At 73.3% G+C, this 91,905-nt stretch carries 75 protein-coding genes and 1 pseudogene (1 of these 76 cut by a window edge); 43 read left to right on the top strand and 33 right to left on the bottom strand.

What is annotated here, in order from left to right; all coding sequences use genetic code 11:
• Positions 1-723 precede the first annotated feature (723 nt).
• Positions 724-2,121 carry an NADP-dependent succinic semialdehyde dehydrogenase gene (locus AB0E02_RS13455; protein ID WP_362138443.1) on the top strand — a complete coding sequence of 466 codons (1,398 nt, stop codon included), beginning with the start codon at positions 724-726 and terminating at the stop codon, positions 2,119-2,121.
• A 106-nt stretch (positions 2,122-2,227) separates the two neighbouring features.
• Here AB0E02_RS13455 and AB0E02_RS13450 read toward each other — a convergent pair whose 3' ends face one another.
• Positions 2,228-4,366, bottom strand: a complete 2,139-nt coding sequence (locus AB0E02_RS13450) for a SpoIIE family protein phosphatase (protein WP_362138441.1) — start codon at positions 4,364-4,366, stop codon at positions 2,228-2,230.
• Between the two features lie 297 nt (positions 4,367-4,663).
• On the opposite strand from AB0E02_RS13450, the gene AB0E02_RS13445 reads away from it, so the two are divergent.
• Positions 4,664-6,151 (top strand): glycoside hydrolase family 30 beta sandwich domain-containing protein, encoded by a 1,488-nt coding sequence (locus tag AB0E02_RS13445; protein ID WP_362138439.1) that lies wholly within the window; start codon positions 4,664-4,666, stop codon positions 6,149-6,151.
• A gap of 92 nt (positions 6,152-6,243) precedes the next feature.
• On the opposite strand, the gene AB0E02_RS13440 is transcribed toward AB0E02_RS13445, so the two are convergent.
• The 5 genes from AB0E02_RS13440 to AB0E02_RS13420 form a co-directional block, all read right to left on the bottom strand.
• Positions 6,244-7,470 (bottom strand): metallophosphoesterase, encoded by a 1,227-nt coding sequence (locus AB0E02_RS13440; protein ID WP_362138437.1) that lies wholly within the window; start codon positions 7,468-7,470, stop codon positions 6,244-6,246.
• 154 nt (positions 7,471-7,624) lie between these two features.
• Positions 7,625-8,131, bottom strand: a complete 507-nt coding sequence (locus AB0E02_RS13435; protein WP_362138468.1) for a DUF1990 domain-containing protein — start codon at positions 8,129-8,131, stop codon at positions 7,625-7,627.
• 20 nt (positions 8,132-8,151) lie between these two features.
• Positions 8,152-9,033 (bottom strand): alpha/beta hydrolase, encoded by an 882-nt coding sequence (locus AB0E02_RS13430; protein ID WP_362138434.1) that lies wholly within the window; start codon positions 9,031-9,033, stop codon positions 8,152-8,154.
• Between the two features lie 40 nt (positions 9,034-9,073).
• Positions 9,074-9,883 (bottom strand): crotonase/enoyl-CoA hydratase family protein, encoded by an 810-nt coding sequence (locus AB0E02_RS13425; RefSeq protein WP_362138432.1) that lies wholly within the window; start codon positions 9,881-9,883, stop codon positions 9,074-9,076.
• Positions 9,883-11,619, bottom strand: coding sequence for an acyl-CoA dehydrogenase family protein (locus AB0E02_RS13420; RefSeq protein ID WP_362138430.1), 1,737 nt, complete (start codon positions 11,617-11,619; stop codon positions 9,883-9,885). Before AB0E02_RS13420 ends, AB0E02_RS13425 begins: the two co-directional genes overlap by 1 nt.
• A gap of 110 nt (positions 11,620-11,729) precedes the next feature.
• Between AB0E02_RS13420 and AB0E02_RS13415 the strand changes: the two genes are divergently transcribed.
• Entirely contained in the window at positions 11,730-12,482 is a 753-nt protein-coding gene (locus tag AB0E02_RS13415; protein ID WP_362138428.1) for a PaaX family transcriptional regulator C-terminal domain-containing protein, read from the top strand.
• A gap of 13 nt (positions 12,483-12,495) precedes the next feature.
• Here AB0E02_RS13415 and AB0E02_RS13410 read toward each other — a convergent pair whose 3' ends face one another.
• Positions 12,496-13,563, bottom strand: a complete 1,068-nt coding sequence (locus tag AB0E02_RS13410; protein ID WP_362138426.1) for a HAMP domain-containing sensor histidine kinase — start codon at positions 13,561-13,563, stop codon at positions 12,496-12,498.
• 409 nt (positions 13,564-13,972) lie between these two features.
• Positions 13,973-15,190, bottom strand: a complete 1,218-nt coding sequence (locus tag AB0E02_RS13405; protein ID WP_362138424.1) for a lactonase family protein — start codon at positions 15,188-15,190, stop codon at positions 13,973-13,975.
• Between the two features lie 259 nt (positions 15,191-15,449).
• On the opposite strand from AB0E02_RS13405, the gene AB0E02_RS13400 reads away from it, so the two are divergent.
• Complete coding sequence (locus tag AB0E02_RS13400; RefSeq protein ID WP_362138421.1) at positions 15,450-16,538, top strand: tetratricopeptide repeat protein; 1,089 nt, start codon at positions 15,450-15,452, stop codon at positions 16,536-16,538.
• Here the strand turns inward: AB0E02_RS13400 and AB0E02_RS13395 are convergent.
• Positions 16,432-17,856, bottom strand: a complete 1,425-nt coding sequence (locus AB0E02_RS13395) for a lipase maturation factor family protein (protein ID WP_362138418.1) — start codon at positions 17,854-17,856, stop codon at positions 16,432-16,434. The genes AB0E02_RS13400 and AB0E02_RS13395 overlap by 107 nt on opposite strands.
• A gap of 383 nt (positions 17,857-18,239) precedes the next feature.
• On the opposite strand from AB0E02_RS13395, the gene AB0E02_RS13390 reads away from it, so the two are divergent.
• The 11 genes and pseudogenes from AB0E02_RS13390 to AB0E02_RS13340 all read left to right on the top strand — a co-directional run bounded on the left by AB0E02_RS13390 (position 18,240) and on the right by AB0E02_RS13340 (position 32,615).
• Positions 18,240-18,413 (top strand): hypothetical protein, encoded by a 174-nt coding sequence (locus tag AB0E02_RS13390; RefSeq protein ID WP_158744962.1) that lies wholly within the window; start codon positions 18,240-18,242, stop codon positions 18,411-18,413.
• 457 nt (positions 18,414-18,870) lie between these two features.
• Entirely contained in the window at positions 18,871-20,433 is a 1,563-nt protein-coding gene (locus AB0E02_RS13385) for an AMP-binding protein (RefSeq protein WP_362138416.1), read from the top strand.
• A 187-nt stretch (positions 20,434-20,620) separates the two neighbouring features.
• Positions 20,621-20,962: a DUF1330 domain-containing protein gene (locus tag AB0E02_RS13380; protein ID WP_362138414.1), complete on the top strand. Its 342-nt coding sequence runs from the start codon at positions 20,621-20,623 to the stop codon at positions 20,960-20,962.
• A 322-nt stretch (positions 20,963-21,284) separates the two neighbouring features.
• Complete coding sequence (locus tag AB0E02_RS13375; protein ID WP_362138412.1) at positions 21,285-23,381, top strand: restriction endonuclease; 2,097 nt, start codon at positions 21,285-21,287, stop codon at positions 23,379-23,381.
• A gap of 1,656 nt (positions 23,382-25,037) precedes the next feature.
• A pseudogene (locus AB0E02_RS13370) lies at positions 25,038-26,054 on the top strand (CapA family protein); the annotation flags it as partial.
• A 74-nt stretch (positions 26,055-26,128) separates the two neighbouring features.
• Positions 26,129-26,749 carry a TetR/AcrR family transcriptional regulator gene (locus AB0E02_RS13365; RefSeq protein WP_362138410.1) on the top strand — a complete coding sequence of 207 codons (621 nt, stop codon included), beginning with the start codon at positions 26,129-26,131 and terminating at the stop codon, positions 26,747-26,749.
• A gap of 262 nt (positions 26,750-27,011) precedes the next feature.
• Complete coding sequence (locus tag AB0E02_RS13360; RefSeq protein ID WP_362138466.1) at positions 27,012-28,232, top strand: cytochrome P450; 1,221 nt, start codon at positions 27,012-27,014, stop codon at positions 28,230-28,232.
• 52 nt (positions 28,233-28,284) lie between these two features.
• Entirely contained in the window at positions 28,285-28,479 is a 195-nt protein-coding gene (locus tag AB0E02_RS13355; RefSeq protein ID WP_030412147.1) for a ferredoxin, read from the top strand.
• Complete coding sequence (locus AB0E02_RS13350) at positions 28,476-29,801, top strand: FAD-dependent oxidoreductase (protein ID WP_362138407.1); 1,326 nt, start codon at positions 28,476-28,478, stop codon at positions 29,799-29,801. The genes AB0E02_RS13355 and AB0E02_RS13350 overlap by 4 nt, the downstream gene beginning before the upstream one ends.
• Positions 29,802-29,842: 41 nt before the next feature.
• Positions 29,843-32,320, top strand: coding sequence for an excinuclease ABC subunit UvrA (uvrA, locus tag AB0E02_RS13345; protein ID WP_362138405.1), 2,478 nt, complete (start codon positions 29,843-29,845; stop codon positions 32,318-32,320).
• 82 nt (positions 32,321-32,402) lie between these two features.
• Positions 32,403-32,615: an EF-hand domain-containing protein gene (locus tag AB0E02_RS13340; RefSeq protein ID WP_030412144.1), complete on the top strand. Its 213-nt coding sequence runs from the start codon at positions 32,403-32,405 to the stop codon at positions 32,613-32,615.
• A 94-nt stretch (positions 32,616-32,709) separates the two neighbouring features.
• On the opposite strand, the gene AB0E02_RS13335 is transcribed toward AB0E02_RS13340, so the two are convergent.
• On the bottom strand, positions 32,710-35,097 hold the full coding sequence (locus AB0E02_RS13335) for a GH92 family glycosyl hydrolase (RefSeq protein WP_362138402.1): 2,388 nt from the start codon (positions 35,095-35,097) through the stop codon (positions 32,710-32,712).
• A gap of 257 nt (positions 35,098-35,354) precedes the next feature.
• Between AB0E02_RS13335 and AB0E02_RS13330 the strand changes: the two genes are divergently transcribed.
• Positions 35,355-36,131, top strand: coding sequence for a hypothetical protein (locus AB0E02_RS13330; protein WP_362138400.1), 777 nt, complete (start codon positions 35,355-35,357; stop codon positions 36,129-36,131).
• A 324-nt stretch (positions 36,132-36,455) separates the two neighbouring features.
• Complete coding sequence (locus AB0E02_RS13325; protein WP_362138464.1) at positions 36,456-36,854, top strand: hypothetical protein; 399 nt, start codon at positions 36,456-36,458, stop codon at positions 36,852-36,854.
• A 95-nt stretch (positions 36,855-36,949) separates the two neighbouring features.
• On the opposite strand, the gene AB0E02_RS13320 is transcribed toward AB0E02_RS13325, so the two are convergent.
• The 4 genes from AB0E02_RS13320 to AB0E02_RS13305 all read right to left on the bottom strand — a co-directional run bounded on the left by AB0E02_RS13320 (position 36,950) and on the right by AB0E02_RS13305 (position 40,042).
• A complete protein-coding gene (locus tag AB0E02_RS13320; RefSeq protein WP_362138398.1) occupies positions 36,950-38,389 on the bottom strand; it encodes an amino acid permease in 1,440 nt (479 codons plus the stop codon).
• Between the two features lie 140 nt (positions 38,390-38,529).
• Positions 38,530-38,745 carry a dodecin gene (locus tag AB0E02_RS13315; RefSeq protein ID WP_030412139.1) on the bottom strand — a complete coding sequence of 72 codons (216 nt, stop codon included), beginning with the start codon at positions 38,743-38,745 and terminating at the stop codon, positions 38,530-38,532.
• Positions 38,746-38,838: 93 nt separating this feature from the next.
• Positions 38,839-39,300, bottom strand: a complete 462-nt coding sequence (locus AB0E02_RS13310) for a universal stress protein (protein WP_362138395.1) — start codon at positions 39,298-39,300, stop codon at positions 38,839-38,841.
• 34 nt (positions 39,301-39,334) lie between these two features.
• On the bottom strand, positions 39,335-40,042 hold the full coding sequence (locus tag AB0E02_RS13305; protein WP_362138393.1) for a PAS domain-containing protein: 708 nt from the start codon (positions 40,040-40,042) through the stop codon (positions 39,335-39,337).
• Between the two features lie 105 nt (positions 40,043-40,147).
• Between AB0E02_RS13305 and AB0E02_RS13300 the strand changes: the two genes are divergently transcribed.
• Entirely contained in the window at positions 40,148-43,342 is a 3,195-nt protein-coding gene (locus AB0E02_RS13300; RefSeq protein WP_362138391.1) for a cytochrome P450, read from the top strand.
• A 150-nt stretch (positions 43,343-43,492) separates the two neighbouring features.
• Entirely contained in the window at positions 43,493-44,662 is a 1,170-nt protein-coding gene (locus AB0E02_RS13295; RefSeq protein WP_362138389.1) for an FAD-dependent monooxygenase, read from the top strand.
• Positions 44,663-44,696: 34 nt separating this feature from the next.
• Here AB0E02_RS13295 and AB0E02_RS13290 read toward each other — a convergent pair whose 3' ends face one another.
• Positions 44,697-45,215: a DUF2165 domain-containing protein gene (locus AB0E02_RS13290; RefSeq protein WP_030412134.1), complete on the bottom strand. Its 519-nt coding sequence runs from the start codon at positions 45,213-45,215 to the stop codon at positions 44,697-44,699.
• Between the two features lie 175 nt (positions 45,216-45,390).
• Between AB0E02_RS13290 and AB0E02_RS13285 the strand changes: the two genes are divergently transcribed.
• Positions 45,391-46,425 (top strand): phosphatidylinositol-specific phospholipase C domain-containing protein, encoded by a 1,035-nt coding sequence (locus tag AB0E02_RS13285; protein WP_362138387.1) that lies wholly within the window; start codon positions 45,391-45,393, stop codon positions 46,423-46,425.
• Here the strand turns inward: AB0E02_RS13285 and AB0E02_RS13280 are convergent.
• The 7 genes from AB0E02_RS13280 to AB0E02_RS13250 all read right to left on the bottom strand — a co-directional run bounded on the left by AB0E02_RS13280 (position 46,397) and on the right by AB0E02_RS13250 (position 54,380).
• On the bottom strand, positions 46,397-47,395 hold the full coding sequence (locus tag AB0E02_RS13280) for a serine protease (protein WP_362138385.1): 999 nt from the start codon (positions 47,393-47,395) through the stop codon (positions 46,397-46,399). The two genes, AB0E02_RS13285 and AB0E02_RS13280, sit on opposite strands and share 29 nt — an antisense overlap.
• A 36-nt stretch (positions 47,396-47,431) precedes the next feature.
• Entirely contained in the window at positions 47,432-48,373 is a 942-nt protein-coding gene (locus tag AB0E02_RS13275; RefSeq protein WP_362138382.1) for a phosphatidylinositol-specific phospholipase C, read from the bottom strand.
• Between the two features lie 141 nt (positions 48,374-48,514).
• Positions 48,515-49,477: an L-histidine N(alpha)-methyltransferase gene (gene egtD, locus AB0E02_RS13270; RefSeq protein ID WP_362138380.1), complete on the bottom strand. Its 963-nt coding sequence runs from the start codon at positions 49,475-49,477 to the stop codon at positions 48,515-48,517.
• Positions 49,474-50,229, bottom strand: coding sequence for an ergothioneine biosynthesis protein EgtC (egtC, locus tag AB0E02_RS13265; RefSeq protein ID WP_362138378.1), 756 nt, complete (start codon positions 50,227-50,229; stop codon positions 49,474-49,476). Before egtC ends, egtD begins: the two co-directional genes overlap by 4 nt.
• A 37-nt stretch (positions 50,230-50,266) precedes the next feature.
• Positions 50,267-51,586 carry an ergothioneine biosynthesis protein EgtB gene (gene egtB, locus AB0E02_RS13260; protein WP_362138376.1) on the bottom strand — a complete coding sequence of 440 codons (1,320 nt, stop codon included), beginning with the start codon at positions 51,584-51,586 and terminating at the stop codon, positions 50,267-50,269.
• Positions 51,583-52,863: an ergothioneine biosynthesis glutamate--cysteine ligase EgtA gene (egtA, locus tag AB0E02_RS13255; protein WP_362138374.1), complete on the bottom strand. Its 1,281-nt coding sequence runs from the start codon at positions 52,861-52,863 to the stop codon at positions 51,583-51,585. The genes egtB and egtA overlap by 4 nt, the downstream gene beginning before the upstream one ends.
• A 305-nt stretch (positions 52,864-53,168) precedes the next feature.
• A complete protein-coding gene (locus tag AB0E02_RS13250) occupies positions 53,169-54,380 on the bottom strand; it encodes a pyridoxal phosphate-dependent aminotransferase (RefSeq protein ID WP_201808602.1) in 1,212 nt (403 codons plus the stop codon).
• Positions 54,381-54,498: 118 nt separating this feature from the next.
• Between AB0E02_RS13250 and AB0E02_RS13245 the strand changes: the two genes are divergently transcribed.
• The 3 genes from AB0E02_RS13245 to AB0E02_RS13235 all read left to right on the top strand — a co-directional run bounded on the left by AB0E02_RS13245 (position 54,499) and on the right by AB0E02_RS13235 (position 56,455).
• A complete protein-coding gene (locus AB0E02_RS13245) occupies positions 54,499-55,179 on the top strand; it encodes a helix-turn-helix domain-containing protein (RefSeq protein ID WP_362138371.1) in 681 nt (226 codons plus the stop codon).
• Positions 55,176-55,658: a hypothetical protein gene (locus AB0E02_RS13240; RefSeq protein WP_362138369.1), complete on the top strand. Its 483-nt coding sequence runs from the start codon at positions 55,176-55,178 to the stop codon at positions 55,656-55,658. Before AB0E02_RS13245 ends, AB0E02_RS13240 begins: the two co-directional genes overlap by 4 nt.
• A gap of 185 nt (positions 55,659-55,843) precedes the next feature.
• Positions 55,844-56,455, top strand: a complete 612-nt coding sequence (locus tag AB0E02_RS13235) for a glycosyl hydrolase family 18 protein (RefSeq protein ID WP_362138367.1) — start codon at positions 55,844-55,846, stop codon at positions 56,453-56,455.
• Here the strand turns inward: AB0E02_RS13235 and AB0E02_RS13230 are convergent.
• Positions 56,399-57,280 (bottom strand): helix-turn-helix transcriptional regulator, encoded by an 882-nt coding sequence (locus tag AB0E02_RS13230; protein WP_362138462.1) that lies wholly within the window; start codon positions 57,278-57,280, stop codon positions 56,399-56,401. The genes AB0E02_RS13235 and AB0E02_RS13230 overlap by 57 nt on opposite strands.
• Before the next feature lie 212 nt (positions 57,281-57,492).
• On the opposite strand from AB0E02_RS13230, the gene AB0E02_RS13225 reads away from it, so the two are divergent.
• The 3 genes from AB0E02_RS13225 to AB0E02_RS13215 are packed head-to-tail and all read left to right on the top strand — an operon-like array spanning position 57,493 to position 60,862.
• Entirely contained in the window at positions 57,493-58,491 is a 999-nt protein-coding gene (locus AB0E02_RS13225; RefSeq protein WP_362138365.1) for an NADPH:quinone oxidoreductase family protein, read from the top strand.
• Positions 58,488-59,705, top strand: a complete 1,218-nt coding sequence (locus AB0E02_RS13220) for an acyl-CoA dehydrogenase family protein (RefSeq protein ID WP_362138363.1) — start codon at positions 58,488-58,490, stop codon at positions 59,703-59,705. The genes AB0E02_RS13225 and AB0E02_RS13220 overlap by 4 nt, the downstream gene beginning before the upstream one ends.
• A complete protein-coding gene (locus tag AB0E02_RS13215; RefSeq protein WP_362138361.1) occupies positions 59,702-60,862 on the top strand; it encodes an acyl-CoA dehydrogenase family protein in 1,161 nt (386 codons plus the stop codon). The genes AB0E02_RS13220 and AB0E02_RS13215 overlap by 4 nt, the downstream gene beginning before the upstream one ends.
• Positions 60,863-61,036: 174 nt before the next feature.
• On the opposite strand, the gene AB0E02_RS13210 is transcribed toward AB0E02_RS13215, so the two are convergent.
• Positions 61,037-61,648 (bottom strand): hypothetical protein, encoded by a 612-nt coding sequence (locus AB0E02_RS13210; protein WP_362138359.1) that lies wholly within the window; start codon positions 61,646-61,648, stop codon positions 61,037-61,039.
• Positions 61,649-61,916: 268 nt separating this feature from the next.
• On the opposite strand from AB0E02_RS13210, the gene AB0E02_RS13205 reads away from it, so the two are divergent.
• Positions 61,917-63,269 carry a hypothetical protein gene (locus AB0E02_RS13205; protein ID WP_362138357.1) on the top strand — a complete coding sequence of 451 codons (1,353 nt, stop codon included), beginning with the start codon at positions 61,917-61,919 and terminating at the stop codon, positions 63,267-63,269.
• Between the two features lie 20 nt (positions 63,270-63,289).
• Here the strand turns inward: AB0E02_RS13205 and AB0E02_RS13200 are convergent, their stop codons facing one another.
• Positions 63,290-63,916 (bottom strand): cell wall hydrolase, encoded by a 627-nt coding sequence (locus tag AB0E02_RS13200; RefSeq protein ID WP_362138355.1) that lies wholly within the window; start codon positions 63,914-63,916, stop codon positions 63,290-63,292.
• A 113-nt stretch (positions 63,917-64,029) separates the two neighbouring features.
• On the opposite strand from AB0E02_RS13200, the gene AB0E02_RS13195 reads away from it, so the two are divergent.
• The 8 genes from AB0E02_RS13195 to AB0E02_RS13160 all read left to right on the top strand — a co-directional run bounded on the left by AB0E02_RS13195 (position 64,030) and on the right by AB0E02_RS13160 (position 72,169).
• The gene (locus tag AB0E02_RS13195) at positions 64,030-65,259 is read left to right on the top strand and encodes a S1 family peptidase (RefSeq protein ID WP_362138354.1); all 1,230 of its coding nucleotides are present in this window, start codon (positions 64,030-64,032) and stop codon (positions 65,257-65,259) included.
• Between the two features lie 173 nt (positions 65,260-65,432).
• Positions 65,433-65,912, top strand: a complete 480-nt coding sequence (locus AB0E02_RS13190; protein WP_362138460.1) for an acyl-CoA thioesterase — start codon at positions 65,433-65,435, stop codon at positions 65,910-65,912.
• 80 nt (positions 65,913-65,992) lie between these two features.
• A complete protein-coding gene (locus AB0E02_RS13185) occupies positions 65,993-66,898 on the top strand; it encodes a LysR family transcriptional regulator (RefSeq protein ID WP_362138458.1) in 906 nt (301 codons plus the stop codon).
• A gap of 169 nt (positions 66,899-67,067) precedes the next feature.
• Positions 67,068-68,237, top strand: a complete 1,170-nt coding sequence (locus tag AB0E02_RS13180) for a CoA transferase (RefSeq protein WP_362138352.1) — start codon at positions 67,068-67,070, stop codon at positions 68,235-68,237.
• Between the two features lie 127 nt (positions 68,238-68,364).
• On the top strand, positions 68,365-69,150 hold the full coding sequence (locus tag AB0E02_RS13175; RefSeq protein WP_362138350.1) for a crotonase/enoyl-CoA hydratase family protein: 786 nt from the start codon (positions 68,365-68,367) through the stop codon (positions 69,148-69,150).
• Between the two features lie 35 nt (positions 69,151-69,185).
• On the top strand, positions 69,186-69,923 hold the full coding sequence (locus AB0E02_RS13170; protein WP_362138348.1) for an acetoacetate decarboxylase: 738 nt from the start codon (positions 69,186-69,188) through the stop codon (positions 69,921-69,923).
• Between the two features lie 99 nt (positions 69,924-70,022).
• The gene (locus tag AB0E02_RS13165; RefSeq protein ID WP_362138346.1) at positions 70,023-70,991 is read left to right on the top strand and encodes a 3-hydroxyacyl-CoA dehydrogenase NAD-binding domain-containing protein; all 969 of its coding nucleotides are present in this window, start codon (positions 70,023-70,025) and stop codon (positions 70,989-70,991) included.
• Positions 70,988-72,169, top strand: coding sequence for an acyl-CoA dehydrogenase family protein (locus AB0E02_RS13160; RefSeq protein WP_362138344.1), 1,182 nt, complete (start codon positions 70,988-70,990; stop codon positions 72,167-72,169). Before AB0E02_RS13165 ends, AB0E02_RS13160 begins: the two co-directional genes overlap by 4 nt.
• Before the next feature lie 137 nt (positions 72,170-72,306).
• On the opposite strand, the gene AB0E02_RS13155 is transcribed toward AB0E02_RS13160, so the two are convergent.
• On the bottom strand, positions 72,307-73,089 hold the full coding sequence (locus tag AB0E02_RS13155) for a DeoR/GlpR family DNA-binding transcription regulator (protein ID WP_362138341.1): 783 nt from the start codon (positions 73,087-73,089) through the stop codon (positions 72,307-72,309).
• A 267-nt stretch (positions 73,090-73,356) separates the two neighbouring features.
• Here AB0E02_RS13155 and AB0E02_RS13150 point away from each other — a divergent pair, with 267 nt between their 5' ends.
• From AB0E02_RS13150 to AB0E02_RS13130, 5 genes are all read left to right on the top strand, one after another.
• The gene (locus tag AB0E02_RS13150; RefSeq protein ID WP_362138339.1) at positions 73,357-74,661 is read left to right on the top strand and encodes an MFS transporter; all 1,305 of its coding nucleotides are present in this window, start codon (positions 73,357-73,359) and stop codon (positions 74,659-74,661) included.
• A gap of 13 nt (positions 74,662-74,674) precedes the next feature.
• Entirely contained in the window at positions 74,675-76,258 is a 1,584-nt protein-coding gene (locus AB0E02_RS13145; RefSeq protein WP_362138337.1) for an FGGY-family carbohydrate kinase, read from the top strand.
• A complete protein-coding gene (locus AB0E02_RS13140; protein WP_362138335.1) occupies positions 76,251-77,774 on the top strand; it encodes an FGGY family carbohydrate kinase in 1,524 nt (507 codons plus the stop codon). The genes AB0E02_RS13145 and AB0E02_RS13140 overlap by 8 nt, the downstream gene beginning before the upstream one ends.
• The gene (locus AB0E02_RS13135; RefSeq protein WP_362138333.1) at positions 77,771-78,397 is read left to right on the top strand and encodes a histidine phosphatase family protein; all 627 of its coding nucleotides are present in this window, start codon (positions 77,771-77,773) and stop codon (positions 78,395-78,397) included. Before AB0E02_RS13140 ends, AB0E02_RS13135 begins: the two co-directional genes overlap by 4 nt.
• Positions 78,398-78,467: 70 nt before the next feature.
• Positions 78,468-79,511 (top strand): 2-hydroxyacid dehydrogenase, encoded by a 1,044-nt coding sequence (locus AB0E02_RS13130; RefSeq protein ID WP_362138331.1) that lies wholly within the window; start codon positions 78,468-78,470, stop codon positions 79,509-79,511.
• 77 nt (positions 79,512-79,588) lie between these two features.
• On the opposite strand, the gene lysX is transcribed toward AB0E02_RS13130, so the two are convergent.
• Entirely contained in the window at positions 79,589-82,906 is a 3,318-nt protein-coding gene (lysX, locus tag AB0E02_RS13125; protein ID WP_362138328.1) for a bifunctional lysylphosphatidylglycerol synthetase/lysine--tRNA ligase LysX, read from the bottom strand.
• A gap of 4 nt (positions 82,907-82,910) precedes the next feature.
• Entirely contained in the window at positions 82,911-83,600 is a 690-nt protein-coding gene (locus AB0E02_RS13120) for an Ig-like domain-containing protein (RefSeq protein ID WP_362138326.1), read from the bottom strand.
• A 239-nt stretch (positions 83,601-83,839) separates the two neighbouring features.
• Between AB0E02_RS13120 and AB0E02_RS13115 the strand changes: the two genes are divergently transcribed.
• From AB0E02_RS13115 to AB0E02_RS13105, 3 genes are all read left to right on the top strand, one after another.
• Entirely contained in the window at positions 83,840-84,034 is a 195-nt protein-coding gene (locus tag AB0E02_RS13115; RefSeq protein WP_261954615.1) for a hypothetical protein, read from the top strand.
• Positions 84,031-85,212: an MFS transporter gene (locus AB0E02_RS13110; RefSeq protein WP_362138322.1), complete on the top strand. Its 1,182-nt coding sequence runs from the start codon at positions 84,031-84,033 to the stop codon at positions 85,210-85,212. The genes AB0E02_RS13115 and AB0E02_RS13110 overlap by 4 nt, the downstream gene beginning before the upstream one ends.
• 69 nt (positions 85,213-85,281) lie before the next feature.
• On the top strand, positions 85,282-85,671 hold the full coding sequence (locus AB0E02_RS13105) for a hypothetical protein (RefSeq protein WP_362138320.1): 390 nt from the start codon (positions 85,282-85,284) through the stop codon (positions 85,669-85,671).
• A gap of 111 nt (positions 85,672-85,782) precedes the next feature.
• On the opposite strand, the gene AB0E02_RS13100 is transcribed toward AB0E02_RS13105, so the two are convergent.
• The 5 genes from AB0E02_RS13100 to AB0E02_RS13080 form a co-directional block, all read right to left on the bottom strand.
• The gene (locus AB0E02_RS13100; RefSeq protein WP_362138318.1) at positions 85,783-87,024 is read right to left on the bottom strand and encodes a phosphodiester glycosidase family protein; all 1,242 of its coding nucleotides are present in this window, start codon (positions 87,022-87,024) and stop codon (positions 85,783-85,785) included.
• A gap of 149 nt (positions 87,025-87,173) precedes the next feature.
• Entirely contained in the window at positions 87,174-87,815 is a 642-nt protein-coding gene (locus tag AB0E02_RS13095; RefSeq protein WP_362138316.1) for an N-acetylmuramoyl-L-alanine amidase, read from the bottom strand.
• A 240-nt stretch (positions 87,816-88,055) separates the two neighbouring features.
• Positions 88,056-89,471, bottom strand: a complete 1,416-nt coding sequence (locus AB0E02_RS13090; protein WP_362138313.1) for a family 2B encapsulin nanocompartment shell protein — start codon at positions 89,469-89,471, stop codon at positions 88,056-88,058.
• Positions 89,472-89,577: 106 nt separating this feature from the next.
• On the bottom strand, positions 89,578-90,990 hold the full coding sequence (locus tag AB0E02_RS13085) for a family 2B encapsulin nanocompartment shell protein (protein ID WP_362138456.1): 1,413 nt from the start codon (positions 90,988-90,990) through the stop codon (positions 89,578-89,580).
• 154 nt (positions 90,991-91,144) lie between these two features.
• Positions 91,145-91,905, bottom strand: partial view of an ROK family protein gene (locus AB0E02_RS13080; protein WP_362138311.1) — the 3' portion only. 526 nt of this gene lie beyond the right edge of the window; 761 of the gene's 1,287 nt are visible here — the last part of the coding sequence; its start codon lies beyond the right edge, outside the window — the gene reads right to left on this strand; it ends in the stop codon at positions 91,145-91,147.

Here is a 91,905-nt window from a genome sequence, read left to right as displayed (position 1 = left end):
TCGTGGACGTAAAGCGTCAGCAGTCCACGAACAAGGCCCCGGAGGTCCGTCACCGCACCCGAAACACCACCCGCCCGCCGCAGGCGCAACGGCGACCAACAACCGCGGCGCCGCAGACGGCTACGTGCGGGGCGCCGCAAGGCGCAACGGCGGCCAACCCCGCGGCGGGACAGACGGCTATGTGCGGGGCGCCGCCAAGCGCAACGGCGGCCAAGCCCCGCGGCGGGACAGCCGGGTACGTGCGGGGCGCCGCAAAGCGCAACGGCGAGCGAGCCCCGCGGCGCAGCAGACGGCTACGTGCGGGGCGCCGCAAAGCGCAACGGCGAGAAACCCCGACGGCGGGACAGCCGGGTACGTGGGAGGCACCCCAGACGCGCAGCGGAATGCGGTGGGGCCGTAGAAACGCCAGACTCGGGTACAGGGGCACATGTGGCGCATGCCGCATACGTGGAAGAAAACCTTCATTGGAGGCCCGCCGTGCAGCGGCAACCGCATCCGCGCCGTGAGCGCACGCTCGACCGTGATCCGGAGCCCACGCGGCCGCCGGACCCGGGAGGCCCGCCGCCGAATCCCACCCCCGACCCGCTTCCCGGACCGCCGACCCCGCCCGGGCCCCCGGATCCCATCCCTCCGGAACCGTCGCCGATACCCCGTCCGCCCGGGCCCGACCCGGTCCCGGACCCGTCCCCCGCTCCCTCACCGCTTTCCTAGGAGGTGCTGACCATGGCCATCGCCACGGTCAACCCGGCCACCGGCGAGACCCTGAAGACCTTCGACGCGCTCAACGCGGGCGAGATCGAGGACCGCCTGGTCAGGGCGGAGCAGGCGTTCCAGCTCCACCGCACCACCAGCTTCGCCCGTCGCACGGAACTGCTGCTCAAGGCCGCCGACCTGCTGGAGGCCGATCAGGACGGCATTGCCCGCACGATGACCACCGAGATGGGAAAACCGCTGGCCCAGGCCCGTGCGGAGGCCGCGAAGTGCGTCAAGACCATGCGCTGGTACGCCCGCCACGCCGAGGGGCTGCTGGCCGACGAGCACCCCGACCCGGCGGACGTCGGCGATTCCGGGGCGATGCGTGCCGTGGTCCGCTACCGGCCGCTCGGCCCGGTCCTGGCGGTGATGCCGTGGAACTTCCCGCTCTGGCAGGTCGTACGGTTCGCCGCCCCGGCGCTGATGGCCGGCAACACCGGACTGCTCAAACACGCCTCGAACGTCCCGCAGACCGCCCTGTACATCGAGGAGCTGTTCCGCCGCGCCGGCTACCCCGAGGGCTGTTTCGAGACCCTGCTGATCGGCTCCGGCGCCGTCGAGGAGATCCTGCGGGACCCGCGGGTGGCCGCCGCGACGCTGACCGGCAGCGAGCCGGCCGGGCGCTCGGTGGCGTCCATCGCCGGTGACGAGGTCAAGAAGACCGTGCTGGAGCTCGGCGGCAGCGACCCGTTCGTGGTGCTGCCCTCCGCCGACCTCGACAAGGCGGCCAAGGTGGCGGTGACCGCGCGGGTGCAGAACAACGGGCAGTCCTGCATCGCGGCCAAGCGGTTCATCGTGCACCACGACGTCTACGACGCCTTCGCCGAGCGGTTCACCGAGCGGATGGCGGCGCTGACCGTCGGCGACCCGATGGACGAGAACACCGACGTCGGCCCGCTCTCCAGCGAGCAGGGCCGTTCCGACCTGGAGGAACTCGTCGACGACGCGGTCCACCAGGGCGCGACCGCGCTGTGCGGCGGCCGGCGGCCGCCCGAGCACCGGGCCGGCTGGTTCTACGAGCCCACGGTCCTGGCGGGCATCACCCCGACCATGCGCATCCACCACGAGGAGGCGTTCGGGCCGGTCGCCACGCTCTACCGGGTCGCCGACCTCGACGAGGCGATCGAGCTCGCCAACGACACCCCGTTCGGGCTGAGTTCCAACGCCTGGACCCGCGACCCCGACGAACAGGCCCGGCTGGCCCGGGACATCCAGGCCGGCGGTCTCTACTTCAACGGCATGACCGCCTCGCACCCCGGCCTGCCCTTCGGCGGCGCCAAGCGGTCCGGCTACGGGCGGGAACTGTCCGGCCACGGCATCAAGGAGTTCTGCAACATGACGACGCTCTGGTACGGCCCCGAGGAGTGAGCGGCCGGCGGTGCCCACCCCCGGCGGTGCCCACCCCCGGCGGGCCCGCCCCCGCCGGGGCATCCCCCGGCCGGTGCATCCCCCGGCCGGGGGAGCACCGTTCACGTCACCGCCCCCGATCCGCCGGCACCAGGAATTCGCACCACAGCGCCTTGCCGTTGCCCCGCGGCTCCGCGCCCCAGCGCTCCGCCAGCGCCTCGACGAGCAGCAGGCCCCGGCCCGAGGTGGCGGTCTCGCCGGGGCTGCGGCGGCGCGGCCACTGGCTGGAGCGGTCCTCGACCTCCAGCCGGATCCGGCGCGCGGCGCCGGGCAGGAGTTCCACGGTGACCAGCGCGCCGCTCTCGGTGTGGGTCAGGGCGTTGGCGATCAGCTCCGAGGCCGCCACCTCGACGTCGTGCAGGACGGCGCCCGCCCGCCACTGGTCCAGCGTGCGGCGCAGCGCCGAGCGGACCTCGGCGGCGCCCGCGGGATCGGCCTGGTGGACGTGCAGCCGCAACCGCGGCGTGGTCACGGCCCCCGGACCCGGCTCCCGGTGCAGCAGCAGGAGGGCCATGTCGTCCTCCGAGCCGGGATCGGCCCACAGCTGGGCCGAGAGGTGATCGGCCAGCTCCTCCAGGTCCGCGGGCCCGGTACGGACCGCCTCGGACAGCGCCTCGATCCCGGCCGAGATGCCGCGGCCGGGCCGTTCGACCAGGCCGTCGGTGCACAGCAGCAGTGTCGACCCGGGCTCCAGGAAGAGCTGGGTCTCGGGGAAGTGGTCCGGCCCGAAGTGGGTGGCCAGCCCCAGCGGCAGCCCGCCGCGGACCTCCGGCCAGTCGATGTGCCGGGACGTGTTGCTCATCAGCGGGCCGAGATGGCCGGCCCGCGCCACGTGCAGCGCCCCCGACTCCAGGTCGGCCTGCACGTACGTGCAGGTGGCGAACCGCTCGGTGTCCAGCTCGGCCAGGAAGCGGGAGGCCCGCACCAGCACGGTTTCCGGGGTGTGCCCCTCGCTGGCGTACGCGCGCAGCGCGATCCGCAGCTGGCCCATCACGGCGGCGGCGTGCGTGTCGTGGCCCTGGACGTCACCGACGACGAGCCCGGTGCGGCCCCGCGGCAGCGCGATGACGTCGTACCAGTCGCCGCCGACGTCCCGGCCGACGCTCGCCGGGTGGTAGCGGACGGTGACCGCGCCGCCGGCGAGGGGCGGGAGCCGGCGCGGCAGCATCGTTGCCTGCAGCCCGGTCGCGAGCTCCCGCTCCTGGTCGAACAGGGTCGCCCGCTGCACCGACTGCGCCACCACACCGGCCAGCGCCAGCGCCAGGTTCCGGGCCTCCGGCGACCGCACCGCCGGCTCGGCGTGGAACAGCCCCAGCGCCCCGAGCACGGTGTTCTGGGCGACCAGCGGCAGGAAGGCCGCGCCGCCGGCCGGCAGCAGGTCCGCGTACGGGCGCAGCCGCGGGTAGCGGGCGATCAGTTCGCCGCGGGTGCCGAGGAAGACGGGCCGCCGCAGGCGTGCCGCGTCGGACAGCGGCAGGGTGTCGTCCAGCCGGGTGTTCATCATGTCGTCGGGGACCTCGCCCAGCATCCCGGCGGCCGCGATGACCTCGAACCGCTCGTTCGCGACCAGGCCGAGCACCAGGCCGTCCGCCCCGAACCGGCGCGCCCCGCCGGTACCGGTCAGCACCCGCGTCACGTCCCGTACGGACAGCGCCCGGGACAGCGCGGCGGTGGTCTGCTGCACCATCACGGTCTGCCGCTGCCGCTCCTGCTGCAGCGAGCGCAGCAGCGCGGAGTCCGCCAGCTCGCCGGTCGCCTCCCGGACGATGCCGATGACCCGGTACGGCGTGCCCTCCGGGTCGTGCAGGATCCGCCCCTGCGAGTGGGTCCAGCGCCGCGTCCCGTCCCGGCACCGGACCCGGAAGTACGCGCCGTACGACGAGTGGCCGTCCTGGAGCGCCTGCGCGAGCGCTTCGTCCAGCCGCAGCCCCTCCTTGGCCGGCACCCGCCTGGCCAGGGACAACGGTGCGCCGTCGTATTCGCCCGGGCGCAGGTCGAAGACGTCCAGGGCGCCGGGGTCCAGTTCCATGAACCCGCGGTCCAGGTCCCAGTCGAAGGTGCCCATCCGGTTGAGCGAGAGCCGCTCGCGCAGCCCGACCGGTTCGTGCCGCGAGACCCCGGGAGCCTCCTCCTCGACCCGGCTCCAGTCCCGGTCCGTCCGGGGGTCGTAGCCCTCGTCGGACGGTCCGGCCGGCGGGGCCGTCATCGGGTGCCCCACCTCGTGGCCCGGGGGCGCGCGCCGTGTGGGCTCACCATGCGATCACCTTAGGCGGGGCCCGCGCACCCCGCATGTCCGGTGCGCCGGGCGGCGACGGGGGTACGGGGAACGGGTGAGGGAGGGGAGGGGGAGCGGGCGTGCCGGGGTGGCGAGCAGGCCATCCGTGGCCCCTCCCAACTTCCCTGCCTGTACGGTCGCTTGACGCAACCGTTCACCTCCCGAACCGTGGATCCGGGCAGCCGTCGGGCGTGTGCCTGACTGCCCGCGGCACAGGAAGGCCCCGCCATGAGAGCGCGCGCCGTAGGAGCCCGACGTCTCCGGCGTGCCCTGGCCACGTCCGCGGCCGGGGCGGCCGGTCTCGCGGTGCTGTGGGTGGCCGCCGGGGCACCGACACCCCCGGACCGGGTGGGCCCGGCGCCGCACCGGATGCAGGTCTACCTCACCACCACCTCCGACCCCGGTGGCCGGCAGGTCGTCCAGGGCCTGCGGCGGCAGTCACCGCTCACCTTCCGGCCGGGCCGCGGCGGCACCCTCACCGTCGACCCGTCCCGGACCTACCAGCGGTTCGAGGGCGGCGGCGCCTCGTTCACCGACACCGCCGCCTGGCTGGTGAACAGCAGCGGCGCGCTCGGTGCCGCGGCCCGTGCGACGGTCCTGCGCAAGCTGTTCGACCCGGACGACGGCATCGGCCTCGGTTTCCTCCGCAACCCGATGGGCGCCTCCGACCTCGCCCGCTCCGGCTACACCTACGACGACCTGTCCGCCGGCCGGACCGACCCGGGCCTCCGGCACTTCTCCGTCGCCCACGACCTCGCCGACGTCCTGCCGCTGACCGCCCGGGCCCGCCGGCTCAACCCGGCGCTGAAGGTGATGGCCACGCCCTGGACCGCGCCCGCCTGGATGAAGGACAACGGCCGGCTCGACCAGGGCCGGCTGCGGCCGGAGTACTACAGCGCCTACGCCCGCTACTTCGTGCAGTACCTCCGCGCCTACCGCGACCACGGGGTGCCGGTCGCCTACGTCTCCGTGCAGAACGAGCCCACCTGCTGCGCCGGTTACCCGTCCATGCGGTGGACCGGCGCCTCCCTCGCCGACTTCACGAAGCACGACCTGCTGCCCGCGCTGCGCCGGGCGGGACTGTCCACCAAGGTCCTCGCCCTGGACTGGAACTGGGACCGCTACGACGCCTTCGCCCGGCCCACCGTCGACGATCCGGCCGTCCGCCGCCACCCCAACTTCGGCGGGCTGGCCTGGCACGGCTACGGCGGCACGGTCACCCGGCAGACCCGGGTGCACGACCGGTACCCGGGCCTCGCCGTCCACGACACCGAGCACTCCGGCGGCCGGTGGATCGCCAACCAGCAGAAACAGGACATGCACGACCTCATCGACTACACCCGCAACTGGGGCAGCAGCTGGACGAAGTGGTCGCTCGCCGTGGACCAGAACCACGGTCCGCACCAGGGCGGTTGCTCCGACTGCACCGGGCTGATCACCGTCCACCACGGCGACGACCGCAGCGGCCGGGTCGACTACACCGTCGAGTACTACACGATGGGCCACCTCACCAAGTTCGTGAAACCCGGCGCCCGCCGCATCGCCTCCACCGGCCCGTCCGCCCTCCCCAACGTCGCCTGGCGCAACCCCGACGGCTCCACCGTCCTGATCGCCTACAACGACACCGCCACCCCCCGGCCCGCCGGCATCAACTGGGCCCACCGGCACACCGGTTACGTCCTCCCGCCCGGTGCCTCGGCCACCTTCACCTGGTAAGAGGCCCGCAAGCAGGCGGCACCGCGTGTTCGGCGGGTACTGCCCTGCCGTCCCCTCGGCGTCGGCAGGGCTCGTACCCGGCGGACCGACCGTCAGGCGTGCGCCCCGGCCGGCGCGGCGACCGGGCGGGTGTGGCGGGTGCGGTGGGCCAGGGTGGCCTGGCGGGTCGCCACGTCGACGGTGTAGGCATCGATCGTCAGCCGGGCGCCGGCCACCTTCAGCAGCATGAAGCCGTGGTCGGAGAAGTTCTGCCAGGCCGCCGGGTGGGCGAAGTGGGCCTTGCCGTCCTCCGTCTTGGCGGACGCCCCGCACACCACCTGGCGGGTGCCGCCGGTGCGCGCGGTCGGCTCCAGGATCTGCAGGGTGTGGTCGTGCCCGGACAGGATCAGATCGGCCCGGCCGCACACCACCTTCTCGTACATGTCCTTGAGGTGGACGCCGCTGGTGTAGTTCCCGATCTCGAAACCGTCGTACGAACCGGCGCTGCCGTGCTTGCCGTTGTTGAGGTAGGGGTGGTGGCCGATCACCACCTTCCAGCGCGCCCGCGAGGTCCGCAGCGCCTCGTCCAGCCAGCTGCGCTGGGCGCGCATGTACGGGCCGTCCCAGCGGTAGTACGGGTCGAGCTGGGCGACGTACGAGGACCAGGGAATGGTGTCGAGGGCGAAGAACTCCACCAGCGGGTCGGCGGCGGGCAGCGGCACGCGGTAGTAACGGGCCGGCATGTACCAGCGCTTCGAGGTCCTGGCGTAGGAGACCTCGCGGTCCCCGCGCGAGGGGTCGCCGCCGCTGCCGGGTATCAGCCCCGAGCAGTCGTGGTTGCCCAGCACCATCAGCCAGGGCACGTCGATGCCGTTGTTCGGCTTCTCGAACTTGTCCTGGAACTCGGAGTCGTGGTCGGACTCGGGCCCGTTCTCGTAGATGTTGTCGCCGAGCCCGACCGCCAGGCCGACCCCCTCGCTGCGGCAGACGTCGCGCGCGGCGGCCGCCACCGCGTACTGCGCCTCGTCCCCGGTCCCGGCGTCACCGGTGACCAGAATGGCGAACTCGCCCTTCCCGTTGGGTCGTTCGGGGAACGGAAAGGCTCCCGGCGCACCGAGGCGGGGGGCGGCCGACGCGGGGGACTGGCCCGGTGAGGGCAGCACCGCCAGCGCGGCACCGGCCATCGCGCCGCCCAGCAGCGTCCGCCGGTTCACCCACTGCGGCACCCGTCCCGTCGTCGGCATCGGCGCGGCCCCGGCGCCCGCCGCCTCCGCGCCGGCCCGCAGCCACTCCCGCTCGGTCATGTCCGCCTGCGGCGGGATCAGTTCGTCTTCACACATGCCTGGTTTTTCTCATGGCCGGCAGGGCCGATGGTGACGAAAAGATGAACCGGAGGTGGACGTATGGCGATCGGCGCCACCTTTGCTACGCGTCGGTAACTACCCGTCCCCGTACGGCGTCAGGCGGTGAGAAAAGCGGAGGCGATGACCCCCGTCAGCCGTTGGCGAGCCGGCGCAGGGTGCGGCCGAGGCGGCGGACGTAGAGCCGCTGGAACACCGGGACTAGCGGGCCGCCGAGCCGGGTGACGGCCCGTACGGGACGGCTGAACGCGGTCACCGTGAACCACACCGTGCCGTCGTCGCGCAGCTCGGCCTGGAACGCCTCCTCGCCGCACTCGGGATGCCCCTCCCTGGTCCCGTACGCGAAGCCGATCCGGTCCGCCTCGTCCGCCGTCCACACCACCCGGCAGGGCGCCCGCAGCCGCAGCGGGCCGACCCCCAGGGAGACCTCGACGGCCACGCCCGGGGCGGCCCGCGGGGCGTCGGACCGGATGCCGGTGCCCGCCGCCCGGTGCATCCGGAAGGTGGTGATGGCCTCACCCGCCGCAGCGAGCACCGCGCGGCCCCGGCCGATCGGCAGCTCCTCGTGGAGGTGGTCGTACCCGGGCGGCAGCGGCGAGCGCCCGGTGGCGCCCACCTCGGGATAGGTCAGGTCGGTCAGGTCCGTCATGAACGGCGACGCTACGCGGGCCGCCGCAAGTGATCAACGACGTTCGCCCGGGCGAGGAACGCCTCCACGGTCCGGACGAAGAAGGCCGGGTCGTCGAGCCACGGGTAGTGCCCGGCGCCCGGCTGGACGGTCAGCTCGGCGGTGGGGAGCAACCCGGCGATGGTGGCGGCGATCCGGGGCAGCGGACCGCCGTCCAGCTCACCGGCCAGGAAGAGCACCGGAGCGCGCAGCGCGGCGAGCGCGGCACGGGTGGCGGCGGGCTCGAAGGCGCCGGCCGACGCGTAGTGCTCCCCGGCCTCGTCGTTGGTCTGCGCCACCTCGGCCGCCGCGTGCGCCTGCGCGGCCGCGTCCCACCGCCCGTAGAAGAACGGCATGGCGGCATCGAAGTCCTCGTCGGTCGCCGTGCCCGCCCAGATTGCTTCGAAGGCGCCGTGCGCGGAGCCGAACCACGGTTCGGCCTTCCGCAGCGCCGCGGCCTCCAGGCGGTGCTCGGTGGTGAAGTCGACGCCGAGCGCCCGGCCCCGCGCATTGCTCAGCACCAGCGCACGGATCCGCTCGGGATACCGCGCCGCGTACCGCAGCGCCAGGTCACCGGCCGCCGAGTGTGCCAGCAGATCGGCCCGCTCCAGGCCGAGGTGCCGGCGCAGCGCCTCGACGTCGTCGGCCTGCCGGTCGCAGCGGTAGCCGGCCGGGTCGGTCGGGACGGCGGAGTCGCCGGTGCCGCGCAGGTCGAGCAGCACCAGCTGCCGGTGCGCCGACAGCCCACCGAGGTCACCGAGGTAGGCGGAGGCCCGCATCGGGCCGCCCGGCAGGCAGAGCAGCGGTTCTCCCTCGCCCAGCACGTGATAGCTGAGCTCGGTCCCGTCGGGCGCGGTGAAGGTGGCAGCAGGCATGGCGCCATCCTCCGCACGCCCGGTGATCATGGCAAGGGGGTTACCGAAGCTGCGGACCGGAGTCGCCGGGCCCCGCGAGGTCGCCCGGCCCCCCGGCCGCTGCGCCGTGCCGTCCCGCGCCCGCGGCGAAGCGCGCCGCACCCTGCAAGCCCTCGGCCAACACCGCCTGCCCGTACCGGAGTTCGTCGGCCATCGCGGCCGCCTCGTCCCGGCCCTCCTGGTCCAGCAGGGAAGCCCGGTCGCTGCGCAGGCACGCCTGCGGGAAGCGGGCGAGCTCCGCGGCCAGCGCCTCCGCCTCCGCGCGGGCCGTGCCGGTCGGCACCACGCGGTTCGCCAGCCCGATCGCCAGCGCCTCCGCGGCCGGCACCGGCCGGCCGGTCAGGACCAGGTCCATGGCCCGGCTCGCGCCGATCAGCCGGGGCAGCCGCACCGTACCGCCGTCGATCAGCGGCACGCCCCACCGCCGGCAGAACACCCCGAAGACCGCGTCCTCCTCGGCCACCCGCAGATCGCACCAGAGCGCCAGCTCCAGCCCGCCGGCCACCGCATGCCCCGCCACCGCCGCGATCACCGGCTTGCTCAGCCGCAGCCGGGTCGGCCCCATCGGCCCGTCGCCGTCCGCCGCCACGCGATTGCCCCGCTCGGTGCCCACCTCCTTCAGATCGGCGCCCGAGCAGAACGTCCCGCCCGCGCCCCACAGCACCGCCGCCCGCGCCCCGTCGTCCTCCTCGAACTCCCGGAAGGCCGCGGCGAGTTGGCGTGCGGTGGCGCCGTCCACGGCATTGCGGCGGTCCGGCCGTGACAGCACCACCGTCGTCACCGGCCCGGCGCGCTCCACCCGTACGGACATCAGGCCGCGCCCCCGACGGCCGCGCCCCCGACGGCCGTGCCCCCGACGGCCGCGACCCCGACGGCCGCGACCGTGGTGCCCCCGGCCGCCGCGTCCGGCGTCCACGGCCGGACCCGTTCGAGGATCGCCGTCAGACCGGCGCCGGCCGGCAGCGTGCCGTACGCATGGCCCCACTCCCCGCCGAGCCGGGTCGCGCAGAACGCATCGGCCAGCGCCGGATCGCTGTGCCGGACCAGCAGCGAACCCTGCAGCACCAGCGCCATCCGTTCCGCCAGCGAACGCGCCATCAGCTGCGCCCGCTCCGGACCGGAGAGTTCGCCGAGCTGCTCGCGCAGCCCGGCCACCGCCGCGTCCAGCCGCCGGTCGGCGCCCGCCGCCTGCTCCACCTCGGCGAAGAACGCGTCCAGCGCGGCCGGCTCCCGGCCCAGCGCCCGCAGCACGTCGAGCGCGGCCACATTGCCCGAGCCCTCCCAGATCGACAGCAGCGGCGCCTCCCGGTAGAGGCGCGGCAGGCCGGAGTCCTCGACGTAGCCGTTGCCGCCCAGGCACTCCAGCGCCTCCGCGGCGTGCGCACTGCCGCGCTTGCACACCCAGTACTTGCCGGCCGCCAGCGCCAGCCGGCGCAGCGCCGCCTCCTGCGCGTCCCCGGCCTGCGCCCCGTCCACCGCCGCCGCCAGCCGGAGGCCCAGCAGCGTCGCCGCCTCCGACTCGATCGCCAGGTCCGCGAGCACCGAGCGCATCAGCGGCTGCCGGTCCAGCTCCCGCCCGAACGCCCGCCGGTGCGCGGTGTGGTGCAGCGCCTGCCGCAGCCCCGCCCGCATCCCGGCCGCCGAGCCGAGCACACAGTCCAGCCGGGTCATGTTCACCATCTCGACGATGGTCCGCACCCCGCGGCCCGGCTCGCCGACCGGCCAGGCCACCGCCTGCTCGTACTCGATCTCGGACGACGCGTTGGAGCGGTTGCCCAGCTTGTCCTTCAGGCGCATCAGCCGCATCCCGTTGAGCGTGCCGTCCGGCAGCACCCGCGGGACGAGGAAGCAGCCGAGCCCCTCCTCGGTCTGCGCCAGCGCCAGGAAGAGGTCGCTCATCGGCGCCGAGGTGAACCACTTGTGACCGGTCAGGCGGTACGTACCGTCGCCGGCCGGCACCGCGCGCGTGGTGTTGGCCCGCACGTCGGAGCCGCCCTGCTTCTCCGTCATCGACATGCCCGCGATCAGGCCCGACTTGGTGAGCGGGGCGCGCAGCCCGAAGTCGTAGCGCCGGGCGGCCAGCAGCGGTTCGTACTGCGCGGCGAGCTCCGGCGCGGCGCGCAGCGCGGGCACGGCGGCGTACGTCATCGAGATGGGGCAGCCGTGCCCCGCCTCGGCCTGCGACCACACGTAGAACTTCGCGGCCCGCACCAGATGCGCCCCCGGGCGGTCATCGGTCCACGGCGCGGCGTGCAGGCCCTGCTCCACCGCCACGGTCATCAGCTGGTGCCAGGCCGGGTGGAACTCGACCTCGTCGACGCGGTGCCCGAACCGGTCGTGGGTGTGCAGCCGGGGCGGCTGCTGCTCGGCCCAGCGGGCCTGGTCCTGCACCGCCGCCGAACCGGCCAGCTCCCCGAGCGCGGTCACCTCCGGCTCGCCCCACTCTGCGCCGTACCGCCGGAGCGCCTCCAGCAGGGCCGGCTCGTCCGCCGTGCTGAACCCGGTCAGCGGCGGGGCCTGATTCACGACTTCATGGGTGACGGTCATACCCTCGACATTACAGAATCCGAACACCCGAGAGAAGTGTGTAATGCCCCCGCTGCGTCGGCCACCGGCCACCGGGCCGCCCGCCGCCGCCCCGTAAACTCCAGCCACCCATGAACGACGACGGCCCCACCCCCCTCGACCGACCGCGGCCGCTCACCGCCCGCTCGATCGTGCTGAGCACCCTCCTCGGCCACCATCCGCCGCGCCTGCCCGCACGCGCCCTGGTACGGGTCGGCGAGCTCTTCGGCGTCGCCGAGGGCACCGTCCGGGTCGCCCTGTCCCGCATGGTCGCCGCCGGTGACCTGCGGCAGACCGGCGGCACCTACGCCCTCACCAGCCGCCTCCTGGCCCGCCAGGCCCGCCAGGACGAGAGCCGCACCCCGCGCACCCGCCGCTGGCACGGGGACTGGGAGATCGCCGTCGTCACCACGGCCGAACGCCGCCCCGCCGCGGAGCGCACCGCGCTGCGGCAGGCCATGGGGGGCCTCCGGCTGGCCGAACTCCGCGAGGGCAGCTGGCTGCGCCCCGCCAACCTCGACCGGCCCCGCCCCGCGGTCGTCACCGAACAGTGCACCTGGTTCACCGGCACCCCGGACGACGACCCGGCCGCACTCGCCGCCCGGCTCTGGGACCTCGACGCCTGGGCGGCCCACGCCCGCGCCCTGATGACCGCGCTGGACCGCGCCGATACCCTCGCCGACCGCTTCACCATCGCCGCGGCCGCCCTCCGCCACCTGCTCGCCGACCCCCTCCTCCCCGCCGCCCTCCTTCCTCCCGACTGGCCCGGCACCCCGCTCCGCACCCACTACGCCCGCTTCGAAGCAGACCTCCGGGAAGCGCTTCGCCCGTACGTGTCCGACTAGGGGCAGGCACCTCCTAGGAGGCCGGGAGTTCGACCCGTACGGTCAGCCCGCCACCCTCGCGGGGCTCGGTGGTGAGGGTGCCGTCGTGTGCGCGGACCACCGAGCGGACGATGGACAGGCCCAGCCCGACGCCCTTGTCGCTGCCGGTGCGCTCGGTGCGCAGCCGGCGGAACGGCTCGAAGAGGTTCTCCACCTCATAGGCGGGGACCACCGGCCCGGTATTGGTGACCACCAGCACCGCACACCCCGGCTGCGGCTCGGCACTGACCTCGACCCACCCGTCGGGCATGTTGTGACGCACCGCGTTCTGCACCAGGTTCAGCGCGATGCGCTCCAGGAGCACACCGTTGCCCTGCACGAACGCCTGCTGACGGACCCCGCGCAGCGCGATGCCCTTGGCCTGCGCCTCCTCGCGGATCTGGTCCACGGCCTGAGCGGCGACCTCCGAGAGATCGACCGGCTTCTTGTCCACCACCTTGTTCTCGCTGCGCGCCAGCAGCAGCAGGCCCTCCACGAGCTGCTCACTGCGCTCGTTGGTGGCCAACAGCGTCTTGCCCAGCTGCGCCAGCTCCGGCGAGGCGTCCGGATCGGCCAGCTGCACCTCCAGCAACGTCCGGTTGATCGCCAACGGCGTCCGCAGCTCGTGCGAAGCATTGGCCACGAACCGCCGCTGCGACTCGAACGCCCGGTCCAGCCGGTCCAGCATCTCGTCGAAGGTGTCCGCCAGCTCCTTGAGCTCGTCGTCCGGACCCCCCAGCTCGATCCGCCGGTGCAGATCCGACCCGGCCACCCGCTGCGCGGTCCGCGTGATCCGCCCCAACGGCGACAACACCCGCCCCGCCATCGCATAACCGAACGCGAACGCCACCACCGTCAGCCCCAGCAACGCCAGCAACGAACGGTTCACGAAGTCGCCCAGCGCCGGCGCCCCGTGCACCCGGAGGCAGTCACCGATCAGCGCAGCGATCACGACCCCGGCCACCAGGAACATGCCGCCGTACAGCAGCGTCAGCCGTACCCGGATCGTCGGCCGCAACCACGGCGCCGGCCGACGGGGGTGATCGGCGGCGGGTGCGCGCACGACTGGTCCTCCCTCAGGTGCCCCACGGTGCAGGGCAGTTGCCACGTCGCACCCATCCTGCGCAAATGAGTGGTAAACCGGCGGTAAGGAAGGAATGCGTGATGCCCAGGCGTCAGGCAGTCAGGCGCCCGGCGGAGCAGGGCGCGCATCACGACGGTCAGGGCCGGGCGTCGTCCCGCGTCCCCGGCGGCGGACTTCGTAGGCGGTGAGGACCACGGCGACCGTCAGCAGGCTGAGCGTCGCATGCGGAGTTGGGCCACGGCGATCGCGAGATGGACGAACAGGGCGATCGCGCCGTAGGAGTTGATGAGGAACGCGAGGACGCTGATCGGCCAACCCTGCCGGACTGTTGCCGCGGTGTTTCGGGGCGGGCGGGCAGCAGAACGAGGTGGGCAGCGGGGCCCGGCGTTCAGAGGGGGAGGGTGCAGACGGGGAGCGGTGCGGCGAAGGGTTCCCCGGCGGGGGTCAGGGTTCCGGTGCGGGCCGTGACGGAGAAGACCGTGACCGTGCCCGACTTCTGGTTGGCCGCGAACAGCCACCGCTCGTCCGGGGAGAAGGCGATGTGCCGGGGGAAGTCGCCGCCCACCGGCACGGTGTCCAGCAGGACGAGCCGCGCCCCGCCTGCCGTGACGGCGTAACGGGTGAGGCTGTTGTGGCCACGATTGGCGAGGAAGGCGTAGCGGCCGTTGGCGGTGACCAGGATCTGGGCCGGATAGCTGGTGCCGGGGCCGGTCCCGGTGGACTGCGGTGCGCCGGGTGTCAGGCGTCCGGTCCGGCGGTCGTAGCCGCACACGACCACCGTGTTGTCCACCTCGTTGGCCAGGTAGGCGAAGTCTCCGGTGGGGTGGAAGGTGAGGTGCCGGGGACCGGCGCCGGGACGCAGTGACGCGATCGACACCTGGGTGAGTTTCCCGGCCGTGGGATCGAGCCGGTAGCTGTAGACGGTGTCGTTGCCGAGGTCGACGGCCAGGACGTGGCGGCCGTCGGGGCTGGTGATGATCTGGTGGGCGTGCGGTCCGTCCTGGCCGGGGCCGGGCGGGGGAGCGCTGTGGGTGACCAGGTCCGTGCGCGGGCCGAGGGCACCGGTGGCCCGGTCGAGGGGGTGGACGGCCACGCTGCCCGAGAGGTAGTTGGCGCTCAGCAGCCAGCGGCCGCCGGGGTGCACCGACAGGTGGCAGGGGCCGGCCCCGCCGGTGGACCGGGCGCCCAGCACGGTGGGCGGGCCGTCCGGGGCCATCGCGAGGGCGGTCACCTGGCCTTCCTGCTGCTCGTCGACCGCGTAGAGGGTGCGGCCGGACGGGGCGAGGGCGAGGTAGGACGGGTCGGGCACGCCGGTGACCACGCCGGTGGCGGTGATCCGGCCGGTCGTGGTGTCGTACCCGGCGAGGCCGAGACCGGTGCCGCCGCCCTCCTTCGAGGTGTAGGTGCCCAGGAAGAGCGGGCGGGTACCGTGCGGGCGGCGGCCGGCGGCGCGTCCGGCCCGGGCGGGCGCCGCGTCGCCGACGGCCAGCACTCCCGCACCGGCGGCCGTGGCCACCCCCGCCGCCACGCTCCCGAGGAACCGGCGGCGGCCCATCCCGGGTCCGGCCGCCGCCCCCGTACGCGAATCCGTGCGCGCTTCCGTCATGGGAGCAGGGTGGCCCGCCCCGCCCGCGTCGGCAAGAGGTGCAACGCGAATTGCAGAGCGTGCAACGGCGGGGAACGCGTCCGCGCCTTGCCCTCTCGGGGTTCGACCCTGAGAGACCCCTACATCCCCAAGATGACCAGGCACCCCGGCGTAGCACTCCAGTTGTACGGAAGGACCCATACGTGGGTTGATTCGCCGGACCCCCGATCGCTCGTACTTTCGTGATCAAGCACGGAAATGATCGAGAGGTCCGGGATTGATGTACGGCAAGGCGTTCGCACCGGAATATCAGGGCGAGCTGGGCGCGGCACTGGGCGTGAATTCGTCCTACGAGGAGGTGCTGGCCACGGCGAGCCGGGCGCGCGCCGAGGCGGGCACGGCGCTGGAGCGGGCCCGGGCCGGGCTCGCGGTCGCCGAGGCCAACCGGCGGCTCGGCCGGGTCGCGGAGGCCGGCGACGCCTGGCGGGAGAGCTACCGCAGTGGCCGGAGCGCGGGTGACGCCGGCGCCATGGCCTGGGCGCTGTGGAGCGGCGGCACACTGGCCCGCCAGTGCGGCACGCTGCCGCTGGCCCGCCGGCTGCTCACGCACGCCGTCGCGCTGGCCGACCACGGCGGCGACCGCCTCGCGCACGGCTACGCACTCGCCGGGCTCGCCGAGACCGGCCGCATACAGGGCGATTACGCCGCGGTCGCCGAGCTCCACGAGCAGCTGCTCGCCCAGGCGCGGGAGCACGGCGAGGCCCGGCACACGGTCTGGGCGATGTCCGGCATCGCCCAGATGCACCGCAACACCGGCGAGTACGACAAGGCCCTGGAGCTGTTCGAGGAGTCCGCCCGGATAGCCGAGGAGGGCGATGACGCGCGGGGCCGCGCCTGGTCGCTGCGGGGGATCGCCGATGTGCTGTCCGTGCGGGGCGAGACCGAGCGGGCGCTGGCGCTGCTGTCCGAGGCGGAGGCGGTCTGCCGCCGGATGGACCTGGCGAGCGCGCTCGCCTACAACCACAAGATGCGCGGCAATGTGCTGTACCGGGCGGGCCGTTACGCCGCGGCCCGGGACACCTACACCCTCTCGCTGGGGGAGTTCCGGGCGATGGAGGAGCCGCGCGGGGAGGCGCTGTCCCGGCTGGGGCTGGCCAAGTCCCGCGCCCGGCTCGGCCACGACCTGGACGAGACCCTGGCCGAACTCACGGCGCTGGAAAAGGAGTTCGCCCGAATAGGGCTGCGCCATGCGCGGGCCATGGTCAGCGCCTTCCGGACAGAGCTGACCGCCCGATCGGCGCCAGGAACTCCCGCTCCTCGGTGCGATGCCACCACGCTCCGGTCTCCCGCAGTTCCCGCCAGGTCGTGAAGCGGTAGCGGAAGACCCGGGCCCGGATCCGGGCCGGCGGCAGGTCGGGGAACGGATTGGTGCGCAGCAGCCGCAGGGTGTCCCGGTCGTTCTCCAGCAGCCGCGCCACGAGCGGTACGAACCAGGACCGCGCATAGGCCGGGGACAGCGCGGCGAACCACATCAGCCAGTCCAGCCGCAGGTGATACGGCGCGAACTGGCGCGGCACCCGGCGCACGTCGCCCGGCTTGCCGTGGAATTCGTACGCCTGCCAGGTCGTCCCGGGCCCGGTCACCGCGTCCGTCGTGCCCTCGATGACGATCTCCCGGCGCACCCGGGTGATGCTGCCGAAGGCGCCGTAGGAGTTGACCAGGTGCAGCGCCTCGTAGGAGGTGTTCATCATCTGCTGCCGGGTGAGCAGGTTGCGGGCCGGGCGGTAGCTGAGCCAGGCGACGCCGGCGGTGGCGATCAGGACCAGGACCTCGAACCAGAGGGGCGGGGCGGGCAGCGGCCTATCGGGCTGCGCCCACAGGGGTGCGGCGACGGACGCGGCGAGCGCGATGGTCACCCAGTTCAGCCAGGCGAAGTTGCCGGACAGCACCAGCCACAGCTGGGTGACCACCATCGCCGCGGCGGCCCAGCCGGCGATCGGCTGCGGGGTGAACAGCAGTACGGGCAGGGCGAGTTGGGCGACGTGATTGGCGGCCACCTCGACCTTGTGCAGGGGTTGGGGCAGATGGTGGAAGAACCAGCTCAGCGGGCCGGGCATCGGCTGGGTCTCGTGGTGGTAGTACAGGCAGGTCAGATCCCGCCAGCAGCGATCACCGCGCATCTTGATCAGGCCGGCACCGAATTCCACCCGGAACAGCACCCAGCGCAGCAGCCACATGATCAGCACCGGCGGCGCGGTGTCGGCGTTGCCGAGGAACACCGCCAGGCAGCCCGACTCCAGCAGCAGCGATTCCCAGCCGAAGCTGTACCAGGTCTGCCCGACGTTCACGATGGACAGGTACAGCGCCCAGAGCACGGCCCACAGCACCATCGACGCCCAGAGCGGTACGGCGTCCGCGACACCCGCCGCCACCGCCGCCGACAGCACCATCCCGGACCGGCACCAGCCCGCGAAGAAGCGGTCCGAATAGCGCCAGTGGAACACCGACGGTGCCAAGCGGAACGGCACCCGCGCCACGAACTCGGGCACCGGCAGCATCCCGCGCGCCCCCATGAGCGCCCGGAACTGCCGTAGTGCCGCGAGGAACGCGAGCAGATAGAGGACGGCCAGCAGCCGCTGGAAAACCAGCCGGCCGAGCCAGTAACCGGAATCCGAGAACCATGCCACCCGCCCATGGGTAGCACTGCCGCCGCGCACCCGGGAACACTCCGTCCGCGCGGTCACTCGCCAGTCACCCTCCAGCGTACGGATCGGGGCAATTGCAGCAACCTGTGAGCCGTTGGAGTGTGTGATGTGCGTCACATTGCGGCTTTGTCGACCCGGTCTCCCAAGGGCGCGCTATTCCCGCCTTCCGGTGACATGACCATCTCGCCGGAAAACGTCGAGCGCGGCGCGGGCGCCGTAGTTACCCTGAGGGTCGACGGACGACCTATCTGGGAGACGCCAACACCATTGGCCCGTCGCGGGAACGCCACAAACCTTGGCCGACTTCCCGCTCTGTGAACAAGGCGCCACCGCGTCGGACCAATACCTCGATGAAGGAGTGCGTGGTGGCTGTGCACAAGGTTCAACCCAAGCAACCCCGGCTGAAGCAGGGGGGCGAGCGACCAGGTCGGATCAAGGAAGTCCGTAACCTCGAAGTCTGGGACCGCTGCGGGCCGGTGCGGCTGGCCGGCTGTGACGACGATCCCGGCGAGCCGCACATCTTCCGCGGCATCGACTGACCGCTCGGACGTCGGCCCTGACCCTTGGGGCAGCACCCTCCAGGGTCGGGGCCGACGCCCGACCAGGATCAGCCCGGATAGAGCCGGCGCTGCGGCACGACCTGCTGGGACTGGCTCGGGCTCGACCACAGCAGCTTCATATGCGCCTCACCGGTCCGCTCCGTGTCGGCGAACCGGGCGCGCGCCTCCCGTGTCCTCCCGCATGGTGCAGGCCCGGCCCCCCGACCGGAACCCCCAGGACACGACAAACACCGGAGCACCTGGGAGGGAAGCGGGCGATTGTGGGGGCGCCGAGCAGGGTGTACGGGCACATTGATCGGAGCAAAGTGGCCGTCGCCGGTTGGCCGAGATGCATACGGTCGGGCTCTCCTCCGGACCGCTCGGGCGCACCGTGACCTGGTGGACCGGCGCGGTTGGCTGTTCAATGAGCCGCCCGGCCGCAGCCACTGGAGGTCCCATGGAAGCCGTCGCCCCGCACGCCGCCGGCGCCCCCGCCATCCGCTGCGCCGGGCAGGAGCGCGGCTACCCCGAGTTCGCCGACCGCGCGGCGCGGATCGCCAGCGGCTTACGAGCCGCGGGAGTCCACCCGGGCGACCGGATCGCCGTGGTCCTCCGCAACGAGCCCGCACACCTGGAGATCACCGCCGGCGCCGCCCTGCTCGGCGCCTCCGCGGTCCCGGTCAACTGGCACTTCCGCCACGACGACCTGCGGCACGTCCTCACCGACAGCGGCAGCAAACTGGTCTTCGTCCACACCGACCTGCTGGACCAGGTGGCCGCCGTGCTGCCGGTGGGCGCCCGCCTCGTCGAGGTCGCGGTACCCGCCGGGGTGGCGGCCGCCTGCGGCATCGCCGCACCCCCGCCCACCGGCGCGCACCCGCTGCTCGACGACTGGCTGGCCGGCCACGAGCCGCTCGACCGGCCCGCCGCGGAACGCCCGCCCACCGTCATCTACAGCTCCGGAACCACCGGGCGCCCCAAAGGAGTTCTGCGCGCCCCCGTCACACCGGACCGGCTCGACCTTGCCGTGGAGCGGTTCCTGGAGTACTTCGCGGTGGCCCCCGGCGGCCGTACGCTGATCCCCGCGCCGCTCTACCACGCGTCCCCCAGCCAGCACGCCGTCCTCGCGCTCGCCGCCGGCCTCGACCTCACCCTGATGCCGCGCTTCGACGCCGAGGAGTTCCTGCGCCTCATCGAACGGCACCGCATCGAGCAGGTCCAGGTCGTACCCACGATGTTCGTACGGCTGCTGCGACTCCCCAAGGACGTCCGCGAGCGCTACGACCTGTCGTCGCTCACCTCCGTGGTGCACGCTGCCGCGCCCTGTCCGCCGCATGTGAAACACGCCATGATCGACTGGCTGGGACCGGTCCTCCGGGAGTACTACGGCGGCAGCGAGACCGGCGCGGTCACATGGTGCGACAGCGCGGAGTGGCTGGCCCACCCCGGCACCGTCGGCCGGGCGAGCGGGACCGGCGACGTCGCCGTCCTCGGCCCCGACGGGCAGCCGCTGCCGCCCGGCGCCACCGGTGACGTCTACCTCAAACCGTCCGAGGACTGGCCGCAGTTCACCTACCTCGGTGACCCCGCCAAACGCACCGCCATGGAGGCGCCGGGCCTGCCCGGGTACGTCACCATCGGCGACATCGGCCATCTCGACGCGGACGGCTACCTCTACCTCAGCGACCGCCGCAACGACATGGTCATCTCCGGCGGCGTCAACATCTACCCCGCGGAGATCGAGGCCGCACTGCTGGCCCTGGACGGGGTACGGGACGCCGCGGTCTTCGGCATCCCCGACGAGGAGTTCGGCGAGGTCCTCGCCGCGCACCTGGAGACCGAACCCGGCGTACGCCTCACCGCGGAAGCGGTACGCGGCCACGTCGCCGAGCGGCTCGCCGGCTACAAGGTCCCGCGGGCCGTCGTCTTCGAGCAGCGGCTCCCGCGCGACGAGTCCGGCAAGCTCTTCAAACGAAGGCTGCGGGACCCGTACTGGGCGGAGCGCGGCGGAGCGATCTGAGGAACCACCGGCACTCCTCAACTGCCCGACTCTGACAGATGAGTTGGCTATGCGACATCCTCGCGCCGTCCTCACATGACGGGCCGGGGGACGTCCGACAGATGACTCCAGAGGTAATCGACCCCGTGGCGGTGGCCTGGAAACGTGGGCGGCCTCACCCGCCAAAGCCTTCCGGAAAGGCAGTCCCATGAGCGCCTTCGCCATCGCCCACCTCCGCCCCACCGCCCCGCACCCGGACATCGCCGTGTACCTGGACCGGATCCAGCCGACCCTGGACCCCTTCGGCGGACGGTTCCGGGTGCACAACGCGCAGGTCGAGGTGCGCGGGGGCGAGTGGCCGGGCTTCGTCGTCGTCATCGAATTCCCCGGCATCGACGAGGCCCGGGCCTGGTACGACTCCCCCGCGTACCAGGAGATCCTGCCACTGCGCACCCGGCACATCGAGGGCGACTGCATCCTGGTGCCCGGAGTCGGCGCCGACTACGACGTCTCGGGGACCGCCGCCGCGAGGAGGGCGGCCGCCGCCTGACGGGGGCCTCCCAGGGTCGGCAGCCTCCCCAACGTCGACGACGTCCCCGCGTCGACGACGTCCCCGCGGGGGCGACGTTCCCCGCGAGGGCGAAGTCCCCGCGTCGGCGGCCTCCGCGCGTCGACGACGTCCCCGCGCCGGCGACCTCCCGCGCCGGCAACGTCCCCGCCTCGTAACTGTCCGTGGAAACGGCTCGTCCCGCACCGTGCCGGCACGCCCTCCCGCTAGAGTCGACTGCGACGGTCAGCCGCAACAGTGCTGGTGAAACCGCTTCCACAGGGTTCCGGGGGCCGCCGCCCCGGGGGGAGGACGAAGAGTCGACATGAGCCGCCGTTCCCATGGATTAATGGCCGTCTGGGCCGAGGCGCAGCGCCAGCAGCAGCGCCGGGAGGAAGCCCAGCGCCGCGCGTACGCCCAGGCGCAGCGCGACCAGGAACGGCAGGCCCGCGACGCCGAACGGGCCATGGCGCGGCTGCACCGGGAACGCCAGGCCGCCTACCGGCAGCAACGCGAGGCGGACGCCCGCCGCCGGACCGAGGAGCTGGACGCGCGGGTCGCCGCGCTCACCGGCCTGCTCGCCGACGGCTGCCGGGCCCCGGCGTTCACCGCCGCCGCGCTGCTGCGCCCCGAGCGCATCGAGGAGTTCGCGCCGGGCGCCCTCGCCACCCCCGTACCGATGCCGGATCCGGCCCGCTATCAGGCGCCCGCCGGCGGCCGGCACCTGGGCGCGACCCGCCGCGACCGCGCCCAGGAGGAGGCCCGCGCCCGCTACGAACAGGACTGGTACGCCGCCCAGGCCGCCGAACACCAGCGGCAGAACCAACTCGCGGCCTACCGCCGGCAGTACGACCAGTGGGCCGCCGGTGCGCTGGCCGAGATCCGGCAGCACAACGCCGGCATAGCGGAGCTGCTGACCGGGCTGCGCAACGGCGATCCCGAGGCCGCCGTCGAGTACTTCTCCGCCGCGCTCTACGCCTCCACCGCCTGGCCGGAGGGGTTCCCCCGCCGCGTCACCGCCGCCTACGAGCCGACCGCCCGCCGGCTCGTCCTGGACTGGGAACTGCCCGGCTACACCGTCGTCCCGGAGACCAAGGCCGTCCGGTACCAGGCCACCACCGACCAGGAGAAGGAGACCGCCCGGCCGGCCGCCCAGCGCCGGGCGCTCTACCGCGACGTCCTGGCCCAGAGCATGCTGCTGGTCCTGCGGGACCTCTTCGCCGCCGACACCTACGGTGCGCTGGACTCCGTGGCGCTCAACGGCTTCGTGGACGACGTCGACCCGGCGACCGGCCGCCCCGCGCAGGTGTACCTCGCCACCGTCATGGCCCCGCGCAGCGCCTTCGACGCCCTCCATCTCGACCGGGTCAGCGCGGTGGAGTGCCTGACCGACGGCCTGCGCGGACAGCTCGCCGCCCGACCGGACCAGCGCACGGCGGTACGGCCCGGACGGCTGCCGGGCGACGCCGGCGGTGCGGGCACGGTCGTCTCGCACGGCGGCGAAACCGAGCCGGACCTCTACGAGATGGACCCGATCGCCTTCGAGAACCTGATCGCGGAACTGTTCCGCGCGATGGGCATGCAGGCCGTCACCACCCAGCGGTCGGGCGACGGCGGGGTGGACGTGGACGCGCTGGACCCCGACCCGATCCGCGGCGGCAAGATCGTCGTGCAGGTCAAGCGCTACCGCAACACCGTCCCGCCCACCGCGGTCCGCGACCTGTACGGCACCGTCCAGTCCGAAGGCGCCAACAAGGGCGTGCTGGTGACCACCTCCCGCTTCGGCCCCGGCGCGCACACCTTCGCCAACGGCAAACCGCTCAGCCTGATCGCCGGCCCCGAACTCGTCGACCTGCTCGGCCGCTACGGTCTCAGCGGCCGCCTCGGCACGCCCGCTCCCGGCGCCGCCCCCGCCCCCGACACCTCCTCCGGGACGCCGGAGCACAACATCCTCGGCATGACCTGGTCCGGGGACGTGGCCCTCGACGTCTGCGCCCTGGTCTGCAAGGGGACCACCGTGCTCAGCGACGACCACTTCGTCTTCTACAACAACCCGCGCACGCCGGACGGTTCGGTACGGATGCTGCCCGGCACCGCCCCCGACCGGGCCGCCGTGCAGGTGCACTTCGAGGGACTCCCACCGGACGCCGACCGGCTGGTCCTGGTCGCCGCGGTCGACCCCCAGACCAACCCCGACGCCGACCTCTCCGGCTTCACCGACGCCCGGATCCGGCTGCTGGACACCGCGGGGGAGGAGCAGGGCCGGCTGACGGTCTCCGAAGGGCGACGCGGCGAGACCGCCCTCGTCCTCGGCTCCTTCCGCCAACGCCCCGGCGGCGACTGGGACTTCGTCACCGGCGGCAAGGGCTACCCCGGCGGCCTCACGGCCCTGGTACAGGAGTACGGCATCGAGGTCGCCTGAGCGTCGCCCGCTTTGCGGGGCCTCCCACGTACTTGGCCGTCCCGCCGCGGGGCTTGGTCGCCGTTGCGCGCTTTGCGGCGCCCCGCACGTGGCTGTCTGCGGCGCCGCGGGTGTTGTTCGCCGTTGCGCCTGCGGCGGGCTGAGTGGGTTTCGGGTGCGGTGACGGACCTCCGGGGCCTTCTTCATGGACTGCTGTCGCTTTACGTCCATGAAGAAGGCCCCTCCGGCCCGTCCCCTCCCGTTGGGGGATGGGAATGCGGTGGGTGGGGGTGAGCGTTGGGGATACCAGGGGCCCTTGGGACCCGTAGGGGACGGTCGAACAGATCCCGTAGGGGATGCGAGTGCCCCTTGCAGGGCCTCAACTCACGGGCCGGCGAAGGTATTCCCGACAACTGCCGAAGTCAGGTGCTGCTGCACGACGACGCCCACCCCCACCGGCCTCTCACCCCCCCACCAACGGGAGGGGACAGACCGGAGGACGAAGTCCGTAGGGCTGTCACCGCACCCGACAAACACACGCCCGCCGCCAGGCGCAACGGCGAGAAGCAATCATGGCGGGACGGTGAGCAACGTACGCGGCGCCGCAAAGCGTGCAACGGCGAGCAAGCCCCGCGGCGGGACGGGTCGGGTACGTACGGGGCGCCGCAAAGCGGGCACGGCGAGCGAGCCCCGTGGCGGGACAGACAGGTACATGGGCGGCGCCGCAAAGAAGCCCCGCGGCGGGACAGCCAAGTACGTGGGCGGCGCCCCAATGCGCAACGGCGAGTGAGCCCCGCGGCGGGACAGCCAAGTACGTGGGCGGCGCCGCAAAGCGCAACGGCGAGTGAGCCCCGTGGCGGGACAGACAGGTACATGGGCGGCGCCGCAAAGAAGCCCCGCGGCGGGACAGCCAAGTACGTGGGCGGCGCCCCAATGCGCAACGGCGAGTGAGCCCCGCGGAGGGACAGCCAAGTACGTGGGCGGCGCCCCAATGCGCAACGGCGAGTGAGCCCCGCGGCGGGACAGTCAAGTACGTGGGCGGCGCCGCAAAGCGCAACGGCGAGCAAGCCCCGCGGCGGGACGGCCAGGTACGTACGCGGCGCCGCAAAGAAGCCCCGCGGCGGGACAGCCAAGTACGTGGGCGGCACCCCAATGCGCAACGGCGAGTGAGCCCCGCGGAGGGACAGCCAAGTACGTGGGCGGCGCCCCAATGCGCAACGGCGAGTGAGCCCCGCGGCGGGACAGTCAAGTACGTGGGCGGCGCCGCAAAGCGCAACGGCGAGCAAGCCCCGCGGCGGGACGGCCAGGTACGTACGCGGCGCCGCAAAGAAGCCCCGCGGCGGGACAGCCAAGTACGTGGGCGGCACCCCAATGCGCAACGGCGAGCGAGCCCCGCGTCGCAACAGACGGCTACGTACGCGGCGCCGCAAAGCGCGAAGCGGAATGCGTGGCACGTGATATTTGTCGGGTATGGGCATGTATAGGAGGTATTGGGTAGCAGGCCGGCGATGCATGGTCGGTGTGCTGGCCGTTGTGGTGGTCGCAGGGTGTGGGGGTGGGCGCCCGGTGACGGGGTCCAGCCGCGGCGCGGAGGCGTCGGGCTCTCGATCGCGGACGGGCACGGAAGCCCGTCCGCCTGCGCACGGGCGGGCGCCGGTTGCCGAGCCCGCGGCCCGGCGGCCGTTCACGCTCGTCGCCGCGGGGGACGTGATCCCGACCCACCCCGAAGTGCTCGACACCGCGCAGGACGACGCGCCCCTGGACGGCTACGGCTACGACTTCCGGCCGATGCTCAAGGGCGTGGCCCCCGTCGTCTCCGGGGCTGATGTGGCGCTGTGTCACCTGGACGCGCCGCTCGGCCCGCTCGACGGACCGTTCAGCGGGTACCCGCTCCTCCAGTCGCCGCCGCAGATCGCCACCGCGCTCAAGGCGGTCGGTTACGACTCCTGCGGGACCGCGTCGAATCACGTCCTTGACCAGGGGATTCCAGGGGTCCGCCGGACCCTGGACGCGCTGGACACGGTCGGGCTGCGGCATTCCGGCGCGGCCCGGGACGACGCCGAGGCCGCCCGGCCGGCGCTGCTCCGGGTCCCCGGTGGGGCGCGGGTCGCCCATCTGTCGTACACCGACGGCATCGAGGGCGGCGGGCCGCCGGACGGTGCGCCCTGGGCCGTGAACCTGCTCGACGAGGAGAAGATCATCGAGGATGCCCGGGCGGCCCGCCGGGCCGGTGCGGACGTCGTGGTGGTCAGTCCCGCCTGGGGCACCGAGTACCGGACCGCCCCGGACGAGGAGCAGCTCGCCCTGGCCCGGACGCTCACCGCCGCCGAGACCGACGGCCGGCCCGACATCGACCTGATCGTCGGCACCCACGCGCACACCCCGCAGCCGTACGAGAAGGTCAACGGCACCTGGGTCGTCTACGGACTCGGCGACCAGCTCTCCGGAGCGATGAGGCAGCCGCGCGGCAACTGGGGCACCCTGGCCCGCTTCCGGTTCGCGCCGCCCGAGCGGCCCGGCGGGCGCTGGCGGGTCACCGAGGCCGCCTACGTCCCCCAGCTCGCCGAGCAGGGCACCCGGGTGCGGGTGCGGAACCTCGCACGGACCGGCGCGCACCGAGACGTCCGGGTGCGGATCGGCACGGCGGTGCTGAGCCGGGGCGCCGCGGAGGACGGGCTGACGATGGGGCGGTGAGGCCGCCCCGCCCCGGTGTGAAACCCTGGTCGCCTATCCGTCGTCGGCAGGCTCAGGGAAGGGACCGGAGGGCAGTGAGCGAGAGTGCGGCCGTCCGGGCCCGTAACCCCCGCGGGCAGGGCGAGCGTCTGCGGGAGGAACTGCTGCGGGCCACCGAGCGGCTCCTGGAGGAGGTCGGCAGCGAGGACGCGCTGTCACTGCGGGCGGTCGCCCGGGAGGCCGGCGTCGCCGCCCCGAGCATCTACCGGCACTTCTCCGACAAGACCGAGCTGGTCTGGGCGACCCTTGAGGTCAGCTACGAGCGGCTGGCGGCGGCGATGGCCGAGGCCGCCGCACGGGCCGCCGCGGACGACCCGGTCGCCCGGCTGCGCGCCCAGCTGCGCGCCTACTGCCGTTACGCCGTCGCCCACCCGGCCACCTACCGCCTGCTGTACGAGACCCGGCAGACCCCGGTCGTCCCCGAGCGGCTGGCCGGCCACCCCGCCGGGCTGCTGGTGCGCAGCTGGCAGCGGGCGCTGACCGCCTGTGAGGACGCCGGCTGGCGGGTGCGGGGCGCGCGTTCCGAGGCGCCGTACGTGCTGTGGTCGGCGGTGCACGGCCGGGTGATGCTCTGGCAGGTCATGCCGAGCCGCAAGGACACCCGCCGGCTGGACCGCTTCGTCGACGAGATGCTGCAGTTGTTGTTGGAGCGCTGAGCGCCCATGTAGGGAGCGGCTGTACCGCCGTACTGCTCGTACCGCCCGTAGCTGGCGTACCGGCTGTGCCGGCTGTTGTTCCGCCTTCTTCCTACGTCTCCGTCGCCTGAGGCGCAGTCATACGTCCTCCCTCCCACGGCCCCCCGACGCGTTTACCCGTGTATGACACATGTAAGTTTACAGTTGTTAGGCGAGCGTGCGGATCGTGGCGCCCGGCCCCTGCCGGCCTGCGCGCACCCGCACGATGAAGGAGATGAGCGCAATGACACTGTCCACCGCCCCGGCGCCGCTGCCCGTCGAGCCCCCGCGCGGCTGCCCCTTCGATTCGCCGGCCGAGTTCGGCGTCCTGCGTGCCACCCGGCCGATTTCCAAGGTCGGTCTGCCGGACGGCAGTTGGGCCTGGCTCGTGACGCGTTACGCCGACATCCGGGCCGTCCTCGGTGACCTCCGCTTCAGCTCCGACACCACCGTGCACGGCTACCCGCGGAGCGGGATGACCGGCGGCGGCAGCACGCAGAACCGCGGCTTCATCCGCAGGGACCCGCCGGAGCACACCCGGCTGCGACGCATGGTGACCCGCGAGTTCATGGTCAAGCGGGTCGAGGCGCTGCGCCCGGAGATCCAGCGCCTCACCGACGAACTCTGCGACGCGATGGAGCGCGCCGAGGGGCGCGAGGAGGGCGGCGTGGACCTCGTCGAGGCGCTGGCCCTGCCGGTCCCGTCCCTCGTCATCAGCCTGCTGCTGGGCGTGCCCTACGACGACCACGGGATCTTCCAGCGGCTCACCGGCACCCTGCTCTCCCGCACCGTCACCGACGACGCACGCGAGGCCGCCCGGACCGAACTGCGCGACTACCTCGACCGGTTGGTCACCGCCAAGGAGGCCGACCCGGGTGACGACATCCTGGGCCGGCTGATCGTCGAGCAGCAGCGGACCGGCGAGATCAGTCACGACGAGGCGGCCGCCTTCGCCGCCCTGCTGCTGATCGCCGGGCACGAGACCACCGCCAACATGATCGGGCTGAGCGCGCTGACCCTGATGCGCGACCCGGAGACCGCCGAGCGGCTGCGGCAGGACCCCGGTCTGATGCGCGGTGCCGTCGAGGAACTGCTGCGGTTCCACAGCATCATCCGCAACGGACCCCGCCGGGTCGCCACCGAGGACGTCGAGATCGACGGGCACCTCATCCGGGCCGGCGAGGGCGTCGTGGTGGCCGTCCCCTCCGGCAACCGCGACGAGACCGTCTTCCCCGAACCCGGCCGGCTCGACATCGCCCGCCCCAACGCCCAGCACCACGTCGCCTTCGGGTACGGCATCCACCAGTGCCTCGGCCAGGCCCTGGCCCGGGTCGAACTCCAGGTCGTCCTCGGCACGTTGCTGCGCCGTTTCCCGACGATGCGGCCCGCGATACCGGTCGAGGAGATCCCGTTCCGTACCGACATGTCGATCTACGGCTGTCACGCCCTGCCCGTCACCTGGTAGACCGGCAATCCGTTCCACCCCGCAACTCACCCATCCCCCACGGAGAATCACCATGAAGATCACCCTCGACGCCGACAAGTGCTGCGCCGCCGGCCAGTGCGTACTGATCGCCCCCGAGGTCTTCGACCAGCGTGACGAGGACGGCGTCGTGGTGCTGCTCGACGCCGAACCGCCGGCCGACCAGCACGACGCGGTCCGCGAGGCCGCCGCCATCTGCCCGGCCGCCGTCATCGAGGTCCAGGCGTGACCACCCGCCCGATAGCCGTCGTCGGCGCCTCCGCGGCCGGGCTCGCCGCGGCCGAGGCGCTGCGCCGCTTCGGCTGGACCGGCCCGCTCACCCTCATCGGCGACGAGCCCCATCTCCCGTACGACCGGCCGCCGTTGTCCAAACAGCTGCTGCACGGCACCTGGGAGCCGGACCGGCTGCTGCTGCGCACCAAGGAACAGCTCGACCCGCTCGGCCTCGACCTGCGGCTCGGCACCCGGGCCACCGGCCTCGACGTGGCCGCCCGCACCCTCACGCTGGACACCGGCGAACGGCTCGACTGCGCCGGCGTGATCATCGCCACCGGGGTCGCGGCCCGTACGCTGCCCGGCGCCGACGCGCTCACCGGCGTACACACCCTGCGCACCCTCGACGACGCACTGGCCCTGCGCGGCCGGCTCGCCAATGGGGGTACCCCCGCCAGTGAGGGCGTAGCCGGCGGGGGAGGCACCCGCCGCCTGGTGATCGTCGGCAACGGGGTGCTGGGATGCGAAGCGGCCGCGGTGGCACGGGAGTTGGGGCACGAGGTGACCCTCGTCGGCCATGACCCGGTCCCCATGGCCGCCGCCGTCGGCACCGCGGTCGGAGAACTCCTCGCCGGGGAACACCGGGCCCGCGGTGTCACCCTGCGCACCGGCACGGTCGACGGCTTCGACACCGACGGGGACGCGGTCACCGCCGTCCGGCTGGCGAGTGGGGGTACCCCCGGCAAGGGGGGCGTAGCCGCCGGGGGAGGGGCCCGGCTGCCCGCCGACACCGTGCTGCTCGCCATCGGGTCCACCCCCGCGGTCGGCTGGCTGGGCGACGACCCGGCCCTGGACACCACCGACGGGCTGCGCTGCGACGCGTACTGCGCCGTCGCCCCCGGCATCTACGCCGCCGGCGACGTGGCCCGCTGGGAGCACCCGGTGCACGCCCGTCCGCTGCGCATCGAGCACCGGATGAACGCCACCGAACAGGGCATGGCCGCCGCCCGCAACCTGCTCGCCGAACTCGCCGCGGACGGCGCCGACGCCCAGGAACGCCGCCCGTTCGCCCCGGTCCCGTACTTCTGGTCGGACCAGTACGACCTCAAGATCCAGGCGTACGGGCCGACCGCGGGGGCCGACCGGGTCGAAACGCCGGTGCTCGACCGGGCCGGGCGCCGGGTCCTCGCGCTCTACGGCCGGGAGGGCCGCGCGGTCGCCGTGCTCGCCGCCGGGCTGCCGCCGCGCCAGATCCGGGCGCTGCGGGCCGTCGTCGCCACCCCGTTGCCCTGGGCGGAGGCCCTGACACGCATCGACACCGCGACGGCCACCGGCTGACGCGTCGCCGAGCACCGCGGCCGGTGCCCGATCATGGACGGATGGCCGACTCGTACGTACGGGTGCGCGGCGCCCGTGAGCACAACCTCCGCACCATCGACGTGGACATCCCGAGGGACGCGCTGGTCGCGTTCACCGGGGTGTCCGGATCGGGCAAGTCCTCGCTCGCCTTCGGCACCCTCTACGCCGAGGCCCAGCGCCGCTACTTCGAGTCGGTGGCCCCCTACGCCCGGCGGCTGATCCACCAGGTCGGCGCGCCCAAGGTCGAGGACATCACCGGCCTGCCGCCGGCCGTCGCACTGGAACAGCGGCGCTCCGCGCCCACCTCCCGCTCCTCCGTCGGCACCGTCACCACCCTCTCCAACACCCTGCGGATGCTCTTCTCCCGCGCCGGCGACTACCCGGAAGGCACGACCGAACGGCTGGACTCCGACGCCTTCTCGCCCAACACCGCGGCCGGCGCCTGCCCCGAATGCCACGGCCTGGGCACCGTCCACCGGGTCACCGAACAATCCCTGGTACCCGACCCCGCACTGTCCGTCCGCGAGGGCGCCATCGCGGCCTGGCCCGGCGCCTGGCAGGGCAAGAACCTCCGCGACATCCTCGCCGCCCTCGGCCACGACATCGACCGGCCCTGGCGTGAACTCCCGCCGGCCGACCGCGACTGGATCCTGTTCACCGACGAAGAGCCCGTCGTCACCGTCCACCCGGTCCGCGAGGCGGGCCGCATCCAGCGCCCTTACAAGGGCCGGTACATGAGCGCCCGGCGCTACGTCCTGCACACCTTCGCCGACTCCAAGAGCGAGACGCTCAGGCGGCGCGTCCAGGGCTTCATGGTCGCCGAGCCCTGCCCGCGGTGCGCCGGACGACGGCTGCGCCCCGAGGCGCTCGCCGTCACCTTCGAGGGCCGGGACATCGCCACCCTCGCCGGCCTGCCGCTCGCTGCCCTCGCCGAGCTGCTCCGCCCCACCTCCGCCCGCACCGACGACGAGGTCGCCCCGGCGCTCGCCCGCGACCTCGTGGCCCGCATCGAGGTCCTCACCGAACTCGGCCTCGGCTACCTCAGCATGGACCGGCCCGCCCCCACCCTGTCCGCGGGCGAGCTCCAGCGGCTGCGGCTCGCCACCCAGCTGCGCTCCGGCCTGTTCGGCGTCGTCTACGTCCTCGACGAGCCGTCCGCCGGACTCCACCCGGCCGACACCGAGGCCCTGCTCACCGTCCTCGGCCGGCTCAAGGACGCCGGGAACACGCTGTTCGTGGTCGAGCACGACATGGACGTGGTGCGGCACGCCGACTGGATCGTGGACATCGGACCGCGCGCCGGGGAACACGGCGGCCAGGTCCTGCACAGCGGCCCGGTCGCCGCCCTCGCCGACGCCCCGGCCTCCGCCACCCGCCGCTACCTCTTCGCCACCGAACCGCCCCCGCGGCGCACCCCGCGCACCCCCTCCGGGACGCTGACCCTGCGCGGCGTCACCCTGCACAATCTGCGCGGACTGGACGCGGCCTTCCCGCTCGGCGTCTTCACCGCCGTCACCGGCGTCTCCGGATCGGGCAAATCGACGCTGGTCACCCGGGTCCTCGCGGAGACCGTACGGGACCACCTCGGCGCCGGCCGGGCCGACGCCGACGAGGACGGTACCGAGGACGGCACCGGGGCCGGGACGGAGGCCGGGCCGATGGCCCGCGCCCGGCTCGCCGGTGCCGACGGCCTCGCGGCGATCGACCGGCTGGTCCGCGTCGACCAGAAGCCGATCGGCCGCACCCCGCGCTCCAACCTCGCCACCTACACCGGGCTGTTCGACGCGGTACGGAAGGTCTTCGCCGCCACCGACGAGTCCCGGGCCCGCGGCTACACCGCCGGACGGTTCTCCTTCAACGTCGCCGCCGGCCGCTGCGAGACCTGCCAGGGCGAGGGCTTCGTCGCCGTGGAACTTCTCTTCCTCCCCGGTACCTACGCGCCGTGCACCGCCTGCCACGGCGCCCGCTACAATCCCGAAACCCTCCGGATCACCTACCGGAACCGGACGATCGCGGACGTTCTCGACATGACCGTGGACACCGCGGCGGACTTCCTCGCCGACGTCCCGGCCGCCGCCCGCAGCCTGCGCACCCTCCAGGACGTCGGCCTCGGCTACCTCCGGCTCGGCCAGCCCGCGACCGAACTGTCCGGCGGCGAGGCCCAGCGCATCAAACTCGCCACCGAACTCCAGCGCACCCGCCGCGGCCACACCCTCTACCTGCTCGACGAACCCACCACCGGGCTGCACCCCGCCGACACCGAGGTGCTGCTGCGCCAGCTGCACGGCCTGGTCGACGCCGGCCACACGGTCGTGGTCGTCGAGCACGACATGGGCGTGGTCGCCGGCGCCGACCACGTCATCGACCTCGGTCCGGGCGGCGGCGCGGACGGCGGCCGGATCGTCGCCGAGGGCACCCCCGCCGCGGTCGCCGCCGCCCCGGGCAGCCGCACCGCCCGCTATCTGGCCCGGCGGAGGGGGCACCCGGGCCCGTCCTGAGGGTCCGCTAATGTACGCAGGTCAGATCACCAGGCAACACCACCGCGCAAGCCTGCGCAGCACCACGAAGGGGGCACCTCTCATGGCAGACATCAACGAGGCCAGGGCAACGTTCGACCGGTACGACGCGGACGGCGACGGCCAGGTCACGCCGGACGAGTTCAAGCACGCGATGGCGGAGATGGGCGACCCGTTCGTCACCGGCCCGGTCGCCGAGGCCGTCATCAAGGCCAAGGACACCGACAAGGACGGCACCATGTCCTTCGACGAGTTCTGGCAGGCCCTGCAGGGCTGACGCCCGCACCCGCCCGCGGCACGCACACCCCCTTCGCCGCCCGTTCGCCCGCGACCGCGCGCCGTGCCGCCGGCCGCGGGCGAACGGAGTGCCGTCACCGCCGGCCGGCCGCACCACCCGCCGCCGCGGTGCCCACCGGCGGCGGCGCGGCCCGCTCGCCGGTGCCCCAGCCGGACGGCTCCGTGCCGACCGTGAAGGCCAGTTCCCGGCCCCGCCGCAGGTCATCGGTGGTCAGGTAGGTACGGTCCCGGGCGGCACCGTCCAGACGCACCGACCGGACATACCGGTTGGCCGCGGACGTACCGGGTGCGGTGATGGTGAAGTGCCCCGCCGGGTAGTAGCGCCGGTCCAGCGTCAGCTCGACCCGGTCGAAGACCGGCGTGCTCAACCCCCAGGTGTCGGTGCCCGGTTGCACGGGGAACATCCCGACCGACGACAGCACCATCCACGCCGACATCGTCCCCAGGTCGTCGTTCCCGGTCATCCCGCCGGGCGTGTCGGTGAACAGTGTCAGCGCCGCATGCACCACGTCCGTCGTCTTCCACGGCCGGCCGGTGGACAGATACGTGTACGGGGCGATCAGGTCCGGTTCGTTCTGCGGGTTGTACTTGTCCGCGTTGTAGTAGTCGTACGGCCCGTTGACCCACACTTCACGGGCGGTCTTCGCCGGGTCCGCCAGCAGCTTCCGGTACGCGAAGAACGCATCGAGCCGCTCGTCCGCCGCCTCCCGGCCGCCGATCAGCCGCAGCATCCCGGGCAGGTCCTGCGGCACCAGCCACTGGTACTGCCAGGACGTGCCCTCGTGGAAGCCCTCGCTCTTGGCCGGATCGGCCGGGCCGGTGAACGCGCCGTGCTCGTCCCGGGCCCGGAAGAAGCCGGTCGACGGATCGAAGATCTTCCGGTAGTTCTGCGCCCGCGCCGCATAGCGGTCGGCGTCCGCGGTGTGGCCCAGATCCCGTGCCATCTGCGCCAGCATCGCATCCGACAGGGCGTATTCCAGGGTCGCCGAGGCGCCGTGGTCGAAGTCCGAGTCGCCGGGCTTGCGGTGCGGGCGGCCCTTGACGTACGGCGCGAAACCGTCCCTCAGGTACTCCGCGTTCGCCTCCCGCCCGACGGCCGGGGACCCGGCCGGCGGCACCCCGTCGGCGTTCTTCGTGAGCGCCGCGTACGCCTCCTCCTCATGGCCCTTCAGCAGGCCCTGCTGATAGGCGTTGGTGAGGAACGGGGTGACCGGGTCGCCGGTCATGATGTTCGTCTCGACCGTGCCGTAGCCCCATTTGGGCAGCCAGCCGCCCTCCTTGTCGATCCGCAGCACCGACAGCGCCATGTCGCGCGACTCGTGCGGCGCCAGCAGCGCGAGCAGCTGTGCTTGGGTGCGGTAGGTGTCCCACAGCGACCAGTTCTGGTAGTAGGCGGAGCCGCCGAACTCGGCGGTCCGGTGCACCTTCCGGTCCCAGCCGGTGTAGCGGCCGTCCGCGTCGCTGCCGAGGTTCGGCGCCAGGAACGACCGGTACAGCGAGGAGTAGAACGTCCGGCGCAGCGTCCGGCTGCCGCCCTGCGCCCGCACCAGGGCCAGCCGCCGCTCCCACGTGGCATCGGCCGCGGCCCGGACCCGGTCGAACGAACCCCCGCCCTCCGCGCGCAGATTGCGGGCCGCGCCCGCCGCGTCGACGTAACTGAGGGCCGTGGTCGCCTCGACCGTACGGTCCCCGCGGGTGTCGAAGCGGACGTACGCGCCGTGCCGGCCACCCGCCGTGGACCCGCGCGACCCGGGCGTGACCGTGTCGCCCTCCCAGGTGCCGTACGAGGTGAACGGCCGGTCGAAGCGGGTGATGGTGTAGACGGTGTACGGCTGGGTGTCCTGGCAGAAGCCGCGGCCGGTGAGGGCGGTGCGGACGGTGCGGGAGTCCAGCACCTCGACCTTCGTGGAGACCGTCCGGTGCAGCGACTGGCCGGCGTTGAGCAGCACATTGGCCCTGTCGGTGGCCGGGAAGGTGTAGCGCTGCCGGCCGGTGCGGGCGGTGGCGGTCAGCTCGGCGGTGATCCCGCCGTAGGAGGTCAGGCCGACCCGGTAGTAGCCCGGCCGGGCCGACTCGTCGTCATGGCGGAAGGCGGCCGCGTACCTGGCGTTGTCGGTCTCGGTGAGGTCGCCCGTGGTGGGCAGCACCGGCAGGTCACCGCCGAGCCCGCAGCCGACGCCGGAGATGTGGACCGAGCTGAAACCCCGGATGTGGTCGTCGTCGTAGCTGTAGCCGCTGTAGTGACCGGTGTCGGGGGAGAGCTGCACCATGCCGAACGGCACCGCGGCGCCCGGGTAGGTGTTGCCGTCCTTCTGGCTGCCGATGAAGGGGTTGACCAGGTCGGTGAGCGTGCCGCCGGGCGGCGCGGCCTGCGCGGCGGGGGCGGTGAGCCCGCCTCCGACCAGCGCGGCCGCCAGCACCGCGCCCGCGGTACGCAGCCGGTTGCGACTGGGCCATGGCATGAATCCGGACCTCCGGTTCGCCGACAACGTTGTCAGGGCGCGCTCATTCTTGGGGTGCGTCAGGTTCGCGTCAAGAGGCGACATGAAGACAACTGCGGGTGTGGCCCCGCAGGCGTGGTGAGGGCAACTGGTGTGCCGGTGCAGGCATTTCGGAGGTAACTACGGCGCGGTGCAGGTATCGCGGGGCGGCTACCGTGCGGCGCAGGTGTCACGAGGGCGGCCACGGCGCGGCGCACTCCGCTCGTTAGGCTCGCCCGGTGCCCCTCATCCCCGCCGACCTCGTCCGCTACGCCGCGGCCATCGAGCCGTCCGAACTCGCCTGGGGCCGGCTGCACGGCCGGCTGACCGCCGCCGACACCGTCCGGCTCGCCTTCCTCCGCCGCTGCGACCTGGGGGCCGGTGGTGAGGTGTTCGCCCGGATCCACGCCCAGGGCCCGTCGGAGCCCCAACTGGACGCGTTCTGCCGGGAGATACCGGGCGCGGAGACGGACGCCGCCGGGCGGATCTGGGACTACCTCGCACTGGTCGGGCGGAGTGCGTCCGAGGGCGCCGGCGGTCCGGAACCGATGGCGCGCCAACTGGCCGCCGGGCGTGCGGAGTTCCTGCTCGCCCGCGCCGCGTCGGGCCGGGGCATGAACTGGCGGGAGAGCGGGGCGCTGCTCGGCACCGACCGGCCGGAGGAGGTGGACGCCGCCTTCGAGCGGGGCGAGGAGCTGCTGGGCGTGGCGGTGATCGGGCTCGCGCTGACCCACCCCGACCCGGCGGCGATCCTGCCCAGGGTCGCCCGGGCCCTGGAGCGCGCCCTGGAGTCGTCGGACCACAGGCTGCGTCACCAGGGCCTCGTCGCCCTGGCGCACACCGCCCGGCTGCACGGCACGGTCGATCGCCGCTGTCTCGACCTGCTGCGACGCTGTCCGCGCGGCAGCGAGGCGGACGACGACCTGTGGGCGTACGTGCCCCGCCGTCGACTGCCGTGGTGGCTGTGGCGGCACCGGCTGGGGGCGTGGCTGTGGAGGTGGCTGCCGGGCCGCTGAGGGGCAGTGGCAAGCCTGTTGAGGCACGTCAAAAATCATGGCGTGCGTGCCTTGCTCTCTTCGGGGGCGCGTGCCTCAATGGTCGGCGATTCCAGGTCGCTGACCACCCGTCAGTTCCCCGGCCGGTGCGTGCGGGGACGGCCTGTCACCCCCCTCACAAAGGCGGTTCCCCCCATGAAGCAGCGCAGATCCGGCACGTTAGGCACAGGCACAGGCACAGGCATAGGCATAGGCACAGGCAAAGACAGAGGTAGCAGCACAGGCATCGGTGTCGGCGTGCGTACCGCCGTCGGCCTCGCGATCGCCGTCGCCGGCACCCTCGCGATGGCCCCGGCATCGGCCGCGGTGACCCCCGGCACCGCCACCCTCGCCTTCGACTGCGGCTCGTACGGCTCCGGTACGGCCACGCTCACCGCCACCCAGGACGGCACCGCCGCCACCATCAGCGTGTCGACGTCCGCGATCAGCTCGCCCCTCAACATCGGCGCGAACTCGGTGCGGTCCACGCTGACGCTCACCAAGAACGGTTCCGGAACGACCGAGTTCACCGGCAACGCCAACCCGGCGATCCCGGCCGGCGGCCCGGTCTCCACCGGCCCCCTCAAGGGCACCGTCGCCTCCGGTGACAGCCTGGAGGCCGCCTCCTTGAAGGTCGTCGTCCTCGGGATCACGGCCACCTGCAAGGCCACGTCCCCGCAGTCCCCGGGACCGTTCGTCTTCTGACCTGACCTGACCTGACCTGACCTGACCTGACCTGACCTGGTCCGGTCACGTCCGGCACGGGGTCGGTGACCGATGCGGCCACCGGCCCCGGCCCTTCAGCGGGCCTCGCCCCCGGCGCCCTCCTGCTCCGCGCGTTCCAGGTTCGAGTGGTGACGGGAGTAGCTGAAGTAGATGACCATGCCGACGAGGAACCAGACCACGAACCGCACCCAGGTCTGCCACGCCAGGAACGTGATCAGCCAGAGGGAGAACACCACCCCGAGCGCCGGCACCCACGGCATCCCCGGCGTACGGAACGTGCGCGGCAGTTCGGGGCGCTTGTAGCGGAGCACGATGACCGCCACGCAGACCACCACGAACGCCAGCAGGATGCCGATGTTCGTCAGCTCGGCGGCCTCGCCGATCGGCAGGAATCCGGCGATGGCCGCGGAGGCCGCCCCGACGATCCAGGTCACCCGGGTCGGCACGTGGTGGGTGGGGCTGGTCTTGGCGAACCACTTCGGCAGCAGACCGTCCCGGCTCATCGAGAACCACACCCGGGTCACCCCGAGCATGAAGGTGAACATGACGGTCAGGATGCCGATGATCGCGCCGACCGCGATGACGTCCGCGAGGCCGTGCAGGCCCACCGACTTGAACGCCGACGAGAAGCCGCTCTCCGGGTCGATGTCCTTGTAGTTCTGCATGCCCGTCAGCACCAGGCAGGCCAGCACGTACAGCACCATCGAGATCGCCAGCGAGTACATGATCGCCTTCGGCATGTGGCGCTGGGCGTCGGTGGACTCCTCGGCGGCGGTGCTCATCGCGTCGTAGCCGAAGACCGCGAAGAAGACGGTGGCCGCACCGGTGAAGGCGCCGCTCACCCCGAACGGGAAGAAGGGGTGGTAGTTCGCGGTGTTGATGTGGAAGAAGCCGACCGCGATCACGACCACGACGACCAGGACCTTCAGGCCCACCACGAGCGTTTCGAAGCGGGCGGCGTTCTTGATGCCCAGGGTCAGCAGAAAGGCGATCAGCAGGCAGAGCGCCGCCGCGAAGAGGTCGACGCGGTGCCCCGGCCCGGTCCCCGGCGCGCCGAGCATCCAGGCCGGCAGATGGACTCCCAGCTCACCGAGGAGAAAGCTGAAATATCCGGAGATGCCGATCGCGACGACCGAGACGATCGCGGTGTACTCCAGCAGCAGGTCCCAGCCGATGAACCAGCCGGCCACCTCACCGAGCACCGCATAGCCATAGGTGTAGGCCGACCCCGCCTTCGGGATCAGCCCGGCGAACTCGGCGTACGAGAAGGCGGCCGCGGCGCTCGCGATCCCCGCGACGAGGAAGGAGACCAGGACCGCGGGTCCGGCCTTTTCGTTCGCGACGGTGCCGGCGAGCGTGAAGATGCCGGCGCCGATGATGCCGCCGACACCGATGGCGGTCAGCTGCCACAGCCCCAGCACCCGGGTGAGCTGCTGGCTCGCCGGGCCCTCCGCCTCTTCGATGTGTTCGATCGGTTTGCGGCGCAATACGCCCTGTCCCGCGCGCAGGCCCATCTGGGATCCCTCCGTAGGCTCGCTCCGTCGTGGTCCGACGGCGGATCATCATGGACCCTGAAGGGCCCCGGAGGAAGGCGACTCCCTAGTACGGCGGCGACTCGCCGGGAGACGTACCCGGGAGGGGTGTCATCGGGGCGTCAATCGGCGTCCTCCAGCCGGAACCCGACCTTCATGCCGACCTGGTAGTGGTCGATTTCGCCGTCGACGAGGTGTCCGCGCACCTCGGTGATCTCGAACCAGTCGAGATTGCGGAGGGTCTGCGAGGCGCGCTTGATGCCGTTCCTGATCGCCGCGTCCACGCTCTGCTGGGACGTTCCGACGATGTCGGTCACACGGTACGTGCGGTCGGTCACGGTGGTCTCCCTCGGCCGGGGCGGCGCTCCGCCCGTCCATCTCCCACCGTGCCTCAGGGCGGCCGACCCCACCAGCGGAGCGCCGCGGGGCCGCTACGGGACGACGGTGACCGGCCAGCGCCCCGCCTTGACCAGGCGGACCGCGACCGAGCCCATGATGCGGTGCCCGGCCGACTCCGAGGCGCCCACCACCACGGCGTCCGCCGTGAGCTCGTCGGCCATCTGCACCATGCCGTTGTACGGGTCGCCACGCAGCGTGTGGAACTCCCAGCGCACGTCGTAGATCCCCTGCAGCCGGTCGGTGGCCTTGCGGATCTCGGCCATCAGCTCCTCGGCCACCTCGTTGGTGGCGTCCACGACCGGCGCGCCCATCGACGCCCCGGCCGGCAGCACCGGCTGGACGTAGACCAGGACGAGCTTCGCGCCCTGGCGCCGGGCGAGGCCGGCCGCGTACGCGGCGGCGCGCCAGGACGAGTCGGAGCCGTCCACGCCGACGACGATGACCTTCGGGCCGTCCGTTCCGCGCTCGAACCGCGCGGCTGCGTTCTCCTCCACACCACGGAGGTTAACCGCACACGCGTGCTGATGGTCAGGCCGGGGCCGGTGGCCAGCTGTCCGCCGCCAGCACGCCCAGCACGTACGCCTTGGCGACCAGCGCGGTCCGGCCCTGCACCCGCCAGCGGCGGGACAGCCGGGTCAGGTGGTAGTTCACCCCGTCGACGGTCAGTCCCAGGGCCGCGCCGATCGCCGCCGTCGTCGCGCCGCCGGCGGCCAGAGCCAGGATCCGGGTCTCCACCGGGCTCGCCGTGGCCCGCGGGCGCGGCGGCGGAGCGCCCTCCGTGACCCGCAGCAGCGCCAGCAGGGCCGGTGGCTGGACGGACGCGTCGCCGACCGGGTCCACCGTCAGTTCCCCCTCGCGCTGCGCGCCGTCGGCCGCGGACCGCCAGTGCACCTCGACCGGGTAGCGCGACCGGCGCCCCAGCCGCACCGCCTCCTCGATCCGCCGCAACTGCTCCTTCGCCCGGGGGCGGAACAGGTCCAGCAGGTTGCGGCCGCGCAACTGGCCCGGTGCCACCCCCCACAGCGTGGCCATCGCCGGATTGGCGATCAGCACCTCGCCGTCGGCCCGGCACACCGCGATCGGCGTCGGGATGCGGTCCAGCAGGATCAGGAAGTAGTTGCGCCAGGGACCGTCCGCGTACGGCCCCGCCGGATCGACCGGGGCGGGCCCGGAGGACGGCGGGTGGGCGCCGGCGGAGTCACCGTCCGGCGCACTGTCGGCGTGCCCGATGTTCATTGCCCCATCTCCGGTCCGCGCGCAAGGGCGAGCAGCGAAAAACCACTGCACAATCATGCAGTTGCCCGGGCCACAGTTGCCCACCGGCCCCCTCACGCTGGAGACATGACCGACACCATCGCGCTCCACAGTGCCGAACGCGCCGCCGATGACGGCATCCCGGTCGTCGACATCACGGCCGACGGGATGACCTCGACACCCATCCAGCAGACCATGGACCTCGCCCGCACCCACGGGCCGGTGTTCAAGCGCCGGCTCGGCGAGCGCGAGACGCTCTTCCTCACCTCGCTGGATCTGGTCACCGAGGCCGCCGACGAGACCCGCTTCGCCAAGGGGGTGTCGGTCGTCCTGGAGAACGTCCGGGAATTCGCCGGGGACGGTCTGTTCACCGCCTACAACGACGAGCCCAACTGGGCCAAGGCGCACGAGGTCCTGATGCCGGCGTTCGCGCTGGGCTCGATGCGGACGTACCACCCGGCGATGCTGAAGGTCGCCCGCCGGGTCATGGCGAGCTGGGACCGGCGGGTGGCCGACGGCACGCCGGTGCACATAGCCGAGGACATGACCCGGATGACGCTGGACACCATTGGGCTGGCCGGCTTCGGTTTCGACTTCGAGTCGTTCTCCCGCGGCGACTCGCAGCACCCGTTCGTCGAGGCGATGGTGCGCTGCCTCGAATGGAGCATGCGGAAGTTCGCCCGGGACCCGCACGCCGACCACTCCGCGGAGGATGCGGCGTTCCGCGCCGACGCGGACCACCTCGCCTCCGTCGTCGACGAGGTCATCGCCGCGCGCACGGCGAGCGGCGAGACCGGCGAGGACGACCTGCTCGGCCTGATGCTCGGCGCCCGCGCGCAGGAGGACGGCACCGGGGCCGGCGGCCCCCGTCTCGACCTCGCCAACATCCGCAACCAGGTCATCACCTTCCTGATCGCCGGCCACGAGACCACCTCGGGCGCCCTCTCCTTCGCCCTCTACCACCTGGTCAAGGACCCGCTGGCGCTGCGCATGGTCCAGCGCGAGGCCGACGAGCTGTGGGGCGACCGGGCCGACCCGGACCCGACCTTCGAGGACATCGGCCATCTGCCGTTCACCCGGCAGGTCCTCAACGAGGCGCTGCGGCTGTGGCCCACCGCCGCCGCCTTCACCCGCCAGGCTCGCCAGGACACCGTGCTCGGCGGCCGCTACCCGGTCAAGGCCGGCCAACTGGTCACCGTGCTCACCCCGATGCTGCACCGCGACCCGTGCTGGGGCGACAACCCCGAGCTGTTCGACCCGTCCCGCTTCAGCCCCGAGGCCGAGGCGGCCCGCTCACCGCACGCCTACAAGCCGTTCGGGACCGGTGAACGCGCCTGCATCGGGCGGCAGTTCGCGCTGCACGAGGCGACCATGCTGCTCGCCCTGCTCGCCCACCGCTACCGGCTGATCGACCACGCCGACTACCGGCTGCGCATCAAGGAGACCCTCACCCTCAAGCCCGACGGGTTCACCCTCCAGCTGGCCGCCCGCACGCCCGCCGACCGGGCCGCGGTGCGCGCCGCCCTGGGCGTGCTGCCCGGCGGCGCCGCGGGATCCGGCTCCGCGGCCGACGCCACCACCGACGACGCCCTGCCCACCCGCGTCGTCCAGGGCACCGGGCTGCTGCTGTTGCACGGCAGCAACTACGGCACCTGCCGCGAGTTCGCCGAGCGGCTCGCCGACGAGGCCACCGGCCTGGGCTGCGCCACCGAGGTCGCCCCGCTGGACGCCTGCGCCGACGGGCTGCCCGCGGACCGGCCCGTCGTCATCGTCGCCGCCTCCTACAACGGACAGCCCACCGACGACGCGGCCGCCTTCGTCCGCTGGCTGCGGACCGCCGGGGAAGGCGCCGCCGCGGACCGCCCGTTCGCCGTCCTCGGCGTCGGCGACCGCAACTGGGCCGCCACCTACCAGCACGTCCCCACCCTCATCGACGACCGGCTGGCCGCGCTCGGCGGCGACCGGATGCTGCCGCGCGCCGAGGCCGACGCCTCCGGCGATCTCAGCGGCACCGTCAAGGAGTTCACCGCCGCGCTGCGCACCGAACTGCTGACCCGCTACGGCGACCCCGCCGGCACCGGCGCGGGCGCCCCGGCCGCCGAGGACACCGGCTGGACCGTCACCGAGCTCACCGGCGGACCGCTCGACGCCCTGGCCGCCCGGCACGAGCTGACCGAACTGACCGTCACCGAGGCCCATGACCTCACCGCGGAGGGCTGGCCGCGCCCCAAGCGGTTCCTGCGGCTCGCCCTGCCGGACGGCGTCACCTACCGCACCGCCGACCACCTCGCCGTGCTGCCGGCCAACGCGCCGGCCGCCGTCGAGCGGGCCGCCCGCGCCCTCGGCGCCGACCTCGACACCGTGCTGGCCGTGCACTCCGGCCGCCGCCCGGCCCGGGACACCCTGCCCGTCGATCGGCCCCTGACCGTACGCCAACTCCTCACGCATCACCTGGAGTTGGGGGCACGGCCGACCGCGGAGCAGATCGCGGTGCTGGCCGCGCACAACCCGTGCCCGCCCGAGCGACAGGCCCTGGAACACCTCGCCAAGGACGACCCGCGCACCCTGATCGAGCTGATCGAGACCCACCCGGCGCTGCGCGGAGCGCTGCCCTGGCCGGTGGTCCTGGACCTGCTGCCGCCGCTGCGCACCCGGCACTACTCGATCTCGTCCTCGCCGGCCACCGACGCCCGGCACGCCGAACTGATGGTCTCGCTGCTGCCCGGCGGCACCGGCTCGACCCATCTGCACGGACTGCGCCCCGGCGACACGGTCCTGGCCCGGGTCCAGCCCTGCCGCGAGGCCTTCCGCCTCGACCCGGCCGACGACACCCCGGTCATCCTGGTCGCCGCCGGCACCGGCCTCGCTCCGTTCCGGGGCGCCGTGGCCGACCGGGTCGCGGCCGGCCAGCAGGCGCCCGCCCGGCTGTACTTCGGCTGCGACGACCCCACGGCCGACTTCCTGCACGCCGCGGAGTTCGCCGCCGCCGAAGCGGCCGGGGTGCTCTCGGTCCGCCCCGTCTTCAGTGAGCGCCCCGAGAACGGCCACCGCTTCGTCCAGCACCGCATCAAGGCCGAGGCCGCCGAGGTCTGGGAACTCCTCCAGTCCGGGGCCCGGGTGTACGTCTGCGGCGACGGCAGCCGGATGGCCCCGGGCGTACGGGCCGCCTTCCGGGAGGTGCACGCCGCGCACACCGGCGCCTCGGCCCAGGAGTCCGAGGCCTGGCTGCGCGAACTCACCGCCTCCGGGCGGTACATCGAGGACGTGTACGCGGCGGGCTGAGCACGCCCGGCGGCCCGGCCGTCCGTCCTGTGGCGGGCTGGATCTTCCGGCCCGCCGGAGGCAAGGTGGGCGGTGCGGCGAGGTGGCCGCACCGCCGGCCCGCGACCCGGCCGGCGGACCGAGCGGGGGCACACCCGGGGGGACCACGGCATGAGCAAGGCCCTGATCATCGGCGGCGGCATCGCGGGCGCGGTGACCGCCATGGCGCTGCACAAGGCGGGCATCGAGGCGGAAGTATTTGAGGCGTACCCGACCGGCGCGGACGACGTCGGGGCCTTCCTCGTCGTCTTCGCCAACGGCCTGGAAGCGCTCCGGGTGATCGACGCCCACGACCCGGTCGCCGCACACTCCTTCCCGGCCCGGCGGATCGCGGTGTTCGGCCCCGACGGCAGCAAGGTCGGTGAGCGGCCCCTCGCCGGCAGCGAGACCGGCCCCGGCCCGCGCACCCTGCGGCGGGCCACCCTCTACCAGGTGCTGCACGCCGAGGCGGCCCGCCGGGGCATCCCCGTGCACCACGGGAAACGGCTGGTCGGCGCAGAGACGGTGGCCTCGGCCGGCGGGCGGCGGGTGGTCGCCGCCTTCGCCGACGGCAGCCGCGCCGAGGGCGATCTGCTGATCGGCGCGGACGGACTGCACTCCGTCACCCGCACCCTCATCGACCCGTCCGCCCCCCGGCCGCGCCACACCGGCCAGCACACGGTCTGCGGCTACCTCCGCGACGCCGGCGGCACCGGCGCCGAGGTGGCCGCGGAGACCTACACCATGCTCCTCGGCGACCGGGCCTTCTTCGGCTGCACCCGCGCCCCCGACGGGGAGATCTGGTGGTTCGCCAACATCCCCGGTGACGAAAGCGACCGCACCGCCCTGCAGGCCGTCGGCCCCGACGAGTGGCGCGACCGGGTCGCCGCGCGGTTCCCCGGCGACGCCACCCCGGCCGCCGCCCTCGTCCGGGCCACCGGCGACCGGGTCATCGCCTCCAGCGCCTACGACATCGCCACCACACCCACCTGGTACGACGACACCAAGGTCGTCCTCGGCGACGCCGCCCACGCGGCCGCGCCCAACGCCGCCCAGGGCGCCTCGATGGCCATCGAGGACGGCATCGTGCTGGCCCGCTGCCTGCGCGACCACACCGAAGCGCGCACCGCCTTCGCGGCGTACGAAGAGCTGCGCCGCGAACGGGTGGAGAAGGTCGTCGCGACCAGCGCCGGCCTGGCCGCCCGCACCGGCCCCGGCGGCCCCGGCCGCCCCGCCACCGGCCCCGGAGGCGGCGGCGCGGACGGCGGCAACTGGCTCACGGACTACCGGATCGAGTGGTGACCCACCGGCGCCCGCCCGCCGCACACCGGACGGTTCAGGGCGCCGACGGCAGCCGGACGGCCAGCAGCGCGACCCCGGCGAGGGTCACGTTGCGGGTCGCCGCCTCCAGGCCGTTCCAGGTCTTGGACTGCCACATCGAGAACCACTCCCCGCCGATCGCCAGAAAGCCCGCGCCGAACAGCAGCAGCATCATCAGCAGACCGACGGTGCTCAGCATCCGGGCCCGGGCCACGTCGCCGCGCCGCAGCCCCAGCGGCCAGAGCACGGTCGCCACTATCAGCACCAGCGCGGTGACGCTCTCCCAGGCGATGATCGCCACGTACGCGGCGTTCTGGAGCCCCTTCGAAGTGACGGCCCGCCACATCAGGTCCGGGTCCTTGAACGTGGTGTCCATCGCCAGGACGTGCTGGACGAACTGCTGATTGGTGCCGAAGTCGGTGATGTTGCCGAAGGCGACGAGCGCCAGATAGAGCGCGACCGTGCCCGTGAGCACCGTTGCGACGAGTGGCTGTCCGGTACGCGGCAGCCGGCCGGTTGCGTGATTGTCGGCCATGGGGCCTCCCCAAGTCGGTCAAGTAAGGGGAGTTTCCCTTATCGTCACCGACCCCGTGGTCCCCACCCGTCCCAACTCCCCGTACGCTGCTCCCCGATCGACCGGCCGCCCGGCCGGCCGAACGGCGTCCGGGGCTGACCGGACGGGCGCCGAGGGACCACGGAAAGCGGGGAACATGAACGGGAAGCGGTGTGTGGGGACGGTCGCCGCGGCGGCGGCCGCGGTGGTGGCGGTGTCCGCCCCGGCGGGCGCCGAGCCGGCCGGTCTGACGTACGGCACCAGCACGTCCGTGGGCGTCCACAACGCCTACGACAAGGAGAAGTACCCCTACTTCGCGGACGCGCTGGACTCCGGCGCCGCGCTGCTCGAACTCGACCTGTGGACCAACGGGTTCGGCCGGTCCTGGCGGGTCAGCCACAGCAACCCGATCGGCAACAACAGCAACTGCGCGGGCGCGGCGAACGCCTCCGAACTGCGCACCAAGGAAGTCAACAAGGACTTCGCCGGCTGCCTCGCCGACATGAAGGCCTGGCACGACGCCCACCCCGGCCACCGCCCCATCCTCTTCAAGGTCGAGCTCAAGGACGGCTTCAACGCCAAGGGCGGGCGCGGCCCGGCCGAGTTCGACGCCCTGGTGCGGCAGAAGCTCGGCGATGCCGTCTACGGCCCCGGTGACCTCACCGCGGGCCACGGCACGCCCGACGAGGCGGTCCGGGCCGGCGGCTGGCCCGGACGCGACGCCCTGGCCGGAAAGTTCCTGTTCGAGCTGATACCGGGCACCGTCGAGGAGAACAACCCGCTCGACAAGCTCTGGACCGACGTCGAGTACGCCACCCACCTCAAGGACCTCGCCGCACAGGGCAAGCTCGCGCAGTCGGTGGCCTTCCCCGCGGTGCACGGCGCGGCCGCCGGCGACCCGCGCGAGCGCTACCAGGACCCGGCGCTGCGCCCGTATTTCGTGGTCTTCGACGGCGACGCCGCGACCTACCTGAACGGCACCATCGACACCGCCTGGTACGACCGCCGGCACTACCTCCTCATCATGACCGACGCGCACAACGTGCCGCCGGCCATCGACGCCACCCACCCGACCGAGGAACAGGCGCTCGCCCGGGTCGGCCAACTCGCCGCCGCGCACGCCAGTTTCGCCACCGCCGACTGGTACCCGCTGCCGTCCGTCCTCAAGACCGTGGTGTCGCGCGGGGCCTGACGCCCGGCGTGGGGCCCGGCTCCGCGGTGGCCCGCCGGTAGAGCCCGGCCACGTCCGCACCGAACCGGCTGCTGTACGAGACGTAGTCGTCGCCGCCCTCGTCGAGCCCGCCGATCACCCCGATCAGCGCTCCGGTGCCGGTGGCCGGATCGAGGTCGGTGAGCCAGGGCCCGCCGCTGGTGCCGTTCGGGAAACCGGGGCAGTCGAAGCGCAGTTGGTTCGGGCCCTGGGCCTCGGCGGTGCGCCGGCAGCTGACCGGGGCGTCCCGGTCGGCGGGGTAGCCGGTCAGCAGCGCCGGGCGCCCGGCCGGCGCGCCGAACCGGATCCGTTCGGCGCCGGTGAGGTCCTCTATCCGGCCGCCGCCCTGCCCGGCCCGGCGCACCCGCAGGAACGCCACGTCGTGGTCCGGGTCCCGGTCGCTGATCCAGCGGGGGTCGACGTGGATGCGGGTGGGCACCCACAGCCCGTACGGCGCGATCGCGTCGTGCAGGCCGGGCACGAACACCAGCCGGGTGCGGAACCCGCCGTCGTGCACGCAGTGCGCGGCGGTGGCGATCAGGTCGGCGTCGGGGGAGTGCACCACGCTCGCCGTGCAGTGGTGCGCCGGATCGCCGTCGTCGCCGGGCGAGAACAGCGCGCCGATCACCGGGGACGGGGCCGCGGGGACGGCCACCGGCGGCCGGGACGCCGGCAGCGCGGCCGCCGCCCCGCCGCCGGTCCGGCCGCTGCGCAAGGCGGCCACCGGCGGGCCCGGCCGCTCCCGGTACGGTCCGGCGAGCAGCGCGGCGGCGGCCTGGTCGCCGTCCGCGCGGGTGGCCAGGTACGAGCCGGTCGTGCTGTCCCCCGCGGCCAGGTACGGATCGCGGGCGGGCAGGCCCAGCGTCAGTGCCGTACTGCCCACGACCACGGTGAGCAGCCCGAGAGCCACCGGCAGCCGCTGCGGGACACCGGGCCGTCCGGAACGGGACATGTCCCTCAGTCTGCGGCAGGACGGCCGTCCGGACGCCTACCGCGGGGCCGGTCGGGTGAACCGGAGGCCCGGGTTGTGCCGGATCAGCGCCCCGGCCAGGTCGAACTCGTTCGGGAAGTCCATCGGGACGATGCCCAGGCCCGTCCAGCCGCTGCCCTCCGCACCCGCCAGCAGCGTCTTGACCTGCGGGTTGAGGCGGTCGGCGTTGGAGCGCGGGGGGAGCAGCGCGGCGGTGCTGACGTAGTTGACGAAGAGCTTGCCGGGCTGTGCGACGGCCTTGCGGAACTGCGCCTCGATCTTCGGCCACTTCCCGAACGGCTCGGCCATGTAGTCGTCCTGGATGTCAAAGACCTGGGGATCGCCGTACCGGACCCCGCCGAGGCCGTCGGAGTCCGCCAGCAGGACGACCCTGCCGCGCGCCTCACCCAGCGCGGGCAGCCCGGCGTCCAGCCGGAACAGCGAGCGGTAGCCCTTGTCGTCCAGGTAGCTGACGAAGATCCGGCGGAACTCCTCGGCGGAGACCTCCGAGTACTCCTGCTTGACCCGCATCAGCACCGTCTCGGACGGGTGGGCCGCGAGGAACGCCCGGCAGGCATTGAGCACGTCGCCGAACATCAACTGCTGGTAGAACGCGCCGTGGTGGATGGCGAAGACGTTGTCGATGGCCCGGCAGCGGACGTCCAGGAAGCGGATGCCGGCCGCCAGCTGGGCGTCGACGGCAGTGTTCTGGCAGGCCACCCAGGGGCCGCCGTACCGGGCTCCGGAGTCGTGCGTACCGGGGATCGTCAGGCGCGCCAGGGGAGTGGCGTCCGGGAGCGCGGACATCCAGTCCTGCACGGACAGCGCGCGGCGCCCGGCCGTCCTGCGCTCGGCCGCACCGGCCGTGGACCGCCCGCTGCCGGCACCCGCCAGCACCCCGGCGGCCGACAGCCCGGCCGCGCCCCTGAGAAACCCCCGCCGATCGAGCCCCAGCCCCATGCCGCCACCCCTGCCCGTCGAATGCGAACGTGCGTCCGCGGCATGGAACCACACCGCCCGCGCGGACGGCACCCGGCCGGCGCACCCGAGGGCACACCGGCCGGAACCGTCCTCGTACGTATCCGTCCCTACCAGGCGGTATCAGGCACGGAACGCGAGCGACAGCGCGAAGCGGCCCGCGCTGTCCGTCCACCAGTTGGTCAACTCCAGCCGAGCGGCGGCGAGTTCGGCCCGCACGCCCTCCTGGCGGAACTTGGCCGAGATCTCCGTGCGGATGTCCTCACCGGCCGCGAAGGGCACGGCCAGGTCCACGCCGGGGATCTTCACGGTCATGTCCCGGCGCGCCCGCAGCCGCATCTCGATCCACTCCTCCGCGGCGTTCCACACCGCGACGTGGTCGAAGTCCGCCGGATCGAAGTCGCCGTCGAGCTCGCGGTTGATGACCTGGAGGACGTTCTTGTTGAACGCGGCCGTGACGCCCTGCGGGTCGTCGTACGCGGCGACCAGCGTCGCCTCGTCCTTGACCAGGTCGGTGCCGAGCAGCAGGGCGTCGCCCGGGGACAGCAGGTCGTGCACGGACGTGAGGAACGCGGCCCGCTCCTCGGGGAGGAGGTTGCCGATGGTGCCGCCGAGGAACGCCAGCAGCCGCGGGCCGGGCGTCTCGGGCAGCGCCATGCCCTGCTGGAAGTCGGCGACCAGGGCGTGCACGGTCAGGCCGGGATGCCCGGCGAGCAGCGCCTCGCCCGCCGCGGTCAGCGCGGACTCGCTGACGTCGACCGGCACGTAGGTGTGCAGTCCGGTCAGCGCGCCGATGAGGTGGCGGGTCTTGTCGGACGACCCGGAGCCCAGCTCGATCAGGGTGCGGGCGTTGGTGGCCGCGGCGATGTGGTCGGCGCGGGTGAGCAGGATCTCCCGTTCGGCGCGGGTCGGGTAGTAGTCGGGCAGGGTGGTGATCTCTTCGAAGAGGTCGCTGCCGCGGGCGTCGTAGAACCACTTGGGCGGCAGCTGTTTGGGCGTGGCGGACAGGCCCTGGGCGACATCGGCGCGCAGCGCGGCCGCGGTGGCGTCGACAGGGAGGTTGCGGGTGATGCTGAGGGGGCTCACGTGGCGGGCTCCTTGAGCGGGGTGAGATGGACGTCGGCCGGGGTGGCGCGCAGCAGGGTGCGGTCGGGGACCTCGGTCCAGTGGGGGGAATCGTCGTAGGGTTCGGCGGCGACCACCCGGCCGCCGCCCGGAATGGCCAGGTGGTAGAGGGTGTCGCCCCAGGAGGTGGCGGCGATGGTGGTGCCGTCGGTCAGCAGCAGGTTGAGCCGGGAGCCGGGCGCGGCCCCGGCGACGGCCGCGACGGTGTCGGCCAGCGCGTCCCCCAGTTCGTCGCCGCGGACCAGCCGGTGCCGCACCAGCGCCCAGACGAACGCCGCGTCGCAGCGCGCCTGGAGGCGCAGCAGCTCCGCCGGCGGCAGCCCGGCGGCCAGCGGTGCGAGGGAGTCCGGCCAGCCGGCCACCGCACCGTTGTGACTGAACAGGTGGCCCTCCCCGGCGAACGGCGCGGCCGCCGCCTCGGCGTCCGGCCCGGCCACGGTGGCGTCCCGCACGGCTGCCAGCAGCGCGCCGGTGCGCACCACCCGGGCCAGGTCGGGCAGTTGGTCGTCGGCCCAGATCGGCCCGGCCCGGCGGTAGCGCGCCGGGACCGGGTCGCCCGGTGCGTACCAGCCGACGCCGAACCCGTCCGCGTTGACCGTGCCGTGCTTCTGGTGGCGCGGCGCCCACGACTGCCGGTACAGGCCGTGCGGCGGCTCCAGCACGATCTGCCCGAAGGCCACCGGCGGCCCCACGTAAGCGATATGACGGCACATCAGCCGACCGCCTCCCCGGACACCGCTGTCGCCGGCCTCATGCGTCCCCCTCCGGGCCGGCGTCCCGGGCGGTGCGGAACCCGGAGAAGATCTGCCGCCGGACCGGCAGGTCCCAGTTGCGGAACGTGCCCCGGCAGGCGACCGGGTCGACGGCGAAGGAACCGCCGCGCAGCACCTTGTGCCCGTCGCCGAAGAACACCTCCGAGTACTCCCGGTAGGGGAAGGCGGCGAAGCCCGGATACGGCAGGAAGTTGCTCGCCGTCCACTCCCACACATCGCCGATCAGCTGCCGGACACCGAGCGGTGACGCGCCCTCCGGATAGCTGCCCACGGAGGCGGGGCGCAGATGCCGCTGGCCGAGGTTGGCGCGCTCCGGCGTGGGGTCCTCGTCACCCCACGGGTAGCGCATCGACCGGCCGGTGGCCGGGTCGAACCGGGCGGCCTTCTCCCACTCGGCCTCGGTCGGCAGCCGCCGTCCGGCCCAGCGGGCGTAGGCGTCCGCCTCGTACCAGCTGACGTGCAGCACCGGCTCGTCCGGCGGGACCGGCTCGGTCACCCCGAACCTGCGGCGCAGCCACTGGCCGCCGTCCCGCTTCCAGAACAGCGGGGCGCGCAGCTTGTGCTGCTGGACCTGCGCCCAGCCCTCGGCCGCCCACCAGCGCGGCTCCTGATAGCCGCCGTCCTCGATGAACCGCTGGTAGGCACCGTTGCTGACCGGTGTGGTGTCGATCAGGAACGCCGGCAGGAGCCGGTGGTGCGCGGGCCGCTCGTTGTCCAGCGCCCAGGGTTCGGCGGAGGTGCCCATGGTGAACCGCCCGCCGGGCACGAGGACTTCGGACGGCAGCAGGTCGTCGGGGGCGGGCGGCGGTTCGGGTGCGGTGAGCACGGCGGGGCCGCGGCGCAGCTGGTGCGTGATGAGCATGGTCTCGTCGTGCTGCTGCTCGTGCTGGGCGATCATGCCGAACGCGAAACCCGCGTCCAGCAGCGGACCGCCGTGCAGCGGGGTGCGCTCCAGGACGTCCAGCACCCGGCCGCGGACCTCGGCGACATAGCCGTGCGCCTCGTCGGGCGGCAACAGCGGCAGCGAGGGGCGTTCGGCCCGCGGGTGCTCGAAGGCGTCGTAGACGGAGTCGATGTCCGGCCGCAGCGCCTCCCGGCCGCCGACGGTGCGCAGCAGCCACTGCTCCTCCTGATTGCCGATGTGGGCCAGGTCCCACACCAGCGGGGACATCAGGGGGGAGTGCTGGGCGACGAGGTCGGGGTGCTCGACGCAGGTGGTGAGCAGACGGGTGCGGTCGCGGGCGGCGAGCAGCGCCGAGGCGGCCCGTTCACGAAGGAGCTCGGGATCGGTGGTCACTGCCGGCCTTCCTTCCCCAGGAGGAGTTCGCCCTCCGCGGCGTACAGGGCGTCGAGATGGTCGTCCGCGGGGCAGCGCCCGCGGGCCACGTACCGCTCGGTGAACGCCGCGACCGCGGCACACACCTCGGGCGGCGCGCCGATCCGGGGCAGCGCCTCCTGCGCGGCGGCGAAACAGGCCACCGCCGCGGCGTGCAGCTCCGGGTCGGTCAGTCCGGCGCGGGCGGCCCGCCGCCACAGCGGATTGCGCGGCGCGGGGCGCGAACCGGCGGTCTCCGCCAGCGGTTTGACGATGCGGTAGGCGCGCTCGGTGGCCTCCGGGTCGTCGAACAGCGCGGCCGTGACGGCCAGCGGGACGGTCCACCCGGTCTCGCCGGGCTGGGCGTCGATCATGCGCAGCTCCAGGTGGCCGCGCGGCCGGACGGGCGGGAAGAGGGTGGTGACGTGGTAGTCGAGGTCCTCCTGGGTCGGGGGTCTGGGGACGCCGGTGCGGACCCATTCGCGGAAGGTGAGCCCCTCCGGCGCGTCCCAGGGCCCGTGCTCGGCGCGGATGCACATCACCGGTGCGTCCAGGACGTACGCCGCCCATGCGGTGCGCGGGTCGGGGCCCGGCGGCGGGGCGAGGGTGCGTGCCGGGTCGAGCTGGGACCACACGACCTGGCGGGTGGTGCGGTAGCCCGTGGGACATCCTTCGCTGGTCGGTGAGTTGGCGAACGCCGCGGTCAGCACGGCGCCCAGCAGATGGGCCAGCAGCCAGCGCCGGCCGAGCCCGAGCGGGCCCGGCTCCTCGTGGCCGGCGTCCACGCACACCTGCACGGAGGCGGTGCCGCACATCATGGAGCGCCCGGCCGGGCCCCAGCGGTCGAAGTACGCCTCCATGGCGTTGTAGCGGGGGTCGGTCAGGACCCGGCGCGGGGGGTGCCAGGGGTTGTGGCCGTGGCCGGCCAGACCCAGGCCCAGGGCCCGCACGGCCGGGCGGACCAGCGCGAGATCGGCCGACACGGCCTCGATGCAGGCGCGCAGGGAGGTGGCGGGCAGCGAGCTGAGCTCCAGCTGGCCGCCGGGTTCGAAGGTCAGGAGCGAGGAGAGGGGGAGCTGTCGCAGGACGGTGGCCGCGTGCCGCAGCCGGTCGGGTTCGACCGGACATCGGGGGTGGTACGCGTCGTGGACCAGCCACTCCAGCTCGACGCCGATACGGCGCGGCGGACCCGTCTTGAAGCAAATGCCGTGCAGATGCGCTTCAAGCTCCGCTTCCGATAGCGCGGGCCGAACGGACATGGAATCCCCTCCCTCGTCGGGTGGCGGCGTGAGGTGCCGCCCTCCACCTAATCGGCTGCGGCCGACGGGCTCAAGGGCGCGTTCGATTCCGTGCGGTTGTCCCGCGGGGCAGGACGGCCCGTCGCCGGGCGGTCGGGCCGTCCGGACCGAGGGGCCGCCGGACGGTGCCGGGCCGCCCGGACGGCGCCGGGAGGCCCTTCCCGCCGCTGGCCACGGCCGTGGGCCGGACCGGCGGGCGGCGGACGGCGGCGGGGGAGGGGTGCCGCCGTTCGGGTGAACCGGGGGCCGCTGCCGGCCCCCGGGCGTCACTGGCGGTATCCGGCCAGGAATCGGCCGATCCGGCGGATGGCGGCGTCGAGGTCGTCGGCGTGCGGCAGGGTGAGGATGCGGAAGTGGTCCGGGCGCGGCCAGTTGAAGCCGGTGCCCTGGACGACCTGGATCTTCTCCCGCAGCAGGAGGTCCAGCACGAACTTCTCGTCGTCATGGATCTTGTGGACGGCCGGGTCGAGGCGCGGGAAGGCGTAGAGCGCGCCCCTGGGCTTGACGCAGGAGACGCCCGGGATCTCGTTGAGCCGCTCCCAGGCCACGTCGCGCTGCTCGCGCAGCCGGCCGCCCGGCAGCACCAGGTCCTTGATGGACTGCCGGCCGCCCAGCGCCGCCTGGATGGCGTACTGCGCGGGCGCGTTCGGGCACAGCCGCATCGAGGCGAGGGTGCCCAGGCCCTCCAGGTAGTCGGCGGCGTGCTGCTTGGGGCCGGAGACCACCAGCCAGCCGGAGCGGAAGCCGGCCACCCGGTAGGACTTGGACAGCCCGCTGAAGGTCAGGCAGACCAGGTCCGGGGCGAGCACCGCGGCGTGGTGGTGGACCTCGTCGTCGTAGAGGATCCGGTCGTAGATCTCGTCGGCGAAGACCATCAGCTGGTGGCGCCGGGCGAGGTCGAGCATGCCCTCCAGCAGCTCGCGCGGATAGACCGCGCCGGTCGGGTTGTTGGGGTTGATGATGACCATCGCCCGGGTCCGGTCGGTGATCTTCGAGGCGAGGTCGTCGAGGTCCGGCAGCCAGTCCGCGGACTCGTCGCAGAGGTAGTGCACGGCCTTGCCGCCGGCTAGGGTGGTGACGGCCGTCCAGAGCGGGAAGTCCGGGGCCGGGATGAGGACCTCGTCACCGTCGTCGAGCAGCGCCTGGACCGCCATCGAGACGAGTTCGGAGACACCGTTGCCGAGGTAGATGTCGTCGACGCCGACGTCCGGCAGGCCGTTCTCCTGGTAGTGCTGGGCCACCGCGCGGCGGGCCGAGAGGATGCCCCGGGACTCGGTGTAGCCGTGTGCGCGGGAGAGGTTGCGCATCACGTCCTGCAGGATCTCCTCGGGGCATTCGAAGCCGAACAGCGCGGGATTGCCGGTGTTCAGCCGCAGCACGCTGTGCCCGGCCTCCTCCAGCGCGTCCGCGTGCTCGATCACCGGTCCGCGGATCTCGTAGCAGACGTCGGCCATCTTGCTGGACTGCTTGAACTGCATGCGGCGGCCTCCTGGTCCTCGCCCGCCGCGCGGCGCGGCAGCACTCGTCGTCATCACACCGTACTTGGTTTTACCAAGTCGCGACTTGGAAAGTCCAACCTCTGTCTATGCTGGAGCCATGCCGCGCCGAAGCTATGACCAGTACTGTGCCGTCGCCCGGGCCCTGGACGCCGTGGGCGACCGCTGGACGCTCCTGATCGTCCGGGAACTCCTCGGCGGCTCCCGGCGCTACACCGACCTGCACGCCGATCTCCCCGGCGTCAGCACGGACATGCTCGCCTCCCGCCTGAAGGACATGGAACGCGACGGCCTGGTCACCCGCCGCCGGCTCGCCCCGCCCGGCGCCGCCTCCGTCTACGCCCTCACCGACCGCGGCCGGGCCCTGCTGCCCGCGCTCACCGCCCTCGCCGACTGGGGCGCCCCCGCCCTCGACACGAAGCGGCCGACCGACGCGGTGCGCGCCCACTGGTTCGCGGTCCCCCTCCTGGCCCGGCTCGCCGGGCACTTCACCGACGGCACCGACGTCGTCGACATCACCCTCGACGAGGGCCGGTTCCACGTCCTGCTCTCCGGCGACACCGGCCCCGGCTACGCCGACGGCCCCGCCGAGCACCCCGACGTCCGGCTCCACATGGACACCGCGACCTGCGCCGACCTCGCCCACGACCACCTCTCCGTCGCCCAGGCCATCGCCGCCGGCCGGATCGCGGTCACCCGCCCCGAAACCGGCGCGGCCGACGGGGACGACACAGCCCCCGGGCCCGACGAGGCCCACCGGCGGAAGGCGACCACGGCATGACGCAGCGCCCCCTCGCCCTCTTCGACCTCGACAACACCCTTGCCGACACCGGCCACCGGCAGCACTGGCTGCGGCGCACCCCGCGCGACTGGCCGGCCTTCTTCGCCGCGGCCACCGACGACCCCCCGCTCGGCGAGGGCGTGGCGCTGGCGCTGCGCAGCGCCGAGGACAGCGAGGTCGGCTACCTCACCGGCCGCCCCGAGCGCTGCCGCCGCGACACCCTGGACTGGCTGGCCCGGCACGGCCTGCCGCCGGGCGAGGTGTGGATGCGGCCCGACCACGACCGGCGCCCGGCCCGCCACACCAAGCTGGAAACGCTGCGCCGGATCGCCCGGCACCGCGAGATCCGCCATGTCGTCGACGACGACGAGCAGGTCTGCGACGCCTTCGAAGCGGCCGGCTTCACGGTCGTCCGGGCCCGGTGGGCCACCCCGTCCAGCACCCTCCGGGACGCCCAGCAGCGCGCGGGACGCACCTGAACGGCGGCGGGGACGCGCGTAAGTGACAGCGGTGACGCAGGCAAGCGACAGCGGGGCCCAGGCAAGCGACAGCGGCGGCGGACCCAACCCGGCCCCATCCCGCCTCCGTTCACCACCCGGCCGCACCCCGCCCCGCTCCCGTTCGGCCGCGCTGACGGTGCGTCAGCGACCTGGACTACGAGACCATGGCCCTCACCGGCGACCGGCAGGCCCGGGAACGGGTGCGGACCGGATACCGCACCCTGGTCCGGGAGTTGTGCGCCCGGCTGCACGACCGCGACAAGGAGTGCGTGGTCACCGTCCTCGCCCGGACCGACGGCACGGGCAGCGCCTTCGACTACGCACGCCTCGGCCGGTCCGCCGACCGCATCCGCCTCATGGGCTACGACCTGCCCTGGTCGGGCGGCGAACCCGGCCCGCTGTCCTCCACCGACTGGTACGACGCGTTCCTGCGCCACGCCACCGACACCATCGCGCCCCACAAGATCGAGGTCGCCTTCCCCGGCTACGGCTGGGACTGGGTCACCGGCACCACCGGCCACGCCGCCCACCTGACCTGGAAGGAGGCCGAGGCGCTGCGCGCACGCGAGGGCGCCGACCACCTCTTCGACGCCGCCTCCGGCACCCCGCACTTCACCTACCGCAATGACGGCACCGAGCACCAGGTCTGGTACCAGGACGCCCGCGGCGTCCGGGCCCATCTGCCACTGCTGCGCGCGTACGGGGTGCGGGGCACCGGCCTATGGGCGCTCGGGTTCGAGGACCCGGACGTCTGGGCCGCACTCCGCGGCGAGTAGCCGCAGCGCCGCCTCGGACGGCGAACCCTCCTCGGCCGTGTACATCAGCACGCCCTGCCCGGAACCGTCCGGCGTCCGCATCATCTCGAAGTCCAGCACCAGCTCACCCACCAGCGGATGATGGAACCGCTTGGTGCCGAAGGTGCAGTTGTGCACGGCGTGCCGGGACCACAGCGCGCTGAACTCCGCGCTCTTCATCGACAACTCGCCGATCAGCGCGGCCAGTTGCGCATCGTCCGGCCGCTGCCCGGCGGCCACCCGCAGCGCCGAGACCGCGCGCCGCAGCTCCTCCTCCCGCTCCGGGTACAGCTCACGGGTGTGCGGGTCGAGGAAGAGCAGCCGCTGCGCATTGGGGCGGTCCAGCGGGCGGCCGGGGCTGCCGAAGTCCAGATGCCCGGCGATCAGCGCGTGGCCGAGGCGGTTCCAGGCCAGGATCTCGAAGCGCGGCCCGAGCGCCACCGCCGGTACGTCCGCCATGGCCGCGAGCAGCCGCCGCACCCCCGGACGCGCCTTGTCGTGGCGGACCGCCGGCCGCCGGCGCCCCCGGGCCGGCCGGGCCAGCTCCCGCAGATACGCCTGCTCGTCGGGGCACAGGCGCAGCGCACGGGCCAGCGCGTCCAGCACCCCTTCCGAGGCCTGGTGGCTCTGCCCCTGCTCCAGCCGCGTGTAGTACGCGACGCTGACCCCGGCCAGCTGCGCCAGCTCCTCACGCCGCAGCCCCGGAACCCGGCGCCGCCCGCCGTAGGAGACCAGGCCGACGTCCTCCGGGCGGAGCCGGGCCCGGCGGCTGCGCAGGAAACTCCCCAACTCGGCGGGCCGGTCCATCGCGGGTGCGTCGCTCACGGGTACGTCCATGCCCGTCAGTCTCCGCCATCGCGCGGGCCGCAGCCTGACCCTGTGAGTACCAGGCTGAGACCGTTCCCTCACCGGGCCGATTTCCTGTTCCCCCAGAGATACCGACCGCTTAGTATGCCCATGGCGAGGGGCCGGCGCGTCCCCCGCCCCACCCGCGTACCCACATCTTTCGGAGGCACCAGGTGAAGGCATGGCGCGTACACGCGAACGGCGAGCCGCGTGAAGTGATGCGGCTGGAGGAGGTACCGGACCCCCAGCCGGGACCGGGGCAGCTGCTGCTGCGGGTACGGGCCGCCAACGTCAACTTCCCCGACGCCCTGCTCTGCCGCGGCCACTACCAGGTGCGGCCACCGCTGCCGTTCACCCCCGGCGTGGAGATCTGCGGCGAGGTGCTCGCCGCCGGCGACGGCGCCGACGCGGAACCCGGCACCCGGGTCCTGGCCCAGCCGCCGCTGCCGGCCGGCGGCTTCGCCGAACTCGCGGTGGCCGACGCCGCGACCGTACGCCCGGCCCCCGAGGCCCTGGACGACGCCGAGGCCGCCGCCCTCCACATCGGCTACCAGACCGGCTGGTTCGGCCTGCACCGCCGCGCCCGCCTCCAGGCCGGCGAAACCCTGCTGGTGCACGCCGCGGCCGGCGGCGTCGGCAGCGCCGCCGTACAGCTCGGCAAGGCCGCCGGCGCCCGGGTCATCGGCGTGGTCGGCGGCGCCGACAAGGCCCGCACCGCCCGGGAACTCGGCTGCGACCTGGTCATCGACCGGCACACGGACGACCTCGTCGCCGCCGTGAAGGACGCCACCGGCGGCCGCGGCGCCGACGTCGTCTACGACCCCGTGGGCGGCGACGCCTACACCAAATCCACCAAGTGCATCGCCTTCGAGGGCCGCATCCTCGTCGTCGGCTTCGCCGGCGGCACCATCCCCTCCCCGGCCCTCAACCACGCCCTGGTCAAGAACTACGCCATCCTCGGCCTGCACTGGGGCCTCTACAACACCAAGGACCCGGCCGCCGTCGACGCCTGCCACAAGGAACTCACCGCACTCGCCACCCAGGGCGCGATCAAGCCACTGATCGGCGACCGGGTCCCGCTGGCGGCCGCCGCCGACGCCGTACAGCGCGTCGCCGACGGCACCTCCGTCGGCCGCCTCGTCGTCGTCCCCACCGCCGAGGAGGCACGATGACCGACGCCGCAGACCTCCGCCGCCGCACCGCCGCCCTCCTCGCCGCGCACCCGCCCGCCACCACCGACCGGCTGGACTTCCTGCGCGCCCGCTTCGACGCCGGCCTGGCCTGGGTGCACTTCCCCGCGGGCCTCGGCGGCCTGGACGCGTCCCGCTCGCTGCAGACCGTCGTGGACGCCGAACTGGCCGCCGCCGGCGCACCCGGCAACGACCCCGGCCGGATCGGCATCGGCCTGGGCATGGCCGCCCCCACCATCCTCCGGTTCGGCACCGACGAACAGAAACAACGCTTCCTGCGCCCCCTGTGGACCGGCGAGGAAGTCTGGTGCCAGCTGTTCAGCGAACCCGGCGCCGGCTCCGACCTCGCGGCCCTCGCCACCCGCGCGGTCCGCGACGATGGGGGCACCTCCCGGTCGAGCGGAGCCGAGAGTGGGGGACACTGGGTGGTCGACGGCCAGAAGGTGTGGACCTCCAGCGCCCACCTGGCCCGCTGGGCCATCCTCATCGCCCGCACCGACCCCGACCTGCCCAAACACCGCGGCATCAGCTACTTCGTCTGCGATATGACCGACCCCGGCGTCGAGGTGCGGCCGCTGCGCCAGATCACCGGCGAGGCCGAGTTCAACGAGGTCTTCCTCACCGGCGTCCGCATCCCCGACGCCCACCGCCTCGGCGAGGTGGGCGAGGGCTGGAAGGTCGCCCAGACCACGCTGATGAACGAACGGGTCGCCATCGGCGGCAACCGGATCCCCCGCGAAGGCGGCATGATCGGCGTCGCCACCGCCGACTGGCGCGCCCGCCCCGAACTGCGCACCCACGACCTGCACCAACGGCTGCTGACCCTCTGGGTGGACGCCGAGGTCGCCCGGCTCACCGGCGAACGGCTGCGCCAGCAGCTCACCAAGGGTCAGCCCGGCCCCGAGGGCAGCGGCATGAAACTGGCCTTCGCCCGGCTCGCCCAGGAGATCAGCGGCTGGGAGGTGGAGTTCCTCGGCGAGGACGGACTGACCTATGACGACTGGACGATGCGCCGCCCCGAGGGCGTCGACTTCACCGGACGCGAGGCCGGCTACCGCTATCTGCGCGCCAAGGGGAACTCCATCGAAGGAGGCACCTCCGAAGTGCTGCTCAACATCGTCGCCGAACGCGTATTGGGCCTGCCGCCCGAGCCGCGCACCGACAAGGACGTCGCGTGGAAGGACCTCCCCCGATGACCACCGAGACCTGCCCCGCCGACGCCCCGGCACCCGACCCCGACCTCCTCTACTCCGACGACGAGGAAGCCCTGCGCGACGCCGTACGGGCCCTGCTCACCGACCGCAGCGATCCGGCCACGGTGCTCGCCGCCGTCGAGTCGGACGTGCCCTACGACGCCGCGTTGTGGCGGTCGCTCGCCACGGAGATCGGCACCGCCGGCCTGCTGGTCCCGGAGAAGTTCGGCGGCGCGGGCGCCGGCACCCGGGAGGCCGCCGTCGTCCTGGAGGAACTGGGCCGCGCCGTCGCGCCCGTCCCCTACCTGACCAGCGCGGTCCTCGCGGTGACCGCCCTGCTCGGCTGCGACCACGAGGACGCCGAGGTGGCCGGGGCACTGACCGCGCTCGCCGCCGGCACCACCGTCGGCGCGCTCGCGGTCCCCTTGACCACCGCGCCGGGCGGCCCGCCCGCGCCGACCGTACGGGCCGCCGCGGACGGCACGCTGACCGGCCGGGTGACCTCGGTCGCCGACGCCGCGGCCGCCGACCTGCTGCTGGTCCCCGCCCAGGGCCCCGAGGGCCCCGCCCTGTTCGCGGTCGAGACCGCGGCGGACGGCGTACGCACCGAGCGCGTCACCCCGCTCGACCTCACCCGCCCGCTGGCCCACGTCGGCCTCGACGGCGCCCGCGGCCGCCTGCTGGCCACCGGCGACCGGGCCCGGGAAGCCGTCGCCACGGCCCTGCTCACCGGGGCCGGACTGCTCGCCTCCGAACAACTCGGCATCGCCGAGTGGTGCCTGGCCGAAACCGTGCGCCACACGGCCGAGCGCACCCAGTTCGGCCGCCCGATCGGCTCGTTCCAGGCGCTCAAGCACCGGATGGCCGCCCTCTGGCTGGAGGTCGCCTCGGCCCGCGCCGCGGCCCGCAACGCCGCGGACGCACTGGCCACCGGCAGCCCGGACGCCCCGGTGGCGGTGGCCGTCGCCCAGGCGTACTGCGCCCCGGTCGCGGTCCGCGCCGCCGAGGAATGCATCCAACTCCACGGCGGGATCGGTATGACCTGGGAACACCCGGCCCACCTCTACCTCAAGCGCGCCAAGAGCGACGAACTCACCCTGGGCACCCCCGGCCGCCACCGGGAAGCACTGGCGGAGCTGGTGGACCTGGGGGCGCCGTAGGGGGTGCGCGGCGAGGGGCCGTAGGGGTGCATGTCGAGGGGCTCGTGGCGGGGGCGGGCGGCGTGGGGGCCCGTAGGGGGTGGTCGAACAGATCCCGTAGGGGACGGGTGCCCCCCTTCGGGGCCCCAACGTCGGCCGGGTGGAGGCTATTCCCGGGTATGGGGTATTCCCCGGTCAGCCGGTGATGGCGAAGGGTTTGCTGAACGCGTGGACCGCGGCGTCACCGGCGGTGGCCACCTCCAGGAAGTAGTGCGGCCCCGGCGGCACTTGGGGCAGGGTCACCAGCGCCTCGCCCGTCGGCCCGTCGCCCGCCTTGGGCGCCACCACGGCCAGCCGCTGCGGCGGCCGGCCGTGGCCCATCCCGGCGTTGAGCCAGACGTCCACCTGCCGCCCGGTGGTGTTCTTCCAGGCGACCGGGAGGCTGCCGTGCGGACGGTAGCTGAGACCGGCCGGCGGCGCGGTCACCTCGATCCGCCCGCCCACGGCCACCGCATCCGGCCCGGCCACCGCATCGGGCCCGGACATCGGGTCCGGTCCGGCCACCGCCTCCGGGCCGTCCGGTCCGGAGGCGCCCGGGCGGCCGGCGCGCACGCCCAGGGCGGAGGTGGCGGCCCGCGCCGCCGAACCGTCCGGCCCGACCGCCGCGGCCGGAGCGCTCACGGACCGGAACCGGCTCGTTCCGTCGTCCGGATTTCCCGGCGCCAGGGTGACCACCGTCATGCACCCGACGGCGGTGGCGGCAACGGCGACGGCGAGGTTCGTGGCTATCGAGATCGCCCTGGACATCGTCTCCTCGTTTCCTCGGGGGAGGGACGAGCCGGAGCATCCCCGGCACTCCGACCGCCAAAAACGACGCGCGGAGCGACCACCCCGATGGCCATTTCCGGCGCGACAGACCCCGGGCGACGCAGGAGAATCCCCCCGACCGGACCCGCTCCCGGCACCTCGACCGGCGACGCCCCGCACCCGCCGTGCGAGGTCCCGCACCCGGCCTGCGAGATCCCGAACCCGACCGGTGATGTCCTGAAAGTGCGGTTCGGGTAGCGTCGAACCCATGAACACCGCAACTCGTCGTGCGCTGATCGGACCCGTTCTGCTGCTGGTGGCCGCGCTGCTGGCGGTGGCCGCCGTGCTGGCGCCCGGCGCGCACGCGGCGGGCGGTCTGGACGATGCCGCGGCCGCCCTGAAAAAGGGCCCGGTCTACGTCGATCCGCGCGCCGCGGGACAGTTCTCCACGGCCGACGCCGACGCGCTGGCCAAGAAGATCAAGGACGCCGACAAGCCGGTCTTCGTGGCCGTGCTGCCGCGCACCGCGGACTACCCGCCCAGCACCCTGCTCCGCGATCTGCGGACCAAGGTCGGCATCGCCGGGGTCTACGCCGTCGAACTCGGCAACGGCTTCAACGCCGGCGCCGACCCGCAGGTGATGCCCCGCAACGCGGTGCAGAACCTCGTCGGCTCGGTGAAGCGCACCACCTACCCGACCGTCGGCGAGCGGCTGAACAGCTTCGTCGACACCGCCAACCGGTCGGCCCGCGGCCACGCCCCCGACTCCTGGGGCGGCACCGGCGGCGCCGGCTTCGACTCGGGGACCGCGATCGGCCTCGGCGTGCTGCTGGTCGTCGGCGGCGGAGGCGCGTACGCCCTCGCCCGCCGCAACCGCCGGCGGCGCCAGGAGGAGGAGCGGGCCGCGCTGGAGCAGCTGCGCACCGTCGTCGACGAGGACATCACCGCCTTCGGCGAGGAACTCGACCGGCTCGACTTCCGGCCCGACGAGCCCGGCGCCGACGACGCGATGCGTGCGGACTACAGCCATGCCCTGGACGCGTACGAGAACGCGAAGTCGGCGATGGCGGCGGCCCAGCACCCCGGCGATGTGCAGGCGGTGACCCAGGCCCTGGAGGACGGCCGGTTCTCGCTGGCCACGCTCGCCGCGCGCCGCGAGGGCCGGCCGCTGCCCGAGCGCCGGCTGCCCTGCTTCTTCGACCCGCGGCACGGCCCGTCCGTCGTCGACGCCGCCTGGGCCCCGCCCGGCGGCGCCGAGCGCATCGTCCCGGTCTGCGCCGCGGACAAGAGCCGGCTGGACGACGGCCGCGAGCCGCTGGCCCGCACGGTCCGCACCGAGAGCGGCGACCGCCCGTACTGGGACGCGGGCCCGGCCTACGCCCCCTGGGCCGGCGGCTACTTCGGCGGCGGCCTGCTGCCCGGCCTGCTCGTCGGCACCCTGCTCGGCAACGTCATGATGTCGTCCCCCGCCTACGGCGCCGACTTCGGCGGGCCCGCGGGCGTCGACGGCGGCGACTACTCGGGCGCCGACTTCAACCCCGACGACTTCAGCGGCGGCTTCGGTGACGGCGGCGGCTTCGACGGGGGCGGCTTCGGCGGCGGGGGCGACGGCGGGTTCTGAGACGCCCCGCCCCCGGGGGCTCACCGGTCCGGCGTCGTGCCCCGCACCCGCTTGACCCCGAGGAACCGCGCGTACCGGGTCCGCGCCGCGAAGTCCGCAAAGCACCAGACCGCGGGCCGGCCCACCTCGCGGCAGAGATGCAGCACCGCATCGGGTCCCAGATGCACGCCCACATGGGCGCCGTACCCCTCGGGCCGGTCCCGGTTCGGTCCGGCATCGAAGAGCACCAGGTCCAGCGGCCGCGGGCGCCCGGCCCGCCGGGTCGCCACGGTGTCCGCCCACAACTCCGCCGAGCGCAACGGCGGCACCTCCAGCCCGAAGTGGCGCAGTACGGCGTACGCGTAGCGCTGGCAGTTGGCGCCCCCGGCCAGCTCGGCGAAACCGCCGGAGCCACCAGAACCGCCGGAGCCACCGGGGCCGCCGAACCCGCCCGGGCCGCCAAGGCCGTCCGGACCGCCAGGGCCGTCGAAGTCGCCCGGGCCGCTGTCTCCGCCCCCGCCCCGTCCCCCGCCTGACGGGCATTCAGGTGCCGTCGCTCCCGGATGGCGGGCGCCCGAGTAGGTCACGTTGCGCAGCGCGGGCGGCAGGGCGTCGAAGGCCACCGGGCCGTGAACTGTGGGGACTTGGCGGCTTCTGTCGATGGTCATCTCCCCATGATGCGGGGGATCTGCGGGGGATCTCCTCGTGCCGCCCGCGCCGGTGTCCCGCACGCTCGGCCCATCGGATCCGACGTGCACCCGACACCGCGAGGAGACCCCCGATGGAACCCCGCTTCCGCAAGGCAGCACTACGGTGCGCGGCCGTCGCCGCCGTCATGGCGACCGTCGGCCCGCTCGGCCCGGCGCACTCCGTACCGCTCCCCAGGCCCACGCCCCAGCCCTCCCCGCGCGGTCTGCTCGACGCGATGCGCCGGGACCTCCGGCTGACCGCGGAACAGGTGCGCACCCGGCTCGCGCAGGAGGCCGACGCGCACCGTGCCGCGGCCGCGGTCCGCCGGGCGCTCGCCACGCCGCCCGCCGGCATGTGGTTCGACCGGACGAGCGGCAAGCTCGTGGTCGCGGTGACCGGTCCCGCCGACGCCCAGCGGGTGAAGGCGGCCGGCGCGATCCCCAAGACCGTACGGCACAGCCGCGCCGTGCTGACCGCGCTGGTGCACAAGGTCGCCGGCCGGGTCGGCAAGGGCGTCCCCGGGGTCACCGGCTGGGGCGTGGACGAGCGGGCCAACGGACTCGTGATCCGCGTCGACCGCACCAAGCACACCGCCCGGACGGCCGCCTTCGAGAAGGGCCTCCGCGACCTCGGCACCCGCGCGAAGGTGCGGATCACCGTCGAACGCAGCAACCAGACACCGCGTCAGCAGGGCGGCACGGTCGTCGGCGGTGAGCGCTGGATGCCCGGCAGCGAGGGCATCTGCTCGATCGGCTTCTCGGTGACCGGCCCGCAGGGGTTCCAGGGCTTCCTGACGGCCGGCCACTGCACCCTGACGCCCGATCAGGCCGCGTTCGGCAAGGACGGCACCCGGATGGGAACCTCCAATCCGGGCGGCAACTACAGCGTCAACGGCCACGAGGGCGACTTCGGGCTGGTCCGGGTCGATCAGCCGGGGTGGACCGTCGGCTCGGCGGTGGCCGGGCAGGGCGGCACCCCCGTCGCCGTCACCGGCTCGCAGGAGGGACTGGCCGGCATGTCGATCTGCCGCTCGGGGCAGTCCAGCGGCTGGCACTGCGGGGAGATCACCCGGATCGACCAGACCGTGGACTACGGCACCACGATCATCGACGGGCTCGGCTACACCAACGCCTGTTCCGCGGCCGGGGATTCGGGCGGCTCGTACGTCACCCAGCCCAACGCCCCGATGGCGGTCGGCGTCCACTCCGGCGGCGGCGCCGCGACCTGCGGCAACTTCGGCGGCGACACCGTCACCATCTTCCAGCCCATCACCAAGCCCCTCACCAAGTGGAACCTCCGCCTGAAGACGGGAAGCCCCTGACGGATCGCCGTGGGCGCGGGAAGCGCCTCCCGGCGTCCGCCGGTGCCGCCGGTGCGCTCGGTGCCGTGGGTACCGCTGGTGCCGGAGAGAAAAGCCCCCCGGCGCCGATCACCCGCGCCTACGATGGGCCACCGACGGCCATGGCCATGGCCAAGGAATCGCGGGGAGTGGCAGTGGGAGTGACGGTGGCGGGAGCGGGGGAGCCGGTGGCTGGGTCCGAGGCGGCGGAGCCGTTCGCCGTGCGGGTCACCGTACGGGGGTACGAGACGGACACCCAGGGCCATCTCAACCAGAGCGTCTACCTCCAGTACGCCGAGCACGCCCGCTGGTCGTTGCTCCAGGCGAGCGGCATCCGGCAGAGCGCCATGGTGGACCGGCGTATCGGCCCGGTGACCCTGGAGACCACCATCCGCTACCGGCGGGAGCTCCGGGCCGGTGATGAGGTCGAGGTGAGCTGCGCCTTCGTATGGGGCGAGGGTCGGACCTTCCGCATCGAGCAGACCGTCCGCAAGGCCGACGGCACGGTGGCCGCCGAGGTGAGCGCGGTCTGCGGAGTGCTGGACCTCGCCGAGCGCACGCTGCTGCCCGACCCGCGGGCGGCCCTGCGCGAGCTGGCCGGGGACCCGGCGCCGCTGGGCCTGACCGGGCAGTGAGCCGTGGGCCGTCCACCGGCCGGGCGGTGGTCCGGTCCGCCGGGGGCGCCCTGCCGCGCGGGTAGGGTGACCGTGTGGACATGCTGCACCTGCGCTACTTCGTAGCCGTGGCCGAAGAGCTGAACTTCTCCCAGGCGGCACGCAGGTTGCACATGGCGGCCTCTCCCTTGAGCCAGCGCATCAAGGACCTCGAACGGGAGCTGGGCCAGCCGCTGTTCGAGCGGACCACCCACCGCGTCGCGCTGACCCCGGCCGGTGCGGCCCTGCTGCCGATGGCCCGGGACGTGCTCGACCGCGTCAACTCCATTCCCTGGCGGCTGCGCGAGGCCGTCCGCCCGCAGCGCACCACCCTGCTGATCGGGATGCCGTCCGGGGTGCACCCCGCGCTGCGCGACCGGGTCCGGGAGCTCGCGGACGCCGGCCGGGAGGCGTACGAACTCAAGCGCTGGCCCGGCAGGTCGACCGGGCTGGCCGAGGCGGTCCGGGACGGCCGGCTGGCGCTGGCGCTGGTCCGGCTGCCGGTCGCCGACCCGGCGCTCGGGATCATCGAGGTGATGCGGGAACGGCTCGGCGCGGCGGTGCCCGCCGACCGGTTCGCCGGCCGGGAGTCGCTCACCGTCGACGACCTGCGGGACCTGCCCTATGTGGCCACCGCCCCCGAAGCCCTCCCCGCCTATTTCGACGAAATCGATGCCCGGCTGAATTCCGCGGGCGTGCGGAAAAGAATTCGCATCAACAGTTCCGATTATGCGGGGGCCTCGGAACTCGTTTCCGGCGGTCTCGCCTTCTCCCTGACGATGCTCTCCACCGAAAGCCCGATGCACAATTACCGGCTGGAGAACGTGATCGTGCTGCCCGTGGTGGATTTTCCGGCCGAGCTGGTCACCGGGCTGCTGTTCCGCAAGGACCGGGCGGAATCCGGCGGCGACCTGGCGTGCCTGGTGGCCGAGGCCCGCCGTATTTTCGCCGAGGAGCTTTCCGCCTGAGCGCGGATTCGGCGTGCCGACCTGCTCATCGATAAACACTCCTGTGGCCGGGGTATGACCGCTGTGGTCATACCCCTCTTCGCTTCTTGATCGTTCTCATTTCGCGGCGTCTCGCCTACCGTCGACAACGGAAACATTCGCAGTACACCTACTTTCCGCGGGAGCGACAATGGACGCCACGACCGAGACCGCCGGAGGACCGCTCGCCGGCGTGCGGGTGATCGACCTGTCCACGGTGGTGATGGGCCCCTACGCCGCACAGATCATGGGCGACCTCGGCGCCGATGTCATCAAGATCGAGTCACCCTCGGACACCATCCGGGCGGGCCACTACCGCACCACCCCCGGAATGACCCCGCTCCACCTGAACGTCAACCGCAACAAGCGCAGCGTCTCGCTCAACCTGAAGGACGACGCCGACCACGCACGGGCCCTCGCCCTCATCGGCACCGCCGACGTCCTCATCACCAACATGCGCCCCGGCCCGCTGGCCCGCCTCGGCCTCACCTACGCCGACCTCGCCGCCCACCACCCCGGCCTGGTCTACGCGCACGCCCAGGGCTTCCGCAGCGACTCCGACCGGGCCGGCCACGCCGCGTACGACGAAACCGTGCAGGCTTCCTCCGGCCTGGTCGACATCGCCCACCGCGCCCTCGGGCGGCCGGTCTACCTGCCGACCATCATCGGCGACAAGGTCGCCGGACTGACCATCGTCCACTCGGTCCTCGCCGCCCTGCTGCACCGCGACCGCACCGGACAGGGCCAGCACATCGAGATCCCGATGACCGACACCCTCCTCGCCTTCAACCTCGTCGAGCACCTCTCCGGCCACGTCTACGAGCCGCCCACCGGTGCCACCGGATTCCCGCTCTCCATGAAGCGCGGCCACCGCGCCGTCCCCACGGCCGACGGACTCGCCTGCATCGTGCCGTACAACGCCGCGAACTTCCGGGACTTCTTCGCCGCGGCCGGCCGTCCCGACCTCGCCGAGGACCCGCGGGTGGCCGGCACGGTCATCGACGACGCGGACGTCGACCCGCTGATGGACCTCGTCGCCGACTGCGCACCCGGCCTGACCACCCGGGAATGGGAAGAGATCTGCGCCAAGCACAGCATCCCCATGGCACCGGTGCTCGAACTGGACCGGGCCGCCGACGACCCGTACGTCCGGGACGGCCACCTCCTCGACGTGGTCGAGCACCCGAGCGAGGGCCCGATCCGCTCCATCGGCCTGCCCGTGCGCTTCTCCGCCACCCCCGGCGCGGTCCGCCGGCTCGCCCCGCTGCCCGGCCAGCACACCACCGAGGTCTTCGACGAACTCGCCGCCGACGGACGGTGACGGCCCCGCCGCCGGACGGCGCGGCGACCGGCCACCGCGCCGCCCACCCTCCCGGTGCACGCCTTCCCCGCTCCCTCTCCTCCTCCCTCCCGTTCTCCTTCTCCCTCAGCACCCGAAGGACCCCGTCATGACCCCGACCACACCTGACACCGCCCCCGTCGTACGCGCCGAACGCCTCGGCCGCACCCTGCTCATCACCCTCGACCGGCCCGCGGCCCGGAACGCCGTCAACGCCGCCGTGACGGCCCAACTAGCCGCCGCGATCGACGAGTTGGAAGGCGACGGGGACCTGCGGGCCGGCGTCCTCACCGGCGCCCGGGGCACCTTCAGCGCCGGGATGGACCTCAAGGCCGCCCTCGCCGGCGAATCGCCCGAGATCCCCGGCCGTGGCTTCGGCGGGCTCACCGAAGCCGCCACCACCAAACCGCTGATTGCCGCCGTCGAGGGCTGGGCCATGGGCGGCGGCTTCGAACTCGCCCTCGCCTGCGACCTCATCGTGGCCGCCGAGGACGCGCACTTCGGCCTGCCGGAGGTCACCCGCGGGCTCATCGCGGCCGGCGGCGGCGCCGTACGACTGCCCAAGCGGATCCCGTACCACCTGGCCATGGAACTCCTGCTGACCGGTGAGCCGGTGACCGGAGCACGCGCCGGGGCGCTCGGGATTGCCAACCGGGTCGTACCGGCCGGTCAGGCCACCCCCGTGGCACTGGAACTCGCCGAACGGCTCGCGGCGAACGCCCCCCTCGCCCTCGCCGCCGTGAAGAAGGTTGTCCGCGCCGCCGACGGCACCCCCGAACCGGCCGCCTTCGCCGCCCAGCGCGAGGAGATGACCGCGCTGGCCGCCTCCGTCGACGTCCGCGAGGGCATGACGGCCTTCGCCGAGCGCCGCGCCCCCGTCTGGCAGGGCAAGTAGCGGCACCACAGCGGCAGAAAGGAACACGAAACGCCATGGAACAGCACGACATCGGCCGGCGCCTCGCCACCCCGCTGATGAACCCCGCCTACCCGCCCGTCGTCCCGCGCTTCACCGACCGCGAGTACCTCAACATCGTCTACCGCACCGACCGCGACGCGCTGCGCGCCGTCGTCCCCGAACCACTGGAGATCGACGAACCCCTGGTCCGCTTCGAGGTGATGCGGATGGGCGACGTCACCGGGTACGGGCCGTACACCGAAGCCGGCCAGGCCATCCCGGTCCGCCACCAGGGGGAGCGGGGCGAATACCTGCACGCGATGTACCTGGACAACTTCCCGGCCACCGCGTCCGGCAGAGAAGCCGGTGCCTACCCCAAGACCATCGGGGCTCCCGCACTGTACGTGGACCACGGCGCGCTGGTCGGCGTCCTCGACCACGGCACCCTGCGGGTGGCCACCGCGACGATGGGCTACAAGCACCACGAGCTCGACCCCGCCGAGGCGGCCGCACAGATCACCGTGCCGACCTTCATGCTCAAGCTCGTCCCCGGATACGACGGCACGCCGCGGACCGCCCAACTGGTGCGCACCGAAATCAGCGACGTGGTGGTCAAGGGCGCCTGGACCGGCCCCGCCCGGCTCCAGCTCTTCGCCCACGTCCTCGCACCCCTGGCCGACCTGCCGGTCCGTGAGGTCGTCTCCGCCAGCCACCTCGTCACCGACCTCACGCTGTCACCGGTCACACCGGTGCACGACTACCTGGCGCCCTGAGCCCGGGCCGGGCGCCGGCCGAGGGCCGACCGCGCGCCGGACACCGGGCAGAGCGACAGCCGACAGACAGCTCACGGAGAGAAACGGACACCAGCAGTCATGACCACAACCCACCCCACCGTGGCGGTGATCGGAGCCGGGACCATCGGGCTCTCCTGGGCCGCCCTGTTCGCCGGCCACGGCATGCGGGTACGCGTCAGCGACCCGCGCCCCGACCTCGCGGCCGCCCTGGACGGCGCACTGACCGAGGCCGCCCCGCAACTGGCCCGGCAGGGCCTGGACATCGGGAACCTCGCCGAACGGGTCGAGCCGGTCGGCGACCTCGCCGCGGCCGTGCGCGACGCCGACGTCGTGCAGGAGAACGGCCCCGAGAACACCGCCTTCAAGCAGGAACTCTTCGCCACCCTGGTGCGCGCGGCACCGCCGCACGCGCTCCTGCTGAGCTCGTCGTCCGCCATCCCGTCCAGCGCGTTCACCGGGGACCTCGACGACGCCGGCGCCGGACGCGTACTGATCGGCCATCCCTTCAACCCGCCGCACCTCGTACCGCTGGTCGAGGTGGTGCCCGGCGCGCGTACGTCGGAGGACGCGGTGAGCCGTGCGGTCGCGTTCTACCGGTCGGTGGGCCGGGTGCCGGTGGTCGAACGCAAGGAGATCGCCGGGTTCGTCGGCAACCGCCTCCAGAACGCGCTCAGCCGCGAGGCGATCCACCTCGTCGAACAGGGCGTGGTGGGCCCCGCCGAGCTGGACACGATCGTGGTCAACTCGCTCGGCCTGCGCTGGTCGACGGTGGGGCCGTTCCTCGGTGCCCATCTCGGCGGCGGCCCCGGCGGCTACCGGCACATGGCCGAGCACATCGGCCCCTCGATGCGGCGGATGTGGGACTCCCTGGGCAGTCCCCAACAGAGCCCCGAGCAGACCGAACGGCTCATCGCCGCCGTCGAAGGCGCCTACGGCTCCCGCCCGTACGGCGAACTCACCCGGGAACGCGACCGCAAACAACTCGCCGTCCTCGCCGCCCTGAACACCGACACCACCACCGCACCGAACCAGGAGACCCGGTCATGACCGACCAACTCACCGCAGACTTCTACGGATACGAGGACCTGCTGCCCGAAGAGGAGCGCAAGCTGCTGCTGCACGCCCGCGACTTCCTCGGCCGCGAGGTGAAGCCGTTGGTCAACGACGCCTGGGCGAAGGGCGAGTTCCCCCGTGAACTGATCGGAAAGTTCCGCGAGTTGGGCCTCGCCGGGATCGCCTACGAGGGCTACGGCGACCCGCTGCCCGCGGCCAGCCATCTGCTGGTCGGCATGCTCGCGATGGAGTACACCCGCATCGACGCCTCGTCCGCGACCTTCTACGGGGTCCACAACGGACTGGCCATGTACAGCATCTTCCGCGGCGGCGACCAGGAGCAGCGGGACCGCTGGCTCCCCTCGATGGCGGCCCTGGACACGATCGGCGCGTTCGCCATGACCGAGCCGCTCGGCGGCTCCGACGTGGCCGGCGGGATGCGCACCACCGCCCGGCGGGACGGCGACCACTGGATCCTCAACGGCGCCAAGCGGTGGATCGGCAACGGCACCTTCGCCGACCTGGTCGTCGTCTGGGCGCGCGACGAGGCCGACGACCACGTCAAGGGCTTCGTGGTGGAGAAGGGCACGCCCGGCTTCACCGCCACCAAGATCCAGAACAAGACCGCGTTCCGCATCGTCGAGAACGCCGACATCACCCTCACCGACGTACGGGTGCCCGAGGCCGACCGGCTCCAGCGGATCGACGGTTTCCGCGACGTCGCGGAGATCCTGCGGGCCACCCGCAGCGGGGTCGCCTGGCAGGCGCTGGGCGTGATGACCGGCGCGTACGAACTCGCGCTCGCCTACGCCAAGGAGCGCAAGCAGTTCGGCCGGCCGATCGCCCGCTTCCAGATGGTGCAGGACCTGCTCGTGAAGAGCCTCGGGAACATCACCGCCTCCTGGGGGATGCTCGTCCAGCTCGCCCGCCTCCAGGAAGCGGGCATCTTCCGGGACGAACACTCCTCGCTGGCCAAGGCGTTCGTCACCAGCCGGATGCGGGAGGTGGTGGCCTGGAGCCGGGAGATCTTCGGCGGCAACGGCATCGTGCTCGACTACGACGTCGCCCGCTTCTTCGCCGACGCCGAGGCCATCTACTCGTTCGAGGGCACCCGCGAGATGAACACCCTCATCGTGGGCAAGGCGATCACCGGCCAGAGCGCCTTCGTGTGACCCTCGCCGTACGTCCCCGTCGCGCCCCTTCGCGACCCGGTGACCGCCCCTCCTCCTGCGCACGGCGGGGGAGGGGCGGACGGCGTGCGGGGACGGGTCGGCCACCCCGTTCGGCCACCCCGTGCGGAACGGGTCGGCTACCCCCGCCCCTCCACCACCATCACCTCCGTGCCCGCCGCGCGGACCCGTCGGATCTCGTCCGTCGGCAGGCCGTCGTCGACGATCAGGAGGTCGAAGTCGGTCAGCGGGGCCAGCGCGTACAGGCCGCCCTTGGCGAACTTGGTGTGGTCGGCGACCAGGATGCGGCGGCCGGCGCTCTCCATCATGGCGCGCTTGACCTGCACGGTCTCCGGTGAGGTGTGGTAGCAGCGGCCGTTGGTGACCGCCGTGGTCGACAGGAAGAGCAGATCGGCGCGGAAGGCCCGTACCGCGTCGGCGGTGTACGGGCCCATGAACGCGTCGTAGGCGGGGAAGTAGGCGCCGCCCAGGGTGATCAGGGAGATCCCGGGTTCCTTGGCCAGGGTGGTGATGGCCGGCAGGGAGTTGGTGATCACGGTCAGCGGGGTGTGCTCGGAGACCTGGTGGGCCAGCAGCAGACAGGTCGTGCTGTCGTCGAGCAGCACCGTCTGCCCGGGCACCAGCAGCGTCGCGGCGGCCCGCGCCAGCTGCTGCTTGGTGTGCGCCATGGTCGCCATCCGCTCGGCGACGCTGCCGTGGAACTGCGCGGACGGCAGCCCGGTCGCCCCGCCGCGGACCTTGCGCAGCCAGCCCTGTGCCTGCAGCGCGTCCAGATCGCGGTGCGCGGTCATCAGGCTGATGCCGTACTCCTCGGCCAGGTCCGCGGTGCGCACGAAACCGCGGGCGATGACGGTCTCGCGCATCCGGCGGCGCCGTTCCTCCTGGGCCTCGACCCGGTCCATGGCTCCGCTCCCTCCGTGCCGGCGGCGTCCCCGGGGGCACCCGCCGGGTGAATTCGCCGCGTTATGTTCGCACGGATTTCACACTGCGCGCCCGCCCGGCACGGTGTCCACATGCGGTTCCGCAAGGACGCAACACGGCTGGTCGGGGCGGTGATGCGAAGATTCCGGCGGCCATTGACGGCACTTTCCGCACGGCGGTTCCATCGCTGCGTCCACCCCCCTTCGCCCTGCTGAGCCGCCGCAGCCGCCGCAGAAAGGGAGATTCCGATGACGAACTCTCCGCCGCGTTCACCGATCATCCGCCTGGGCATTCCGCCGACCCTCGCCTGGGGCTATCTCGGGCTGCTGCTCTTCATGATCGGAGACGGGGTCGAGTCCGGGTACCTCTCGCCCTACCTCCTGGACCAGCACCTCTCCGAGTCCCGGGTGGCCCTGCTGTTCACCGTCTACGGGATCGCGGCCGGCATCGCCGCCTGGCTCTCCGGAGTGCTCTCCGACCTGTGGGGTCCGCGCCGGGTGATGTGGGCCGGCCTGGGCATCTGGGGCGTCTTCCAACTGCTCTTCCTCACCGTCGCGATCCCGCTGGGCAGCTATCCGCTGATGATGTCCGCCTACGGCCTGCGCGGGCTGGGCTATCCGCTGTTCGCGTACGGCTTCCTGGTCTGGATCGCCGGGGTGGCGCCGCGGGCCCGGCTCGGCACCGCCATGGGCTGGTTCTGGTTCGCCTTCACCGGCGGGCTGCCCACCCTCGGCTCGCTCGTCGCCAGCGGCCTCATCCCGCACATCGGCGCCTACGCCACCCTGTGGGCCGCGCTCGTGCTGGTCGCCGCGGGCGGACTGATCGCGCTGCTGCTGGTCCGGGACGACCACGGCGGCAGAGGGCCGCGCGGGGACGGCGACGGTCAGGGGCCGGTGGCCACCCTCGTCGGCAGCGTCACGATCCTTTGGCGCAACCCCCGGGTCGGGGTCGGCTCGGTCGTCCGGGTCATCAACACCGCGTCCCAGTTCGGCTTCTTCGTGATCCTGCCGATCCACTTCACCCGGACCGTCGGCTTCACCCTCACCCAGTGGCTGCACCTGCTCAGCGCGATGTTCGCCACCAACATCTTCGCCAACCTGCTGTTCGGCGTGGTCGGGGACCGCTTCGGCTGGCGCCGCACCATCGCCTGGTTCGGCGGCGCCGGCTGCACGCTCAGCACCCTGCTGCTCTTCTACGTCCCGCACGCCGCCGGCGCGAACTTCTCGCTGGCCCTCCTGGTCGCCGCGTTCTACGGCGCTACGCTGGCGGGTTATGTACCGCTTTCGGCGCTTGTGCCCACTCTGGAGCCACGGCACCAGGGCCAGGCACTGGCCGCCCTGAACCTCGGCGCGGGCGCCAGCACCTTCGTCGGCCCCGCGGTCGTCGCGCTCTTCGTCGGCCCGCTCGGCGTCGAAGGGGTGGTCTGGATCTTCGCGGGGATGTACGCGGTGAGCTGGGCGCTGGCCCACTTCCTGAAGCTGCCGGACGAGCCGGGTACCGCCGACGCCGCGCGGCGCGGCCCCGAGCCCGCCGCCGCCTCGGCCCTGGCATGAGAGGGACGCACTGATGTCCGTACTGACCATCGACGTCGGGACCACGGTGATCAAGTCCGTGGTCTTCGACGACCAGGGCACCGAGATCGCCGTCGCCCGCCGCGCCACCGAGGTCCTCCGCCCGCACCCCGGCTGGGCCGAACAGGACATGGACGGCGTCTGGAGCGCGGTCGTCGACACCGTCCGCACCGTGCTGGACGGCCTGGCCGACCCGGTGTGGCTGGTGTCCTTCACCGCGCAGGGCGACGGCGCCTGGCTCGTCGACGACCGCGGCCGCCCCACCGGACCCGCGATCCTGTGGTCCGACGGCCGCGCCGGGGACCAACTCACCGCCTGGCAGGAGGACGGCGTCCTGGAAGCCGCGTTCCGCCGCAACGGCTCGCTGACCTGCGCGGGCATGCCCAACGCGATCTTCAGCTGGCTCGCGGCCCACGACCCGGACCGCCTCGCCCGCTCGGCCACCTCGCTCACCGCCGCCGGCTGGCTCTTCCTCCGCTTCACCGGCGTCCGCGCCAGCGACGAGTCCGACGCCTCCGCCCCCTTCCTCGACCACGCCACCGGCACCTACGACCCGCAGATCATCGACCTGTTCGGCCTCGGCGCGTACGAGCGGCTGCTGCCCACCGTCCTCGCCGAGGACCGGCGGATCGCCGAACTCACCACCACGGCCGCGGACGAACTCGGTCTGCCGGCCGGTCTCCCCGTCGTGATGGCGCCGTACGACATCGCCGCCACCGCCCGCGGCGTCGGCGTGGTCAACCCCGGCCAGGCCTGCAGCATCCTCGGCACGACCCTGTGCACCGAGATCGTCACCACCGGGATCGACACCACCGGCGAACCGTCCGGCATCCACATCGCCTACCGCGGCCGGGAGCGGGTGCTGCGCGCCTTCCCCACCCTCAACGGCGCCGAGGTCCTCGGCTGGGCGGCCCGGCTGCTCCACCTCCCCGGCCCGCCGGAACTGGCCCAGCTCGCCTTCGAGTCGCAGCCGGGGGCGCGCGGGCTGATGTTCCTGCCCTACCTGTCCCCGGCGGGCGAGCGCGCCCCGTTCCTCGACCCGGGCGCCCGCGGCTCGTTCTGGGGCCTGTCCCTGGAACACACCCCCGCCGACCTGGCCCGCGCGGTCTTCGACGGGCTCTCGCTGGTCCTGCGGGACTCGCTCGCCGCCGCCCGCACCGACGTCCGAGAACTCCGGCTGTGCGGCGGCGGCGCCAACAGCGACGCCTGGTGCGCCCTGATCGCCGACGCCACCGGGGTGCCCACCGCCCGCTCCGGCGACACCGAACTCGGCGCCAAGGGCGCCTTCCTCACCGGTCTGGTCCGCACCGGCGCCGAGACCAGCATGCACAGCGCCGCTGCCAAGTACGTCCGGATGCAACGGAGTTGGGAGCCCGAGCCGGAGCGCGCGGAGTTCTACGCCGCGCTGTACGAGGACTTCCTCGCCTGGCGCGACCTGGCCCGCGGGGCCGGCTGGCGCGGCACCGCGGCCTGGCACGGCAGCACCACCCGCCGCGCCGAGGCCCCCGGCCGCCCCACCGAGGCCCCCGCCCGCCCCGCCGGCACGCCCGACGCCGCCCCTGGAGGCACCCTTGTCTGACCCGCACCACCCCGCCCCGGCCACCGTCCCCGATCCCGACGGCGTCTGGCTCGGCCTCGACCTCGGCACCCAGAGCGCCCGCTGCGCCGCCGTCGACGGCACCGGACGGGTCCTCGCCACCGCCGCCCGCCCGCTGACCAGCCGGCGCGACGGAAACCGGCACGAACAGGACCCCGAGGAGTGGTGGCAGGCGCTCGCCGCGGCCTGCCGGGAGGCACTGGCCGGCCTCGACCCCCGCCGGATCCGCGGCCTGGCGATCGACGGCACCTCGGGCACCATCCTGCTCGCCGACGCCCACGGCACCCCGCTCACCCCGGGGCTGATGTACGACGACGGCCGCGCCGCCGACCGGGCCACCGCCGTCAACACCGCCGGCGCCGCGGTCTGGCAGGAACTCGGCTACCGCAGCATGCAGCCCACCTGGGCCCTGCCCAAACTCGTCGCCCTGCTGGCGGACGGTCCCGAACCACCGCCCGGCGCCCGGCTGCTGCACCAGGTCGACCTGATCACCTGGCGGCTGACCGGCCACCAGGTCGCCGGCGACGCCAGCCACGCCCTCAAGACCGGCTACCACCTCGTCGAGGAACGCTGGCCGGACGAGGTCATGCGGCAACTCGGCGTCCCCCTCGGGCTGTTGCCCGAGGTCGTCCGCCCCGGCACGGTGCTCGGCACGGTCTGCGCCCCGGCCGCCGCGGCCACCGGCATCCCCGAAGGCACCCCGCTCGTCGCCGGCATGACCGACGGCTGCGCCGCACAGATCGGCGCCGGGGCGCTGGCACCGGGCGCCTGGAACGCGGTGCTGGGCACCACCCTCGTCCTCAAGGGCACCAGTGCGCACCTCGTCCGCGACCCGGCCGGCGTCGTCTACTGCCACCGCGGCCCGGACGACACCTGGCTGCCGGGCGGCGCCTCCAGCAGCGGCGCCGGCGTCCTCACCCGGCACTTCCCCGGCGAGGACCTCGACGCCCTCACCACCCGGGCCGCCGCCCTCGACCCGGACGCCGCGGCAGCGGTCGCCTACCCCCTGGTCTCCACCGGCGGCGAACGCTTCCCCTTCCGCGCACCGGACGCCGAGCCCTTCCTCCTCGGCCGGCCCGCCACCCGCGCCGAGGAGTTCCACGCCCACCTGCTCGGCGTGGCCTGCCTCGAACGGCTCTGCTTCGACTACCTCGACCACCTCGGCGCACCGGTCGACGGGCCGCTCACCCTCACCGGCGGCGGCGCCCGCAACGCCTACTGGTGCCAACTGCGCGCCGATGTCCTCGGCCGCCCGGTACGGCTGCCGGAACAGGCCGAGGCCGCCGTCGGCATGGCCGTCCTGGCCGCCACCGCCGACGGCACCCGCCTGACGGACGCGGCCGCCGCGATGGTCCGGATCGACCGCGAGATCCGCCCGGACCCGCTCCGCACCGCCCGCCACCTGACCGTCTACCTCCGCTTCGTCGACGAACTCACCCGCCGTGGCTGGCTCGGCCGGACCGTGGCCGACCACGCCCGCAGGAGGGCCGCACCGTGACCGACTTCATCCTCGTACGCCACGGCGAAACCGTCTGGCACGCGGAGAACCGCTACGCCGGCCGCACCGACGTGCCGCTCACCGACCTCGGCCGCGAACAGGCCGCAACCCTCGCCACCTGGGCCACCACCGCCCACCTGACCGGCATCTGGAGCTCCCCGCTCTCCCGCGCCCGGCTCACCGCCGCGCCCGCCGCCGCGGCCTGCGGACTCACCCCGCACGTCGACGAACGGCTCTACGAGCTCGACTTCGGCCAGGGCGAGGGCCTGACCCGGGACGAGATGCGCACCCGCTTCCCCGAACGGGTCGTTGCCTTCCTCGCCGACCCGGTCGCGCACCACCTGCCCGACGGCGAACACCCGCGGCACGCCGCCGAACGCGCCGCCGACTGCCTGGCCGACCTCGCCGGGGCCCACCCCGACGGCCGCATCCTGGTCGTGGCCCACTCCACCCTGCTGCGGATCCTCCTGTGCCACCTGCTGGGCATCCCGCTCGCCGACTACCGCCGGGTCTTCCCCCGGCTCCACAACGGCGCCCTCACCGAGATCCGCCACGGGCACGGCCGCACCGCGCTGCTGAGCCTCAACACCCCGGCCCTCGCCCAGACCCCCGCCCTCCACTGACCACCTGCCGTACGCGCACCGCCCGTACGCCCACCGCCCGTACGCACCCGCCCCAGGAGAAGAAGACCCCATGAGCACCACCGTCCTCGCCGCCGGCAACCACTTCATCCGCCCGGGCCTGTTCGCCGAGGCCGTGCGCGCGGCCGCCGGGGACACCCCGCTGGACATCCGCGAACTGCGCTACGACTGGCCGCACACCCCCTTCGGCCCGGTCGGAGAGGTCATCGAGGCCTCCGGCACCGAGGACGAGATGATCGAGGCACTGCGCGGCGTCGAGATCTGCGTCACCGAACACGGCCCGCTCACCGAACGGATCCTCGCCCACTGCCCCGACCTCAAACTGTTCTGCACCAGCCGCGGCGGCCCGGTCAACGTCAACCTCGCGGCCGCCACCCGGCACGGCGTCCCGGTCTGCCACGCCCCCGGCCGCAACGCCACCGCCACCGCCGAGCACACCCTCACCCTGATGCTGGCCGCCGCCCGCGGCGTCGGCGACACCCACACCGACCTGCGCCGCGGCGTCTGGCGGGGCGACTACTACGACTACGACCGCTGCGGCATCGAGATCGACGGCGCCACCGTCGGCCTGATCGGCTACGGCGCCATCGGCAGCCGGGTCGCCAAGGTCCTCACCGCGATGGGCGCCCACGTCCTGGTCCACGACCCCTACGTCCGTCCCGAGGCGCTGGCCGGCGTCGCCGAGCAGGTCACCCTCGACGAACTGCTCGGCCGCTCCCGCATCGTCTCCCTGCACGCCCGGGTCACCGACGAGACCCGCGGCATGATCGGCCGCAAGCAGATCGCCGCGATGCGCCGTGGTGCGATCCTGGTCAACTGCGCCCGCGGCGCGCTCCTCGACTACGACGCGGTGTGCGACGCCCTGGACGCCGGGCAGTTGGCCGGCGCGGCCTTCGACGTCTTCCCCGAGGAGCCGCTGCCGGCCGGTTCCCGGCTGCTGACCGCCCCCGGCGTGGTGCTCACCCCGCACATCGCGGGCGGCAGCCAGGAGGTCGCGCACAAGGCGGCCCGGATCGTCGCCGAGGAGGTCGGCCGCCACCTGCGCGGCGAGGCGCTGGTGCACTGCGCCAACCCTGAGGTCCTCCAAGGCAGTTGAGGAAACTCCACGGCATGCGAGAAGGCCACCACCTCAAGGGTGGTGGCCTTCTCGCGTCCTTCCTCGCCGGGTCCGGCTCAGCGCCGCCGGACCAGCGGGAACGGCAGCGTCTCGCGGATCGACAGACCGGTCAGGAACATCACCAGTCGGTCCACGCCGATGCCCAGACCACCGGTCGGCGGCATCGCGTACTCCAGGGCCTGCAGGAAGTCCTCGTCCAGCTCCATCGCCTCCGGGTCACCGCCGGCCGCCAGCAGCGACTGCGCGGTCAGCCGCCGCCGCTGCTCGACCGGGTCGGTCAGCTCCGAGTAGGCGGTGCCCAGTTCGGTGCCGAACGCGACCAGGTCCCAGCGCTCGGCGAGCCGCGGGTCCTTGCGGTGCTGCCGGGTCAGCGGCGAGACGTCGGTGGGGAAGTCCTTGTAGAACGTGGGGAGCTGGGTCTTCTCCTCCACCAGGCGCTCGTACATCTCCAGCACGATGTCGCCGCGGCCCATCTCCGGCTTCACCGGCACCGCCGCGGCACCGCACAGCCGGCGCAGCCGGTCCACCTCGGTGTCCGCGTCGACCTCCTCGCCGAGCGCCTCGGAGATCGCGCCGTAAACGGTCTTGACCGGCCAGATCCCCGAGATGTCGTGCTCGACGAGCTTGCCGTTGGCGTCCGCCTTGCGGGCGGTGGCGCTGCCGAACGCGGAGATCGCCGCACCCTGGATCAGCTCCCGGGTCAGGTCGAGCATCACGTCGTAGTCGGCGAACGCCTGGTACGCCTCCAGCATCGTGAACTCGGGGTTGTGCTTGTACGAGATGCCCTCGTTGCGGAACGTCCGCCCCATCTCGAAGACCTTCTCCATACCGCCCACACACAGCCGCTTCAGGTACAGCTCCGGCGCGATGCGCAGATACAGGTCGAGGTCGTAGGCGTTGATGTGGGTGTGGAACGGGCGGGCGTTGGCGCCGCCGTGGATCTGCTGGAGCATCGGCGTCTCGACCTCCAGGTAACCCCGGTCGATCAGCCCCTGCCGCAGTGCCTGCACGGCCGTGCTGCGGGCCCGTACGGTCTCCCGGGCGTCCGGCGAGACGACCAGGTCCACATAGCGCTGGCGGACCTTGGCCTCCGGGTCGGACAGTCCGCGCCGCTTGTCGGGCAGCGGCCGCAGGCACTTGGCGGTCAGCCGCCACTGCGTGACGAACACCGTCAGCTCACCGCGGTCGCTGGCGCCGATCTCGCCCTCGGCCTCGACGTGGTCGCCCAGGTCGATGTCCGACCCGAACCGGTCCAGCAGCTCCTTGCCGGTGCCGTCCCGGGTCAGCGCGATCTGCAGGTCACCGGACCAGTCCCGCAGTTCGGCGAAGAGCACACCGCCGTGGTCGCGGGTGCGCAGCACCCGGCCGGCGATGCTGACGGACTTGCCGGTCCGGACCCCGGCCGCGAGTTCCGGGTGCTCGGCGCGGACCTCGCCCAGGGTGTGCGTGCGCACCACGCCCACCGGGTACGGGTCGGTGCCGTCCGCCCGCAGCCGCTCCAGCTTGCGGTGTCGGACCCGCACCTGCTCGGGCAGCGCGGCCAGCTCCCGCTCGTGCAGCTCCTCCTCGGTGGCCGGCGGCGCCTGGACCAGCCCGAGCTCGTCCAGCGACGGCAGGCCGGCGGTGCTCGCCGGGGCCAGCATCCGCTTCTTGTGGCCCTTGCCCCACAGCTTGCCCAGGCTCGGTACGGCCACGAAGCCCTCGGCGATACCGGAGGCCAGGCCGATCCGGGCCAGCGCGCCGGCGTCCGCGTAGCACAGGAACCGCGGGTACCACTCGGGGTTGTACTTGGCGTTGGAGCGGTACAGAGCCTCCAGCTGCCACCACTTGGAGAAGAACAGCAGCAGCCGGCGCCAGAACTTCAGCACCGGGCCGGCGCCGATCCGCGCGCCCTCCTCGAAGGCGGAGCGGAACACCGCGAAGTTCAGCGAGATCCGGCGCACCCCGAACGACCCGGCCTGGGCGCAGAGCCGGGCCACCATGAACTCCATGACGCCGTTGGGCGCGGTGCGGTCGCGGCGCATCACGTCCAGCGAGATGCCGTCCGGGCCCCAGGGGACGAAGGACAGCAGCGCGATCATGTTGCCGTCGCCGTCGAACGCCTCGGCCAGCAGGCAGTCCCCGTCCTCCGGGTCGCCGAGCCGGTCCAGCGCCATCGAGAAGCCGCGCTCGGTCTCGGTGTCCCGCCAGGCGTCCGCCCGGTGGATGACCTCCTGCATCTCCTCGTCGGTCAGCGCGGAGTGCCGGCGTACCCGGAAGCTCGCGCCGGTCCGCTCGACGCGGTTGACGGCCTGGCGGGTCACCCGCATCTCCCGGCCGTCCAGGTCGAAGTCCTTCACGTGCAGGATCGCCTCGTCGCCGAGCTGGAGCGCGCCCAGCCCGCTGCGGGCGAACGCCTTGGCGCCGCTCTCGCTCGCACCCATCACGGCTGGCTGCCAGCCGTACCGTCCGGCGACCTCCAGCCAGGCCTCGATCGCCTGCGTCCACGCCTCCCGGTCACCGACCGGGTCACCGCTGGCCAGGCAGACGCCGGCCTCGACGCGGTAGGTGACGGCGGCCTTGCCGCTGGCGGAGAAGACGACGGCCTTGTCGCGGCGGGTGGCGAAGTAGCCGAGCGAGTCCTGGCTGCCGTAACGCTCCAGCAGCGCCCGGATCCGGGCCTCCTCGTCACCGTGCAGCGCGGCCTCCATGCGCTGCGAACGGAACAGCGTCAGGGCCGCGTTCAGCAGCGCCAGCGCACCCAGCAGGCCGAGGACGGTGCTGGTCCAGTGCGGCGGATGGCCCTCGACCAGCCGGCCGCCGACCAGCCCGCCGCAGACCCGGTTCGCCGCCCACAGCAGGCGGTTGCCGCCGCCGGCCTCCAGGGTGCCGGGCGCCAGCGTCACCAGACCCCAGCCGATCAGCACCGCCACCACGAGCCCGCCGATCAGCACCCCGATGGCGCGCAGGAACGCACCGCGCCGGGTGATCGCGTAGAACTCGCGGTGCGAGACCAGCAGCAGCACCAGCGCACCGGCGCACAGCACCAGCGAGAAGGCGAACTCCCAGTAGCCCGCGGCCAGGAACAGGGCGTCGGCCAGGGTGACCAGCACCATGTAGGCGACGACGAACCACAGTGCCACGCGTTTGCGCGCGGTCATCGCCGCGGCCAGGAGGAAGAGGAACACCGCGTAGGCGAAGTTGGGCTGCACCGGGATGGTGAGCGTGTCCAGCCAGTAGATCACCGGATGGAGTCCGCGCCGGAGGGGCCCGATCAGCGCCGTCAGGGCGCAGAAGAGCCCCAGCACGCTGAAGATGATGGCGAAGCCGTTCGGGACGCGGCGCCGGAAGCGCCGCCACCCCGTGAGTTGATCCTGGTCCTGCACGGTGCTCATTCCGTCACACTAGGCTCTGAAAGGGGTCAGCTGCTCGACGCGAGGGTGCGGTTCCCCGCCCACCGGCCATGGGCTCGGCATTCCAGTCTCCGATCCCGATGGTCGTATCGTCTTTCCCTCGTACGGAGGATGCGGTGACTGTACTGGGTTCACCCACCCGGACCTTGCCACAATCCCGCTCCGTAGCCGAGTCGGTGCATGTCCGGCCGATCGTGAAGTTCAGGTGAGGGTCCTGCGCGACGTGACGGCCGCCGCCGGAACCCGCCCCGTCCGGCGCGACCACCGGTGCGTCGAGCCGGGCCGCCGTCGCGGTCGTCAGTGACTCCTTGGCCGCGCCGAGGCCGCCTTGGCCGTCCTTCGTCCGGGCGAGGACGGAGTACCGGGTGTCCGGCGCGGCCGGCGCGCGGGCGGTCCATACGGTTCCGCCGCCGCCGAGACCGCCGGGCAGCCGCCGCCCCCGGGGATCGGAGACCGTCACCTCGGTCAGCACCCCGCCCTCGGCGGTCACCCGCAGCCGGTCGCCGGCCCGGACGGTCCGGGTCCCGTTCGCCGCGCCCAGCGTCACCCGCACCGCAGCGCCCTGGGCGCCCGGCGCCGGGCCGCCGCATGCGGTGAGCGTGCCCGCGCCGACCACCCCGGCGAGGGCCAGCGCGGTGCGCCAGGGCCTGCGGCGGGGGGAGGGGCGAAGGGGCATGGGTGTCCGTCTGGGGTGAGGGAGGGCGGAGATGTCGGCCGCTAAGACGGGCAATGCTGCGACTCCGTTGCGGGGAGTGAGGTGATCCACGTCACGACGGCCGGGTCTCCCCCTGCCCGGTGACCCGTAGTGAACACCCGGATGGAGCATCGGGCCGCGAACCGGACATACCCCGAAATACGCCAAACTGGCCACCCCTTGCCGTCCGTTCGGGCGGCGGTTGAGGAGGTGTGCGTCCCATGGCTATTTCCATCTCGGTCGTGCTGCTGCTGCTGACCCTGACCGTGATCTTCCTGCGCAGCGGAAAGCTCAAGTTCTCGCACGCCCTCGTGTGCGCCCTGCTCGGCTTCTACCTCGCGAGCAGCAGCCTGGCCCCGGACATCCACCAGGGGCTGGCCGGCGCCGCCGACGTGGTGAGCAGCGTGCGCCCGTGACCCTGGCGGCCTACCGGAACCTCGCGGTCGCCACCCTCGGCTTCACGATCACCTTCTGGGCGTGGAACCTCATCGCCCCGCTCGGCAACGCCTTCAGGAGCAGCCTCGGCCTGACCCACCTCCAGGTGTCGGCCCTGGTGGCGATGCCGGTACTGGTCGGCTCCCTGGGCGGGGTTCCGGTCGGCGCGCTCACCGACCGCTATGGCGCCCGGGTGATGTTCCCGCTGGTCTCGACGCTGACCATCGTGCCCGTGCTGCTGCTGATCCCCGCCAAGCACTCCTACGCCGCCCTGCTCGGCACCGGCTTCCTGCTCGGCCTGGGCGGCACCACCGTCGCCATCGGCATCCCGCTCGTCAACGCCTGGTTCCCGCCCCGCAAACGGGGGCTGGCCCTGGGGATCTTCGGTATGGGCATGGGCGGCATCGCCCTTTCCGGCTATCTGACCCCCCGCATCCACCGCTACGACGAGAACCTGCCCTACCTCGTCGTCGCCGTGGGGCTCGCCCTCTTCGCCGTCGTCGGCGCCCTGATGATCAACGACCACCCGGGCCGGCCGGTGCCCGAGGCCTCGCTCGCCACCCGGCTGGGCCGGGCCGGCCGGCTGCGCGTCACCTGGGAGCTGGCCGCGCTGTACGCGATCGGCTTCGGCGGCATCGTCGCGTTCGGCGTCTACCTCCCCACGTACCTGCAGACCTGGTACCACCTCGACGCCGCCGACGCGGGCACCAAGGCGGCCGGCTTCGCCCTGGTCACGGTGGCCTTCCGGCCGGTCGGCGGCTGGTGCGCGGACCGGCTGCACCCGGCCGTCGTCACCGCCTGGGCGCTCGGCACGGTCGCCGTGCTCGCCGTCGTCCAGGCCTTCGACCCGCCGCTGGACCCGGTCGGCACGGTCGGCTTCCTCGTCATGGCGGCCGGCCTCGGCGCGGCCGGCGGCTCGGTCTTCGCCCTGGTCTCCCGGGTGACACCACAGCCCCGGGTCGGCGCCGTCACCGGCATCGTCGGCGCCGCCGGCGGCCTCGGCGGCTTCGTCCCGCCGCTGGTCATGGGCGCCGTCTACAGCGCCAAGGGCAGCTACTCGATCGGTTTCCTGCTGCTCTCCGACCTGGCGCTGGCCGGCTGCGCATACGCCGTCGGCCGCATGCGCACCGCGGGAGCCGGGCGCGCCGGGACTGCGTAACCGCCGGGCGGGCGTGACCGGCGGCGGGCCCGGGGCCGAGCAGTTCCGGCCCCGCTCCGATCCGTACCTGTGGGCCGGATCGCGGACCTGACCGCGCGCCGTGACACGCTGCACCGGCTCGCCGACGGCGACCGGGCCCTGCTGCCGGACCGCGCCTGCGCGATCCTGGACCGGATGGCCGGCCTCGGTCTCGGTCCCGACTGCGTGGCCGCGCAACGCGAGGCCCTGGTGCCGGAGGGCTTCGACGGCTTCCTGACCCAGCTTGAGCACGGGCTCGACGACCACGGGTACATCGAGCTGATCCAGCGCGGCCGGGAGGCCGAGACCTGGGAACCGGACGACCCGAGGATCGACGAGCTCGCGACCGCCATGGCCGACCACTACCCAGCCCACCCCACCCTGCTGGGCAATCCACCAGCCTGCGGGCCTGGACCAAAGCTTCCGCCCAGTACCGGCTGATCAACCACCACCGCGAGGACCAGGCGCCGGTCTCGGCCCGGCTGACCGCGCTCACCGAGACCACGCTCCGCTCCGCAAGGCGTCACCGGCCCGCGCCGATGAGGGCGACACTCACCCGAAGGAGAAGATCCCCACGCCGTTCGCCACCGGGCGCTCCGCCCCGCCCGACGGATGGTTGCGGACCACGACCCCGTCGCCGGTGCCGTCGTCGGTCACCAGCGTCGAGGACCCACCGCCGTCCAGATTCATCGCCTCCTCGGATCCCAACTCCGCCATGAGGGCGCCCAGTTCATTCACCGTCAGGCCGGTCTGACCGCGTGCGCCGTCCAGCGCCAGCAGGTACAGCACCCGCCCGCCGGGCGCGATCCCCGCGGCGGTCCGCACCGCCACCGCGACGGTGTCCAGCCCGGCCACCGGCCGGCCGTCCCGGACGATCGGGAAACCGCCCACCGCGAACCGCAGCGGCACCGGCCCCTCGCCGGCCAGCCGGTAGCCCACCCGCAGCGGCTCGCCGAGGTGCAGCTTGCGCAACTGCCGCGCGCCCTCCTCCCGACCCACCAGCACCACGCTCCCCGCCGCCACCCCGCCGGCGCCCGGCGTGTCCTCGATCGCCGTCACCCGGCCGTACCGGACCGTCACCTCCGCGGTGTCCGTGCTGCACGGCGCCGCCCGCTCGGTGTCCGTCCCGCAGACGGCCCGCTCCCGGGACGCCGGACCCCACTGCGGGGTGTACGCGCCGATGCCGTCCACCGGCAGCGCGTACTGGTTGAGCCCGCGCAGCGGCAGCCCGCCCTCGGGGGTCAGTGCGACGCCGTGCAGGGTGAGCCGGTCCAGCCGCGCCCGGCGGTCGTAGCCCACGCCGAGGACGTCCTCGGTACTGGCGCCCGGCGGCAGTACGGGACCGAAGCGCTGCCCGTCGGGGACCGCCGCCTTCAGCTGGCGGCCGGAGACCACGGCCGGGCCGTCCGGGGCGCCGGTGGCCGCCACGCCCGGGTGCTGGGTCTCGGTGATGTGGAAGAAGTCCCCGTTGACGGCCGCCACCGCGCCCCGCGCCGCGGCCAGCCGGGACACCGGCGCCCGGGCCCCGACCACGCCCGGGTACAGCAGGTCCACCGACACCCGGGGATCGCCCAGATCGACCGTCAGCAGATGCCCGTGCACCACCCCGCGCGGCAGCGTCATCCGGAACTCGCCGTACGCCACACCGGGCGCCACCGGCAGGGCATCGGAGCGGGTGAGGGAGGTGCCCGCCGCGGTGGCCGGGGCGCCGCCCGCCATCCCGCCGCCGGCCAGCACGCCCGACACCACCAGCACCGTCAGTACCACGCGAACCCGACCGAATCGCTGCTTCACGATTGCCCCTGACGTCACGTCAATTGCACCGGGTACCGGAGACGTTCACCGCGCCACGTGCACACGGCACGCCCCACTATGGACCGTTCACTATGACCTGGAAATGTCATGAATCGGTACACCCGCGGAACGGCCGTCGTGTCGCCCGGTCATCTTCTGTGCCGCCAGGAGGCCTCGGTGACCAGCTGCAGATAGCGCGCCCAGTCCCAGTACTCGCCCGGGTCGGTGTGGTCGGAGCCGGGCACCTCGACGTGGCCGATGATGTGCTCGCGGTCCTTGGGGATCCCGTAGCGGTCGCAGACGGCGGCGGTGAGCCGGGCGGAGTGCTCGTAGAGGGTGTCGGTGAACCACGTCGGGTCGTCGATCCAGCCCTCGTGCTCGATGCCGATGCTGCGGGTGTTGTAGTCCCAATTGCCGGCGTGCCAGGCGACGTTGCGCTCGCTGACGCACTGGGCGAGGTGGCCGTCGAAGGAGCGGACGACGTAGTGGGCGGCGGCCTTGTGCGCGGGGTTCTGGAACAGCCGGAGGGTGTCCTCGTAGGTCTCCTGCGTCACATGGATCACGACCATCTCGATCGGGTACTGGTCCGGGCGGCGCGCGGTGGTGAAGTTGGACGTGCTGGCCGGGATCCATTCGACCGGGGGGTAGCCGTTGCCGCCGTGCGGTGTCCGGGGGTGCGGGTCGGCCAGGGCGGCGGACGCGGTGACCGGGGCGAGTGCGGCGGCAGCGGCGAGTGCGGCCGCGCCGGAGAGCAGATGCCGGCGGGCGGGGCGGGGGTGGCGGGGCTCCATGTGAACTCCTGACAAGACCGAGGGTGGTCGCGTACATGTCACGCACATGCGATGCGTTCATCATGCGCAACCGGGCAGGTCCTGCCAAGGGCATGGCCGGGCCGCCAATGGCTCGACCAAAGGCGGTAACGGTGCAGGTCACGAGCCGGGACGCACCTGATCGGCCGTCACCCGGGTGCCGTGCCCGGGCCCCTGGAGGGACGGACCCGGACGCGGCACGGACGGCGGTGCGCCGCCGGTTCAGTGACCGATCTCGACGTCCTCCAGCACGCCCAGCGCGTCCGGCACCAGCACGGCCGCCGAGAAGTACGCGCTGACCAGGTAGTTGATGACCGCCTGGTCGTTGATGCCCATGAAGCGGACGGACAGGCCGGGCTTGTACTCGTCCGGGATGCCGGTCTGGTGCAGCCCGATCACGCCCTGGTTCTCCTCGCCGACGCGCAGGGCCAGGATCGAGCTGGTCTGGTCCGGGGTGATCGGGATCTTGTTGCAGGGCAGCAGCGGAATGCCCCGCCAGGCCCGCACCTCCCCGCCCTCGAACGGCACGGTGCAGGGGTAGATCCCCCGGGCGTTCCACTCCCGCCCGATGGCGGCGATGGTGCGCGGATGGGCCAGCAGGAACTGCGTCTTGCGGCGCCGCGAGATCAGCTCGTCGAGGTCGTCGGGGGTGGGCGGTCCGTTGCGGGTGTGGATGCGCTGCTTGAGGTCGGCGTTGTGCAGCAGCCCGAACTCGCGGTTATTGATCATCTCGTGTTCCTGGCGCTCGCGCAGCGCCTCCACGGTCAGCCGCAGCTGCTGGTCCAGCTGGTTCATCGGCCCGTTGTAGAGGTCGGCGACCCGCGAGTGCACCTTCAACACCGTTTGTGCCACATTGAGTTCGTACTCCCGCGGCGTCAGTTCGTAGTCCGCGAAGGTGCCCGGCAGCACCGGCTCGCCGACATGGCCGGCGGCCAGCTCGATGGCCGCCTCACCGTGCTTGTTCTGCGCGGGCGCCAGCGCGGTACGGAACGCCTCGATGTGCGCCCGCAGGGAATCGGAATCGCCCAGCACCGCCTCGAAGTCACTGCGGTAGAGGGTCAGTGCGGTCACCCGGGTCACCGCACGCACGGAGTGCTCCCACTCCGCGTCCGCGGACAGCAGCGCCGCCGCGCCGATGGCATCACCGTCGGCCAGCGTGCCCAGGGACGTCTCGTCGCCGTACTTGCCGGCGCCGAGCCGGTCCAGCTTGCCGTGCGCGATCAGGATGACCCGGTCGGTCGGACCACCCCTGCGGGCCAGCACATCGCCGGGGGCGAACTCCCGCTGTACGAAGCGGCCGGCCAGCGTCTCCAGGGTCAGGGCGTGGTCATAGCCGCGCAGCGGTGCCAGTTCGCGCAGCTCGGCCGGGATCACCCGGACGTCGGTGCCGGTCGAGACGAACTCGATCCGCCCGTCGCCGAGGGTGTGCGTCAGTCGGCGGTTGACGCGGTAGGTGCCGCCGGAGACCTGGGTCCACGGCAGGATGCGCAGCAGCCACCGGGAGGAGATCCCCTGCATCTGCGGCACGGTCTTGGTCGTGGTCGCCAGATTGCGGGCTGCGGCGGTGCCCAGGCTGGACGGATTCTGCTCGACCTCGGAGGGCTGCGGGCCGGACGTCGGGTCCACCGATGTGGTCATGGAAGAAGCTCACCTGTTCTGTCGGTGCTGCGCTGGGCCGGTGCTACCGGGTGCGTGCGGATACGTGCGGATGCGCGTGCTGTCGTGCTGTGCCTGCGGCGGCCGGTCAGTGGCCGATCTGCACGTCTTCCAGCACGCCCAGCGCATCGGGCACGAGAATGGCCGCGGAATAGTAGGCGCTGACCAGATACTTGAGGACCGCCCGGTCGTCGATACCCATATAGCGCACCGACAGCCCCGGCTCGTATTCATCGGGAATTCCGGTCTGCTGCAGACCGACCACGCCCTGCTTTTCCTCGCCGGTGCGCAGCAGCAGAATCGAGCTGGTGCGTTCCTTGGTGACCGGAATCTTGTTGCACGGGAAGATCGGTACCCCGCGCCAGGACGGCAGCGAATGCCCCATGAAATCCACCGCGGTCGGATACAGCCCGCGGGCACTGCACTCCCGGCCGAAGGCGGCGATGGCCTGCGGATGGGCGAGCAGGAAGCCCGGGTCCTTCCAGACCGTCGCGAGCAGCTCGTCGAGGTCGTCGGGGGTGGGCGGTCCGGTGCGGGTGTGGATGCGCTGCTTGAGGTCGGCGTTGTGCAGCAGCCCGAACTCGCGGTTGTTGATCATCTCGTGTTCCTGGCGCTCGCGCAGCGCCTGGATCGTGAGCTTCAGCTGCTCCTCGACCTGGTTCATCGGGTCGCTGTAGAGGTCGCCGACCCGGCTGTGCGTGCGCAGCACGGTCTGGGCCACGCTGAGTTCGTACTCCCGCGGCGCCGCGTCGTAGTCGACGAAGGTGCCGGGCAGGGCCGGCTCGCCCTGGTGCCCGGACGCCACCGCGACCGCCGATTCGCCGCTGTCGTTCGCCGGCCGGGAGGCGGAGCGGTCGGCCGTCGCCAGATGCTCGCGCAGCCCGGGGGAGCGGTCGATCACCTCCTGGCCCGCCGGGCGCGGCAGCGCCATGACCGTCACCCGGGTCACGGCCCGGTAGCTGAACTCCCAGGTCGCTTCCTCGGCTTCGAGCGGACCGGTGCCGAAGTGGTCACCCCCCGCCAGCGCTTCCAGCACCGTCGCGTCGCCGTACTTGCCGGTGCCGATGCGGTCCACCCGGCCGTGCGCGATCAGGACCAGCCGGTCGTCCGGCGTGCCGGCCTCGGCGATCAGCTCGCCGGGCGCGTACTCGGTCTGTGTGAACCGCTCGCCGAGCGCCGCCAGCACCTCCTGGTCGGTGAAGTCCCGCAGGGCGGGCAGTTCGCGCAGTTCCTCCGGGATGACCGAGACGTCGCCGCCGTTGATGTCGAAGTCGATGCGCCCGTCGCCGACGGTGTAGGTCAGCCGGCGGTTCACCCGGTAAGTGCCGCCCGACACCTGCACCCAGGGCAACAACCGCAGCAGCCAGCGGGAAGTGATTCCCTGCATCTGTGGGGCGGTTTTGGTGGTGGTCGCCAAATTCCGTGCGGCGGTGGTACTCAGGCTGGAATTCTGGGATTCTTCCGCACTGCTGGGATGCGATTCGTCGGCAATCGTCACAATGCCACCTGTCTCATGGGAGGGTGCGATGCGGGACTGCCCAGGAAGCGATGCGCAGCGGTTTCTCGGCAGCCCGCCGATCCGACGGTAGTCGTGTGCTTTTTATCGGCACAATCGCTCGATGGGGTGGCATGGAAATCTCTTTCCATGGAAAGGTTTAGCGGGTTCTGACCGGGGGAGAGTCAGCCGGGGCGCAGGAACGGAGGGGGTCGTCCAGGACCGCCCGCAGTGCCGCGTGCGCCGCCCCCAGCAGCGGCCCGTCCGCCCCCAGTCGCGACACCGTCACGGCCGGTCCGCCGGCCCGCGCCGGATCCGCCGCCACGGCCGTACGCAGCGTCAGTTCCCGTTCCAGCGACGGCAGGACCCAGGGCGCGAGCCCGGCCAGCGCACCACCCAGGACGACCGCCCGCGGGTCGAGCAGATTCACCGCTCCGGCGAGCGCGATGCCGAGCGCCGTCCCCGCGTCCGCCAGGGCCCGTACGGTGGCCGGGTCGCCGTCGGCCGCGCGGCGGGCGAGCAGCGCGATCCGGGCCCCCGGCCCCGCCTTCCCGGCCGCCGCCCGCCCGGCCGTCGCCCCGCTCGCCCGCAGCACGGCCTCTTCCCCCGCGTACTGCTCCAGGCACCCGCGGCCGCCGCAGTCGCACCGGCGGCCGTCCGGATACACCGGCACATGGCCCAGCTCACCGGCGAACCCCCGGGCACCACGCAGCAGTTGGCCGTCCACCACGACCGCCGCGCCGATCCCGGCCTCGGCCGAGACATGGACGAAGTCCGGCGGCGGTCCCGGTCGCCCGCCGTCCGCACCGGCCGGCCGCAGTTCGGCCAGCGCCCCCAGATTCGCCTCGTTCTCCACGGTCAGCGGCACGGCCGGGGAGCTCGCCGGGGCCGTCACCGGGGCCAGGCCCGGCGCCAGGTCCG

Source organism: Streptomyces sp. NPDC048196 (genome assembly GCF_040652715.1).
Classification (GTDB): Bacteria; Actinomycetota; Actinomycetes; order Streptomycetales; family Streptomycetaceae; genus Streptomyces; species Streptomyces siderophoricus.
This window is presented reverse-complemented; position numbering and strand designations above follow the sequence as displayed.

Bases quoted from the DNA above. Each gene is read 5' to 3' on its own strand.
- AB0E02_RS13380 (WP_362138414.1), top strand. From the start codon at position 20,621: ATGAGCGCCTTCGCCATCGCCCACCTCCGCCCCACCGCCCCGCACCCG.
- AB0E02_RS13300 (WP_362138391.1), top strand. From the start codon at position 40,148: ATGACCGACACCATCGCGCTCCACAGTGCCGAACGCGCCGCCGATGAC.
- AB0E02_RS13400 (WP_362138421.1), top strand. From the start codon at position 15,450: ATGTACGGCAAGGCGTTCGCACCGGAATATCAGGGCGAGCTGGGCGCG.
- lysX (WP_362138328.1), bottom strand. From the start codon at position 82,906: ATGAGCACCGTGCAGGACCAGGATCAACTCACGGGGTGGCGGCGCTTC.
- AB0E02_RS13235 (WP_362138367.1), top strand. From the start codon at position 55,844: ATGGCCCTCACCGGCGACCGGCAGGCCCGGGAACGGGTGCGGACCGGA.
- AB0E02_RS13175 (WP_362138350.1), top strand. From the start codon at position 68,365: ATGACCCCGACCACACCTGACACCGCCCCCGTCGTACGCGCCGAACGC.
- AB0E02_RS13245 (WP_362138371.1), top strand. From the start codon at position 54,499: ATGCCGCGCCGAAGCTATGACCAGTACTGTGCCGTCGCCCGGGCCCTG.
- AB0E02_RS13205 (WP_362138357.1), top strand. From the start codon at position 61,917: ATGAACACCGCAACTCGTCGTGCGCTGATCGGACCCGTTCTGCTGCTG.
- AB0E02_RS13290 (WP_030412134.1), bottom strand. From the start codon at position 45,215: ATGGCCGACAATCACGCAACCGGCCGGCTGCCGCGTACCGGACAGCCA.
- AB0E02_RS13445 (WP_362138439.1), top strand. From the start codon at position 4,664: ATGAGAGCGCGCGCCGTAGGAGCCCGACGTCTCCGGCGTGCCCTGGCC.
- uvrA (WP_362138405.1), top strand. From the start codon at position 29,843: ATGGCCGACTCGTACGTACGGGTGCGCGGCGCCCGTGAGCACAACCTC.
- egtC (WP_362138378.1), bottom strand. From the start codon at position 50,229: ATGTGCCGTCATATCGCTTACGTGGGGCCGCCGGTGGCCTTCGGGCAG.
- AB0E02_RS13340 (WP_030412144.1), top strand. From the start codon at position 32,403: ATGGCAGACATCAACGAGGCCAGGGCAACGTTCGACCGGTACGACGCG.
- AB0E02_RS13450 (WP_362138441.1), bottom strand. From the start codon at position 4,366: ATGACGGCCCCGCCGGCCGGACCGTCCGACGAGGGCTACGACCCCCGG.
- AB0E02_RS13145 (WP_362138337.1), top strand. From the start codon at position 74,675: ATGTCCGTACTGACCATCGACGTCGGGACCACGGTGATCAAGTCCGTG.
- AB0E02_RS13285 (WP_362138387.1), top strand. From the start codon at position 45,391: ATGAACGGGAAGCGGTGTGTGGGGACGGTCGCCGCGGCGGCGGCCGCG.
- AB0E02_RS13405 (WP_362138424.1), bottom strand. From the start codon at position 15,190: ATGACGGAAGCGCGCACGGATTCGCGTACGGGGGCGGCGGCCGGACCC.
- egtA (WP_362138374.1), bottom strand. From the start codon at position 52,863: ATGTCCGTTCGGCCCGCGCTATCGGAAGCGGAGCTTGAAGCGCATCTG.
- AB0E02_RS13130 (WP_362138331.1), top strand. From the start codon at position 78,468: ATGAGCACCACCGTCCTCGCCGCCGGCAACCACTTCATCCGCCCGGGC.
- AB0E02_RS13115 (WP_261954615.1), top strand. From the start codon at position 83,840: ATGGCTATTTCCATCTCGGTCGTGCTGCTGCTGCTGACCCTGACCGTG.
- AB0E02_RS13220 (WP_362138363.1), top strand. From the start codon at position 58,488: ATGACCGACGCCGCAGACCTCCGCCGCCGCACCGCCGCCCTCCTCGCC.
- AB0E02_RS13420 (WP_362138430.1), bottom strand. From the start codon at position 11,619: ATGACCGTCACCCATGAAGTCGTGAATCAGGCCCCGCCGCTGACCGGG.
- AB0E02_RS13295 (WP_362138389.1), top strand. From the start codon at position 43,493: ATGAGCAAGGCCCTGATCATCGGCGGCGGCATCGCGGGCGCGGTGACC.
- AB0E02_RS13355 (WP_030412147.1), top strand. From the start codon at position 28,285: ATGAAGATCACCCTCGACGCCGACAAGTGCTGCGCCGCCGGCCAGTGC.
- AB0E02_RS13170 (WP_362138348.1), top strand. From the start codon at position 69,186: ATGGAACAGCACGACATCGGCCGGCGCCTCGCCACCCCGCTGATGAAC.
- AB0E02_RS13160 (WP_362138344.1), top strand. From the start codon at position 70,988: ATGACCGACCAACTCACCGCAGACTTCTACGGATACGAGGACCTGCTG.
- AB0E02_RS13275 (WP_362138382.1), bottom strand. From the start codon at position 48,373: ATGGGGCTGGGGCTCGATCGGCGGGGGTTTCTCAGGGGCGCGGCCGGG.
- AB0E02_RS13425 (WP_362138432.1), bottom strand. From the start codon at position 9,883: ATGTCCGTACGGGTGGAGCGCGCCGGGCCGGTGACGACGGTGGTGCTG.
- AB0E02_RS13375 (WP_362138412.1), top strand. From the start codon at position 21,285: ATGAGCCGCCGTTCCCATGGATTAATGGCCGTCTGGGCCGAGGCGCAG.
- AB0E02_RS13150 (WP_362138339.1), top strand. From the start codon at position 73,357: ATGACGAACTCTCCGCCGCGTTCACCGATCATCCGCCTGGGCATTCCG.
- AB0E02_RS13455 (WP_362138443.1), top strand. From the start codon at position 724: ATGGCCATCGCCACGGTCAACCCGGCCACCGGCGAGACCCTGAAGACC.
- AB0E02_RS13200 (WP_362138355.1), bottom strand. From the start codon at position 63,916: ATGACCATCGACAGAAGCCGCCAAGTCCCCACAGTTCACGGCCCGGTG.
- AB0E02_RS13210 (WP_362138359.1), bottom strand. From the start codon at position 61,648: ATGTCCAGGGCGATCTCGATAGCCACGAACCTCGCCGTCGCCGTTGCC.
- AB0E02_RS13240 (WP_362138369.1), top strand. From the start codon at position 55,176: ATGACGCAGCGCCCCCTCGCCCTCTTCGACCTCGACAACACCCTTGCC.
- AB0E02_RS13230 (WP_362138462.1), bottom strand. From the start codon at position 57,280: ATGGACCGGCCCGCCGAGTTGGGGAGTTTCCTGCGCAGCCGCCGGGCC.
- AB0E02_RS13165 (WP_362138346.1), top strand. From the start codon at position 70,023: ATGACCACAACCCACCCCACCGTGGCGGTGATCGGAGCCGGGACCATC.
- AB0E02_RS13185 (WP_362138458.1), top strand. From the start codon at position 65,993: ATGCTGCACCTGCGCTACTTCGTAGCCGTGGCCGAAGAGCTGAACTTC.
- AB0E02_RS13120 (WP_362138326.1), bottom strand. From the start codon at position 83,600: ATGCCCCTTCGCCCCTCCCCCCGCCGCAGGCCCTGGCGCACCGCGCTG.
- AB0E02_RS13335 (WP_362138402.1), bottom strand. From the start codon at position 35,097: ATGCCATGGCCCAGTCGCAACCGGCTGCGTACCGCGGGCGCGGTGCTG.
- AB0E02_RS13195 (WP_362138354.1), top strand. From the start codon at position 64,030: ATGGAACCCCGCTTCCGCAAGGCAGCACTACGGTGCGCGGCCGTCGCC.
- AB0E02_RS13215 (WP_362138361.1), top strand. From the start codon at position 59,702: ATGACCACCGAGACCTGCCCCGCCGACGCCCCGGCACCCGACCCCGAC.
- AB0E02_RS13095 (WP_362138316.1), bottom strand. From the start codon at position 87,815: ATGGAGCCCCGCCACCCCCGCCCCGCCCGCCGGCATCTGCTCTCCGGC.
- AB0E02_RS13320 (WP_362138398.1), bottom strand. From the start codon at position 38,389: ATGGGCCTGCGCGCGGGACAGGGCGTATTGCGCCGCAAACCGATCGAA.
- AB0E02_RS13280 (WP_362138385.1), bottom strand. From the start codon at position 47,395: ATGTCCCGTTCCGGACGGCCCGGTGTCCCGCAGCGGCTGCCGGTGGCT.
- AB0E02_RS13415 (WP_362138428.1), top strand. From the start codon at position 11,730: ATGAACGACGACGGCCCCACCCCCCTCGACCGACCGCGGCCGCTCACC.
- AB0E02_RS13305 (WP_362138393.1), bottom strand. From the start codon at position 40,042: ATGAACATCGGGCACGCCGACAGTGCGCCGGACGGTGACTCCGCCGGC.
- AB0E02_RS13090 (WP_362138313.1), bottom strand. From the start codon at position 89,471: ATGACCACATCGGTGGACCCGACGTCCGGCCCGCAGCCCTCCGAGGTC.
- AB0E02_RS13325 (WP_362138464.1), top strand. From the start codon at position 36,456: ATGGCCCCGGCATCGGCCGCGGTGACCCCCGGCACCGCCACCCTCGCC.
- AB0E02_RS13385 (WP_362138416.1), top strand. From the start codon at position 18,871: ATGGAAGCCGTCGCCCCGCACGCCGCCGGCGCCCCCGCCATCCGCTGC.
- AB0E02_RS13250 (WP_201808602.1), bottom strand. From the start codon at position 54,380: ATGCAGTTCAAGCAGTCCAGCAAGATGGCCGACGTCTGCTACGAGATC.
- AB0E02_RS13430 (WP_362138434.1), bottom strand. From the start codon at position 9,033: ATGCCTGCTGCCACCTTCACCGCGCCCGACGGGACCGAGCTCAGCTAT.
- AB0E02_RS13180 (WP_362138352.1), top strand. From the start codon at position 67,068: ATGGACGCCACGACCGAGACCGCCGGAGGACCGCTCGCCGGCGTGCGG.
- AB0E02_RS13360 (WP_362138466.1), top strand. From the start codon at position 27,012: ATGACACTGTCCACCGCCCCGGCGCCGCTGCCCGTCGAGCCCCCGCGC.
- AB0E02_RS13155 (WP_362138341.1), bottom strand. From the start codon at position 73,089: ATGGACCGGGTCGAGGCCCAGGAGGAACGGCGCCGCCGGATGCGCGAG.
- AB0E02_RS13440 (WP_362138437.1), bottom strand. From the start codon at position 7,470: ATGTGTGAAGACGAACTGATCCCGCCGCAGGCGGACATGACCGAGCGG.